The sequence below is a fragment of the Amycolatopsis endophytica genome, from assembly GCF_013410405.1.
Taxonomy (GTDB): domain Bacteria; phylum Actinomycetota; class Actinomycetes; order Mycobacteriales; family Pseudonocardiaceae; genus Amycolatopsis_E; species Amycolatopsis_E endophytica.
On record NZ_JACCFK010000001.1, the window covers coordinates 4,688,215 to 4,800,413 of the forward strand.

The 112,199-nt window shown below is 71.8% G+C and carries 108 protein-coding genes and 1 pseudogene (2 of these 109 only partly in view); 64 read left to right on the forward strand and 45 right to left on the reverse strand.

Features of this window, described 5'->3' with window-relative positions; all coding sequences use genetic code 11:
• The 11 genes in view from HNR02_RS23130 to HNR02_RS23180 are tightly spaced (at most 11 nt apart) and all read left to right on the forward strand, a layout consistent with a single transcriptional unit that may run on beyond the window.
• A protein-coding gene (locus tag HNR02_RS23130; protein WP_179775220.1) for an isocitrate lyase/PEP mutase family protein crosses the window boundary here: on the forward strand, positions 1 to 594 show its 3' portion. The gene continues 261 nt to the left of window position 1, outside the view; only the last 594 of its 855 coding nucleotides appear in the window; its start codon lies off the left edge, out of view; the stop codon is at positions 592 to 594.
• Positions 587 to 1,849 (forward strand): 3-isopropylmalate dehydratase large subunit, encoded by a 1,263-nt coding sequence (locus HNR02_RS23135; RefSeq protein WP_179775221.1) that lies wholly within the window; start codon positions 587 to 589, stop codon positions 1,847 to 1,849. Before HNR02_RS23130 ends, HNR02_RS23135 begins: the two co-directional genes overlap by 8 nt.
• On the forward strand, positions 1,846 to 2,379 hold the full coding sequence (locus HNR02_RS23140; RefSeq protein WP_179775222.1) for a LeuD/DmdB family oxidoreductase small subunit: 534 nt from the start codon (positions 1,846 to 1,848) through the stop codon (positions 2,377 to 2,379). The genes HNR02_RS23135 and HNR02_RS23140 overlap by 4 nt, the downstream gene beginning before the upstream one ends.
• Complete coding sequence (locus HNR02_RS23145; protein WP_179775223.1) at positions 2,376 to 3,377, forward strand: ABC transporter substrate-binding protein; 1,002 nt, start codon at positions 2,376 to 2,378, stop codon at positions 3,375 to 3,377. Before HNR02_RS23140 ends, HNR02_RS23145 begins: the two co-directional genes overlap by 4 nt.
• A complete protein-coding gene (locus tag HNR02_RS23150) occupies positions 3,374 to 4,192 on the forward strand; it encodes an ABC transporter ATP-binding protein (RefSeq protein WP_179775224.1) in 819 nt (272 codons plus the stop codon). Before HNR02_RS23145 ends, HNR02_RS23150 begins: the two co-directional genes overlap by 4 nt.
• On the forward strand, positions 4,189 to 4,998 hold the full coding sequence (locus HNR02_RS23155; RefSeq protein ID WP_179775225.1) for an ABC transporter permease: 810 nt from the start codon (positions 4,189 to 4,191) through the stop codon (positions 4,996 to 4,998). Before HNR02_RS23150 ends, HNR02_RS23155 begins: the two co-directional genes overlap by 4 nt.
• Positions 4,995 to 5,756, forward strand: a complete 762-nt coding sequence (locus HNR02_RS23160) for an ABC transporter permease (RefSeq protein WP_179775226.1) — start codon at positions 4,995 to 4,997, stop codon at positions 5,754 to 5,756. Before HNR02_RS23155 ends, HNR02_RS23160 begins: the two co-directional genes overlap by 4 nt.
• Positions 5,753 to 7,171 (forward strand): MmgE/PrpD family protein, encoded by a 1,419-nt coding sequence (locus HNR02_RS23165; RefSeq protein ID WP_179775227.1) that lies wholly within the window; start codon positions 5,753 to 5,755, stop codon positions 7,169 to 7,171. The genes HNR02_RS23160 and HNR02_RS23165 overlap by 4 nt, the downstream gene beginning before the upstream one ends.
• 11 nt (positions 7,172 to 7,182) lie before the next feature.
• Entirely contained in the window at positions 7,183 to 8,685 is a 1,503-nt protein-coding gene (locus HNR02_RS23170) for a long-chain-fatty-acid--CoA ligase (protein ID WP_179775228.1), read from the forward strand.
• Positions 8,686 to 8,690: 5 nt separating this feature from the next.
• Positions 8,691 to 10,034 carry an MmgE/PrpD family protein gene (locus HNR02_RS23175; protein ID WP_179775229.1) on the forward strand — a complete coding sequence of 448 codons (1,344 nt, stop codon included), beginning with the start codon at positions 8,691 to 8,693 and terminating at the stop codon, positions 10,032 to 10,034.
• Positions 10,031 to 11,170 carry a 2-methylaconitate cis-trans isomerase PrpF family protein gene (locus tag HNR02_RS23180; protein WP_179775230.1) on the forward strand — a complete coding sequence of 380 codons (1,140 nt, stop codon included), beginning with the start codon at positions 10,031 to 10,033 and terminating at the stop codon, positions 11,168 to 11,170. Before HNR02_RS23175 ends, HNR02_RS23180 begins: the two co-directional genes overlap by 4 nt.
• 20 nt (positions 11,171 to 11,190) lie before the next feature.
• Here the strand turns inward: HNR02_RS23180 and HNR02_RS36530 are convergent, their stop codons facing one another.
• Complete coding sequence (locus HNR02_RS36530; RefSeq protein ID WP_218903045.1) at positions 11,191 to 11,850, reverse strand: TetR/AcrR family transcriptional regulator; 660 nt, start codon at positions 11,848 to 11,850, stop codon at positions 11,191 to 11,193.
• A gap of 198 nt (positions 11,851 to 12,048) precedes the next feature.
• Between HNR02_RS36530 and HNR02_RS23190 the strand changes: the two genes are divergently transcribed.
• The 7 genes from HNR02_RS23190 (at position 12,049) to HNR02_RS23220 (ending at position 18,859) form a co-directional block, all read left to right on the forward strand.
• Entirely contained in the window at positions 12,049 to 13,329 is a 1,281-nt protein-coding gene (locus HNR02_RS23190) for an NAD(P)-binding protein (protein ID WP_179775231.1), read from the forward strand.
• Positions 13,330 to 13,351: 22 nt separating this feature from the next.
• Positions 13,352 to 13,807 (forward strand): flavodoxin domain-containing protein, encoded by a 456-nt coding sequence (locus HNR02_RS23195; protein WP_179775232.1) that lies wholly within the window; start codon positions 13,352 to 13,354, stop codon positions 13,805 to 13,807.
• Positions 13,808 to 13,868: 61 nt separating this feature from the next.
• The gene (locus HNR02_RS23200; protein WP_218903047.1) at positions 13,869 to 15,341 is read left to right on the forward strand and encodes an APC family permease; all 1,473 of its coding nucleotides are present in this window, start codon (positions 13,869 to 13,871) and stop codon (positions 15,339 to 15,341) included.
• A gap of 30 nt (positions 15,342 to 15,371) precedes the next feature.
• Positions 15,372 to 16,589: a cytochrome P450 gene (locus HNR02_RS23205; protein ID WP_179775233.1), complete on the forward strand. Its 1,218-nt coding sequence runs from the start codon at positions 15,372 to 15,374 to the stop codon at positions 16,587 to 16,589.
• 30 nt (positions 16,590 to 16,619) lie between these two features.
• Entirely contained in the window at positions 16,620 to 16,976 is a 357-nt protein-coding gene (locus tag HNR02_RS23210) for a cupin domain-containing protein (RefSeq protein WP_218903049.1), read from the forward strand.
• A 17-nt stretch (positions 16,977 to 16,993) separates the two neighbouring features.
• Positions 16,994 to 18,046 (forward strand): phosphotriesterase family protein, encoded by a 1,053-nt coding sequence (locus HNR02_RS23215; RefSeq protein ID WP_179775234.1) that lies wholly within the window; start codon positions 16,994 to 16,996, stop codon positions 18,044 to 18,046.
• Positions 18,047 to 18,190: 144 nt separating this feature from the next.
• Positions 18,191 to 18,859, forward strand: a complete 669-nt coding sequence (locus HNR02_RS23220) for a TetR/AcrR family transcriptional regulator (protein ID WP_218903051.1) — start codon at positions 18,191 to 18,193, stop codon at positions 18,857 to 18,859.
• Here the strand turns inward: HNR02_RS23220 and HNR02_RS23225 are convergent.
• The 3 genes from HNR02_RS23225 to HNR02_RS23235 are packed head-to-tail and all read right to left on the reverse strand — an operon-like array spanning position 18,843 to position 22,321.
• Positions 18,843 to 20,204 (reverse strand): aldehyde dehydrogenase family protein, encoded by a 1,362-nt coding sequence (locus tag HNR02_RS23225; RefSeq protein WP_179775235.1) that lies wholly within the window; start codon positions 20,202 to 20,204, stop codon positions 18,843 to 18,845. The genes HNR02_RS23220 and HNR02_RS23225 overlap by 17 nt on opposite strands.
• Complete coding sequence (locus HNR02_RS35590; RefSeq protein WP_179775236.1) at positions 20,201 to 20,941, reverse strand: gamma-glutamyl-gamma-aminobutyrate hydrolase family protein; 741 nt, start codon at positions 20,939 to 20,941, stop codon at positions 20,201 to 20,203. Before HNR02_RS35590 ends, HNR02_RS23225 begins: the two co-directional genes overlap by 4 nt.
• A 6-nt stretch (positions 20,942 to 20,947) precedes the next feature.
• A complete protein-coding gene (locus HNR02_RS23235) occupies positions 20,948 to 22,321 on the reverse strand; it encodes an aminotransferase family protein (RefSeq protein WP_179775237.1) in 1,374 nt (457 codons plus the stop codon).
• A 154-nt stretch (positions 22,322 to 22,475) separates the two neighbouring features.
• Between HNR02_RS23235 and HNR02_RS23240 the strand changes: the two genes are divergently transcribed.
• From HNR02_RS23240 to HNR02_RS23250, 3 genes are all read left to right on the forward strand, one after another.
• The gene (locus HNR02_RS23240; RefSeq protein WP_218903053.1) at positions 22,476 to 23,777 is read left to right on the forward strand and encodes a type I glutamate--ammonia ligase; all 1,302 of its coding nucleotides are present in this window, start codon (positions 22,476 to 22,478) and stop codon (positions 23,775 to 23,777) included.
• A 72-nt stretch (positions 23,778 to 23,849) separates the two neighbouring features.
• Positions 23,850 to 24,629, forward strand: coding sequence for a FadR/GntR family transcriptional regulator (locus HNR02_RS23245; RefSeq protein ID WP_179775239.1), 780 nt, complete (start codon positions 23,850 to 23,852; stop codon positions 24,627 to 24,629).
• Positions 24,630 to 24,866: 237 nt separating this feature from the next.
• Positions 24,867 to 25,718, forward strand: coding sequence for a DUF72 domain-containing protein (locus HNR02_RS23250; RefSeq protein ID WP_512698886.1), 852 nt, complete (start codon positions 24,867 to 24,869; stop codon positions 25,716 to 25,718).
• A 44-nt stretch (positions 25,719 to 25,762) separates the two neighbouring features.
• Here HNR02_RS23250 and HNR02_RS23255 read toward each other — a convergent pair whose 3' ends face one another.
• On the reverse strand, positions 25,763 to 25,981 hold the full coding sequence (locus HNR02_RS23255) for a tautomerase family protein (protein ID WP_179775240.1): 219 nt from the start codon (positions 25,979 to 25,981) through the stop codon (positions 25,763 to 25,765).
• Between the two features lie 86 nt (positions 25,982 to 26,067).
• Between HNR02_RS23255 and HNR02_RS23260 the strand changes: the two genes are divergently transcribed.
• On the forward strand, positions 26,068 to 26,928 hold the full coding sequence (locus HNR02_RS23260) for a helix-turn-helix transcriptional regulator (RefSeq protein ID WP_312861100.1): 861 nt from the start codon (positions 26,068 to 26,070) through the stop codon (positions 26,926 to 26,928).
• Positions 26,929 to 26,937: 9 nt separating this feature from the next.
• On the opposite strand, the gene HNR02_RS23265 is transcribed toward HNR02_RS23260, so the two are convergent.
• Positions 26,938 to 27,273 carry a hypothetical protein gene (locus HNR02_RS23265; protein ID WP_179775241.1) on the reverse strand — a complete coding sequence of 112 codons (336 nt, stop codon included), beginning with the start codon at positions 27,271 to 27,273 and terminating at the stop codon, positions 26,938 to 26,940.
• A gap of 306 nt (positions 27,274 to 27,579) precedes the next feature.
• Here HNR02_RS23265 and HNR02_RS23270 point away from each other — a divergent pair, with 306 nt between their 5' ends.
• On the forward strand, positions 27,580 to 28,341 hold the full coding sequence (locus HNR02_RS23270; protein ID WP_179775242.1) for a 3-hydroxyacyl-CoA dehydrogenase: 762 nt from the start codon (positions 27,580 to 27,582) through the stop codon (positions 28,339 to 28,341).
• A gap of 113 nt (positions 28,342 to 28,454) precedes the next feature.
• Here HNR02_RS23270 and HNR02_RS23275 read toward each other — a convergent pair whose 3' ends face one another.
• Positions 28,455 to 31,916: an indolepyruvate ferredoxin oxidoreductase family protein gene (locus HNR02_RS23275; protein WP_179775243.1), complete on the reverse strand. Its 3,462-nt coding sequence runs from the start codon at positions 31,914 to 31,916 to the stop codon at positions 28,455 to 28,457.
• A 162-nt stretch (positions 31,917 to 32,078) separates the two neighbouring features.
• Between HNR02_RS23275 and HNR02_RS23280 the strand changes: the two genes are divergently transcribed.
• Complete coding sequence (locus tag HNR02_RS23280) at positions 32,079 to 32,582, forward strand: Lrp/AsnC family transcriptional regulator (RefSeq protein ID WP_179775244.1); 504 nt, start codon at positions 32,079 to 32,081, stop codon at positions 32,580 to 32,582.
• 10 nt (positions 32,583 to 32,592) lie between these two features.
• Here the strand turns inward: HNR02_RS23280 and HNR02_RS23285 are convergent.
• A pseudogene (locus HNR02_RS23285) lies at positions 32,593 to 33,593 on the reverse strand (NADP-dependent oxidoreductase).
• Positions 33,594 to 33,686: 93 nt separating this feature from the next.
• Between HNR02_RS23285 and HNR02_RS36810 the strand changes: the two are divergent.
• Complete coding sequence (locus tag HNR02_RS36810) at positions 33,687 to 34,493, forward strand: AraC family transcriptional regulator (RefSeq protein ID WP_179775245.1); 807 nt, start codon at positions 33,687 to 33,689, stop codon at positions 34,491 to 34,493.
• Between the two features lie 96 nt (positions 34,494 to 34,589).
• Here HNR02_RS36810 and HNR02_RS23295 read toward each other — a convergent pair whose 3' ends face one another.
• From HNR02_RS23295 to HNR02_RS23305, 3 genes are all read right to left on the reverse strand, one after another.
• Entirely contained in the window at positions 34,590 to 35,501 is a 912-nt protein-coding gene (locus HNR02_RS23295) for a LysR family transcriptional regulator (RefSeq protein WP_179775246.1), read from the reverse strand.
• A gap of 90 nt (positions 35,502 to 35,591) precedes the next feature.
• Entirely contained in the window at positions 35,592 to 36,614 is a 1,023-nt protein-coding gene (locus HNR02_RS23300; protein ID WP_179775247.1) for a dihydroorotate dehydrogenase, read from the reverse strand.
• Complete coding sequence (locus tag HNR02_RS23305; protein ID WP_179775248.1) at positions 36,611 to 37,906, reverse strand: MFS transporter; 1,296 nt, start codon at positions 37,904 to 37,906, stop codon at positions 36,611 to 36,613. Before HNR02_RS23305 ends, HNR02_RS23300 begins: the two co-directional genes overlap by 4 nt.
• Positions 37,907 to 38,088: 182 nt before the next feature.
• On the opposite strand from HNR02_RS23305, the gene HNR02_RS23310 reads away from it, so the two are divergent.
• From HNR02_RS23310 to HNR02_RS23335, 6 genes are all read left to right on the forward strand, one after another.
• Complete coding sequence (locus HNR02_RS23310; protein WP_179775249.1) at positions 38,089 to 38,853, forward strand: IclR family transcriptional regulator; 765 nt, start codon at positions 38,089 to 38,091, stop codon at positions 38,851 to 38,853.
• 110 nt (positions 38,854 to 38,963) lie between these two features.
• Entirely contained in the window at positions 38,964 to 39,938 is a 975-nt protein-coding gene (locus tag HNR02_RS23315) for an ABC transporter substrate-binding protein (RefSeq protein WP_312861101.1), read from the forward strand.
• Entirely contained in the window at positions 39,935 to 41,008 is a 1,074-nt protein-coding gene (locus HNR02_RS23320) for a FecCD family ABC transporter permease (protein ID WP_312861102.1), read from the forward strand. Before HNR02_RS23315 ends, HNR02_RS23320 begins: the two co-directional genes overlap by 4 nt.
• Positions 41,005 to 41,775 carry an ABC transporter ATP-binding protein gene (locus tag HNR02_RS23325; RefSeq protein ID WP_179775250.1) on the forward strand — a complete coding sequence of 257 codons (771 nt, stop codon included), beginning with the start codon at positions 41,005 to 41,007 and terminating at the stop codon, positions 41,773 to 41,775. Before HNR02_RS23320 ends, HNR02_RS23325 begins: the two co-directional genes overlap by 4 nt.
• A gap of 119 nt (positions 41,776 to 41,894) precedes the next feature.
• Positions 41,895 to 43,766, forward strand: coding sequence for a cytochrome c oxidase assembly protein (locus HNR02_RS23330; protein WP_179775251.1), 1,872 nt, complete (start codon positions 41,895 to 41,897; stop codon positions 43,764 to 43,766).
• A 25-nt stretch (positions 43,767 to 43,791) separates the two neighbouring features.
• Complete coding sequence (locus tag HNR02_RS23335) at positions 43,792 to 46,029, forward strand: heavy metal translocating P-type ATPase (protein ID WP_179775252.1); 2,238 nt, start codon at positions 43,792 to 43,794, stop codon at positions 46,027 to 46,029.
• Here the strand turns inward: HNR02_RS23335 and HNR02_RS23340 are convergent.
• The 3 genes from HNR02_RS23340 to HNR02_RS23350 form a co-directional block, all read right to left on the reverse strand.
• Entirely contained in the window at positions 46,026 to 46,643 is a 618-nt protein-coding gene (locus HNR02_RS23340) for a vitamin K epoxide reductase family protein (protein WP_179775253.1), read from the reverse strand. The genes HNR02_RS23335 and HNR02_RS23340 overlap by 4 nt on opposite strands.
• Positions 46,640 to 47,362, reverse strand: coding sequence for a DsbA family protein (locus tag HNR02_RS23345; protein ID WP_179775254.1), 723 nt, complete (start codon positions 47,360 to 47,362; stop codon positions 46,640 to 46,642). Before HNR02_RS23345 ends, HNR02_RS23340 begins: the two co-directional genes overlap by 4 nt.
• 78 nt (positions 47,363 to 47,440) lie before the next feature.
• A complete protein-coding gene (locus HNR02_RS23350) occupies positions 47,441 to 48,169 on the reverse strand; it encodes a zf-HC2 domain-containing protein (RefSeq protein WP_179775255.1) in 729 nt (242 codons plus the stop codon).
• Between the two features lie 62 nt (positions 48,170 to 48,231).
• Here HNR02_RS23350 and sigC point away from each other — a divergent pair, with 62 nt between their 5' ends.
• Entirely contained in the window at positions 48,232 to 48,792 is a 561-nt protein-coding gene (sigC, locus tag HNR02_RS23355; protein WP_179775256.1) for an RNA polymerase sigma factor SigC, read from the forward strand.
• Between the two features lie 28 nt (positions 48,793 to 48,820).
• Here sigC and HNR02_RS23360 read toward each other — a convergent pair whose 3' ends face one another.
• Complete coding sequence (locus HNR02_RS23360) at positions 48,821 to 49,462, reverse strand: SAM-dependent methyltransferase (protein WP_312861103.1); 642 nt, start codon at positions 49,460 to 49,462, stop codon at positions 48,821 to 48,823.
• A 73-nt stretch (positions 49,463 to 49,535) separates the two neighbouring features.
• Here HNR02_RS23360 and HNR02_RS23365 point away from each other — a divergent pair, with 73 nt between their 5' ends.
• The 4 genes from HNR02_RS23365 (at position 49,536) to HNR02_RS23380 (ending at position 53,389) form a co-directional block, all read left to right on the forward strand.
• Entirely contained in the window at positions 49,536 to 50,267 is a 732-nt protein-coding gene (locus HNR02_RS23365) for a class I SAM-dependent methyltransferase (RefSeq protein ID WP_179775257.1), read from the forward strand.
• The gene (locus tag HNR02_RS23370; RefSeq protein WP_179775258.1) at positions 50,264 to 51,100 is read left to right on the forward strand and encodes a class I SAM-dependent methyltransferase; all 837 of its coding nucleotides are present in this window, start codon (positions 50,264 to 50,266) and stop codon (positions 51,098 to 51,100) included. Before HNR02_RS23365 ends, HNR02_RS23370 begins: the two co-directional genes overlap by 4 nt.
• A 438-nt stretch (positions 51,101 to 51,538) precedes the next feature.
• Positions 51,539 to 52,171: an IMPACT family protein gene (locus HNR02_RS23375; RefSeq protein ID WP_179775259.1), complete on the forward strand. Its 633-nt coding sequence runs from the start codon at positions 51,539 to 51,541 to the stop codon at positions 52,169 to 52,171.
• A 24-nt stretch (positions 52,172 to 52,195) separates the two neighbouring features.
• Positions 52,196 to 53,389 (forward strand): MFS transporter, encoded by a 1,194-nt coding sequence (locus HNR02_RS23380; protein WP_312861104.1) that lies wholly within the window; start codon positions 52,196 to 52,198, stop codon positions 53,387 to 53,389.
• Here HNR02_RS23380 and HNR02_RS35595 read toward each other — a convergent pair.
• The 3 genes from HNR02_RS35595 to HNR02_RS23395 form a co-directional block, all read right to left on the reverse strand.
• Positions 53,363 to 53,794, reverse strand: coding sequence for an ABA4-like family protein (locus HNR02_RS35595; RefSeq protein ID WP_179775260.1), 432 nt, complete (start codon positions 53,792 to 53,794; stop codon positions 53,363 to 53,365). The two genes, HNR02_RS23380 and HNR02_RS35595, sit on opposite strands and share 27 nt — an antisense overlap.
• On the reverse strand, positions 53,791 to 54,108 hold the full coding sequence (locus HNR02_RS36540; protein WP_312861105.1) for a hypothetical protein: 318 nt from the start codon (positions 54,106 to 54,108) through the stop codon (positions 53,791 to 53,793). Before HNR02_RS36540 ends, HNR02_RS35595 begins: the two co-directional genes overlap by 4 nt.
• Positions 54,109 to 54,522: 414 nt before the next feature.
• Positions 54,523 to 55,497 (reverse strand): pirin family protein, encoded by a 975-nt coding sequence (locus HNR02_RS23395; protein WP_179775261.1) that lies wholly within the window; start codon positions 55,495 to 55,497, stop codon positions 54,523 to 54,525.
• 52 nt (positions 55,498 to 55,549) lie between these two features.
• Between HNR02_RS23395 and HNR02_RS23400 the strand changes: the two genes are divergently transcribed.
• Positions 55,550 to 55,870: a hypothetical protein gene (locus tag HNR02_RS23400; protein WP_179775262.1), complete on the forward strand. Its 321-nt coding sequence runs from the start codon at positions 55,550 to 55,552 to the stop codon at positions 55,868 to 55,870.
• Here the strand turns inward: HNR02_RS23400 and HNR02_RS23405 are convergent.
• From HNR02_RS23405 to HNR02_RS23430, 6 genes are all read right to left on the reverse strand, one after another.
• Positions 55,857 to 56,681: a carboxymuconolactone decarboxylase family protein gene (locus tag HNR02_RS23405; RefSeq protein ID WP_179775263.1), complete on the reverse strand. Its 825-nt coding sequence runs from the start codon at positions 56,679 to 56,681 to the stop codon at positions 55,857 to 55,859. The genes HNR02_RS23400 and HNR02_RS23405 overlap by 14 nt on opposite strands.
• Positions 56,678 to 57,907, reverse strand: a complete 1,230-nt coding sequence (locus HNR02_RS23410) for an RNA polymerase sigma factor (protein WP_179775264.1) — start codon at positions 57,905 to 57,907, stop codon at positions 56,678 to 56,680. The genes HNR02_RS23405 and HNR02_RS23410 overlap by 4 nt, the downstream gene beginning before the upstream one ends.
• Positions 57,888 to 58,265, reverse strand: a complete 378-nt coding sequence (locus HNR02_RS23415) for a YciI family protein (RefSeq protein WP_179776085.1) — start codon at positions 58,263 to 58,265, stop codon at positions 57,888 to 57,890. The genes HNR02_RS23410 and HNR02_RS23415 overlap by 20 nt, the downstream gene beginning before the upstream one ends.
• Before the next feature lie 139 nt (positions 58,266 to 58,404).
• A complete protein-coding gene (locus HNR02_RS23420) occupies positions 58,405 to 58,704 on the reverse strand; it encodes a DUF1540 domain-containing protein (protein WP_179775265.1) in 300 nt (99 codons plus the stop codon).
• A gap of 200 nt (positions 58,705 to 58,904) precedes the next feature.
• Entirely contained in the window at positions 58,905 to 59,939 is a 1,035-nt protein-coding gene (locus tag HNR02_RS23425; RefSeq protein ID WP_246338623.1) for a nucleoside hydrolase, read from the reverse strand.
• A gap of 89 nt (positions 59,940 to 60,028) precedes the next feature.
• Complete coding sequence (locus HNR02_RS23430) at positions 60,029 to 60,796, reverse strand: alpha/beta fold hydrolase (protein WP_179775266.1); 768 nt, start codon at positions 60,794 to 60,796, stop codon at positions 60,029 to 60,031.
• A gap of 159 nt (positions 60,797 to 60,955) precedes the next feature.
• Between HNR02_RS23430 and HNR02_RS23435 the strand changes: the two genes are divergently transcribed.
• From HNR02_RS23435 to HNR02_RS23450, 4 genes are read left to right on the forward strand one after another with little or no spacing between them, the layout of a single operon-like run.
• On the forward strand, positions 60,956 to 61,897 hold the full coding sequence (locus HNR02_RS23435; RefSeq protein ID WP_179775267.1) for a phosphate/phosphite/phosphonate ABC transporter substrate-binding protein: 942 nt from the start codon (positions 60,956 to 60,958) through the stop codon (positions 61,895 to 61,897).
• A complete protein-coding gene (gene phnC / locus HNR02_RS23440; protein WP_179775268.1) occupies positions 61,894 to 62,652 on the forward strand; it encodes a phosphonate ABC transporter ATP-binding protein in 759 nt (252 codons plus the stop codon). The genes HNR02_RS23435 and phnC overlap by 4 nt, the downstream gene beginning before the upstream one ends.
• Positions 62,649 to 64,235: a phosphonate ABC transporter, permease protein PhnE gene (phnE, locus tag HNR02_RS23445; protein ID WP_179775269.1), complete on the forward strand. Its 1,587-nt coding sequence runs from the start codon at positions 62,649 to 62,651 to the stop codon at positions 64,233 to 64,235. Before phnC ends, phnE begins: the two co-directional genes overlap by 4 nt.
• A 9-nt stretch (positions 64,236 to 64,244) precedes the next feature.
• Positions 64,245 to 64,781, forward strand: coding sequence for an HD domain-containing protein (locus tag HNR02_RS23450; protein ID WP_179775270.1), 537 nt, complete (start codon positions 64,245 to 64,247; stop codon positions 64,779 to 64,781).
• A gap of 43 nt (positions 64,782 to 64,824) precedes the next feature.
• Here the strand turns inward: HNR02_RS23450 and HNR02_RS23455 are convergent, their stop codons facing one another.
• Positions 64,825 to 65,868 (reverse strand): LacI family DNA-binding transcriptional regulator, encoded by a 1,044-nt coding sequence (locus tag HNR02_RS23455; protein ID WP_179775271.1) that lies wholly within the window; start codon positions 65,866 to 65,868, stop codon positions 64,825 to 64,827.
• Between the two features lie 162 nt (positions 65,869 to 66,030).
• Here HNR02_RS23455 and HNR02_RS23460 point away from each other — a divergent pair, with 162 nt between their 5' ends.
• From HNR02_RS23460 to HNR02_RS23475, 4 genes are read left to right on the forward strand one after another with little or no spacing between them, the layout of a single operon-like run.
• Positions 66,031 to 67,317 (forward strand): ABC transporter substrate-binding protein, encoded by a 1,287-nt coding sequence (locus HNR02_RS23460; RefSeq protein WP_179775272.1) that lies wholly within the window; start codon positions 66,031 to 66,033, stop codon positions 67,315 to 67,317.
• Positions 67,317 to 68,249: a carbohydrate ABC transporter permease gene (locus HNR02_RS23465; RefSeq protein ID WP_179775273.1), complete on the forward strand. Its 933-nt coding sequence runs from the start codon at positions 67,317 to 67,319 to the stop codon at positions 68,247 to 68,249. Before HNR02_RS23460 ends, HNR02_RS23465 begins: the two co-directional genes overlap by 1 nt.
• Before the next feature lie 9 nt (positions 68,250 to 68,258).
• Positions 68,259 to 69,137 carry a carbohydrate ABC transporter permease gene (locus HNR02_RS23470; RefSeq protein ID WP_179775274.1) on the forward strand — a complete coding sequence of 293 codons (879 nt, stop codon included), beginning with the start codon at positions 68,259 to 68,261 and terminating at the stop codon, positions 69,135 to 69,137.
• Positions 69,138 to 69,154: 17 nt separating this feature from the next.
• Positions 69,155 to 70,504, forward strand: a complete 1,350-nt coding sequence (locus HNR02_RS23475) for a GH1 family beta-glucosidase (RefSeq protein WP_179775275.1) — start codon at positions 69,155 to 69,157, stop codon at positions 70,502 to 70,504.
• A gap of 82 nt (positions 70,505 to 70,586) precedes the next feature.
• On the opposite strand, the gene HNR02_RS23480 is transcribed toward HNR02_RS23475, so the two are convergent.
• Complete coding sequence (locus HNR02_RS23480) at positions 70,587 to 71,060, reverse strand: GNAT family N-acetyltransferase (RefSeq protein WP_179776087.1); 474 nt, start codon at positions 71,058 to 71,060, stop codon at positions 70,587 to 70,589.
• A gap of 209 nt (positions 71,061 to 71,269) precedes the next feature.
• Here HNR02_RS23480 and HNR02_RS23485 point away from each other — a divergent pair, with 209 nt between their 5' ends.
• From HNR02_RS23485 to HNR02_RS23525, 9 genes are all read left to right on the forward strand, one after another.
• The gene (locus HNR02_RS23485) at positions 71,270 to 71,998 is read left to right on the forward strand and encodes a GntR family transcriptional regulator (protein ID WP_179775276.1); all 729 of its coding nucleotides are present in this window, start codon (positions 71,270 to 71,272) and stop codon (positions 71,996 to 71,998) included.
• On the forward strand, positions 71,995 to 72,429 hold the full coding sequence (locus HNR02_RS23490) for a phosphonate C-P lyase system protein PhnG (RefSeq protein WP_179775277.1): 435 nt from the start codon (positions 71,995 to 71,997) through the stop codon (positions 72,427 to 72,429). Before HNR02_RS23485 ends, HNR02_RS23490 begins: the two co-directional genes overlap by 4 nt.
• Positions 72,426 to 72,998, forward strand: coding sequence for a phosphonate C-P lyase system protein PhnH (gene phnH, locus HNR02_RS23495; RefSeq protein ID WP_179775278.1), 573 nt, complete (start codon positions 72,426 to 72,428; stop codon positions 72,996 to 72,998). Before HNR02_RS23490 ends, phnH begins: the two co-directional genes overlap by 4 nt.
• Positions 72,998 to 74,110 (forward strand): carbon-phosphorus lyase complex subunit PhnI, encoded by a 1,113-nt coding sequence (locus tag HNR02_RS23500; RefSeq protein WP_179775279.1) that lies wholly within the window; start codon positions 72,998 to 73,000, stop codon positions 74,108 to 74,110. The genes phnH and HNR02_RS23500 overlap by 1 nt, the downstream gene beginning before the upstream one ends.
• Complete coding sequence (locus HNR02_RS23505) at positions 74,110 to 75,912, forward strand: alpha-D-ribose 1-methylphosphonate 5-phosphate C-P-lyase PhnJ (RefSeq protein WP_179775280.1); 1,803 nt, start codon at positions 74,110 to 74,112, stop codon at positions 75,910 to 75,912. The genes HNR02_RS23500 and HNR02_RS23505 overlap by 1 nt, the downstream gene beginning before the upstream one ends.
• Positions 75,913 to 75,917: 5 nt before the next feature.
• Positions 75,918 to 76,652, forward strand: a complete 735-nt coding sequence (locus HNR02_RS23510) for an ATP-binding cassette domain-containing protein (protein WP_179775281.1) — start codon at positions 75,918 to 75,920, stop codon at positions 76,650 to 76,652.
• Positions 76,649 to 77,830 carry an alpha-D-ribose 1-methylphosphonate 5-triphosphate diphosphatase gene (locus HNR02_RS23515; protein ID WP_179775282.1) on the forward strand — a complete coding sequence of 394 codons (1,182 nt, stop codon included), beginning with the start codon at positions 76,649 to 76,651 and terminating at the stop codon, positions 77,828 to 77,830. Before HNR02_RS23510 ends, HNR02_RS23515 begins: the two co-directional genes overlap by 4 nt.
• Positions 77,827 to 78,648 (forward strand): inositol monophosphatase family protein, encoded by an 822-nt coding sequence (locus HNR02_RS23520; RefSeq protein WP_312861106.1) that lies wholly within the window; start codon positions 77,827 to 77,829, stop codon positions 78,646 to 78,648. Before HNR02_RS23515 ends, HNR02_RS23520 begins: the two co-directional genes overlap by 4 nt.
• A 146-nt stretch (positions 78,649 to 78,794) precedes the next feature.
• On the forward strand, positions 78,795 to 79,403 hold the full coding sequence (locus tag HNR02_RS23525; RefSeq protein ID WP_179775284.1) for a class I SAM-dependent methyltransferase: 609 nt from the start codon (positions 78,795 to 78,797) through the stop codon (positions 79,401 to 79,403).
• A 178-nt stretch (positions 79,404 to 79,581) separates the two neighbouring features.
• On the opposite strand, the gene HNR02_RS23530 is transcribed toward HNR02_RS23525, so the two are convergent.
• A complete protein-coding gene (locus HNR02_RS23530) occupies positions 79,582 to 80,058 on the reverse strand; it encodes a nitroreductase family deazaflavin-dependent oxidoreductase (RefSeq protein ID WP_179775285.1) in 477 nt (158 codons plus the stop codon).
• The gene (locus HNR02_RS23535) at positions 80,058 to 81,815 is read right to left on the reverse strand and encodes a chloride channel protein (protein WP_312861107.1); all 1,758 of its coding nucleotides are present in this window, start codon (positions 81,813 to 81,815) and stop codon (positions 80,058 to 80,060) included. Before HNR02_RS23535 ends, HNR02_RS23530 begins: the two co-directional genes overlap by 1 nt.
• Positions 81,816 to 81,875: 60 nt before the next feature.
• Between HNR02_RS23535 and HNR02_RS23540 the strand changes: the two genes are divergently transcribed.
• A complete protein-coding gene (locus HNR02_RS23540) occupies positions 81,876 to 82,367 on the forward strand; it encodes a MarR family winged helix-turn-helix transcriptional regulator (RefSeq protein ID WP_179775286.1) in 492 nt (163 codons plus the stop codon).
• On the opposite strand, the gene HNR02_RS23545 is transcribed toward HNR02_RS23540, so the two are convergent.
• The 4 genes from HNR02_RS23545 to HNR02_RS23560 all read right to left on the reverse strand — a co-directional run bounded on the left by HNR02_RS23545 (position 82,336) and on the right by HNR02_RS23560 (position 85,407).
• The gene (locus HNR02_RS23545) at positions 82,336 to 82,971 is read right to left on the reverse strand and encodes a hypothetical protein (protein ID WP_179775287.1); all 636 of its coding nucleotides are present in this window, start codon (positions 82,969 to 82,971) and stop codon (positions 82,336 to 82,338) included. The two genes, HNR02_RS23540 and HNR02_RS23545, sit on opposite strands and share 32 nt — an antisense overlap.
• A gap of 9 nt (positions 82,972 to 82,980) precedes the next feature.
• Positions 82,981 to 83,166, reverse strand: coding sequence for a hypothetical protein (locus HNR02_RS23550; protein ID WP_179775288.1), 186 nt, complete (start codon positions 83,164 to 83,166; stop codon positions 82,981 to 82,983).
• A complete protein-coding gene (locus tag HNR02_RS23555) occupies positions 83,129 to 84,547 on the reverse strand; it encodes an amino acid permease (RefSeq protein WP_179775289.1) in 1,419 nt (472 codons plus the stop codon). Before HNR02_RS23555 ends, HNR02_RS23550 begins: the two co-directional genes overlap by 38 nt.
• 143 nt (positions 84,548 to 84,690) lie before the next feature.
• A complete protein-coding gene (locus tag HNR02_RS23560) occupies positions 84,691 to 85,407 on the reverse strand; it encodes a LysR substrate-binding domain-containing protein (protein ID WP_179775290.1) in 717 nt (238 codons plus the stop codon).
• A gap of 45 nt (positions 85,408 to 85,452) precedes the next feature.
• Here HNR02_RS23560 and HNR02_RS23565 point away from each other — a divergent pair, with 45 nt between their 5' ends.
• Positions 85,453 to 85,821 carry a DUF5997 family protein gene (locus tag HNR02_RS23565; protein ID WP_179776089.1) on the forward strand — a complete coding sequence of 123 codons (369 nt, stop codon included), beginning with the start codon at positions 85,453 to 85,455 and terminating at the stop codon, positions 85,819 to 85,821.
• 231 nt (positions 85,822 to 86,052) lie between these two features.
• Here the strand turns inward: HNR02_RS23565 and HNR02_RS23570 are convergent, their stop codons facing one another.
• The gene (locus HNR02_RS23570; RefSeq protein WP_312861108.1) at positions 86,053 to 86,754 is read right to left on the reverse strand and encodes an IclR family transcriptional regulator; all 702 of its coding nucleotides are present in this window, start codon (positions 86,752 to 86,754) and stop codon (positions 86,053 to 86,055) included.
• Between the two features lie 151 nt (positions 86,755 to 86,905).
• On the opposite strand from HNR02_RS23570, the gene HNR02_RS23575 reads away from it, so the two are divergent.
• The 3 genes from HNR02_RS23575 to HNR02_RS23585 are packed head-to-tail and all read left to right on the forward strand — an operon-like array spanning position 86,906 to position 91,887.
• Positions 86,906 to 88,045: a CaiB/BaiF CoA transferase family protein gene (locus HNR02_RS23575; protein WP_179775291.1), complete on the forward strand. Its 1,140-nt coding sequence runs from the start codon at positions 86,906 to 86,908 to the stop codon at positions 88,043 to 88,045.
• A complete protein-coding gene (locus HNR02_RS23580; RefSeq protein WP_179775292.1) occupies positions 88,042 to 89,232 on the forward strand; it encodes an acyl-CoA dehydrogenase family protein in 1,191 nt (396 codons plus the stop codon). Before HNR02_RS23575 ends, HNR02_RS23580 begins: the two co-directional genes overlap by 4 nt.
• Positions 89,233 to 89,271: 39 nt before the next feature.
• Positions 89,272 to 91,887, forward strand: a complete 2,616-nt coding sequence (locus HNR02_RS23585) for a P-loop NTPase fold protein (protein ID WP_179775293.1) — start codon at positions 89,272 to 89,274, stop codon at positions 91,885 to 91,887.
• A gap of 366 nt (positions 91,888 to 92,253) precedes the next feature.
• On the opposite strand, the gene HNR02_RS23590 is transcribed toward HNR02_RS23585, so the two are convergent.
• From HNR02_RS23590 to HNR02_RS23600, 3 genes are read right to left on the reverse strand one after another with little or no spacing between them, the layout of a single operon-like run.
• Positions 92,254 to 93,390: a thiolase C-terminal domain-containing protein gene (locus HNR02_RS23590; RefSeq protein WP_179775294.1), complete on the reverse strand. Its 1,137-nt coding sequence runs from the start codon at positions 93,388 to 93,390 to the stop codon at positions 92,254 to 92,256.
• Positions 93,390 to 93,773, reverse strand: coding sequence for a Zn-ribbon domain-containing OB-fold protein (locus HNR02_RS23595; RefSeq protein ID WP_312861109.1), 384 nt, complete (start codon positions 93,771 to 93,773; stop codon positions 93,390 to 93,392). Before HNR02_RS23595 ends, HNR02_RS23590 begins: the two co-directional genes overlap by 1 nt.
• 32 nt (positions 93,774 to 93,805) lie before the next feature.
• Positions 93,806 to 94,678 (reverse strand): SDR family NAD(P)-dependent oxidoreductase, encoded by an 873-nt coding sequence (locus HNR02_RS23600; RefSeq protein WP_179775296.1) that lies wholly within the window; start codon positions 94,676 to 94,678, stop codon positions 93,806 to 93,808.
• Between the two features lie 200 nt (positions 94,679 to 94,878).
• Here HNR02_RS23600 and HNR02_RS23605 point away from each other — a divergent pair, with 200 nt between their 5' ends.
• Complete coding sequence (locus HNR02_RS23605) at positions 94,879 to 95,730, forward strand: MaoC family dehydratase (RefSeq protein ID WP_179775297.1); 852 nt, start codon at positions 94,879 to 94,881, stop codon at positions 95,728 to 95,730.
• A gap of 48 nt (positions 95,731 to 95,778) precedes the next feature.
• The gene (locus tag HNR02_RS23610; protein WP_179775298.1) at positions 95,779 to 97,098 is read left to right on the forward strand and encodes an MFS transporter; all 1,320 of its coding nucleotides are present in this window, start codon (positions 95,779 to 95,781) and stop codon (positions 97,096 to 97,098) included.
• Between the two features lie 589 nt (positions 97,099 to 97,687).
• Here the strand turns inward: HNR02_RS23610 and HNR02_RS23615 are convergent.
• On the reverse strand, positions 97,688 to 99,166 hold the full coding sequence (locus HNR02_RS23615) for an MFS transporter (protein WP_179775299.1): 1,479 nt from the start codon (positions 99,164 to 99,166) through the stop codon (positions 97,688 to 97,690).
• 133 nt (positions 99,167 to 99,299) lie between these two features.
• Positions 99,300 to 99,908 carry a TetR/AcrR family transcriptional regulator gene (locus HNR02_RS23620; protein ID WP_179775300.1) on the reverse strand — a complete coding sequence of 203 codons (609 nt, stop codon included), beginning with the start codon at positions 99,906 to 99,908 and terminating at the stop codon, positions 99,300 to 99,302.
• Between the two features lie 138 nt (positions 99,909 to 100,046).
• Here HNR02_RS23620 and HNR02_RS23625 point away from each other — a divergent pair, with 138 nt between their 5' ends.
• Both HNR02_RS23625 and HNR02_RS23630 read left to right on the forward strand, forming a co-directional pair.
• Entirely contained in the window at positions 100,047 to 101,219 is a 1,173-nt protein-coding gene (locus HNR02_RS23625; RefSeq protein ID WP_179775301.1) for an acyl-CoA dehydrogenase family protein, read from the forward strand.
• 4 nt (positions 101,220 to 101,223) lie between these two features.
• On the forward strand, positions 101,224 to 103,407 hold the full coding sequence (locus tag HNR02_RS23630) for an acetate--CoA ligase family protein (RefSeq protein WP_179775302.1): 2,184 nt from the start codon (positions 101,224 to 101,226) through the stop codon (positions 103,405 to 103,407).
• Positions 103,408 to 103,485: 78 nt separating this feature from the next.
• On the opposite strand, the gene HNR02_RS23635 is transcribed toward HNR02_RS23630, so the two are convergent.
• The 4 genes from HNR02_RS23635 to HNR02_RS23650 are packed head-to-tail and all read right to left on the reverse strand — an operon-like array spanning position 103,486 to position 107,386.
• Positions 103,486 to 104,325, reverse strand: a complete 840-nt coding sequence (locus tag HNR02_RS23635; protein ID WP_179775303.1) for an HTD2 family dehydratase — start codon at positions 104,323 to 104,325, stop codon at positions 103,486 to 103,488.
• 10 nt (positions 104,326 to 104,335) lie between these two features.
• Entirely contained in the window at positions 104,336 to 105,487 is a 1,152-nt protein-coding gene (locus HNR02_RS23640) for an acyl-CoA dehydrogenase family protein (protein WP_179775304.1), read from the reverse strand.
• Between the two features lie 50 nt (positions 105,488 to 105,537).
• Positions 105,538 to 105,972: a VOC family protein gene (locus HNR02_RS23645; RefSeq protein ID WP_179775305.1), complete on the reverse strand. Its 435-nt coding sequence runs from the start codon at positions 105,970 to 105,972 to the stop codon at positions 105,538 to 105,540.
• A gap of 10 nt (positions 105,973 to 105,982) precedes the next feature.
• Positions 105,983 to 107,386 carry an amidase gene (locus tag HNR02_RS23650; RefSeq protein ID WP_179775306.1) on the reverse strand — a complete coding sequence of 468 codons (1,404 nt, stop codon included), beginning with the start codon at positions 107,384 to 107,386 and terminating at the stop codon, positions 105,983 to 105,985.
• A gap of 50 nt (positions 107,387 to 107,436) precedes the next feature.
• On the opposite strand from HNR02_RS23650, the gene HNR02_RS23655 reads away from it, so the two are divergent.
• Positions 107,437 to 108,063 (forward strand): TetR/AcrR family transcriptional regulator, encoded by a 627-nt coding sequence (locus tag HNR02_RS23655; RefSeq protein WP_179775307.1) that lies wholly within the window; start codon positions 107,437 to 107,439, stop codon positions 108,061 to 108,063.
• On the opposite strand, the gene HNR02_RS23660 is transcribed toward HNR02_RS23655, so the two are convergent.
• The 3 genes in view from HNR02_RS23660 to HNR02_RS23670 are tightly spaced (at most 7 nt apart) and all read right to left on the reverse strand, a layout consistent with a single transcriptional unit that may run on beyond the window.
• On the reverse strand, positions 107,993 to 109,819 hold the full coding sequence (locus HNR02_RS23660; protein ID WP_179775308.1) for a glycoside hydrolase family 127 protein: 1,827 nt from the start codon (positions 109,817 to 109,819) through the stop codon (positions 107,993 to 107,995). The two genes, HNR02_RS23655 and HNR02_RS23660, sit on opposite strands and share 71 nt — an antisense overlap.
• Positions 109,816 to 111,891, reverse strand: coding sequence for a golvesin C-terminal-like domain-containing protein (locus HNR02_RS23665; RefSeq protein ID WP_179775309.1), 2,076 nt, complete (start codon positions 111,889 to 111,891; stop codon positions 109,816 to 109,818). Before HNR02_RS23665 ends, HNR02_RS23660 begins: the two co-directional genes overlap by 4 nt.
• 7 nt (positions 111,892 to 111,898) lie before the next feature.
• Positions 111,899 to 112,199: the 3' portion of a dihydrodipicolinate synthase family protein gene (locus tag HNR02_RS23670; RefSeq protein ID WP_179775310.1), read on the reverse strand. The gene runs 644 nt beyond the window's last position; only the last 301 of its 945 coding nucleotides appear in the window; its start codon lies beyond the right edge, outside the window; the stop codon is at positions 111,899 to 111,901.

A 112,199-nucleotide genomic window follows, 5' to 3' on the forward strand; every position in this document is an offset into this window, starting at 1 on the left:
GACGAGACCAACACCTTCCGTACCGTGCGCACCTACGAGGACGCCGGTGCCACCGCCGTGCAGATCGAGGACCAGGTGTTCCCGAAACGGTGCGGTCACCTCGACGACAAATCCCTCATCCCCGCCGACGAGTTCGCCCTCAAGGTCGAGGCGGCGGTCGCGGCGCGGCGGGACGCCCTGATCGTGGCCCGCACCGACGCGATCGCCGTCGAGGGTTTCGACGCCGCGATCAGCAGGGCGAAGTCCTACCTCGCGGCCGGCGCCGACGTCCTCTTCGTCGAGGCGCCGCGGACGCTCGACCAGGTCGAGGCGATCCCGGCCGCGGTCGGGGCGCCGGTGATCTTCAACGTCGTCCCCGGTGGCAAATCGCCCGAGGTGACGCGGGAGCAGCTCGAACGGTTCGGCTACGCCGGGGCGATCCTGCCCGCGGCCACCGTCGGCGCCGCGTTCGGCGCGATGACCGAGGCGATGGCCGACATCGCGGGCGGCAGCCTCGTCTCCGGATCCGTCGCCGGGCCCCGCGTCCTGTTCGAGGCCGTCGGACTCGGCGAATGGACCGCCCGGCGCGCACGCAAGGAGCAAGCCGGTGCCTGACACCATCATCGAAGCGACCCTGGCCCGCGCCGCCGGCCTCCCCACCGTCCGACCAGGACAGATCGTCACCTGCGACGTCGACATGACCGTCGTGATCGACGTCCAGTTCGCGCACGACCGCCTCGCCGACGTCCGCGCGGTGCACGACCCGGACAAGGTCGCCGTCGTCCTCGACCACGCGGTCCCGGCGCCCACGCCGCGCGACGCCGGGCACGGTGCCAAGGCGCGGGCCTTCGTCGCCAAGCACGGCATCGACCGGTTCTTCGACGTGGGGCGCCACGGCATCGTCCACCAGGTCATCGCCGAGCAGGGACTGGTGCTGCCCGGCACCGTCGTGTGCTGCACCGACTCCCACACCTGCGCCGGTGGCGCGCTGAACTCGGCCGCGCGCGGGCTGGGGCCGCTGGAGATCCTGCAGATGCTGTGCACCGGGCAGACCTGGTACCGCGTGCCGCCCACCATCCGCTACGAACTCACCGGCACGAAACCGGCGCACGTCAACGGCAAGGACATCTTCCTGACGATCTCCGGGCGCTACGGCGACGCCACCGACCACGCGCTCGAATTCGGCGGTCCCGGCCTGGCGTCCGTGCCGATGTCGGACCGCCGCACCATCGCGACCCAGGGAGCCGAGATCGGCGCCGACTTCACGCTGTTCCCGTGCGACACCGTGACCGAGGAGTTCCTGGCCGACGTGGCTCCCGGCGCTTCCTTCACCCGCAGCAACCCCGATCCGGACGCGGTCTACGCCGACGTGCGCACCCTCGACCTCGGCACCGTCGAGCCGATGGTGGCCCTGCCGGGCACCGTCATCAACAACGCGGTGCCGCTGTCCGGCCTCGACCGGACCCGCATCGACCAGGCGTTCATCGGATCCTGCGCCAACGGCCAGCTCGCCGACCTCGCCGTCGCGGCCGGCGTCGTCGAGGGCCGCAAGGTGGCGCCCGGCGTCCGGCTCATCGTCACCCCGGCCTCGCAGCAGGTCTACCTGGAAGCCGTCCAGCGCGGCTACGTCGCGACCCTCGTCGAGGCGGGCGCGGTGGTCACCAACTCCACCTGCGGCGCGTGCTTCGGCTACCACATGGGTGTGCTCGCCCCCGGCGAAGTGTGCGTCACCTCCAGCACACGCAACTTCCGCGGCCGCATGGGCAGCACCGAGGCGGCCGTCTACATGGCCTCACCGGCCACCGTCGCGGCGTCGGCCCTGACCGGCTACATCGCCGGACCCGAGCAGGTGGCGGAGGTGGCGGCATGACCTCACCCCTGCGGGTCCGCGGACGCGCCTGGGTCTTCGGCGACGAGATCAACACCGACGACATGTACCCGGGCTTCGCGATGAAGCTGCCCGTCGCCGAAGCGGCGCAGCACATGTTCGACGCGACCCGGCCCGGCTGGCCCGCGCTCATCGAGGCGGGCGACATCGTGGTCGCGGGACGCAACTTCGGCCTCGGATCGAGCCGCGCGTGCGCCGAACTGTTCGTCCACCTGGGAATCTCGTGCCTCGTGGCCGAGCAGTACAACTCCCTGTTCCACCGCAACGCGCTGAACTACGGGCTCCCGGCCCTCACCGTGCCGGACGCGCGCGTGCTGATCGACGAGGGCGACGTCCTCGCCATCGACGCGGCGGCGGGCCTGCTGCGCAACGAGACACGAGGGACCGAGCACCACATCCAACCCCTGCCCGCCTTCGTCGTCGAACTCGTCGAAGGTGGCGGGCTGATCAACCGCCTGGAAGCCGCGGGCTTCCTGGATCGCAACGACGCGACCGCAGGAGGAAAACCATGAGGAGCAGGAGAGCTCTGATCGCCGGAGCGGCCACCGCCGCCCTGGTACTGAGCGCGTGTGGCGGCGGAGGTGACGCGGAGGGGGTGACCTCGTTCGACATCGCGGTCAGCAACGCCTCCGAGCCGTACTCGATCCCCTGGCTGGTCGGCAAGGACCAGGGGTTGTTCGAGCGGCGCGGCGTGACGATCGGCGAGATCGTGCCGGGCAAGGGCGGCGGGACGACCGTCCGCAACATGCTCAGCGGCGATCTGCCCATCGCCGACGTCGGGTTCACCTCGGTGCTGGAGTCCAGCGAGGCGGGCACGCCCGTCACGGTCGTGGGCGGCGCCACCCAGAGCGTCTACGGGCTCGACTTCTACACCTTGGACAGCAACGCTGGCGTGCGGACCATCAACGACGTCCGCAACTGGGCCTACACCAACCCGCAGTCGGTCACCCAGGCCCTGTCCTACATCCTGCCCCGGGTCGCGGGCGCCACCCAGGAGATCGAGCGGACCTCCTCCGGCGGGCTCGGCGAAGGGGTCGCGCTGCTGGAGGCGGGTTCCGTCGACGTCGCGGTCGTGCCGCCGTCGGTGGTGGCCAAGACGGACAAGTTCCGTGTCGTCGTCTCCAGCGCGGACTACCTCAAGAAGTTCCAGCAGAGCGTCATCACCACGACCCCCGAGTTCGCCGAGCGCAATCCGGACACGGTGAAGGCCGTGCTCGCCGGATACCAGGACGCCGTGGAGTTCATCCGCGCGAATCCGCAGAAGGCCGCGGAGCTCTACGCCGACTACATCGACATCGACGTCGCCGCCGCGACCACGATCGTCAACAAGACGCTGCAGTACGACAACTGGAGCGCCGGCTTCGACGCCGAAGCCATCGAGCAGGCCGTCGAGGCCCAGCGCCTCGCCATGGACCGCGCCGACCTCCCGTTCTGCGAGCTGTTCCGCAAGACCTACCTGCCCGCGAACGTCCCCGCCACGCTCCCGGCCGAATGCGGGGCAGCGCAGTGACCACGCAGACGCAGGAGCAGCACGGCGCCGCGTCCACCACGTCCACACCGATCGTGCGCGTGGAAGGCGTGGAGCAGCACTTCGGCCCGGTGCACGCGCTCGGGCCCGTCGACCTGACGATCGGCCGCGGCGAGTTCGTGTCGATCGTCGGGCCCAGCGGGTGCGGCAAATCGACCCTGCTCGAAATCATCGGAGCACTGCAGGACCCCGCCCGCGGCTCCGTCGAGGTCGACGGCGCCCCGCTCACCGGCCCGCGCCGCCGCACGGCGATCGTCTTCCAGGAGTCCGCGACCCTGCCGTGGCGCACGGTCGTCGACAACGTCGCCTTCGCGCTCGAAGTGCGCGGCGTCGGCCGGAAGGAACGGCGGGCCCGCGCCAGGGAACTCGTCGAGCTCGTCGGGCTCGGCGGCTTCGAGGACCACTACCCGGCGCAGCTGTCCGGGGGCATGCGGCAGCGCGTCGCCATGGCCCGCGCGATGTCCACCGGCCCCGACCTCATCCTCGCCGACGAGCCGTTCGGCGCGCTCGACGAGCAGACCCGCATGCTGATGGCCGAGGAACTCCTCCGCGTGGTCGAGTCCATCGGGTGCGGGGTCCTGTTCATCACCCACAGCATCCAGGAAGCGGTGCTGCTGTCGGACCGGGTGCTGGTGATGGGCCGCCGCCCGGGCACCTTCCTCGACGAGGTGGTGATCGACCTGCCACGGCCGCGCGTGCACGCCGTGCTGTCCGAACCGGCCGCGGCCGCCGCGCAGGAACGCATCTGGACGCAGATCCGCAACGAGGCCGAGGTCGCGATGAGGAGCGAGCGATGAAGGCGCGCTCGTCCGTCGTGCCGTCCTACGTGCGCCCGGCGCCGCGCCGCGTGGCCGGGCTGCCGTCTCCGATGTGGACGCTCGTCCTGGTCGCCGGGCTCGTGGCCGCGCTGGAGCTGTACGCGCGCTCGGGCGCGGTGTCGCGGCTGGACCTCATCCCGGTCAGCGAGATGGTCGTCCGGTCGGTCGAGCTGCTGGGTGAGCGCGACTTCGTGGTCGACGCGTTGCTGCGCAGTGTCCTGCTGATCTGCGCGAGCTTCGCCGCCTCGGCGGTCACCGGGGTGGCGATCGCCTACGCCATGGCCCGCTCCCGCTGGGTGCACCGGGCCGTCAAGCCCTACGTCAACGTCTTCTACGCGCTGCCGGTCTTCGCGCTCTACCCGGTGATGGTGGTGATGTTCGGGACCGGTGTCGTGCCCATCATCCTGCTCGCCACGCTGTTCAGCGTCGTGATCGTCATCTCCCACGCGCTGGTCGGGTTCGAATCGGCTCCGCCGATCGTCACCAAGCTCGCCCGGTCGCTGGAGATGACCCGAACGCAGCAGCTGCGCAAGATCCTGCTGCCCTCGGCGTTGCCGGACATCCTCGCGGGCCTGAAACTGGGCCTGGCCTACGCGATCATCGCGGTGCTGGCGACGGAGTTCATTCTCGCCACCACCGGGCTCGGGCAGGTGGTCAACCGCGCCTACAACAACTTCGACACCGTCGACATGTACGCCGGGATCGTGTTCGTCAGCGTTTTCGCGCTGCTGGCCAACCTCGCGCTCGGCGCCGCGCTGAGCGCGTTCGACTGGAGGCGGCGATGAGCGCCCGCCGCGGTACCGCCTGGATCCCGCCACTGGTGCTCGCCGCCGCGCTCGTGGTCGTGTGGGCGGTGACGGCGGCGCTGGCCGACAGCGCCGTCTACCCCGGGCCCGGCGAGGCCATGGCGAGCCTGTGGTCGGACCTGGGCGATCCCCGGTTCCTCGGCAGCGTCGCCGACACCGCCCGCGTGCTGCTGCTCTCCTACGTCGCGGCGATCGCCGTGGGTGCCGTCACCGGCATGGTGCTCGGGCTCAGCGCGTTCTGGTCGCGCGCGGTCCTGCCGGTGGTGTACGCGCTCAACAGCGTCCCGAAGATCGTGCTGTACCCGGTTTTCCTGCTGATGCTGGGAATCGGGGACCTGAGCCGGGGAGCGTTCGCGTTCGTGTCGGGCGTGCTGCCGATGTTCCTGATCATGGTGGAGGCCACGGCGGGGGTGAGCCGCCTGCACCTGAAGATGTCGGCCGCGCTCGGCCTGTCGCGGTGGTCGCTGCTGCGGCGGATCGTGGTGCCCGGCGTCCTGCCCTCGCTGGCCTCGGGGATGCGGTTGTGCTTCGGTCTCACCCTGATCGGCCTGCTGCTCGCCGAAATGTTCTCCGGATCCTCCGGTCTGGGCTACGAGCTGCTGCGCAACCTCTCGCTCGCACGGGTGGAGAACATCATCGGCCAGGTCGTGCTCACCGGTGTCCTCGCGCTCCTGCCGACACTGGCACTGCAACAGCTGGAATCCCGCATCCGCAACCGTTACGAGGTGGCCACGTGAGCCCGACCGACCCCGACGGCGTGACCGGACGTCTGGCGACCTGGATCGCCGGCCTCCGCCACGACGACATCCCGGAAACCGTGCGTGAACGAGCGCGGCACCTCCTGCTCGACGGGCTGGTGTGCGCGCTGGTCGGCGCCCGCCTGCCGTGGTCGGAGCGGGCCGTGGACGCCGTGCTCGCGCTCGAAGGCACCGGCGACGTGCCGCTGCTGGGCTGGGGCCGCACCACCTCCGCGCCCGCGGCGTGCCTGCTGGGCGGCACCTTCATCCAGGGCTTCGAACTGGACGACTACCACGTGCGCGCGCCGCTGCACAGCAACTCGCTGGTCGTGCCGAGCGCGGTCAGCACCGCCGCGACGCTGGACCGTCCGGTGTCGGGGCAGGACCTGCTCACGGCGCTGATCGCGGGGTACGAGGTCGGCCCGCGGGTGGGGCTGGCGCTGCACGGCGCCGAAATGCTCTCCCGCGGCTGGCACTCCGGCTCGGTGTTCGGCACCCACGCGAGCGCGGCGACCTCGGCGTGGCTGCGCCGGCTCGACGCGGCACGCGTCGAAGACGCGCTCGGGCTGGCCGCGACCCAGTCGTCCGGGCTGATGGCGGCCCAGTACGAGGCGATGTCCAAGCGCATGCACCACGGCTTCGCCTCCCGCAACGGCCTCTACGCCGCGGCACTCGCCGAGGCGGGCTACACCGGGATCAAGCGCGTGTACGAGCGCGAATACGGCGGATTCCTCGCCACCTTCGGCGAGGGACACGACCCGCGCCCGGAGCTGATCACCGCCGGGCTCGGGCAGGAGTGGGTGCTCACCGACACCGGCGTGAAGGCCTACGCCGCAATGGCCGCCACCCACGCCTCCATCGACTGCGCACTGAAAGCCCGCTCGCGCGGCATCACCGCCGGGGACGTCGAGTCGATCTCGGTCGAGGTGTCGCACGCCGCCTACCACCACGGCTGGTGGAAGCCCGAGCCGCCGCTGGAGACGATCGGCGCCCAGATGAACATCGGCTACGCCGTCGCGGTGGCCCTGCTCGATGGCCAGGTCCTCGCCGAGCAGTTCACCCGTGACCGGATCGCCGCCGACGACGTGTGGTCGCTGCTGCGCCGCACCGAGGTCCACCACTGCCCGGACTTCGACCGCCGTCCCGAGGACCGGTACCGCACCCGCATGCGGCTGACCCGGCGCGACGGCGATCCGGTGGAGATCGAAGTGGACGGTCCCCTGGGCGGTCCGTCGCGTCCGCTGCCGAACGCGGAGGTGGTGGCCAAGGCGCGCCGCCTCGCCGGATCGATGGGCATCACCGAACGCTGGGCGCGCATCGAGCAGATCGTGCTGGATCTGGACACCGTGCCGGACACCTCCGTGCTGGTCGGCGAACTCGCGGCGGAGGTCCCCGCGCTTCCCGTGACGCTCTGAGAGGACTCCTCATGACGAACCTGGCCGCCCTGCTGGACGCCACCGCCGCGAAGTACCCCGGCCGCACGGCCGTCGTGTGCGGTGACGCCCGGCTGTCCTACGCCCAGCTCGACGGCGCCGCGAACCAGGTCGCCCACCTCCTGGTACGGCACGGCGTGCGCCCGGGCGACAAGGTCGCGTTGTCGTGCCCGAACCTGCCGTACTTCACGACCGTCTACTTCGGAATCCTGCGGGCGGGCGCCACGGTCGTGCCGCTCAACGTGCTGCTCAAGCCGGGCGAGATCGCCTACCACCTCGGCGATTCCGGCGCGGTCGCGTATTTCGCGTTCGAGGGTACGGCCGACCTCCCGATCGGCGAGTGGGCGGCGGAGGCCGCCGGGCAGACCGGCTGCTCGCTGTTCGTCCTCCCGGCCGCGGGCGAGCCGCCGTGGGCGGACCAGCCCGCCGGGTTCGACACGGTGGATGCCGATGACGACGACACCGCGGTGATCCTCTACACCTCGGGCACCACCGGCCGGCCCAAGGGCGCGGAACTGCGGCACCGCAACATGCGCGACAACGCGCTCGCCGGAACGGACCTGTTCGCCGCCGACGTGGAGAACCCCGACACGTACCTGTGCACGCTGCCGTTGTTCCACTCGTTCGGGCAGACCGTCGTCCAGAACGGCCCGGTCGCCTTCGGCGGCACCATCGTCATGCTGCCGCGGTTCGACGCGCGAGCGGCGCTCACCCTGATGCTCCGGGAAGGCGTGACCTTCTTCGCCGGTGTGCCGACCATGTACTGGAGCCTGCTGGGCGCACTGGACGACGACATCGACGTGACGAGGCTGGCGGCCGGACTGCGGATGGCGGTGGCGGGCGGCTCGGCGCTGCCGGGCGAGGTGCACCGGGACTTCCGGGAGCGGTTCGGTGTGACGATCCTCGAAGGCTACGGCCTGTCGGAGACGTCTCCGGTGGCGTCGTTCTCGGTGTACGGGCAGGAACCCCGCGTCGGATCGATCGGGGTGCCCATCCCCGGCGTCGAAATGAAGCTGATCAACGACGACTGGTCCGACGCCTCCGGTGAGATCGGCGAGATCGCGATCAAGGGTCACAACGTCATGAAGGGCTACCACGGCAGGCCCGAAGCGACGGCCGAGGCGATCAGGGACGGCTGGTTCCGCTCCGGCGACCTCGCCCGCAGGGACGCCGACGGCTTCTACTTCATCGTCGACCGTGCCAAGGACCTGATCATCCGCGGCGGGTTCAACGTGTACCCGCGCGAAATCGAGGAACTGCTGATGACCCACCCGGCGGTCTCGCTGGTCGCGGTGGTCGGTGTCCCGGACGATTCCCACGGCGAAGAGATCAAGGCGGTGGTCGTGAAGGCGGCGGATTCCGGCGATGTCACCGAGGACGACGTCGTGGCCTGGGCGAAGGAGCGGCTGGCGGCCTACAAGTACCCCCGCCGCGTCGAGTTCCGCGACGCCTTGCCGATGACCTCGACCGGCAAGATCCTCAAGCGGGAGATCTGATCACCATGACCACGCATCCGGCCGCGACCAAGGCGCTCGCGCGGTTCGCTGCCGAGTCCGGTGTGGACTCCTCGGTCACCTCCGGTCTGCCCGCCCTGTTCCTCGACCACATTGGGATCGCGGCCTTCGCGGCGGCGGAGGCCGAGAGCAGTCCGGCGGTGCGCGCCGCCGTCGACCGGCTCGATCCGCACGGTGGCGACGCCACGGTGATCGGCGTGGCCCGCCGGTACAGCCCGCCCTACGCGGCGTTCCTCAACGGCGTCCACGCCCACTCCCTGGACATGGACGACACCAACCGGGCGCAGACCGGGCATCCCGGCGTCGCGATCTTCCCCGCGGCCACCGCCGACGCGGAACGGCTCGACGTGGACGGCCGCACGTTCCTCGACGCGGTCGCCGTCGGGTACGAGGTGTGCTGCCGGATCGGTGCGTCGCTGACGGCGCGCAGCTACGAGCGTGGCTTCCACATCACGGCCGTGTCCGGCGTATTCGGTGCGGTGGCGGCCGTGGCGCGGCTGCGCGGGTTCGACGCGAACACCACGGCTTCGGCCTTCGGTCTCGCGTTGAGCAGGGCGGCGGGCAGCATGCAGTACCTGGCCAACGGGGCGTGGAACAAACGCCTGCACCCCGGCTTTCTCGCCCACGACGCGCTGACCTGCGCGGCACTGGCGGAGACGGGTGCGGTGGGAGCGGCCGAAGCGCTCGAAGGGCGGTACGGCCTGCTCAACGGGTACACGGAGGAAGCGCGGCCCGACGCGCTCACCGACGGCCTCGGGACGGACTGGCTGCTGCTCGGCACCGCCGTCAAGCCCTACCCGTCCTGCCGCCTGACCCACGGCGCCGTCGACGCCGCGCTCGCGTTGCGCGGCACCGTCCCCGAGCCCGGGCGCACCGCACTGCTGGTGGGCATCCCGGCGGCCGCCATGCCGATCATCGGCGAGCCGGGTGCGGCGAAGCGCAGGCCGCAGAGCGTCGTGGACGCCCAGTTCAGCGTGCACTTCCAGGTCGCGTGCGCCTGGCTGGACGGTCGTGTCGACTGGGCGAGCTACCAGCGCCTGACCGATCCGGACGTGATCGCGATGATGGACCGGATCACGGTGACGGCCGACGAGAGCGTCCCCAACGGCGGAGGCGTGCTGACCGTCGGCCCGGGCGTCTCCCGTGCGGTCCCGGTGCCGCTCGGAGAACCGGAGAACCGGATCGGCGACGACGCGCTTCGCGCCAAGTTCGCCTCGCTGGCCGGTCGCGTCTTCGACGACGGCCAGGTCGCGGGCATCGCCGACGGCGTGCTCGGCCTGACACCGGAGTCGTCGGTGCGCGCACTCGTCCGGACGCTGGCGGCGGCATGACGGACCAGCTGACCGTCCACTGTGTGCTGATGCGCGGCGGGACGAGCAAAGGACTGTACTTCCACGCGGCCGACCTCCCGGCCCCCGGCCCCGCCCGGGACGCCGTGCTGATCCGGCTCATGGGTTCCCCGGACCCGCTGCAGATCGACGGCCTCGGTGGGTCCCGGCCGATCACGTCGAAACTGGCGATCGTCGCACCGTCCACGCGCGACGATGCCGATGTCGACTACACCTTCGGCCAGGTCGAGATCGACCGCGCCGCCGTCGGTTACTCGGGCAACTGCGGCAACATCTCCGCCGGGGTGGGCCCGTTCGCGATCGACGAGGGCCTGGTGGCGGCGGTCGAGGGCACCACACCGGTCCGGATCCACAACACCAACACCGGCGCGGTGATGACCGCGCACGTGCCCGTGCACGAGGGAAAGGCCAGGGTGGTCGGCGACTTCGCCGTCCCGGGCGTACCGGGCACGGGGGCCGAAATCGTCATGGACTGGTCCGGCACGGTGGGCGCGAAGACCGGCGCACTGCTCCCCACCGGCAACCCGGTCGACGACATCCTGCTGGAGAGCGGTTCGCTCGTGCACGCCACGATCTGCGACGCCGGAAACCCGTGCGCCTGGATCCCCGCCGCCGACCTGGGGGTCGACGGCGGTGAACTCGACTTCGACGACGCGCTGCTCGAGGTGGTCCGGGAGATCCGTGGCAAAGCCGCGGCGCGCCTTCGCCTGTGCACGAACTGGCGCCACGCCGACGACGAGTCACCCGGGCTGCCGATGGTGGGTTTCGTCGCGCCACCCGGCGACTACCGGACGCTGGCCGGCACGGCGGCGGAGAGCGGTGACATGGACCTGCGGGTCCGGTTGATCTTCATGAACCGCCTGCACGAAAGCATCGCGGGCACCGCGTCGGTCTGTCTCGCCGCCGCCTCCCGGATCCGGGGCTCGGTGGTCGACGCGGTCACCACCCGGCGGCGCCCGGACACCGTCCTCATCGGACACCCATCCGGCGTCACCCCCGCGCGCGTCGCCGTCCGCACGGTCCCGCGGCCCCCGCACGTGGCCTTCGATCTGCTCGGTTTCAGCCGCACCGCGCGGCGCCTGATGGACTGCACGGCCTACTACCCGCGTCCCGCGTAACAGCCCAGCCGGTCCCGGCGCTACTCGCCGGAGTGGCCCGCGAAGAATCGGGTGAGCATGAAGTGGGCCTGGGCGAGAACGGTCGCGTCGCCGTCCCCGTCGTCGGCGAAGGCGAACTGGACGAGTCGTTCCAGTGCGTGCAGGGCGACGCTGCAGTGCAGCTGGGTCAGTTCGCCGAAGCGGGGAGCGTGGCGCTGGAACTGGTGCAGCACGCGGCCGGCCCAGTCCTCGATGCACAGCTCGTCGAGGGTGCGGACGCGGTCGGTGAGGTTCTGGCGCACCCACAGTTCCCGGATCAGCGGGATCCGGTGCTCCTGCGTGTAGTAGTCGATCACCACGTCGACGATCTCGGCCCACCGCTTCCCGGGCCGGTCGTCCAGGGCCTGCTGGAAACTTCCCGTCGCGTCCCGCATCTGCCGGTAGCACAGTTCGTCGAGAACGCTTTCCGGAGTCTCGAAGAAGGCGTAGAACGAGCCCCGGCTGACGCCGGACTTCTCCAGCAGCAGGGTCGGTGACCCCACCACCGCCTCGTAGCCAAGGTTCTCGACCAGTTCCGCCGCGGTGGTCAGGACGTGCTCGATCATCGTGCGGGAACGTTCCTGCACCGGCTGCTTGCGCAGGCCGCCGTCGAGCCGCTCGTGCCAGGCGGCGGCGAGCGTCCGGGAAGCCGGTCGTGACACGAACGCTCCTTCGCGTGGGCTGCGCCGCACGGTGGTGACTCCGGCGGTGGCTCACGAGTGTACGCGTGAACTCCGCGAAGTCGAGCGGTGGACACGACGCGAGTCGTGTATTAATCTACGTCGAACGCGACTGTGGTCGCGTCTCAAATCTCGATCCTAGTCTGTTCCCGCAGTCATAGCGCTACGCGAGGTGATGGCATGGTCGGAACGCACTCGTCGCAACACGTCCCCCCGCCCGCGCCGGCAGGGACCGCCGGTCCCACCGTCGCCGTGGTGGGCAGTGGCCCCTCCGGGTGCTACGTCGCGCAGTTCCTGGCCAAGACCTGGCCGGACTCGGAGATCACCGTCTTCGAATCGCTGCCCGCGCCCTACGGGCTCATCCGCTACGGGGTGGCCGCCGACCACCAGGGCACCAAGGGTGTGGTGCGGCAGTTCGACCGGCTGTTCACCCGCGGCGGCATCCGGTTCGCCGGCAACGTGACGGTAGGCCGCGACATCGGCTTCGCCCGCCTGGCCGCGAGTTTCGACGTCGTCGTGCTGGCGACCGGTCTTCCCGGCGACCGCGAACTCGACGTGCCGCGCGATCCACGGGCACGGGTCGTTGGAGCGGGTGCGCTGCTGCGCGCGCTCAACGGGTTTCCCCATCACGGCCTGCCCCGCACGCCGCTGGGTTCGCGGGTGCTCGTCGTCGGGATCGGCAACGTCGCACTCGACGTGCTCCGGCTGTTGTCCAAGGATTCCGAGGCGTTCACCGGATCGGACATCGACGACGAACTGCTCGGGCAACTGCGCCCGGCGCGGCCGGCGGTCCTCGACGTGGTCGCCCGGTCCGACGCGTCCGGTGCGAAGTGCGACGCGGCCATGCTCCGCGAGCTCATCGCACTGGACGGTGTGGACATCGGGGCCCCGGGGCTGGGCGACCAGGACCGCGGCCCGGTCGCGGACCTGCTGCGGACGTGTGCTGTCCCGGCGCGGGAGGAGCCGGGCCGCACCCGCGTGACCTTCCACTTCGGACTCGTCCCCGAATCGGTGACCACCCGGGACGGCCGGACCGTCCTGACCGCGCGACGCCGGGACGGTGGCGAACCGGTCGAGTTCGTCACCGACTCCGTCGTCACCGCCATCGGGTTCACGCACGGCGCGGCGCAGGACGACGGATGCCCCGGTCCGGACTGGGCGGACGACCACGTGTACCGGGTGGGATGGCTCAGCCGGGGCCCGCGGGGCACGATCGCCGAAAACCGCAAGCACGCCCAGCGTGTCGTCCGGTCCATCGTGGACGACTTCGAAGCCGGCCGGATCACGGCGGGCAGGCCCGGATTCGCCGGCGTCGCGGACCTGCTCGCCTGCCGGGTGGTCGGGTTCCGCGACTGGCAGCGCATCGAGGCCGCCGAAGAGCGGTCGGCGCGGCCCGGCCGGTGCCGTCGCAAGATCACCGACCTCGACCGGATGCTGGCGCTGGCCACCGGCGCTCACTGACCGACGACAGAAAGGACCGGGTGTGAACGAGCTGATCGTCCTCTTCGGCACCGAATCCGGCAACGCCGAACTGGTGGCCGACGACATCTCCGCCGCGCTGCAGGAGAAGGGGACCGCGGTGCGGGTAGCCGACATGGAGGACTACGCCGTCGACGATCTCGGCGAGGCGGACATGGTCGTCCTCGTGGTGTCGACCTACGGCGAAGGCGACCTGCCCGACACCGCCGCGCCCTTCCACGACGCGCTCGTGGAAGCCAAACCCGACCTGTCCGGTGTCCGGTTCGCCGCGTTCGGTCTCGGCGACAGCACCTACGAAACGTACAACCTCGGCGTCGCCACCCTCAGGGCCACCTTCACCGCACTGGGCGCGACCCAGATCGGGGAGACCGGATACCACGACGCGGACAGCGGGCTGAATCCGTCCGACGTCGCGGTCGCCTGGGTGAGCACCGTCCTCGCCGTCGCCACGCCGTCCTGACCGGCCGGGAACGGCACCTGCCACCGCCGCACACTCACCTCCTCCGAAAGAGGCACCAGAAATGAGTGACAGCACGCCCGTCGTCAACCCGCCGTCGACCACGGACCCCGGCACCGGCGCCGTTCCGGACAGGCTCTCGGGCCGGATGGGGGCCGGCTCCCTCATGCTGACCGTACTGGCCTTCTCGGCGCCCATCGCCGTCGTGGCCGGGTTCATCCCGTTCACCATCACCTTCGGCGGGCGGGGCGCCACGCTCGCCTTCGTCGCGACCACGATCCTGCTGCTGCTGTTCGCGGTCGGGTACGTGACGATGACCAGGCGCATTCCGAAACCGGGTTCCTTCTACGCGTTCGTCAGCGCCGGACTGGGCAAGGTCAGCGGACTGGGCGCGGCCTTCCTTGCGGTCGTGTCCTATCTGCTGATGCTCGGCGGGTGTTTCGTCTTCCTCGGCCTCACCGCGACGGAACTCATCTCGAGCGTGAACGGGCCCGCGACACCGTGGTGGCTGTGGGCCGGGATCGCCTGGGCCGTGGTCGGCGTCCTGTGCTACTTCCACATCGAGGTGTCGGCGAGGGTCCTCAGCGTCGCCATGGTGCTGGAAGTCGCGATCGCCCTGACCTTCAACGTGGCCGTCGTGCTGCGCGGTGGCGGCCCGGACGGCTTCTCCGCCACCCCGTTCTCGCCGTCCGCGCTGGCGCACGGTGACGTGGGCGTCACCATGCTCTTCGCGGTCATGGTGTTCCTGGGTTTCGAAGCCACCGCGGTGTTCCGCGACGAGGTCCGCGCTCCGGACCGCACGATTCCCCGCGCCACCTACGGCGCCGTGTTGTTCGTGGGTGTCCTCTACATCCTGTCGTGCTACCTGCTCACCACCGCCTACGGCTCGGGCGCGGTGGACGCGGCGACCAACGACCCCAAGTCCATGTTCCCCGACGCCATCGGGCAGTTCGTGGCTCCGTTCTTCACGCAGCTGACGTTCCTGTTCATCATCACCTCCGAGCTCGCCGCGGCGATCTCGGTCCACAACGTGGTGGCCCGCTACCTCTACAACCTCGGCCGCGACCGGGCGCTACCCGCCTACCTCGCCAAGGTGCACCCCCGCCACCGCTCGCCTGCCCGCGCGTCCACGGTCACGGCCCTGGTCGTCGCCGTGGTCCTGCTGCCACTCGGCCTGACCAACACCGCGGGCACCGGGCTCGACGCGCAGCTGTTCGGGTTGGCCACCGTTGGCCTGCTGACCCTGATGGCACTGGTCAGCGTGTCGGTGATCGCGTGGTTCGCGCGCCACGGCGGGTCCGCCGGGGAGAACTGGTTCAAGTGCTACTTCGCCCCGGGCATGGCGGCGACGGCGCTCGGCACGACCGTGGTGCTCGCCGTCCTGCACTTCGATCTGGTGGTCGGCGGCGCGCCGGGACAGAACCTCGTGCTGCTCACCGTTCTCGCCGTCTCCGCGGTGGCCGGCGTGGGGCTCGCGCTCTATCTGAAAGCGGCCCGGCCGCGGACCTTCGCGGGTCTCGGCCAGACCGCGGGCTGATCAGTCACGACTACGGAAAGGACAACGCCCATGGACGCTCGGACGAGCGCGGCCACCGTTCCGGCGGACTGCCCGGAGGTCACCGGGTTCCTGCCGTGGACCGACCCGCGGTTCCGGATCGACCCCTACCCCTACTACGCCCGCGCGCTGGCCGAAGCGCCGATCATGCGGGACGACGCCGACGGCAGTTTCGTGCTCACCCGGTACGAGGACCTGATGCACTACGGCCGGCTGCCCTCGATCCGCATCGCGCCGGAATGGAAGAAGGCCGGCGCCTGGCGCGTGCTCCTGGACATGGCGCTGGGGCACGACGAACCCGGCCACACCCGGCTGCGCCGCCAGACGAGCAAGTGGTTCACCCCCAAGCGGGTCCGCGAATGGGCCGAGACCACGGCCGGGTTCACCGACCGGCTCCTCGACGGACTCGGCCCGGACGGGCTCGTCGACGGCTCCGACCTGGCGGTGGAAGTCACGCACCGCACGGTCTGCCATGTCCTGGACGTTCCCGCCGACGACCACGACGGGGTGCGGCGGCTGATGCGGCAGGCGATGCCCATCCTCAGCGCACGCCCGGCCCCGCGTGACTTCGAACGGGCCGAGGAAGCGCTGGACGAACTGCGCCGTCGGACCGCCGCGCTGATCGAGCTCAAGCGGGCGAACCCGGGGGAGGGGCTGCTGGACTCGCTGCTGGGTGCGCAGGACCGGGGCGAGATGAGCGCCGCGGAAGTCCTGGCGACGACGCTGTTCTTCTACGTCGTCGGCCACATGGACGCCACCTACCTCATCTGCTCGGGCCTGCACCTGTTCACCCGGGAACCGGAACTCCTGGACGCCTTCCGGGCCCATCCGGACCGGCACGAGGCGTTCGTCGCCGAACTGGCCCGCTTCGACGCGCCCGAGCCCGTCGTGACCCGGACGACGACCGAGGACCTGGTGATCCACGGCGTCCACGTTCCCGCGGGCAGCAGCCTGCGCCTGATGCTCGGCGCCGCCAACCACGACCCGGCGGTGTTCGACAACCCGGACGAGTTCGACTTCACCCGGCCCCCGGAGCAGACCCGGAACCTCACGTTCAGCTTCGGCAGCCACGGGTGCCAGGGACGGCTGCTCGCCGAAGCCGAGATCCGGGTGGTGTTCGAGCGGATCTCGGCCCGGTACTCGCGCGTCGAGCTGACCGCCGAGCCGGACATGCGCAACACCGACGCCTCCCGCCACTACTACACGCTGCCCCTGCGGCTGCACAGCTGACCGTTCACCCAGCGAAAGGAAACAGCAGCGATGACACACACCTCCTCGGTGCCCACCGTGGTCCTCACCGACGCGCGCGCGATCGAGCTGGAGGACTGGGGTCCCCTGCCCGAAGCCACCGGCGAGCCGATGCGGACCGCGGGCAAGAAGCTGTGGACCGGCGACGGCGTGCTCGAAGTCGGCCTCTGGGAGTGCGCGCCAGGGCCGTCCCGCTGGGTCTTCGAGACCAACGAGTCCGTCACCGTGCTCGAAGGCCGCATGACCGTCACCGAGGACGGCGGCCGAACCTACGAGATCAAGGCCGGTGACAGCGCCGTGTTCCCGCTCGGCTGGGCGGGCACGTGGGACATCCACGAAACCGTGTTCAAGGTCTACACGGCTTTCTGACCACAAAGGAGCGACAGATGCCGGGCACACTACGCACCGTCCGCGGGGACATCGACCCCGCGGAAATGGGCTCCACATTGCCGCACGAGCACGTCTTCGGTGCCGTGGACATGTACTGGGACCCGGGGGAGGACCCGCGCGCCTCCGCCGACCCCGGTGCCGGCCCCACGCTGGAAAACCTGTGGCACTGGCGCGAGAACCCGTGCGCCAACCGCGGGAACCTGCACATGGGCGACGAGAAGGACGCGATCGACGAGCTCTCGGTCCTGCCCGGCCTCGGCGTCGGTACACTGGTCACCCTGTCCCCGATCGGCATGGGCCGCAACGCCGCCGGTCTGCGGTACGTCTCCGAGGTCACCGGCGTGCACATCGTGGCCGGGTCGTCCTACTACGTGGCCGCGAGCTGGCCCGGCGAGCGCAGGTCCATGACCGAGGACCAGATGGTCGACGAGATCGCCCGGGACATCACCGTCGGTATGGAGGGCACCGACGTGCGGGCCGGCATCGTCGGCGAGGTCGGCCTGTCCTGGCCGATCGACCCGCTGGAAGAGCGGGCGCTCGCGGCGAGCGTGCGCGCGCACCGGCAGACCGGCGCCGCGTTGTCCATCCACAACCCCTACTACGTGCCCGGAGCAGGCACACTGCTCGAGATCGGCCGCCGCATCGCCGACCTCGGTGCCGACATGAGCCGGGTGATCATGGGGCACTGCGACGGGTTCTCCCGCGATCCGCGGTTCCCGGACGTGGTCGCCGAGCTCGGCTGCTACGTCGAACTCGACCTGTTCGGCTACCCCAGCGGGTACGAGCCGGAGGTGGACTTCGTCTACCCGTCCGACGAGCTGCGCGTGGAGACCATCCTCGGTCTCATCAAGGCCGGTCTCGCCGATCGGCTGCTGCTCTCGCACGACATCTGCTTCAAGACCAGCAGGCAGAAGTTCGGCGGGAACGGCTACGGCTACATCCACCGCGTGATCGTGCCGTGGCTCAAGCGCAAGGGGGCCGACGACGACGTGCTCGACCAGATCCTGGTCCGCAACGCGCAGACGGTGCTGCCGCTGGCCCCGGTCTGATCGCGAGCGCACCAGAGGGCCCCCGGCTGCCGGCCGGGGGCCCTCTTTTCGTTCTGACACCCGCGAAACCTGACTGGAGTCCAGGTTGGTAACGCGACTGCAGTCGTGTAATGTGGTCGTAACAGGTGGAACGGGGGAGTACCGATGAGACGGACCGCGTACGAGCGCAGATCCGGCCCACGTGCCCCGGTCACGGGGGGACTGCGCAAGCTGCCGGTCCAGGAACGTTCCCGCGCGATGGTCGAGCACGTGCTGGAGACCGCGACGGAGCTGGTCGAGAACCTCGGTTACGAGGCGGTGGTGGGGTCACCGACCCTGCTGCTGGAGAAGACGGGGGTCAGCCGGGGCTCGTTCTACGCCTTCTTCGAGAGTCCCGAACGGGTGCTCGAAGAGCTGTGTCACCGCCAGATGCAGAGCTCGACCGAAGGGCTCACGCGCGCTCTGAAAGACCGGCCGGGCGAGCAGTGGACCGAGATCGTCGACATCCTGACCGGCTACTACACGCAGGAACACCGGATCCCGCTGGTCCGCGAGCTCTGGGTGCGGCAGAACCTCACCGAACGCGTCCGCACCCTCGACGAGCTGGTCATCGAGGACTGGGCCGGCCGCGTCCTGGAGCAGTTCCGGCAGCACGCCCCGGCCTTCGACGGGCTCACCCAGGCCCACTGCAGCGTGGCCCTGCACGCGCTGGAACGGCTCGTCCAGTTCGCCTTCACCGACGACGAGGACGGCGATCCCGCCGTCCTCGCCCAGGCCCACTTCATGCTCACGCACTTCTTCGCGGGCCATGCCGCCGTCAGCCCGTCGTGCTGAAAAAGACGTTCTTCACCTCGGTGTAGGCATCCAGCGCGTCCGGGCCCAGTTCACGGCCGAGACCGGACTGCTTGAACCCGCCGAAGGGCGTGGTGACACGCACCGACGTGTAGGAGTTGACCGCGAGGGCACCGGCGTCGACCGCACGCGCCACGCGCAGGGACCGCGCGGCGTCGGACGTCCAGATCGACCCGGCCAGGCCGTACACCGTGTCGTTGGCGCGGACCACCGCCTCGGCTTCGGTGTCGAAGGCGAACACCGACACGACCGGTCCGAAGATCTCCTCCCGCGCCGCCGGGTGCGCGTCATCGATCGGATGCAGCACCGTGGGCGGCATCCAGTAACCGGGCCCCTCCGGTGCGGAGCCGCGGAAGAGCACCGGCGCACCGTCCACATGAGCCCGCACGCGGGCCGCCTGCCCGGCCGACACGAGCGGCCCCATCTGGGTGTTCTCGTCCAGTGGATCGCCGACCACGATGCCGCCGACCACCTTCTCCAGCCGCTCCAGGAATCCCTCCAGCGCGGGCCGCTCGACGAACACGCGGGACCGCGCGCAGCAGTCCTGCCCGGAGTTGCCGAAGACGGCACCGGTCAGCCCGCTCGCGGCGGCGTCGAGATCGGCGTCGGCGAACACCAGCGCGGCCGATTTCCCGCCCAGCTCCAGCGTGACCCGCTTGAGCGTGCCCGCCGCGCGCCGCGCGATGTCCTTGCCGACGTCAGTGGACCCGGTGAAGGCGATCTTGCCGATCCCCGGGTGCTCGACCATCGCCCGGCCGATCGTCCGGCCCGGGCCCACGAGCACGGTCAGCAGGCCCTCCGGCAGTCCGGCGGCGGTCGCGATCGCCGCCAGCTCGCGTGCCGTGAGCGGGGTCAGCTCCGCGGGTTTGAGCACGATCGCGTTGCCCGCGGCCAGACCGGGTGCCACCTTCCAGGACGCGATGGTGAGCGGATAGTTCCACGGGGTGATCAGGCCGACGACCCCGATCGGCTCGCGGAAGGTCATGTCGACACCGCCGTCGACGGGAATGGTGTGTCCCAGCAGCCGTTCCGGCGCCGCCGCGTAGTAGCGGAACGTCGCGGCCGCGCCGGCGACGGCGCCACGTGCTTCGGCGATCGGCATCCCGACATTGCGGGATTCCAGCCGTGCCAGTCGTTCCGCGTTCGACTCGATCGCCGCAGCGACCGCGAGCAGGGCCTGCCCGCGGTACTGCGGGGATTCCGCGGCCCACAGCTTCTGCGCCGTCGCGGCGCGGGCGACGACGGCGTCCAGTTCGGCGACATCGGTCAGTTCGAGTGTGTCGAGCACGCGCTCGGTGGCGGGCTCGATGACGTCGAGGGTGGTCACGCTGGCTGCTCCTCCTTGGCCGTCCGCGCCGCGACCGCGACGAAGACGGTGAGCGCGTGGTGAAGGTGGTCGACCTCCGGGTGCCACTGGACACCCAGGGCGTACTGGCGGGACGGGAACTCGATGGCCTCGGCGAGCCGGTCCGGAAGGGACCAGGCCGTCACCACGGCACCCTCGCCCAGCTCGTCCACCCCTTGGTGGTGATGGGAGTTGACGATCTGCACACCACTGCCCGACAGCGACGCGGCGTGCGAGCCGGGGACCACGTCGACCTCGTGGAAGGTCGCGCTGTCCAGACGTCCGGGGCTGGGCCGGTGTTCGGCGAACCCGGAGTCGGTCAGGTGCTGGTGCAGCGTGCCGCCCGCGGCCACGTTGAGGATCTGCATGCCCCGGCAGATCCCCAGCACCGGCAGGTTCCGGGCCAGCGCGGCACGGGCCAGGGACAGTTCGAACGCGTCGCGCCGCGGCACGGTCGCCTCGGTGCGCGCGCTCTTGGGCGCGCCATACGTCTCTGGCTCCAGGTCGACGCCGCCGATGAGCAGCAGACCGTCGACCCGGTCCAGCACCAGACCGGGCCGCGCCACGGCACGGGGGTCGGGCACCAGGCCGACCGGCAGGCCGCCCGCCGCGCGTACCTTGGCCAGGTAGGTGTCGGGGAGGATCGCGGCCTGCTGGTCCCAGAACCCCCAGCGGGCGGGTTCGAACGCCGCGCAGACTCCGATGACGGGTGTGGTCATGGCGTGTCAGGCGATCTCGTCGGCGAACTTGTGTTCCGCCTCGGTGAGGCAGCGGTCGACGATCTCGATCGCCCGCTCGGCCTCCTCGCGGGTCAGGACGAACGGCGGCGCGAGGTGCAGCACGTCCCACACCCGCGTCACCAGACCCTCTTCCTGGGTGCGCAGTGCCAGGAACTTGATGAACGGGTGCGAGGTGCCCCACGCCTGCTTCGTGCTCTTGTCCTTGACGAAGTCGATGGCGCACAACAGGCCCTGCCCGCCGCGGACGTCGCCGACCGTCGGGTGCTCGCGCAGCCGCTGGGCCAGTTCGAACAGGTAGGTGCCCATCTCGGCCGAACGCTCGACGAGGTTTTCCCGTTCGAGGATCTCGATGTTCTTGAGCGCGGCCGCCGCGGCGACGGCGTGACCGCCGAAGGTGATCAGGTGGTTGAGCGCCCGGCCGTCCGGCCGGAAGTCGTCGAACAGCGACGAGCGCGCCGCGACCGCGGCGATCGGCGCGTAGCCGCTGGACAGTCCCTTCGCCATGGTCATCAGGTCGGGCACTACGCCGTAGTGCTCGGCGGCGAACCACGTGCCGGTGCGGCCCCAGCCGGTGATGACCTCGTCCATGATGAGCAGGACGCCGTAGCGGTCGCAGATCTCGCGCAGCATCCGCCAGTAGACGGGGCCGGGCAGGTGGGTGCCGTTGGCGACCGAGATCGGCTCGCCGATGACCGCCGCGACGTGCTCGGGGCCCTGGGTCAGGATCTCCTGCTCGACGAAGCGGGCGCACATGATGTCGCCGGCTTCGCCCGTCAGGCCGAAGACGTTGCGGTAGTGGTTGGGGGAGGGGACCTTGCTCACGCCGGCCATGAACGGTCCGAAGTACCTCTCGTCGGCGCTGCCGGTCAGGCTGGCGGCGCCGAACGTGGTGCCGTGATAGGACCCGCGCCGGGCGATGATCTTGTACCGCTTGCCGAAGCCGCGCATCACCTGGACCTGCTTGGCGATCTTCATCGCGCTCTCGACGGCCTCCGAGCCCCCGGAACACAGGAACACGCGGTCCAGATCGCCCGGGGTCAGCGAACTGATCTTTTCCGCCAACGTGATCGCGGCGGGGTTGGCCGCGTTGGACGCGGCGGTGTAGGCGATCTTCTTGGCCTGTGCCGCCATCGCGTCCGCGATCTCGGTGCGCCCGTGGCCCGCGGCGACGACGAACAGGCCGGACAGCCCGTCGAGGTAGGTGCCGCCGCGTACGTCGGTCAGCGTCGCGCCACGCCCTTCGACGAACACCCGGAGCCCGCCGTGCGTGAGCTCGTTCCACTCGAGGTCGTTGCTGTGCAGCCACAGGTGTTCCAGCGCGGCGGTCTCCAGCGGGTCCCGGTCGTACGCTGCGGTCATCGGCTCACTCCTCGTGCTCGGCTAATTGGAGCGGTAGACACTCCTTTTGTAAGGGACGGTGCGGGCGGCGTCAAGCGGAACCTTGCGGGCCGCCGAGTGCTTCTGTTAGAAAAAGGCTCATGGTGGAATCCATTGAGGAAGTCGAGGGATGACTATGTCTGCGACAGCCACCACCCCCGCGGGCACGCCGCCCGCCGACGTGCGCTCGCTCCTGCTGCTCTTCCCCGACCTGCACGGCGGCCTGCGCGGCAAGATGGTCGAACCCCGGCTCGTCGACGACCGGGCGCGCGCCGAGGGGCTGCCGACCACCGACCTGCTGCTCGCCGTGGATCCCCGGGACGAACCGATCACGACACTGCCGTCCATGGGGCTCAACGGCGGCGCGAAGGACCTGCTGCTGCGGCCCGACGAGACCACTTGGCGGCCGGTGCCGTGGTTCCCGGATTCCGCACTGCTGCTGGGAGATCTCCACGAAACCAGCGGCCTGCCGTGCGAGGTCAGCCCGCGCCAGGTGTTGCGGCGCGCACTGGGAGCGCTCGCCGACCAGGGACTTCGCGTGCGGGCGGCGTTCGAGTTCGAGTTCCGGCTGTTTCGGGCCGGTGGGTGGGAACCCGCCACCTCCGGTCTCAGCTACAGCCCGTTGACGTTGTCCGAGGTCGCCGGGTTCCTCGGCACGCTGCGGCACTACGCCGACGCCCTCCGGCTGGACCTGTCCGTGGTGCACGCGGAGGGGGCGCCCGGCCTCATCGAGGTCAACGTCGACCCGCAGGACGGCCTGGCCGCCGCCGACACGGCCGCGCTGCTCCGCCTCGCCGCGGCCGAGGCGGCCCGGCCGCACGGGCTGCGGGCGAGTTTCCTGGCCAAACCGTTCGCGCGGGAGGAAGGGTCGAGCGCGCACGTGCACTTCTCGCTGTGGGACGAGAGTGGTGCCAACGTGTTGCGGTCGGCCGAGACGGACCTGGAAGACGAGACCTACCGCCGGATCGCCTGGGGGGTCCTGGCGAACCTGCCCGCGCTGAGCCTGGTCTACAACCCCACGATCAACTCCTACAAACGGCTCGTGCCCGGCTACTTCGCGCCGGTGCGGGCGTCCTGCGGCACCGACGACCGGTCGTTCGCGTTGCGTGCCCTGCTGCGCGGTCCCAGTTCGAGCCGCTTCGAGCTGCGACGCCCCGGCGCGGACTGCAACCCCTACCTGACACTGGCGGCCATCGCGGCCTCGGTCCACCTCGGACTCATCGAACCGTCCATTCCGGACCGTGGCGGACTGGACCGGTACGACGAACCGCTGCCGTCCAGCCTCGACGGTGCCGTGGCCGAGTTCCGGCGGCGCGACGCCGGACTGGACAAGGTGCTCGGCGCCGGATTCTGCGAATACTACCTGCGCACGCGCGAATGGGAACTGCACGCGTGGCAGAACGCCGTCACCGAGTGGGAACGGGAACGGTATTCGTGAGGCCGGGGGCCGGGCCCGGCGCTTGCTAGCATGGGCAGGTGAGTGGTGTCTCTGGGCGGGGGAGCGCGACGGGTGCCTGAGCCGGTGGGGTTGAGCGTCAGCGGGTTGTCTCCGCGTGCGGTCGCGTTGCCGCCCCCGGAGGTCGACGCCAACCGGTACGTGGCCGACCTCGTGCGCCGGGAGATCCGGCTGGGGCTGTTGCCGCCGGGGTCGGCACTGCCCTCGGAGCGGGAGTTCGCCGAGATGCTCGGCGTCGGCCGCACGCCGGTCCAGCTGGCGTTCCGGCAGCTGCGGTCGGAAGGCCTGATCGAACAGCGCCGCGGCCGCGGCGGTGGCGCGTTCGTCCGGGGCGCGAGCGAGGACGAGTCACGCTTTCATGGCGTGATCTCCGAAGCGGTCCGCAACCGCGACGAGATCCGGCTGGCGATGGAGTACCGGTGCCTGGTGGAGCCTGCCGTGGCGAGGCTGGCGAGCGAGCGGCGCACGGCCGCGGAACTGACCGCGCTCCAGTCCGCGCACGACCAGCTGCGCGAGTCGCCGGACGACGCGTCGTTCATGCGCAGCGACGCGGTCTTCCACCTCACGCTGGCCCACATCACCGCCAACCCGTTCCTCGTGCGCGGCATCGAGGAGTCCCGCCAGTGCTGTCACCCCGCGCTCGCGCTGCTCCCGGAGGGCGGCACCTTCCACGAAGCCACCATCGCCGAACACGACGAGATCCTGGCGGCCGTGCGCGGCCGGGAGCCTGCCGAGGCGGAACGCGCCATGCGTGCCCACGTCGAACGCAGCATGTGGAGCGTGCAGAAACTGCTCGCCACGCTCAGGGAACGCCACCCGGAACCCTCTGCCTGACCCCTGTGGCGGCCGGAACCAGTGTTGCAGGCTGGGCTCGCGCGCGCCTTGAGTTGCGGTGCGAGGGCGCGCGGCTTCATGACCCATCTTCCCCAGAGCCATGTCCTGTCCCGCCGCTTCCCCGACAGGACCGCCGTGGTGCACCGTCGCTCGTCGGCCCGGTCGTTTCCGGGGTCGCGCGGGGAAACAGCCGTCCGGGATAGTAGTTTTCCCTCACGATCGAGGGGAGCCGGCGGAGTGACACGTCTGCACGTGGGCTGCGCGATGTGGAACCACAAGGCGTGGTCCGGGCGGTTCCTGCCGCCGTCGCTGCCGGCGAGGGAACGACTGCGCGCCTACGCCGGCTGGTGCAACGCGGTCGAAGGCAACACCACCTTCTACGCGACTCCCGCCCGCGACACCGTCGCCACCTGGGCGCGGCAGACCGGCCCCGGCTTCCGGTTCGTGGTCAAGCTGCCCAAGGTCGTCACCCACGAGCGCCGGTTCGCGGGGGTCGAGGCCGAGATGCGGGCGTTCCTGGACGCGATCGAACCCCTGGGTGAGCGGGCGGTCCTGTGGACGCAGTTGCCCGCCTCGTTCGGCCCGCCGGACGTCGACGCCCTCGTCCGATTCCTGCGCCGGCTCCCCGCCGCGCGCCGGCGCGCAGTCGAGGTGCGGCACCCCGGGTTCTTCACCGATCCCGGCTCGACGTCATTGCTGGAGAGGGCGCTGGCCGCCGCGGACGCCGAGTGGGTGCCGTTCGACACCACCGTCTTCTTCCGGAGCCCGCCGTCCAGCGAGGCCGAGCAGGAAGCCTGGGACCGGAAACCGCGCCTGCCCCGGCGGACGCGGGCACTGACCGACCGGCCGATCGTCCGTTACCTCGGCCGGGACTCGGTCGAGGAGACGGTCGCGGGGTGGCGGCCGTGGACGGCGGTGGTCGCCGGGTGGCTGCGCGAGGGCCGCTCGCCGACGGTTTTCCTGCACACCCCCGACAACCACGACGCACCGTCGCTCGCCCGCCGTTTCCACGACGACGTTCGAGCGCTGGTACCCGGACTCGGCGCACTGCCCGAGCCGGAGCCGGTCGAGCCCGCGACGCTGTTCTGAGCACGGGCAGGGGAAACGGCGGCGGGAAGCAGGAGGCCGGAGGGTCACCGGCTGTCGGGTTCGCCGTTGAGCATCGCGGCCGTCAGGATGGTGCCCGCCACGCCCCACCCGCCGTCGACGACTTCGTCGACGAGCACGACGGTGGTCGGACGCGCGCGCTCGCCGTAGATTTCGGCGTAGAGGTCGGTGGTGCGTTCGACGATCTTCTGCTTGTCCTCGGCCGTGAGAGTACCGGCTGGAACCTTGAAGTTGGCGAAAGGCATGTGACCATCTTGCGGGCAGTGCACCAGGGGAAACAGGGGATGCCGTCCCCTGCTTCGACGTCCCGCCACCGGTGCACACTGGTGAGGTGAGTTCCCGGAAACTGGTCGAGCTGGGCGCGTTCCTCAGGTCCCGGCGTGAGCGCATCCGCCCCGAAGAGGTGGGTCTGGTGGCCGGCCCCCGGCGGCGGGTGACCGGGCTCCGCCGCGACGAGGTCGCCCAGCTGGCCGGGGCCTCGGTGGACTACTACAACGAACTCGAACGCGGAGCCGGGTCCCAGCCGTCGGAACAGATGCTCGCCGCGCTGGCCCGTGCGCTGAGACTGACCGATGACGAACGCCGGCACCTGTATCACCTTGCCGACCGCCCCACCCCCCGGTCGGGTGGTCCGGCTTCCCACGTGCCTCCGGGGATGCTGGATCTGATCAGCAGGCTGCCCACCACGCCCGCTCAGGTCATCACCGACCTGCACGTGACCCTCGTGCAGAACCCGATGGCCGTCGCGTTGCTGGGGGACCAGTCGGGGTTTCGGGGCAGCAGGGCCAGCTTCGTCCACCGGTGGTTCACCGAACCCCGGTCGAGGACGCTCTACCCCGGGGAAGACCACGATGCCCAGTCGCGAGCGTTCGTCGCCGACGTGCGCGCTGCCGCCGCACGCCGCGACTCCGGGGACACCGAAGCGCAGTCGATGATCGAAGATCTGCGTCTGCGCTCACCGGAGTTCGCCAGGATCTGGGACGAACACGACGTGGCGTTCCGCCGGAACGATCGCAAGCGCCTGATCCACCCGTCCCTCGGGCTGGTGGAGGTCAACTGCCTCAACCTCTTCAGCGAGGACGGCCGCCAGCGCCTCCTGTGGTTCACGCCCGCTCTCGGAACCGGCAGCGCCGAGAAGCTGGAGATGCTGGCGGTACTCGGCGCCCAGACCTTCGCCACCGGCCGGAGCTGAGGGGCGGAATCAGGCGAAGAAGTGGAGGATGGAGCTGCGCACGGAGCTGTTGTAGCAGATGGCGGAGGCGGTCTCGCCGATGCCGACGACCTTGCTGGTGGCCGAGGACCCGTCCCAGCAGGCCGCGGCGATGCCGTAGTGGCCGGTGCCCGCCGTGCACACGACGTTGATCGTCTGCCCGCGTGAGCCGGAAGTCCACCTCGTGCAGTCGTCGGGCGTCGCCGACGCGGGCGCGGCGGTCACCAGGGCCAGTGCGCCCAGGGCGGAGGTGAGGACGGTTGCGGCGAGGGCGCGAACGCCCCGGCGGTGCCCCGTGGCGCGGCGTGGAAGGCGCGTGGTGGTCATGTGCTGCTCCTTGCGAGTACGGGGCGAACCTGCGATCGGGGGGAAAGCTACCAGTGCGCCGCACCCGGAACATGCCGAAACGGTGAACTTTGCCTGACATGCACCCGCCGGGCACGCCTGTCCGGTTCGGCGATCGCCGCCGGGTCAGGAAGAGCCGTGCGGCCCGGCCCGGGATGCGAGGCTGCGCCAGGAGCCGCGAGACGCTCGGCGCGCTGGGGCGCGTGGCCCGCGCGGCGTCACGTCACGGGTGGACTTAGCGCTCGTTCAGTCGCTAATCTGTCGCCCGGCTGAAAGGGGTGTTGCGACATGGAGGTCGGCAACGCGGTCGCGGCGGTGACCGGTGGCGCGTCGGGTCTGGGGCTGGCGACGGTCAAGGAGCTGCACGGTCGGGGTGCGAAGGTCATGATCGTGGACCTGCCCTCGTCGCGGGGCGAAGCGGTCGCGAAGGAGCTGGGGGACGGTGTCGCGTTCACCGCGGCGGACGTGACCGACGAGGCCCAGGTGTCCGCGGCGCTGGACGCGGCCGAGCGGCTGGGGACCCTGCGGGTGGCGGTCAACTGCGCGGGCATCGGCAACGCGATCAAGACGGTGGGCAAGCAAGGTGCTTTCCCGCTGGACGCGTTCACCAAGGTCGTCTCGGTCAACCTGATCGGGACGTTCAACGTGATCCGGCTGGCGGCGGAGCGGATTTCGAAGGCCGAGCCGGTGGGTGAGGAACGCGGCGTCATCGTCAACACGGCGTCGGTGGCGGCGTTCGACGGGCAGATCGGGCAGGCCGCGTATTCGGCGTCGAAGGGCGGCATCGTCGGCATGACGCTGCCGATCGCGCGTGACCTGGCGAGCTTGCGGGTCCGGGTGGTCACGATCGCGCCGGGCCTGTTCCACACGCCGCTGTTCGCGACGCTGCCGGAGGACGCGATCGCGTCGCTGGGCGCTCAGGTGCCGCATCCGTCGCGGCTGGGCGATCCGGCCGAGTTCGCGGCACTGGCCCGCCACATCGTGGAGAACCCGATGCTCAACGGTGAGACCATCCGGCTGGACGGCGCCATCCGCATGGCGCCCCGCTGACCGGCTGCGCCCGCAAGCGCGCCGCTCGGGTCGATGCCGCCTGCTGATCCCATGGCCCTGACCCCGCGGAACCCGCTCGTCGCGGCGAATGCCGCCCCCCGCATACCGGCCGGTCAGGTCAGATCCGCCACCTCGATCCCTTCGGCGGCGAGGCGTTCGCGGTAGACGGCGAGGTTGGCGAGTTTGACACCTTCGTACCCGCGCACCAGATCGGGCAGGGTCGCGATCCGGACGGCGCGTTCGTAGTTCTCGGGGGTCAGGCTCTCGGCCAGGCCGGTGACGACCTGGCGGTAGTGCGCGACCAGTGCGCGCTCGAGCCGCCGGACGCGGGCGTACCCGAAGAGGTCGAACGGGGTGCCGCGCAGTCCCTTGAAACCGGCCAGCAGGCGCAGCAGCCGGTGGGAGCGGGGGCCGAACCGGACCTTCTTCTTCCGTCCGAGCGCGCGGAGGATCGGCGGGTGCAGCTGGAAGGTCACCCGCCCGCTTCCGGGGACCTCGGCCGTGGCGGCCTCGGCGAACCCGGGGGCGGTGAGGAGGCGGGCGACTTCGTACTCGTCCTTGTAGGCGGTGAGTTTGTGGAGGTAGCGCGCGACCGCTTCGGTGAAGCGGGTTTCCGGTGTGACGGCACGTTCGGCGTCCCGCACCCGTTCGACGAACCGGATGTAGTCCTCGGCCGTCCGCGCGTTCTGGAACTCGACGAGCTCGGCGGCCCGGTGCTCGACGAGGCGGCGGACCTCGCCGTCGAGTGACGATCCGGCCAGCGCTTCCAGCCGTACGGGAACCTTCGCCCGTCGCGGTGGTGCGATCGCGGCGGCGAAGCGGTCCGGCGCCGCGACGGCGGCCCGGCCCCACCGGAACGCCGCGACGTTGGCGGACACGGCCACCCCGTTGACACCGATCGCCTCCTCGATGGCGTCGGCGGGAATCGTGAGCGCGCCGCTCTGGTACGCGGCACCGACGAGGAGGAAGTTCGCGGCCGCGGTGCTGCCGAACAGGGCCTGCGCGGCGGCGAGGGCGTCGAACGTGTGGAGTTCGGCGCTCACGGAAGACAGGCGCGCGACGAGGTCGTCCGCCGCCGGATGACCGACGGCCGGGTCGTACACCATGTCGCCGGTGGGGGTTTCGCTGGTCGAGGCGATGGCGATGGTCGTGGTGGGGTCGGCGTAGGCCAGGTGACGGGGTTCGGCGGCGGTGAGCAGGTCGAAGGCGAGGAGACAGTCCGCAGTGCCCGGTGAGACCCGGTTCGAGGGCGCGAGATCCGTTTCGGAGAAACGGAGGTGACCGGTGACCGGTCCGGCCTTCTGGCTCAGCCCGGTCTGGTCCAGGGTTTCGACGTCGAATCCGGCCAGCACGGCGGCGGTGGCGAGCACCTGGTTGACGGTGACGATGCCGGTGCCGCCGATGCCGGCGAGGAACACGTTCTGGGCGCCCGGCCGTCCGGACGGCGCGGGGGCCGGGACCTCCGGCGGACCGGGGATCTCGTGCCGCGCCCGCCCGGCACGCGGGTCGATCTCGACGGTGACGAACGACGGGCAATCGCCGTCGAGACAGCTGTAGTCGGTGTTGCAGGAGGTCTGGTCGATCCGCGTCTTGCGCCCGTACTCGGTTTCGACGGGACGCACCGACAGGCAGTTGCTCTTCCGGCCGCAGTCGCCGCAGCCTTCGCAGACGGCTTCGTTGATGACGACCCTGGTCGTGCGCGCGGGCAGCGTGCCGCGCTTGCGCTGCCGCCGGGCGTCGGCGGCGCAGTGCTGGTCGTAGATCAGGACGGTGACGCCCGGGGTGTCCCGCAGCAGGCGCTGGGCTTCGTCGAGCCGGTCGCGGTGCCACAGCAGCGTGCCCTTGGCGAGTTTGCGACGGCGGTGACGGCCCGGCTCGTCGGCGCAGATGATGATCCGGCTGACGCCTTCGCGCGTGAGTTTGTGGGTCAGTGCCTCCACGGGGAGCGCACCCTCGGCGTCCTGCGCCCCGGTCATGGCCACGACTTCGTTGTAGAGAAGCTTGTAGGTGATGTTGACCCCGGCGGCGACGCACGCCTGGACGGCGAGCTGTCCGGAGTGGAAGTACGTGCCGTCACCGATGTTCTGGAAGATGTGGCCGACATCGGTGAACGGTGCCTGGCCGATCCACTGCGCCCCTTCGCCGCCCATCTGGGTGATCCCGGTGACCGACGACGATTTCCGTCCTTCGAGCGTCACCATCGTGTGGCAGCCGATGCCGCCTCCGCCGACGGAGCCTTCCGGGAGCACGGTCGAGCGGTTGTGCGGGCACCCGCTGCAGAAGTAGGGCGCTCGTGAGGTGCTCAGCACGGGCAGCGGGATCGGACCGCGGGCGGGGGCGGCGAGTGGGACGCGGTCGCGCAGCATCCGGCGCAACGGGGCCGCCAGCCGCGCGGCGGTCAGCTCACCGTCGTGCGGGATGAGCGGACGGCCGTCCGCGTCCTTCTTCCCGAGGACCCGTGGTGTGTGGGCGGTTCCGTAGAGCGCGTCCCGGATCTGGGTTTCGAGGAAGGCGGTTTTGTCCTCGACGACGAGGATCTCTTCGAGGCCGGCGGCGAACTTCGCGACGGCGGCCCGGTCGACGGGGTGGATCAGGCCCATCCGCATCACCCTGATCCCGGACCGGCCGAGCTGGGCGTCGTCGACGCCGAGGTCGAGGAGGCTTTGGCGGAGCGCGTCGTAGGTGCTCCCGGAGGCGATCAGGCCGACGGTGGGCGCGGGCGGGTCCACCACGACGGGGTTGAGGTCGTTGGCCGCGGCGTAGGCGACGACCGTGGCCGCGCGCGGACCGTACAGGTCGGCCTCGGCGGACTGGATGTGGCCGGGAGCGAGGTCGACGGTGCGCTGCCGGTAGGTCCACGGTCGTCCGTCCCAGGTGGACGGTGGAACGACGGGCCGGATCCGGGACACGGCGTCGTCGACGGTCCAGGCACCGTCGGCGACATCGGCGACGATCTTGAGCGCGACCACACAGCCCGACGCGCGGGACATCGCGATCCCGTGCAGGCCCAGCGTGACGATCTCGGCCGCGTTGCGCGGGAACAGCACGGGAATGCCCAGCGCCGCCAGCGACCGTTCGCTGACCGCGGGAACGGTCGACGACTTGCTGCCCGGGTCGTCCCCGACGAGCAGCAACGCGCCGCCGTCCGGATTGACGCCGAACATGTTCGCGTGACGCAGTGCGTCGGTGGCGCGGTCCAGGCCGGGCCCCTTGCCGTACCAGACGCCGACCACACCGTCGTAGCGCGAGGTGCCGACCGGAAGGTCCGTCTGGGAGCCCCACACCGCCGTGGCCGCGAGTTCCTCGTTGAGGCCGGGCACGAAGGTGACGTCGTGCGCGGCCAGCGTTTCGGGCATCCCGCCGAGCAGCCGGTCCACGCCCCCGAGCGGGCTGCCCTGGTATCCGGAGACGAACGTGGCGGTCCGGCGGCCCTGCCGCCGGTCCAGCTCGTGCTGCTCGACGAGCAGCCGGGCGATCGCCTGCACCCCGGTCAGCAGCACGCCCGGAGCACCGGTCCGGTACCGGTCGTCGAGGTCGTACCCGGTCGATGCGCGGTGCTGCAGGGTGCCGGTCATCGCGTCCCTCCGTTCCTGGTGCCGTGCGCGTGGTGCGGCCCATGGCATGGGTCACACCGTTGTGGTAACTCTCGATCTACCTGGCGGATCGGTCAACTCATCCGGCAACAACTATGCAGACCGACAAGATACGGTGGTGCTCGGACTGGAGGAGTGGCCGATATGACAACCTTGGACCGGCTCGACGCGGAGATCATCGGGCAGCTCGAACAGGGTGGGCGCACCGGCATCGCCCAGCTGGCGAGCGATCTCGGGGTCAGCCGCAACACGATCCAGGCGCGGATGCGACGCCTGGAGGAATCCGGTGTGCTGCGGGGGTTCCGGCCGGAGCTGGACCTGGCGGCGATCGGCCTGCCGGTGCAGGCCCACATCAGCCTCGAAGTCGACCAGCGCGGGATCCCCGAGATCATCGAAGCACTCGACGAGGTGCCCGAGGTGCTGGAGGCGCGCACGCAGGCCGGACGTGAGGATCTCGTGGTCCTGGTCGCCTCCAGTTCGGTCAGCGACATCCAGCGCATCGCCATCGATCTGGTGAACATCCCCGGCGTCCGGCACACCGACACGACCCTGATCGTCAACACGGTCGTCCGCTACCGCGTATGGCCGCTGCTGGACCGCCTCACGTCGGCGAAGGGATGGGGACGCTCCACCCCGCCGCCGCGGTAGGCCACGCGGGTCACACGGTGAGGACGAGTTTGCCCTGCAGGTGACCGGTGTCCAGCAGCCGGTGCGCGTCGGCGACGCGCTCGAACGGGAACGTCTCCTGCACGTGGACCCGGAGCTTGCCCTGGTCGGCGAGTTCGACGAGACCGCGCAGGGCGAACGGTCGGGGTCGACCCCGATACCGCTGAACCGCATTCCCGCCGCCTCGACCTTCGCGATCAGGTCCGTGTCCTCGTCGGCTACCGCGGTCACGAGGTGACCGCCCGCGCGGAGCACGTCGAGCGAACGCCGGGCGGTGTCACCGCCGAGCGTGTCGAGCACGATGTCGACGTCCCGGACGACCTCGGCGAAGTCGGCCGTCGTGTAGTCGATCACCTCGTCGGCGCCGAGTTCCTCGACGAACTTCCGCTTGCGCTCGCTCGCGGTCGTGATGACGTGGGCGCCGAGCGCTTTCGCGATCTGGATCGCGACGTGGCCGACCCCGCCGCCACCGCCGTGGACGAGGACGCGATCGCCCGCGCTCACCCCGGCGAGGTCGACCAGGCCCTGCCACGCCGTCAGCCCGACGACCGGCAGCGCCGCGGCCTCGACATGCGAGAGCGACGCGGGCTTGCGCGCCAGGTGCAGCGCCGGCGCCGCCACGACCTCCGCGTACCCGTTCGCCGCCCGCGGGAACGCCGGCATTCCGAACACCTCGTCGCCGGGCCTGAACCGCCAGGTCAGCGCCTGTTCGACCACCCCGCTGATGTCCCAGCCGAGGACGAACGGCGGCTGACCGAGCAGGGGGAACTCACCTTCGCGCAGGCGCGCCTCCAGCGGGTTCAGCCCGATCGCCTTGACCCGGACGAGAACCTCGGTCGGCACGGGCCGCGGTTCGGGCGCGTCCACGACGGTGAGCACCTCGGGACCGCCGAGGTTGTGCTGGGTGATGACTCGCATGACTCTCCTGTTTCGGGTGCGTGGAACGATCCGGGGTTCGGGCCGGAAACCGGCCGACCTCCGGCATTCGTCCATGGTCGACGCCCCGAGACAGGGCGTACCACCGGTACCACGCCAGGAAAATGCGATATCCCGCCAAGCCGGCGAACGCGGGCTACGCTGGCACCGATGACCGAGATCATGAACGAGCCGGTGTTGTGGAGCGCCGATTCGGCGGTGTGCGAGCCGTTGGCCCACGGCGAGGGCGTCGCCCCGCACTTCCACGACTTCGGTCAGCTCCGGTACGCCGCCACGGGTGCGCTGGTCACCGTGACCCAGGCAGGCACCTGGGTCGCGCCGGCGAACCGCATCACCTGGGTGCCACCGTTTTCCGTGCACGGCAGCCGCTCGTACGGCGAGACCGATGTCCGGCTGCTCCCGGTTCCGGCGGCGTCGGCCGGGCGGCTGCCGGCGGAGCCATCGGTGCTCGTGGCCAGCGCGCTGATGCGCGAGGCGTACCTCGCGCTCCTCGACGACCGGGAACCGGCTGACGGCCCCCGCGCCCGTCTGCTGCTCGAAGTCGTCGTCACCGAGCTCGCCCGCGCCCCGCGGGAGCCACTGCGCCTCCCGGAGCCGAGCGACACCCGTCTCAAGGCCGTCACCGACCTGCTGCACGCCGATCCGGCCGATCCGGCGACGCTGGCGGAGCTGGGGCACCGGACCGGCTCCAGCGAACGAACCCTCAGCCGCTTGTTCAGCAGCGATCTGTCGATGAGCTTCCACCAGTGGCGCACGCTGCTGCGGGTCCAGCGCGCGGTGCTCGAACTCTGCGAAGGCACCTCGGTCACCGACACGGCGATGCGCCTGGGATGGGCGAACCCGAGCAGCTTCATCGATGCCTTCACCGATCTCGTCGGCCAGACACCCGGTCGCTACCGCGCCACTCAGGTCCAGGCGGCTCGCCATCGCCGGGTCGGCGTGGCGGGCCGGCCGTAACAGCCGGTGCACTCGTGTCGCCGCGGCTGGAAACAGGTCGCGATGCCGGCCGGATCGTGACGTGCCGGGACGGCCGGCCGGCCGGCCACGCTCTGGTCAGAACGCGGGCACAGCGCCACGAAGGGCGATGGACAGCAGTTGTCCCGCCGGGCCGGTCGGGCGGCGGCGTGAACTCCACACGGCGCGCAGCGTGCGGGCGAGGTCGATGTCGGCCGTGGGGACCCGGGTGAGCCCTCCGCTCGCGAGGTCACCGCGGACGATCAGTTCGCTGATCAGCGCGGGCCCGGCGCCGGCGGCGACCGCGCTGCGGACGGCGGTGGCGGAGCCGAGTTCGATCAGTGGTGGCACCGGGGTGAATCCCGCGGCGAGCAGCGCTCGTTCCGCGGTGTCGCGGGTGCCGGAGCCGGTTTCCCGGCTGATCAACGGTGTGGCGGCGAGCTCGGCCGGGCCGATCGGGCGCTGTCGGCGGCTCCACTTGTGCTCGCGGGAGACGACGAGGACGAGCCGGTCCCGCGCCACCACGCGCGAGTGGACCCCGGCGAGCCTGCCCGGTGATTCGACGAACCCCATGTCGATCTCGGCCTGCCGGGCGAGTTCGTGGACCCGGTTGGAGTTCATCACCTGCAGGCCCACGTGCAGGTCGGGGCTGGACCGGCGGAGTTCGCCGATCCAGGTGGGCAGCAGGTGCTCGGCGACGGTCAGGCTGGCCGCCAGTGACAGCTGCGCCGTGTGTTCGCGGCGCAGCGCGTCGACGCCTTCGAGCATGACCGCCATCTCGTCGAGGACACGCTCGGCCCAGCCGCTGACGAGCCTGCCGGTGGAGGTCAGGGTGGACCCGCGGCGCGACCGGTCGAGCAGTTGCAGGCCGAGTGAGCGTTCGAAGCTGCTCATGCGTTTGCTCGCCGAGGGCTGGCTGATGCCGGTCGCTTCGGCGGCCGCGGTGAGGCTGCCGTGGCTGCCGACAAGGACCAGGAGCCGCAGGGACTCGATGTCGGGCAGACGTGTCATGCCCTCAGGCTATGACGCTCGCGTCAGCCGGCGGGTACCGGTACGGCCTGCCGTCGCCGATGCTCCCCGTGCACGCGTGTGACGACGACGTCACGCTTCCCAGGGGCGCGCGGGTTGCTCGCGCGGAGGGATTTCGGCATAGGAGCGGGACCGGTCCACGGCCACGCCGACCGCGTCGGCGGCTCGTTCGTAGCCCCCGGCGGTGAGGGTGTCCGCGAGGTCTTCCACGCACTCGGCCAGTACGCCGGGACCGCGCAGGAGCACGGCGCTGGCCAGCTCGACGGCTCGCGCCCCGCTCAGCAGGAACCGGGCCACGTCCGCGCCCGAGCGCGCGCCGTTCGTGCCGATCAGCGGAACCGACCGGTCGGCCGCGAACGTCTTCGACACCCAGTACAGGCTCACCGGCAGCATTCCCGGCCCGCCCACGGCGCCCCACGAGCCCAGCACCGGTTCGCTGGTCAGCGGGTCCGGCCAGAACCCGTTGAACCGGCCGATCATCGCGACCACGTCCGCCCCGGCCCGGCGCGCCGCCGCGGCCAGTTCCAGCGGGCTGTCGGTCTGCGCGGGCAGTTTGACGATCAGCGGGACGTCGATCGCGGCGCGGACGGTGCGGGTGTAGTGCTCCACCACCTCCGCGCCGGTGACCTGGCGGACAGCGCTCGCCTCGCGGCCGTGCGGTGCGCCGACGTTCATCTCCACCGCCGGGACCACCCCGGCCATCTCACGCGCGATCTCCGCCGCGGGCCCCGGTTCGGCGACGGTGATGCTGCCGATCACGTGCGCGCCGAGCGCGCGGGCGTGCCTGCTGGTGCGTTCGAGCATCGCGAGCCAACCGTCGCGTGCGGCGAGGCCGGACCGGCACAGCAGCGTCTCGTCCCCGCACCGGTCCGGCCAGCCGACCCGGTCGCCGCCGGGCGCCAGCAGCGCGTAGTCGGCGATCAGCAGCTGCCGTGCCGCGGCCGGCGATTCGTTGACCGATTTCGCCACCACCGCACCCGCGCCGGCGTCGAGGCAGGCGAGGATGCCCTCCTCGGTCATGGTGGCCTCCGACGAGGCCGCCATGACGGGATTCTTCAGGCGCAGCGGGCCGATCGCCGTGGACAGATCGCTCACAGGTGGGTCACCCGCCGTCCGATGAGGACCACGCAGACGGCGCTGAGCAGTCCGGTGGCGCCCAGGTACACCGCCACCGGCGTGGCGCCGCCCTGCGCGGCCAGCGCCACCGCGATCAGCGGTGCGAGACCGCCGCCGAGGATGCCGGCCAGCTGGTAGCACAGGGAAATCCCGGTGAACCGGACCTCGGCCGGGAACAGGGCCGCGGCGAAGGCGGGCAGCGGGCCGTAGATGAGCGAGCGCCCGATGTTGAACAGGACCATCCCGAGCCACAGCAGCACCACCACGCCCGTCCCGGCCAGCGCGAACAGTGGAACGGACAGCGCCGCGCTGATCAGCGTGCCCGCCAGGATCACCGGCCGCCGCCCCCGGCGGTCGGCCAGTATCGCCGCCACCGGCAGCGACACGATCTGCACCACGGCCACCAGCATGGTGCCGACGAGCAGGTCGTTCGAGGAGAACCCGAGGTGCTTCGTGCCGTAGCTGGTGAGGAACGTGGTGGACAGGTAGAAGCCGGTGAGGGTCACGACCATGGCCCCGGTGCCGAGCAGCACCGCCGTCCAGTGTTCGCGCAGCACGATGCCGATCGGCAGCCGCACCTTCTCCTTCTTCTCCACGGCCGGGCTTTCCTCGATGCGCGAGCGCACGAACTGGCCGATCGCGATCAGCACCACCGACAGCAGGAACGGGATCCGCCAGCCCCACGAGTGCACGGCGTCCGCGGGCAGGGTCTCCACCGCGGCGAACACCGCGGCCGCCAGCAGCAGGCCGAGCGGCGACCCGACCTGGGCGAAGGAGCCGTAGAACGTGCGCCGGTGCGCCGGTGCCCGTTCCACGCCCAGCAGCACGGCCCCGCCCCATTCGCCGCCGACCGCGATGCCCTGCAGGAAGCGCAGGGCCACCAGCAGGATGGGCGCGGCGATCCCGATCGAGGCGTAGGTGGGCAGGAGCCCGATGGCGAACGTGGACAACCCCATCAACAGCAGGGTGACGATGAGGACGTAGCGGCGCCCGATCCGGTCGCCGAGGTGCCCGAACAGGATGCCGCCGAGCGGCCGCGCGAGGAACCCGATCGCGAACGTCGCGAACGCGGACAGGGTCTGCGCGGTCGGGTTGAGCGACGGGAAGAACAGGTCACCGAGCGCGAGCGCGGCCGCGGTGCCGTAGATGTAGAAGTCATACCACTCGACCATGGTGCCGACGAGCGAGGCCGTCGCGATCCGGCGCAGCTCCCGCCTGCCGGGTGGGACGGTCCGCGCGGGGTTCGTGACGCGTTCCTGGGGGCTGCTCATGCCGTTCCTTCCCGGAGCTGGTCCACCGCCGCCATGGCGTTCGCGATACAGACTGACTCTTCGCATTGTGAACGTCAAGGGGACTGTTGATCGTCGACTCAAGGCGATATCGTGGTCTGTCGTTCAGAGTGCGAACGGTTGACGCGCCATATGGACACCGAGTGGGCGAGGGAGGGCTTCCAGTGACGCGAGAGATCGACGGCGCGGTGTCGTCGGGCGACATCCAGGCGGTCAGCCGGGTCGGGCAGATCCTCGGCCTGTTCTCGGGGGAGAACCCCACGACGACGGTCGCCGAAGCGGCCGGGCGCCTCGGGCTCAACCGCAGCACCACGCACCGGTACTTCACTTCGCTGGTGGCCGCGGACCTGCTCGAACGCGACCACGAGTCGTCGCGGTTCGGACCGGGCGGCCTCCTGCTGCAGCTCGGCGCGGCAGCGCTGGGCCGTCGGCGCGTGCTCGACATCGCGCCGCCGTTCCTGCGCCGCGTCTGCCAGAACACCCACCTCACCACGGTGATCAGCCTGTGGGGCTCGTCGGGCCCGGTCGTCTCCCGCACCGAGGAGGACCCGACGCGCTCGGTGCTGGTCACCGTCCGGGTCGGCACGCAGCTCGGGTTGCGGTCGGCGCAGGCGAAGGTGTTCCTCGCCTTCCTGGCCGACCAGCTGCGGGTGGACCGGCTCCTGGCGACGCTCGGTCCGGAGGAACGCGAGGAACTGACGGCCGAACTGGCGGAGGTGCGCCGGACCGCCATGTCCAGCGACCACCTCGTGGACTCGGGCATCACCGCGGTCGCCACCGGGGTGTTCGACGAGTACGGCATCTGCGCGACCGTCGCGATCGTCGGCACGGTCCGCACGCTGCCCGTCGACAGCGGTCCGTTCCGGGACGATCTGGTGCGTGCGGCCGCCGAGATCTCGGAGCGCATGGGCGGCGCCCGCCCGCGCTGACGGAAACGCGTGACGTGCTTCACGGCGGTTCGCGTCGTCGTGGGGAACCAGCTCACCCGCCGGTGCGACAAGTTGCGCATGGACCTGTCGCACACGGTGAGGAGAACCCGGTGAGAGCACTGCGCTGGACGGCGGCCGTGGCTGTCCTCTTCGGACTCTCGGCCTGCGGTGCGGCCGAGCTCGTCCAGGCACCGGTCACCGCGTCGCATGCGGCGGGGTGCTCCGAGCCGCCCCCGCTGTCCGCGCCGCCGCGACGCGTGGTCACCATGGACGGAGGAGCGGCGGCGATCCTGGAGCGGCTCGGCGTCGCCGACAAGATCGTCGGCACCGCGGCACCGGACTTCTTCGCGGCCTTCACCGGCGAGGAACGCGCGAAGCTGTCCGCCATCCCGGTACTGGACCAGGGACAGGGCAACGCCGAGGCGGTGATCGCGGCGAAACCCGATCTGGTCGTCGGCGCCTCCGGCTACAGCTTCGGCGGTTTCGACGGCACGCCGACGGTCGAGCAGCTGGCGCGGGCCGGAGCGCACTCGCTCATCGCCTGTGACAGCGGTGGCGACGGTGCGGTCAAGGACGTCTCGGCGACCACCACCTTCATCCGTCAGGTCGCGAAGGTCTTCGGCGTCGAGCAGCGCGGTGCCGACCTCATCGCCCGGATCACCGCCTCGGTGGACGCGGCCCGCGGCAACGGTGGCGAGCCGGTGCGCACCCTCGCGTTGTCCGGCCCGCCCGCGCCGGGGCAGCCGGTGTCGGCGCAGGGCGGAAGCGGCCTGGCCAACGGGGTGATCACGCTGGCGGGCGGGAAGAACATCGCCGAGGACGCGCTGCGGGACTTCGCGAGCCTGAGCGCCGAAGAGGTCGTGCGACGCGACCCGCAGGCCATCGTCGTGGTGTCCGGGTTCGCCCCGGGCAGTGACGAGGATCTGCTCGCCGCCGTCCGCGCGAGCCCGGTGCTCGCCGGCACGGCGGCCGTCCGCGAAAACCGGTTCGTCGTCGTGCCGCAGAGCATCCTGCTCTCACCCAGTGTCCTCAACGGAGACGCCGTCGCGAAGATCGCCCAGGCCCTGCGCCAGCCGGCCGCGTGAGGACGGCGGATCCGCGCCAGGGCCGCGGCAGCGGGTTGCTCGGCGCTGTCCCGGTCACGGTCGTGCTGACCGTGCTCGCCGCCGCGCTCGCGGTGTCGGGCCTGGCGGCCATCGGGCTCGGCCCGGTGCCGATCCCGCCCGCGGACGTGGTGTCGATCGTGGGCGGTCACCTGTCGGGGACCAGGACCGCCGGGCCCTACGACTTCATCGTGTGGGACCTGCGGGCGCCGCGGGTCCTGCAGGGGGTGTTCGCCGGTGCCGGACTGGCGGTGGCGGGACTGCTGACCCAGGCGATGGTGCGCAATCCGCTGGCAGAGCCCTATGTCCTCGGGCTCACCTCCGGTGCCGGGGTCGGCGCGGTACTGGTGCTGACCACGTTCGGCGCCGGGGTCGCCGGCCTGCTCACGCTGCCGCTGTCCGCGTTCGCGGGCGCGGTGGCGACGGCACTGGCCGTGTTCGGTTTCTCCCGCGCGCACGGGCGGATCCAGCCCGGCCGCATGGTGATGACCGGCATCGCCGTCGGGCAGATGCTCGCCGGTGTCATGTCGTTGCTGGTGCTGCGTGACGGGGACGCCGACGCGCAGCGGCAGGTCCTGTTCTGGATCCTGGGCAGTCTCGCCGGGGCCCAGTGGCCACTGGCGCTCACCTGCGCGGCGATCGTGCTCGTCCTGGTGGCCGCCAGCGCCACGCGGGCGGGCAGGCTGAACCTGCTCGTGCTGGGCGATGACGGCGCCGCCGCGCTCGGCCTCGACGCCGCCCGCGCCCGCGCCGCGCTGCTCGTCGTGGTCGCCCTGCTCACCGGGACGGTCGTCGCCGTGTCGGGCAGCATCGGGTTCATCGGCCTGATCGTGCCCAACCTGACGCGGCTGCTGGTCGGCGCCGACCACCGGCGCGCGCTGCCCGTCACCGCGCTGCTGGGGGCGCTCGTGATCGTCTGGTCCGATACGGCGGCACGGCTGGTGCTGGCCCCGACGGAACTCCCGATCGGCATCCTCACCGCCGCGGTCGGGGTGCCGCTGTTCCTGGTGGTGCTGCGCCGCAGCGCGGCGGGAACGGTCGGGCTGTCGTGAACCTCGTCTTCGACGGCGTCTCCGCCGGCTACACCGCCGTCCCCGCGGTGCACGACGTCCGGCTCACCCTCGCCGAGGGCGAGTTCACCGCGGTCGTCGGCCCGAACGGCAGCGGCAAGTCCACCCTGCTCAAGACCCTCTACCGCGCGCTGCGCCCGCGGGCGGGCCGGATCGTCCTCGGCGGCGCGGACGTGTGGGGAACCGGCCACCGCGAGATCGCGCGCCGGGTGGGGGTGCTCGGCCAGGACCAGACTGGCGGGTACGACTTCACCGCGCGGGAAGCGGTCCGGCTCGGCCGGTACCCGCACCTGGGCACGTTCGATCGGCTCACCGCGCGCGACGAGGCGATCGTGGCGGAGGCGCTCGACCGCACGGGCGCGGCCCACCTGGCAGGCCGTCCGTTGTCCACATTGTCCGGTGGGGAGCGGCAGCGTGTCCTGCTGGCGCGTGCACTGGCGCAGCGACCCGGTCTGCTGGTGCTGGACGAGCCGACGAACCACCTGGATCCCGCGCACCAGATCGCCGCCCTCAGCCTGGTCGCTTCGCTCGGCATCACGGTCGTGGCGGCGCTGCACACGCTCGACCTCGCCGCCCGCTACGCGACCACGATCGTGGTGTTGCACGAGGGGTTGGTCGTGGCGGCCGGGACGCCGCACGAGGTGCTGACACCGCGGATCTTCCACGAAGTGTTCGGTGTGGACGGCAGCCTCGTGCCGGATCCGGTCGACGGACGGCCTCGCGTGCTCCTGCGTGAGCTGTCCCGGTGACCCGCCGGACGTTCGCGGTCCCGGACGTTACCCGGGTTTTCCCCGGCCCGCACCGGGAACCTCACGGCGCTCCCGCCCGACCACTGGAGGTGAACAGGTTCCGGTCCCGCGTTGCCGTCGTGGCATCGGCGGTGGCGGGGCTCGCCCTGCTGCTGCTGGTCGTCGGCCTCGCGGGTGATGTGTACACCCCGCTGGGAAACGCCGATCCCGGTGCGCCGACCACCTACGGATTCGCGGTCGTCCGGCTCGTCGCCGACGCCGCGGCGGCCGGGTGCTGCGGCGGTCTGGTGTTCGCCGCGTTCGTCGCGCCCGGGCGCCGCGGTGGTGCGTTGTCCGCCGACGCGTTCGCGGCCACGCGGCTGGCGGCCGGGTGCGCGGTGTGCTGGCTGGGCGCGGCCCTGGTGGCGGTCCCCTTCTCGGCTGCGGTGGCGGCGGGCCTACCCGTGTCGCGGACGCTGCGGCCCGAGGTGCTGCTGCCCACGATGAGCGCGACGGAAGAGCCCAAGGCATGGCTGTGCACGGCGGTGGCGGCCGCACTGGCGACGGCACTGGCCTTCTCGGCCATGACGTGGCGCACCGTGGTTTCGGCCGCCGTCCTCGCCGTCGTGGGACTGCTGCCGCCGGTCGTGACCGGCCGGGTGTCCGTCGGGGCCGGGCACGATCTGGCGACCAACGCGATGCTCTGGCACGTGCCCGCCGCGAGTGTCTGGCTCGGAGCGCTGATCGCGTTGCTGGCGCGCCTGCGCCGGGACACCGCGATCCCGGATCTGGTGCTGCTGCGGTACCGCCGTCTGTCGCGGTGGTGTTTCGTGACCGCCGCCGTGTCCGGCCCGGTCGCGGGGCTCGTCCTGGCCCGGCCGGACGGGCTGCTCGGCGGCTACGGCTTGCTGCTGGCGGTGCAGACGGCGGTGCTCGTCGCCGCGGGAACCACTGCGTGGCGAGGACGGCGACCGGCGGCGGAACTGGTGCTGCTGGCCCTGTCCGCCGGCGCTTCGGTGGCGCTGACCGTGCTCGTGCCGCCCGGGTTCGTGAACCACCCGGCGACCGTGCAGGAGACCCTGCTCGGGTACGGACTGGAAGCGCCGCGCACCGTTGCGCGCCTGGTGCTGGACTGGCGGCCCGACCTGCTGTTCGCGCCGGTGGTGGTGCTCGCGGTGACCGGTTATCTGGCCGGGGTGCGGCGGCTGCGGCGGCGCGGTGACCACTGGCCGCCGGGCAGGGTGGTGGCCTGGATCGCGGGCTGGGCCGTGGTCCTGGTCGTCACCTCCTCCGGGATCGGGGTCTACGCGCCCGGCACGTTCAGCCTGCACATGGTCACGCACATGGCGCTGAACATGTTCGCGCCGGTGCTGCTGGTGCTCGGCGCGCCGGTCACGCTCGCGCTGCGGGCGCTGCCCGCCGGGGCGCACGGTGAGGTGCCGGGAGCGCGGGACTGGGTGGCCGCACTGGTGCACGCGCCGGTCACGCGGTTCTTCGCGCATCCCGCGGTGGCGGCGGTGCTGTTCGCCGGGTCGTTCTACGCGCTCTACTTCTCGGACCTCTTCGGTGAGGCGATGCTCTTCCACTGGGCGCACCAGCTGATGAAGGTCCACTTTCTGGTGTCGGGCTACCTGTTCGCCTGGGTGGTGATCGGGGCCGACCGCACCCCGCGCAGGCTGCCGCACCTGGCGCGGCTGGGCGTGCTGTTCGCGGTGATGCCCTTCCACGCGTTCTTCGGCGTGATCGTGATGAGCAAGCAGACCGTCATCGGCTACACCTACTACCACTACCTGGACGTCTGGTGGGCCGGTGACCTGCTCACCGACCAGCGCCTCGGCGGCGGCATCGCTTGGGCGAGCGGGGAGATCCCGATGCTCGTCATGGTGATCGCCCTGCTGGTGCGGTGGGCGCGCGACGACGAACGCCGCGCGCGACGGGCCGACCGTCACGGTGCGGGCGAACTCGACGCCTACAACGCGATGCTCGCCGAACTCGCCGCACGCCGGAACTGACCCACAGAGACCAGGGAGAACTCGCATGACCACCGCAACCCCGCTCCGGCGGGAAACCCGCACCGTCGACCTCACCGTGTCCGGGATGACCTGCGCCGCCTGCTCGGCGCGGGTCGAACGCGCCCTGAACAAGATCGAGGGCGTACGTGCCTCGGTCAACTACGCGACCGAACGCGCCACCGTGCAGGTTCCGGCGGGCATCGGCGACGAGGTGCTGGTCGAGCGGATCCGCAAGGCCGGGTACGGCGCGCGCCCGCGCGGCACCGGCGACGGGGATCCCACCGAGCGGCGGGTGCGTGACCTGCGCCGCCGCCTGATCGTCGCGGCGGTGCTCGCCGTGCCGCTGTGCGATCTGTCCATCACGCTGGCCCTGGTGCCGTCCCTGCGGTTCCCCGGCTGGCAGCTGCTGTGCCTCGCGCTGGCTGTTCCCGTGGTGTTCCATTCGGCGCTGCCGTTCCACCGGGCCGCGCTGCGCAACCTGCGGCACCGCTCGTCCAGTATGGACACGCTGGTGTCGCTCGGGGTACTGGCGTCGTTCGCCTGGTCGGCGTGGGCGACCCTGTTCGGCGGGCAGGAACCCGGGTACTGGGTGGGTTTCGGGCCCACCGCCGCCGGTGCCGACGCCATCTACCTCGACGTCGCCGCCGGGGTGACCACCTTCCTGCTGGCAGGCCGCTACTTCGAAACCCGCTCGCGGCGCAGCGCGGCGAGCCTGCTGGAGGCCCTCGACGCGCTCGCGGCGAAAGAGGTGCGCGTGCTGCGCGACGGTGCGGAGCGGATGATCGCCGTGGGGGAGCTGGTCGTCGGTGACCTGTTCGTGGTCAAGCCGGGTGAGGCACTGGCAGCCGACGGCGCGGTGCACAGTGGACGGTCCACGGTGGATGTCAGCGCGATGACCGGTGAGCCGGTGCCCGTGGAGGTGTCGGTGGGGGACCGGGTGATCGGTGCCTCGGTCAACCGTGACGGGCGGCTGGTGGTGCGGGCGAGCGCGGTCGGCGCGCACACGCAGCTCGCGCAGATGACCGCGCTGGCCGAGCGTGCCCAGGCGCGCAAGGCGTCGGTGCAACGGCTGGTCGACCGGGTGTGCGCGGTGTTCGTGCCGGTGGTGCTCGGGCTGGCCCTGCTCACCCTCGGCGGGTGGCTGCTGGCGGGGCAGCCGGTGCGGGAGGCGTTCACCGCGGCGGTGTCGGTGCTGATCATCGCCTGTCCCTGTGCGCTCGGCCTGGCCACGCCGACCGCGCTGATGGCCGGGATCGGCCGCGGCGCCCAGCTGGGCATCCTGATCAAGGGCCCGGACGCGCTGGAGTCGAGCAGGCGGATCGACACCGTCGTGCTGGACAAGACCGGGACCGTGACCACCGGCCGGATGACGGTCACCGGATGCCACCCCGCGGCCGGCCGCACCCGAGGTGACCTGCTGTGGTTCGCCGGCGCCGTCGAAGCCGGTTCGGAGCACGCGATCGCCGCCGCCGTGGTCGCGGCCGCGCGGGCGGAAGTGGCCGAGCTGCCCGAGGCAGGCGGGTTCACCGCGCTGCCGGGGCTTGGCGCACGGGGCATTGTGGACGGTCGTGACGTTCTGGTCGGCAGCGCGCGGCTGTTCGGCGAGCGCGGCATTGCCGTGACCGGCGAGACGGCGGCGCGGGTCGAGGCCGCGCACACGGCCGCGGCCGTGCCGGTGCTCGTGGCGGTCGACGGTGAGGTCGCCGGGATGGTCGAGGTCCGTGACGTCGTGAAGCCCTCGGCCGCCGAGGCGGTGCATGCGCTGCGGGCCAGGGGCCTGCGCACGGTGCTGCTCACCGGCGACCACGAGAACGCCGCTCGGGCGGTCGCCGGTGAGACCGGGATCGACGAGGTGCGCGCGGGCGTGCTGCCCGCCGACAAGGCCCGCGAGATCGAGGAGATGCGCGCGGCCGGTGCACGGGTCGCGATGGTCGGTGACGGCGTCAACGACGGCCCGGCACTGGCGACCGCGGATCTCGGCATGGCGATGGCGCGCGGCAGCGACATCGCACTGCGCTCCGCCGACGTCGTCCTGGTGCGCGACGATCTGCGTGTCGTCCCGGACGCCATCCACCTCGCGGACCGTACGCTGCGCGTCATCCGCGGCAACCTGGCCTGGGCGTTCGGCTACAACGTGGCGGCCCTGCCGCTGGCCGCGCTCGGCCTGCTCAACCCGCTGATCGCCGGTGCGGCCATGTCGTTGTCCTCAGTGCTGGTGGTGTCCAACAGCCTGCGCCTGCGGTCGTTCGAGGGCCGGTCCTAGACCAGGGTGATCCAGTAGTCCCAGAAGGACTGGAGCACCAGTGCGGCGATCACCACGTACCAGAACACGATGATCGCGGTGTGCAGGCGGCCCAGCGCCGCACCGGCGCGGCGGGTGGCGGGCACCCGCCGCAGGTTGTCCACAGTGGTGTAGAAGAACAGCGGGATGGTCACCAGCCACACGACCAGGCAGTACGGGCACAGCGCGTGGATCTCGTACAGGCTCGCGTGGATCAGCCAGTGCACGAAGACCACGCCGAAGGCCGCCCCGGCCTGCATGCCCCAGCGGTACCACGCCGGCGGCGAGAATCCGGCCAGCATGGCCACGCCGGTGGTCACCACGACCGCGAAGGCCGCGACACCCAGCAGCGAGTTGGGGAATCCGAACGCCGCGGCCTGGGTGCTGTCCATGACCGAACCGCAGGAGATGACCGGGTTCAGCGAGCAGGAGGGCACGTAGGCGGGATCGGCGAGCTTCGCCAGTTCTTCCAGGGTGAGGGCGATCGCGGCGGCCAGCCCGAGTGCGCCGCCGACGAGGTAGGTCCAGGCGAGCCCGCGGTCGTGCCGGGTCCCTCGCGTGGTCGCTGTCTCCGGCGCGGTCACTGTGGTGGTCACTGGGCGAGTGCCTCGTCGATCTGCCCGCGCAACTGTGCGTCGACCTCGGCGTAGGAGCCGCCGGCAGGGTCGAAGCGGGCGCCGTCGACGAAGATCGTCGGGGTGCTGGTCACCCCGGCGCGCTGCCCGTCGGCCCGGTCGGTGTCGATGCGCTGCCGCACGGCGTCGGAGGTGGCGTCGGCGTGGAAGCGGCCCAGGTCGAGTCCGAGGTCGCGCGCGTAGGTGCCGAACAGGGTGGCGGCGCGCGCGGTGTCGGAGCTGACCTCGCTGCCGCCGGGGGCGATCGCCCAGTCCTGGTAGTTGTCGTAGAGCGCGTGGTACATCTCGCGGTAGCGGCCCTGCAGCGCGGCGGCTTCGGCCGCCTGTGCCGCCTGCACCGCGAGCGGGTGCATCTCCAGCGGGAAGTTGCGCGTGACGAACGTGATCCGGCCCGCGTAGTCCTGTTCCAGTTTCCGGGTCACGCTGGCGTAGTAGCCGGCGCAGGCGGGGCACTGGTAGTCGAGGAACTCCACCACGGTGACGCGCCCGTCGGCGGCCTGGGTGAGGGTGTTGCTGTCCGGACCGCTCAACGGAGCCGACGCGTCGGCGTCACCGTCGCGCTGGCTCAGGAGCACACCACCGAACACCACGGCGGCCACCACCACGACGACGATCGTGACGAGGACGTTGGCCGAGGGGCCGCGGCGTGCCGTGACGGGGCTGGAGGATGTGCGGGGCATCGGTTGCGGACGACCTTTCGGGCGGGCACGACGGGGTTCGCCACACTGGTCGCGGCGGCGCGCACGAAAGTTCCCGGGCTACGCCGCCCGGCGGTGTCCCGTCGGACGGCGACGGCGGCGCTGCGGGCGGTGACGCTCGGCCGCGGGTTCCGCGGCGGACGAGCCCGCGTCGACGTGCTCGCCGGGCCGGAGACTGTCCGCGGTGCCGGGGTGGCCGTCCCCGGCGGTGTGCCGGCGCCGCACCACGAACAGCAGCGCCAGGCCGGCCAGCACCAGACCGTGCGAGGCCAGCCGCCCGGCGGTGACCGCGCCGCTGACGACGTCGGCGGTCGAGAGAGCCGCCAGGACGAGGACGAACCCGGACAGCACCGGCAGCTGCCCGATCGCCGCCCTGGGCCGCAGCGCCGCCCACAGCAGGCCGAGGCCGATCGCCGCGTTCCACGCGGTGGTCTCGTGGCTGAGGTGTCCCACCATCGCGCCGGACATCCCGGGCATGCCGGTGGCCACGCCGAACAGCTGCGCGGCCGACAGCGTCAGCTGCGCGATCGCGACCAGCGCCAGCGCGATCCGGGTCCCCCAGCGTTCCCCGGTGGGCGCCGGGATGCGGTCCAGCAGCACCTCGGTGAGGTCGGGCACGTCCGGCGCCGAGCGCACGGTCATCCGGCGCCGGAGCCGCTGCGCGTTCGCGTAGTAGGACCGGCAGCCCGCGCACGTGGTCAGGTGCCGGTCCGTCGTCTCCGGGGGCACCGGCTCCGGCTCGCCGTCGATCCGGGCGGAGAGGGCCTCCCTGGCTGTCTCGCATCGCACGTACAGATAGTCGGGCCCCGGCCCCGGAAGTTCCCCGGCGGGGTGTACTACCGTGAGCGGCTGTGTCGACCAGGCGTGACGAAGACGAGCGGATCACGGCGCTGGCGCTGGCCGCGGGACGCGGCGACCGGCGTGCACTCGCCGAGTGGGTGCGCGCCACCCAGGCCGACGTGTGGCGGCTGCTGGCGCACCTGACCGACACCGACCGGGCCGACGACCTCACGCAGGAGACCTACCTGCGGGCGTTCCGGACGCTGCCCCGGTTCGCGGCGCGCTCGTCCTCGCGCGCGTGGCTGCTCTCGATCGCCCGGCGGGTGCTGGTCGACCACATCCGCGCCGCGGGGTCCCGGCCCCGCACGACGCACCTGGGCTGGGAACCGGTTCCCGAGGAGCGGGTGGCCCGGCGGACGTCCGGGTTCGAGGACATCGTCGAGCTCAGACTGCTGCTGGCGGACCTCACCCCGGAGCGGCAGGAGGTGATCGTGCTGACCCAGATCCTCGGTCTGTCCTATCAGGAGGCCGCGGAGGTGTGCGGCTGCCCGGTCGGCACGATCCGCTCCCGGATCGCCCGCGCCCGTGAGGACCTGCTCGACGCCACCACCGCCCGCGACGACGCGTTGTGACGGATCCGGTCTGAGCCGCGGGGGTGGCTCAGACGGCCCTGCGGATCAGCAGGACGTTGTCGGTGACCGTCGCGGTCCGGCCGTCAGGGCCGGTGGCTTCCCGCTCCGGCCGGTCGGCCCGCTCCACGGTCCAGGCGGGGGGCAGGTCGAGTTCGGCGTGCACCTCGGCGGGGTCCGGGATGTGGGTGCTGTGGTCCTGGTTCCAGGACCAGGGGGCGATGGAGCCGTGGTCGACCACGAGGAGCCGCCCGCCCGGGCGCAGCGCCTGCGCCGCCGCGCGCAGGATCGTGGCCCGGGGCAGGGCGAAGGGCGTGTGGAAGTACTGGGCCGAGACGAGATCGAAGGTGCCGTCCGGGAAGGTGTCCGCCAGGTCGTGCCGCTCCGCCGAGATCGCCTCGTCCAGGCCGGCCTCCCTGGCGAGCCGGCGAACCTGTTCGACGGCCGTCGCCGAGATGTCCACCGCGGTGACCCGCCACCCGCGGCGGGCCAGCCACATCGTGTCGCCGCCCGCTCCGCATCCGAGGTCGAGTGCGGCGCCTTCGGTGAGGCCGGCGGCGACCTCGGTGAGGATCGGGTTGACCCGCGCGCCCCAGACGGAGGCGTCCTGGCGGCGGTCGTGGTAGAGGGTCTCCCAGAAGTCCGCGGGGTCCTGGTCGAGATCGGGGATCACGGGCCGTCCTCTCAGTTGAAAACGATTCTCATTGCAGGGTACGCTGCCGGTCGATGAAGGAGGACGGACCAGGGTGGACAGCACCGAGTTCTACGACCGGACCGGCGAGTACGTGGCGGTCCTGATCCCGCAGGTGTGGCGTGAGCTGGGCCCGGCACTGGGGAAAACGCTGGCCGGGCTGGACGCCACGGCGGGCGCGCTGGTCGATGTCGGGGCCGGGACCGGGGTGGGCACGGCGACGCTGGCGGCGGTGTTCCCGGGCGCGGAGATCGTGGCGGTGGAACCGCATCCCGGTCTGCGCACGGCGCTGCTCGCGCGGATCGTGGACGACGAAGATCTCGCGCGGCGCGTGACGGTGCTGGCCGCCGACGTGGCGCACGCCCAGCTGCCGGAGCGGGTCGCCGGGCTGATCGCGATGAACGTCCTCGGGCATCTGAGCGCGGGGGAGCGCCGGGAGTTCTGGGCACTGCTGGCGGAGAAGCTGACCCCGGACGGGCGGGCCGTGGTCACCATCGCCCCGCCGACGCGACCGGAACCGGTGCCGGAAGCGCCGGTGGCGCGGGCCCGGATCGGACGGTTGCGCTACACCGGCAGCGCCTCCGCCGAGCCCGCCGGTCCGGACGCCGTCACCTGGCGCATGTCCTACGCCGTGTCCGACGGGGATCGGCGGGTCGCCGAGCTGTCGGCGCTCGACCACTGGACGGTCTTCACGCCCGGGCAGATGGCCGACGAGCTCGCCCCGCTCGGTCTGCGCACGGCACCGGTGGACGGTCCGCACGGCCTGCACGTCATCACCCGCCGATGACCCCGGAAGAGGTGTCGCGGAGCACGGCGGAAGTGTTCGACGCGGCGGCGGAAGCCTTCACCCGGTGGACCCCGCTGCTGTGGGGGCCGGTCGGCGAAGCAGTGGCCGGTCTCGCGGCGCTGCGGCCGGGGGAACGCGTGGTCGACGCGTGCTGCGGCAACGGCGCGGCGTCGATCCCCGCGGCACGCCACGTCGCCCCGCACGGTGTGGTCGACGCGGTGGACCTCGCCGGGGAACTCCTCACCGCGGGGCGCGCCAGGGCGAGTGCGAGCGACGTGACCGGCGTCCGGTTCCACCTCGCGGACGTCACCACCTGGCAGGCCCCGCCAGGCGGTTACGACGCCGCGTTGTGCTCGTTCGGGGTGTTCTTCTTCCCCGACATGGACGCCGGCGGACGGCACCTGCTGAACCTGCTGCGACCGGATGGCCGGATGGTGGTCACCACCTGGCAGCACGGCGCCGTCGAACCCATCGTGATGCCCTTCGTGCGGGCGGCAGCGGCGGAACGGGACGCGGCCGGCCTCGCGCCGGTCCAGACCGCGCGGATGCGCGAGGCGAGTGCGCGCGTGGAGCACCGCGACGGGCTCGCCACCTGGTTGCGGGCGATCGGCGGAACCGGCGCGGAAGTGTCCACAGTGGTCCCGGAAGTACCGCTGGATGCCGGGCGGGCCTGGGACTTCGTGATCGGGTCGGGCACGCGCACCATGTTGCTCGGCCTTGACGAGCCCGCCGTGACGCGGGTCCGGCACCGCTTCGAGACCGCCCTGCGCGCGGACGGTGTCACGTCGTTCCGGCCCACCGTCCTGGTCGGACGTGCCGTTCGCCCTTCCTGACCGGTCCCGTGCCCGCCCGGCCGGGGCCGTGCCGGAATGCGCGACGGGCTCGACGGTCACACCGGTGACGGTCGCGTGGTCCGGCTCCGGATCGAAGGGGCGCATCAGACCGGGTCAGCTCCAGCGCTGCGCAGACCGGCGCCCGTTCGTACAGCACGCTCTTGCCGGACGCCACCAGCCGCAGTTCGAGTCAGCGTTTGCCCGGCACGTCGGGGACGTTGTCCCGGCTCGTCCAGCAGCGGATCGTCGGGCCGCGCGGCGACGCCTCCAGGGCGAACGGCTTCTGCCGCGAGGAACCGCCGTATCACCCCGGGCTTCCGTGCCGCGAGACCGTCCCCGAATCCGGCAGGGAATGTGACAGGTCGGGCTGTGACCAAGTGCCGTCCCGTTAGGCTGGTCCGGGTAGTTCCTTCGGCAGGCGGGTGTGAGCTGAGCTCAGTGGATGGCGAGGTCCGGGTGATCGCCAGGGACGGGGTGCACGAGGTGGAGGTCAAGCGCTCCCGATTTCTCTGCACCGTCGCCCGGGTCGGCGATGCCGGGGCGGCCGCGGCGGTGATCGCGCGGGTCCGGAAGGCCGGGCCGGGTGCGAACCATCATGGCACGGCGATGCGGATCGGCGATCCCGGCACCGGTGAGATGACGGTGCGCGGCAACGACGACGGCGAACCGGCGGGCACCGCGGGGGTGCCGATGCTCGAGGTGCTGGCGCGGCGCAATCTCACCGATGTCGTCGCGGTCGTGTCGCGGTGGTTCGGCGGGACCAAGCTCGGCGCGGGCGGGCTGGTGCGCGCGTATTCCGGTGCGCTGGCCGAGACCCTCGACATGGTCGGGGAGCTGCGCCGGGTGCGGCACCGGGAACTGCTGGTCGCGGTGCCGCACGACCTCGCGGGCCGCCTCGAACACGATCTGCGCCAGTCGCCGTACCGCCTCCTGGACACCGACTACGGCAGGGACGTCACGCTGACGGTCGCGGTCACCGACCGGGACGCGTTCGCCGCCTGGCTCGCCGAACGCTCCGGCGGCGCGGTCGAGGCGCTCGACGCGGGCTCGCGGGACCTCTATCTGCCCTGACCGCTGTCTGCGAGGATTCCCGTCGTGCCCGACGAACCACACACCGACACCTCCGTCGTCCCGGTTCGCCGGGTGCTGCCGCTGTACGCGGCGGGGTTCGTGACCGCGTTCGGTGCGCACGGCATCGCCGCGGGGCTCGGTGGCTACACCGCCTCCGAGCATGCGTCGCTGTTGGCGCTGGGCATTCTGCTCGCCGTCTACGACGGCGCCGAGGTCGTGCTCAAACCGGTGTTCGGCTCGCTGGCCGACCGCGTGGGGCCACGGCCGGTGCTGCTCGGCGGGCTGGTCGTGTTCGCACTCGCCTCGGGCGCGTTCGTGCTCGCCGGCGACCCGGGGCTGGTCGGTCTCGTCCGGTTCGGCCAGGGCGCCGCCGCGGCCGCGTTCTCCCCGGCCGCGGGCGCGATGGTGGCCAGGCTCGCGCCGCCCGCGCGGCACGGACGCGCCTTCGGCCGGTACGGCGCGTGGAAGGGACTCGGCTACACGCTCGGCCCGCTGCTCGGCGGGGTGCTGATCACCCTGGGCGGGTTCGCCTTGTTGTTCGCCACCCTGGCCGGGCTCGCCGTGGTCGTCGCGGTGTGGGCCGTGCTCGTGGTGCCCCCGGTCGCGCCGTTGCCGCGTGCCCGGCAGACCGTCGCCGGCCTGGCCCGGCGGCTGACCAGGCCCGGATTCCTCGGTCCCACCGCGACACTCGCCGCCTCCACCGCCGCCCTCGCGGTCGGCGTCGGGTTCCTGCCGGTCCGGTCGGCCGCCGCGGGCCTGAACCCTCTGCTCACCGGCATCGCGGTGTCGGTGCTGGCGGCGGCGGCCGCGCTGGTCCAGCCGTGGGCGGGGCGGGCGCGCGACAGCGGCCGTCTCGCCGACGGCGTGGGCATGACGACCGGGCTGGTGCTGGCGGCGGCCGGCTTCGTGATCGCCGCGCTGGTGCCGGGGCCGGCCGGGATCTTCCCGGCCGCGCTGATCATCGGGGCCGGCGCCGGAGTGGTCACGCCACTGGGGTTCGCCGCGCTGGCCGCGGCCACCCCGCCCGAACGGCTCGGGCAGACCATGGGCAGCGCCGAGGTGGGCCGTGAACTCGGCGACGCCGGTGGTCCGCTCCTGGTGGGGGCCATCGCCGTCGCGACAACCCTGTCCGGCGGCCTGCTGGGCCTGGCGGCTCTGCTCTTCGCCACCGCCGCGGCGGTCCGCTCCTCCTCAGCGGGCGGGAACGGCGACGCGTGACGCCGCGACCGACCGCGCCAGGAGGTAGGCGAGCAACCCGAACGGCGGCAGCGGGATCGTCAGCACCAGGATCGGCGCCAGGAACGCGTGGTGGACGCCCCGCTGCCGCGCGTCGTGGTACATCCAGCGGCCGATGAACAGGTCGAACGCGACTAGGTGGGCCCAGATCGCCGCCGCGCCCTCGGGAGTGCCCCGCGGCGCCCCCAGATCCGGGCTGCTCACCACCGGCCACAGCGTGCCGAACTCGCCGACCGCGAACACCGTGTAGACGGCCAGCGGCGGGAGCACGATCCAGGGCGAGCCGATCACCCGGCGCGTGCCCGTCCAGCCGGGCGCGAAGATCATCAGCGCCCAGAACGGCGCGGCCAGGAAGAAGGTGATCCGGAACAGGGTCGCGGTGCTCACGAGACGCTCACCTTCTGACGAGCGGAGCCGGACAAGGACCAGGCCGCGCCGGCCGCCACCGCGGCGACGAGCGCGCCGAGCGCGAGCAGCGTGCGCGCGTCGGGGTGGATCAGTGGCTGGCCGCGCAGGGCCTGCCAGGTCACCAGCGCGACGACACCGGCGTAGCCGAACCCCGGCGACCACCACCAGCCGGGCCCGCGTGACGCCGGACCGCAGGCGCGCGAACCGCCGCGCCGCCACGAGCAGCAGCAGCGCGACCAGTGGCAGCGCCTGCAGCGCGTGCGTGCCGACGAAATGCGGGATGCGCAGGTCACCGCCCGTCGTGCTCCAGCCGGTGACCGGCATGCTCGGGCCGCCGTCGGCCACGCCCACGCTGTGCGCGCCGACGAGCCCTTCGAACGTGCCGTCCCGCATCGACGCGGTCTGCTCCCGCCTGGGACCGACCATGAGGAATCCGAGTCCGAGCCCGGCCGGCGAGATCAGCGCGCCGAGCCGGATCGCCCAGCGCGGGGGCCGGCCGCCTCCCCTGCCGCGTGAGGGTCAGCCTCACGTCACGGCGATGGAGATCGCGAACTTGAACGGCTTGAGCGTCGAGACCCGGCCGAGCAGGGGTGACAGGATGATTCCCCAAGCGGATAGTTGCGCTATCCACTACGACGGGAACCCACGCTACCCACCCTGGGAGAGTCCACAGCTACGGCAGGAGTAGTGCCGGGGGACGTCCGAGGTCAGCGCGGGTTGTGGCGCGGTTTGATGCGGATGTGCGGCAGCTCGGGCGCGGGCAGCCGGGAGACCCGGCCGCGGTACCCCTCGACGCGGCCGAACTGGTCGGATCCGGCCTGCCACGCCTCGCGGAACGCGGCGATCTCCTCGTGGCTGCGGCCGACGAAGTTCCACCACATCACGATCTCCTCGTCGAACGGCGCACCGCCCAGCAGGAGAGCACGCGCCGGACCGGCGCCGCCGTTGACCAGCTCCACCCGCGCGGCGCCGGGGGCGAGGCAGGCCAGCTCACCGGTGCCGAGCGTGGTGCCCTCGACGGTGAGGCCGCCGATGTCCTGCAACACCCCGTGTTCGAATCCGGGGTCGAGGTCGAGCGCCACGCGCGCACCCGGGTCGAGCGTGATCTCCGCGCCGAGCAGTGGAGTGAACACCGGGACCGGCGAGGTGTCGCCGGCGAGGCTGCCGAGGAAGACCCGCAGCGCCGCGCCGGGCAGGGTGACCAGCGGGGGAGCGTAGTGCCGGAAATCGCGGGCGGTGTCGCGGTGCTCCCCGGGCAGTGCGATCCACAGCTGGACGCCGTGCAGCGTCGCCGTGTCCGGTGTGGACACTTCGGAGTGCGCGATGCCGTGGCCGCCGGTCATCAGGTTCAGCTCGCCGGGGCGGACCAACGCGTGCGCGCCGAAGCTGTCGCGGTGTTCGATTTCGCCGGTGAACAACCAGCTCGCCGTCTGGAGTCCGGTGTGCGGATGCGGGGCGACGTCCATTCCACCGGTGACCGCGACGTCCTCGGGCCCGTAGTGGTCGGCGAAGCACCAGGCCCCGATCAGCGACCGCTGCCGTTGCGGCAGGGTGCGCCGCACGCGCATCGCGCGCGGGCCGCCGAGGGGGACGTCCCGGGGCGTCAGGACGGTCACCGTGCCACGGGGAGCGGGCGCATCCGCGCACACGACCTCGGCGGGGTCGGCCTCGATGTTGCTCATACCGCCATCCTGCCAGTGCGTAGCCCGCGGCGGAGTCGGGTAGGCATGGGAGGTGAGCGACCACGAAGCGAGCCGGGGCATCGCCGCGATGCCGGAGATCGTGCTCAACACCGCCGCCGACCCCGGCCAGGTCAAGGCCTGGCTGACCGACGTCGTCGGCGTGCGGCCGGAGGAGGTGCGCTGCCACGTCGACCGGCCGCGCGTCGAGCTGGAATGGCCGTCCGGGCAGGCCGAGCTGCGCGCCGAGACCTCGGGTGCGGGCGCGAGCGTCGTGCACCTGCGGTTGTCCGCTACCGCGTCCAGCGCCGAGCTGGCCCGCGCGGCGCTGGACGCGCTGGCGGTGCAGGTCGGCCAGAACTTCAACCCCGGCTGAGGTCCAGCGCGCGCAGGCCGGTTTCGTAGCTGGTCAGTGCGGCCCCCACCGCGGCCGCGGCTGTCAGTTCGAAGATTTCGTCCTCGCTGCCCGGCAGCGCGGTGAGGTCGGCGTCGGTGATGCGGTACGAGGCGTCACGGACGAGGGCGGCGTAGGCGCGCCACGGCTCGGCCAGTGGGCCGTCCGTGCCCGCCGCCAGACGCGTTCCGGGCGGGGTCACGGCGGGCGCCTCGAACACCGCGTGCCGCAGGTTCGCGACCGGATCACGGTGGCCGGTCCGGCCCCCGCCCGCGAGGAGGAACGCCGGGAACCGGTAACCGAACCGGTGCAGCGCCCGGGTGCCCGTGTGCACCTGGTCGCCGCGCAGCACGAACCCGAACGCGTTCGCGATCCGGTTGACGACGTTCCACACCAGATCGACGTGCAGGGCGTCCCGCACGGCCGGCTCCGGCAGGTCCACGCGGGTCTCCTCGCCCGACCGCACCGCGTCGAGGAACGCCCGGACCGCCCGCACCTCGGGCCGGACCGGTTCGGTCAGCCCGGCGATGCGGGTCAGCTCGCGGTGCGAGTCGACGCAGAACGGGCACCGGTGCCGCTGAGCGGTGGTCAACGCCAGGTACTCCCGTTCACCCGCGGTCCAGGCGGAGCGCCCGCGCATCGCTGGAGCCGTGATCTCCAGCAGCGGGCGCGCGAAGAACTCCGGCCGGTACAGCAGGGTGCGCACGATGTCCGGCGGATCGCCGCGCCCGGTCGCGGCGAGGAACAGGCGGGCGCGGAGCCGGTGCCCCGTGTCGAGGACGGACAGTCTCATGGGGACACCTCCGCGTCGGACGTGGTGAGCCGTCCGGCCAGGAACCGGCGGTCGGCCGGATTGGGGGCGAGTTCATGGGCTCTCCGGTAGCAGGCGGCGGCTTCGGTCGTGCGGCCGAGGCGCCGCAGCAGATCGGCGCGGGTGGCGTGGAACAGGTGGTAGCGGTCCAGCCCGCCGAGACCATCGACGAGGGCCAGCCCCGCCGCGGGCCCCTCGGTCGCCGCGACCGAGACCGCGTGGTTGAGCGCGACCACCGGCGACGGCGCGACCCGCAAGAGCTCGCCGTAGAGGGCGGCGATGCGCGGCCAGTCGGTCTCCCCGGCCGACGGTGCCCGCGCGTGCAGGGCCGCGATCGCCGCCTGCACCTGGTACGGCCCCGGCGTGCCGTGACGCAGCGCGCGGTCCAGGACGCCGACCGCTTCGGCGATCCTGGCCCGGTCCCACCGGCTCCGGTCCTGGTCGGCGAGCAGCACCGGAGCGCCGTCGGGGGAGTGGCGGGCCGCGGCGCGCGACTCGTGCAGCAGGAGCAGCGCGACCAGCCCCAGCGCCTCCGGCTCGTCGGGCATGAGGGCCGCGACGAGCTTCGCGAGCCGGATCGCCTCCGCCCGCAGTGGCCCGGCGTGGACTGGCTCGGCGGTGTAGCCCTGGGTGAACACCAGGTACACGACCGCCAGAACACCGTCGAGCCGCTCCGGCAGCAGGTGGTCGGCCGGTACCGCGAGGCCGATGCCCGCGTCGCGGATCTTGCGCTTGGCCCGCACCAGCCGCTGCGCCAGCGTCGCCTCGGGCACGAGGAACAGGCGCGCGATCCGCGCGGCGGTCAGCCCGGCCACGGCCTGCAGCGTGAGCGCGACGCGGGCGTCGGGCGCGAGCGCGGGGTGGCAGCAGGTGAAGATCAGGCTCAGCCGCTCGTCGCCCACCGCGAGCAGCCGGTTCTCGTCGTCACCCCGCGGTCCGGTCACCACGGCGGCCGTCTCCTTGTCCCGGCCCGCCCGCTCGCGGCGCAGCCGGTCGACCATCCGGTTGCGGGCGACGGTGAGCAGCCACGCGACCGGGTCGGACGGCACCCCGCCACGCCAGTGCCGCAGCGCGAGCGCGCACGCGTCCTGGAGCGCGTCCTCCGCCAGTTCGAAGTCGCCGAGCACGCGGACGAGTGCCGCGAGCATCCGTGCCCGGTGCTCGCGGTACACCCGCTCGACCGCGAGCTCAGCCGTCGGCCGCGGCATGCGCGGACGGAATGGCGGGCGCGTGCACCAGTGGCCGGACCTCGATGGTGCCCGTCTCGGCCATCGGGCACAGCGCGGCCAGCTCCAGTGCCTCGTCGAGGTCGCGGCAGTCGAGGACGTAGTAGCCGCCGAGGTGTTCGTGGGTCTCCACGAACGGCCCGTCGGTGATCAGCGTGCGGCCCTCGCGCACGCTCACCGTCGTGGCGGTGTCCTCGCGGTGCAGTGGATCGCCCGCGACCAGTGCGCCGCGGCGGCGGCACTCGTCGGCGAACGCGTTCACCCTCGCCAGCGCCTCGGCGAAACCCGGATCGCCCGGCTCCGGCCGCTCGCAGTTGTAGATCATCAGCAGGTAGCGCATGTGTTCCTCCCGTTCGGTCACCCCAGGATGACGAACGGGACCGACAGAATTCGACACTCCGCCCCGATTTTCCCGTCCGGACACACGAGAAGCACAACCGCACGCGCGCGGTTGTGCTTCTCGCGTGGTTCCGGGTGGTTCAGCGCGGGCTGTAGGTGAGGCAGTTCGCCGCGTGGCCGCCGGATCCCGGTCCGACCCGCACGCCCGAGGCCGTGCACTCGAGCTGGGAGTTGTAGGTGCAGTCCGTGCGCGAGCAGGCACCGACCTGCGCCACGACCCGGTCCAGCCCGCCCTTGGTGTTCAACGGCACGAACGTGCCGCAGTCCGCCGCGCCGTTGTCACCGCTCACGGTGATCGCGAACGCGTGGCATCCGTCGTGGTTGTAACCGCAACCGGTGACGGTGCACTCGGCCACGGCGGGCATCTCGGTGCTGGTCATAACCGCTCCTCACGATCAAGGTGGTGGGAATCGTTCGGTGGGCCGAACAATGCCACCGAGAGAAGCGGACGGCAATGCGGCCAGAATTAGGTGAGCCTATCCTGGATTTGCTGGTTTTCCCTGGTCAAGGTGCAGATGGGAATGGCGGGGCAGCGCGCCGGAAATTGATTCCCGCCCCTTCGGGTGATTGTCCATACCACTCACCGGTGGCCGTTGAGCCCGTCCAGGAACACCTGCTCGAAGCGCGCCCCGTCCGCGGCCAGTGCCACGGTCAGCCGGTCGCCTGCCGGATCGGGGCGGGTGCGGCCGGACTGGGGGCCGTCCTGCACCACGACGACGCGTTCCCGGGCGGTATCGGTGACCACACCGTCGTCGTCGAAGGCGAACACCGCCGCCAGCGCGTCCCACCAGAAATAGATCCCCAGTGCGATGCCGTCTCGCATGATCGGGTGCGTCGTGATCGCGTGCACGATCCGTGCGCTGGCCGTCGTGGCCTCCGCGCCGATGCGGTCGACGTAGTCCTGCGTGATCGGCACGGAGTTGGTGGCGTCCAACGGGGTCAGCGTCACCGGCAGGGCCCCGAAGACGTCGCGCGCGGCGGGCGGGTCGAGCCAGATGTTGAGCTCCTGGCTGTTGTCGAACCCGGGCAGCGCCTCGCCGAACAGGTTCCCGCCGACGTGGACCGCGCCGCCCATGACGAACACGTCGCGCACGCGGTGGACGAGCGGGCTGCCGGCGGGCAGCGCGGTCGCGAGGTTGGTGAGCGGACCGGTGGCCAGCACGGTGACCTGACCCGGTGCGGTGGTCAGCGCCCGGCGGATCAGCTGGGGTGCGGTGAGTTTCGCCGGGGGCGGCGTCTTTCCGGCGTCGTCCAGGGCGGCGGTGAGGATGGTCTCCACGTCGGCCACGCTGGACGCGGGAGCCGGGTGCACGCCGGGTTCGGTGCCCTCGGCGACCGGGATGTGCGGGAGTCCGCACCGGTCGAGGATGCTGAGCGCGTGCTGCCGGGCGCGGCCGGGCGTGCCGAACCCGTTGTTGGTCACGGTGACCGCGCGCAGGTCGATGCGGTGTTCCCGGTGCTGCACGCACAGGTAGGCCAGCGTCGAGGCGTCGTCGAGGTCGAGGTCGCTGTCGTAGATCACCGGGACCGGCCGCGGTGCCGCCGGTGCCGCCGTGGCCGGCGGCGCCGCGAGTCCGGAGAACGCGAGAACGAGGACGAGCAGCAGAGCGCGCATGAGAGCCTCCCCAGGCAGGCGGTCAGGTCAGGATAAACCCGGCCAAAGCGCCCACGAGGGGCCAACCGGCGTCAATTCCGCGCGTCCGGTCAGCCCGCGAGGAAGTCCAGCACGCACTCGCTCGCCTTCGGGCGGCACTCCTCGAAGTAGGCGTGCCGCGCTCCCGGCAGCAGGTGCACCCGCGCGTCCGGGATGCGCTCGGCCAGCAGCGCGGCGTTCGCGGCGGGCGTGAGGGCATCGTCCTCGCCGTGCAGGATCAGGGTGGGGGCCGTGACGCGGGAAAGGGAGTCCCAGGCGTCGTGGTCGTCGCTGGCTCGCAGGTGGTGCCGTCGCGCGTGCGGGGGCATCGACGGATCGCCGAGGGTGCGGTAGGGGCCGGGGTGCGTCGCGCGCCAGGCCGGGGTGTACATCAGGTCCGCGAGCGTTTCCCGCCCGTCAGGGCGGATCAGCGCGCGGCGCACGTCCGTGGAGCGTTCCACGGCGTGCGGCCCGCCGGGCGAGGTGCAGCCCAGGACCAGCCGCCGCACCCGCCGCGGATACCGGATCGCCACCCACTGCGCGACCCGGCCACCCATCGACGTGCCGTAGACGTCGGCCTCCTGCACGCCCAGCGCGTCGAGCACCGCGATCACGTCGTCGGCGAACAGCCGCGTCGAGTACGGCGAATCGGGTTTGCCGCTCGCGCCCGTGCCGCGGTAGTCCATCGTGACCGTGCTGGGGAAGTCGTCGCGCACGGCGTCCCACCACGTGTGGTCGTTCGCCTGCCCGGACAGCAGCACCAGCGGCCGTCCGGATCCGGCGCGCTGGAGGGCCAGTGACGTGCCGTCCTGGGCACGGGCGAAGGTCGTGACGGGCATCAGCGCCGATGGTAGCCGCCCGGTTCGGGCCGGTCCGGGGCGGTCGTGCGGTCGAGTACGCCGACAAAACCATGGCAGTTCGGCAACCGGTAACCCGCGCGTCGCCATCGTGGCATGCGCGCGGATCAGCCTTTTCGGCGTAACGCACGAGGAGGACACATGGTGAACAAGCGATGGCGCGCGCTCGCACTGACCGGCGCCGCGCTGGTGCTCACGGCCTGCGGCCAGAGCGCGGCCGGCAACGGCGAGGGCACGCGGAACCCGGACGAGCTGGTGTTCGCGGCGATTCCGAGCGAGGAGTCCACCAGCCTGCAGCAGGACTACCAGTCGGTGATCAACCTGCTGGAGCGGGTGACCGGCAAGACGGTCCGCTTCCAGCAGGCCACCGACTACGCCGCCGTCATCGAGGGCCAGCGCAGCGGCAAGGTCGACATCGCGCAGTACGGTCCGCTGTCCTACGTGGTCGCCAAGAACTCGGGCGTGCGGACGACGGCGATCGCGGCCCAGCTCAAGGAGAAGGGCGGCACGCCGGGCTACCAGTCCTACGGCATCGTGAAGACCGGTTCGCCGATCCACGACCTCGCCGGGTTCAAGGGCAAGAAGGTCTGCTTCGTCGACCCGAACTCGACCTCGGGCTACCTCTACCCGAAGGCGGGCCTGTCCGACGCGGGCGTGAACGCCGACACCGACGTCACGCCGGTGATGGCGGGCGGGCACGACGCCTCGGCGCTCGCCGTGGCCGGCGGCCAGTGTGACGCCGGGTTCGCCTACGACACGATGGTCGACATCCAGCTGCCCGGCAAGGGACAGCTCAAGCCCGGCGAGCTGACCCCGGTGTGGAAGTCCGACATCATCGCCGGCTCGCCGGTCGCGCTGGCCGACGACCTCGACCCGGCGCTCAAGGATCAGATCACCGCGGTGTTCCGCGATCAGGCCAACACCGACTACCTCAGGGCCAACAACCTCTGCACCAGCGAGAAGTGCCCCATCGACGACGCCGGTGACTGGGGCTACGCGCCGGTGGACGACGCCTTCTACGACACCGTCCGCCACGTCTGCGAGGTCACCAAGGCCAAGCAGTGCACGGACGCGTCGGCATGAGCGCCGTCCGCTTCGAGGGGGTGACCAAGCGGTTCGGTCACATCCGCGCGCTGGACGACGTGTCGTTCTCGGTCGAGCCCGGTGAGGTGGTCGTGCTGCTCGGGCTGTCCGGATCGGGCAAGTCGACGCTGCTGCGGCACGTCGACGGCCTGCACACCCCGACCGCGGGCCGGGTCACCGCGCTGGGCACCGACGTCGGCGCGGCCCGCGGCGGGCGGCTGCGGGACCTGCGGCGCCGCATCGGGTTCGTGTTCCAGCAGTTCCACCTGGTCGGCAGCCTGTCGGTGCTGGAGAACGTGTGCACCGGCGCGCTCGGCCGTCTGCGCGGGCCCCGGCTCGGCCTGGTCAGCTACCCGAAGGCGGTGCGGCTGGAGGCTCTCGGCCACCTGGACCGCGTGGGACTGGGCCCGCAGGCGTTCCAGCGCGCCGACACCCTCTCCGGTGGTCAGCAGCAGCGGGTCGCGGTGGCGCGGGCGCTCCTGCAGCGGCCCGAGATCCTGCTCGCCGACGAACCGGTCGCCTCACTGGACCCGGAGTCCTCGGCACAGGTCATGCGGCTGATCCGGGAGATCGCGAGCGAGCGGGACCTGACCGTGCTGTGCAGCCTGCACCAGGTGGAGCTGGCGCTGTCCTGGGCGGACCGGATCGTCGGGTTGCGCTCGGGCCGGGTCGTGCTGGACGAGCCCGCGCGGACCCTGGACCACAGCGCCGCGACGGCCGTCTACGGCGCGAACCAGCTGGTGGCCATCGCATGACGGTGCGCACCCTCGCCCGGCCCAGGACCGGCTCGGTCGCGGCGACGGTCGCGCTGGTGGCGCTGCTCGGCCTGGCCGCGTGGGCCGTGGCCGATCTGCGGATCAACGTCGCGACGCTGACCGACAGCGTCGGCAACGCGGTCGACTTCGCGGGCCGCATGTTCCCGCTCGACTTCCCGCCCGTCGGCGAACTGCTGGCGCTGACCGGGAAGACGCTGTCGATCGTGGTGTGCGCGACGCTGTTGTCGGTGCTGGTCAGCACCGTGCTCGCGGTGCTGGCGGCGGGCAACACGACCCCGCACCGGAGCGCCCGGCTCGGGTCGCGGGCGGTGATCGTCGCGGCACGCGCGGTGCCGGACGTGGTGCTCGCGATCGTGTTCTTCCGGCTGTTCGGGTTCGGCGCGCTGGCCGGTGTGCTCGCGATGGGGTTGCACTCGGTCGGCATGGTCGGCAAGCTCTACGCCGACGCGATCGAGCAGATCGACGAGGGCCCGCGCTCCGCGGTGCGCGCGGGCGGTGCCCAGGGCGGGCAGGAGCTGGTGGCCGGGGTGCTGCCGCAGGTGCTGCCCGCGTTCGTGGCCACCGCGCTGCACCGGCTCGACATCAACCTGCGGGTGTCGGTGGTGCTCGGGTTCGTCGGCGTCGACGGGCTCGGCTACGCCATCGCGACCTCGCTGCGGCAGCTGGACTACCGGCGCGGCATGGCGCTGGCCCTGGTCGTGCTGATCCTGTGCATCCTGGTCGAGCTGCTGTCCGGGGCGCTGCGCCGGACGCTGCTGCGTCCGAAAGCGACGATCCCGGCGCCGCGCCGGGCGGGCCAGACCAGTCCGGAATGGACGTTCGCGCGGGTCCGGAAGACGGTCTACGCGGGGCTGACCGCCCTCGTCGTGCTCGCCTCGGTCCGGGGTGCGGACCTGTCGGTGTCGCAGTTCCTCGGCGGGCTCGGCGACCTCGGGCACACGCTGACGTTCTTCTGGCCCCCGGAGTTCGTCGACGGTCTGCTCGAAGACCTGTGGACCACGGTGAAGATCGCGCTGGCCGCGACCCTGCTGGGGGCCGTGCTCGCGCTGCCCGTCGGCGCGCTCGCCGCCCGCAACGTCGCGCCGAAGACCGCACGCTACCTGCGGATGGTGATCGTGGTGGTGCGGGGCGTCCCCGAACTGGTGCTGGCGATCGTGTTCGTCGTGATCACCGGGCTCGGGCCGGTCGCGGGGGCGCTGGCACTGGCCGTCGGCGCGGTCGGGTTGCTGGGCAAGCTCGTGGCCGACTCGCTGGAGGAGGTCGACCCCGGGCCCGAACAGGCGCTGCGCGCGACCGGCGCGGGCTCGTGGCAGGTGTTCTTCTCCGCGACGCTGCCGCAGGCCGCGCCCGCGTTCGTCGCGCACGTGCTGTACCAGCTCGACACGAACATCCGGTCCGCCACGCTGCTGGGCATCGTCGGTGCGGGCGGCATCGGGTTCCAGCTGCTCAACGCGTCGCGGGTGGTCGAGTTCGGGGTGGTCACGGCGGTGCTGGTGCTGGTGTTCGCCGCGGTGATGGCGGTCGAGTTGCTCGCGGTGTGGTTGCGCCGCGTCGTCGGATGAGGAGGTCCGGTGTTCACGGTCGAGAAGACGGTCGAGGTCCTGCGCGCGCTGGAGGGTGACTACGACGGGGACGAAGCCGTCGACCAGCTCGCCCACGCGCTGCAGACCGCCGAGCTTGCCCGCGCGGCGGGCGCCGACGACGACGTGGTCGCGGCGGCGCTGCTTCACGACATCGGCCGCGCGCCCGGCGTGGTCGAGCACTACCGCGGACAGCCGCACGAGATCGCCGGTGCCGACTTCTGCCTGCGGCACGTCGGCGAGCGGGCGTCCTACCTGGTCGGGCAGCACGTTCCGGCCAAGCGGTACCTCGTGGTGATCGACGAGGCCTACGCCGCGTCGCTGAGCCCGGCCTCGCAGCGCTCACTGATCCGCCAGGGCGGCCCGATGAGTGCCGAGGAGGTGACCGCGTTCGAAAGCCACCCGTGGGCGGCCGAAGCCGCGCGCCTGCGCCGGTGGGACGACGCCGCCAAGGTGCCCGGCGCGCGGGTCCACGAGCTCGCCTTCTACGCCGACGTACTCCGGCGGGTGTGGCTACCCGCGGCGTGACTGTCCCGTCGGCGCCGCAGTCGCGCGAAGCCCCGTCCCGCACTCACCGGCGGGAACCGCACGAATCGCGGATCACCAGTTTCGTCGGCAGTCGCACCGGGGGCGGGGTCTCGTCGCCGTCGAGCATCGTCAGCAGCGCGCCTGCCGCGGCCGTGCCGAACCCCCGCTTGTCCTGTGCCACGGTCGTCAAGGCCGGGTCCACCAGCGACGCCACCTCGATGTCGTCGAATCCCACCACCGCCACGTCGCCGGGCACCCGCAGCCCGGCCGCGCGCGCCGCGAGCAGTGCCCCCACGGCCATCTCGTCGCTGGCCGCGAACACCGCGGTCGGCGGTTCCTTGCGGGCCAGCAGGCGCCGCATCCGCACGAAACCGCTCTCGCGGTAGAAGTCGCCGGTGACCATGAGGTCGTCGCGGACCGGCAGATCCGCCTCCGCCAGCCCCCGCAGGTAACCCTCGGTGCGGGCGGTGGCGGGCGCGTTGCCGCGCGGGCCGGTGATCGTCGCGATCCGCCGGTGCCCCAGCGCCGCCAGATGCCGGACGGCCTCCGCCGCGCCGGCCGCGTTGTCCGACGTCACGTAGGTCGCGCGCGGTCCGGACAGTGCCACGTCCAGCGCGACGCACGGCAGTCCGGAATGGGCGAACACGCTGAACGCGTCGGCGTCGGTCCCGCTGTCGATGAGCACCAGGCCGGCGAGCTGATGGCGCCGCGTCATGTTGACGTAGGCGACCGGGTCGGCCAGCGAGGCGCCGGGGGTGCGGCTGCGGCCGTCGTCGCTCGTCGCGAGCATCAGCAGGTGGTAGCCGTGCGAGCTCAGCGCGGATTTGAGGCCCAGCAGGAGATCCTGCAGAAACGGATGCCGCCAGCTGGGGCGGCGGTGGTCGGTGTCCCAGACGAGCCCGACCATCGCCGAGCGCTGCCGGGACAGCGCCCGCGCCGATTCGTTCGGCGAGTAGTCCAGCTCCCGCGCGACGCGCTCGACGTGTTCACGGGTGGCCGCGCTGACCGTCGCGGGGCGGTTGAACACCCGCGACACGGTCGCGACCGAAACCCCGCAGAGCTGCGCGAGCTGGCGAGCGGTGACCATGCCGACCTCCGAGTGATGTAACGGGTTACATGTCTAGCACACGACCTCTGGCTGCGTGAACGCGCACGGCCGTGATGGTTTCGTTACTTGACGCGGATGGACTGGGAGCGCTCTCATAGGTGCTGCGTTTTCCCCACCGGCCCGTAGAACAACGGAGATCTCATGCGCCCGAAAACGACATCCCGCCGGATACGACTGATGGCCGGCGCGGTGTGCGCCGGCCTGGCCGCGGTCGCCGCCTTGAGCGGCTGCGGAAGCGGTGACGCCGGCGGCGGGAAGGTCAGGCTCAGCCTCGGCCTGTTCGGCAACTTCGGTTACACCGAGCTGATCAAGGAGTACGAGGCCGCCCATCCGGACATCGAGATCACCGAGCGGACCGCCTCCTACTCCGACCACCACAAGAACCTCGCCGCGCACCTGGCCACCGGCGGCGGCGCCGCGGACATCGAGGCGATCGACACCGGGTACGTCGCGCAGTTCAAGGCCACGCCGGACAAGTTCGTCGACCTCAACACCGCGGGCGGCGACCAGCTCAGGGACCGCTGGCTGGACTGGAAGTGGTCGGCGTCGCTGGCCACCGGCGGGCAGCAGATCGGCTACGGCACCGATGTCGGCGGCCTGGCCATCTGCTACCGCAGCGACCTGTTCGCCCAGGCCGGGTTGCCCACTGACCGCGACGCCGTCTCCGCGCTCTGGCCGACCTGGCAGGCGTACTTCGACACCGGCAAGCGCTTCCGGGAGCACGCGCCGAACGGCGTCAAGTTCATGGACGGCGGCCCCACCGTGCTCAACGCCATCATCGGCCAGGCACCCGTCGGCTACTACGACCAGAGCGACCATCTCGTCGTCGCCAGCAACCCGGCGCTGCGCCAGGGCTGGGACCAGGTCGTCGACGCGGTCAAGGCGAACCTCAGCGCCGGGCTGCTCTACAGCACGCCCACCTGGAACACCGGGTTCACGCAGAGCCAGTTCGCCACGGTCACCTGCCCGGCCTGGATGATGCCCAAGATCAAGGACCAGGCGCCGGACACCGCGGGCAAGTGGGATGTCGCGACCGTGCCCGGCGGGGGCGGCAACTGGGGTGGCTCGTACCTGACGGTTCCCCAGCAGGGCAAGCACACCCAGGAAGCCGTCGAGCTCGCCGCCTGGCTGACCGCGCCCGAGCAGCAGGCGAAGATCTTCACCAGCCAGGGCCTGCTCCCGTCGACCCCGTCGCTCTACGACAACCCGGAGATCGCCGGTTACACGGACCCGTTCTTCAACAACGCGCCCGTCGGCAAGCTCTTCACCGACGCGGCGAAAGAACTGAAGCCGCAGTACCAGGGGCCCAAGGCCGGTGACGTGCAGACGGAGTTCGGCAACGCCATGCAGCGCGTCGAACAGGGCAAGCAGGACGGCGCGGCGGCGTGGCAGCAACTGGTCGACGACGTGGCGAAACTGCAGAGTTGATGACCTCCGCGAAGACGCTGACCTGGGCCGAGCGGCGGCACAAATGGAGCGCCACGCTGTCGCCGTTCGGCTTCATCAGCCCGTACTTCCTCATCTTCGGCGCCTTCGGGCTGTTCCCGCTGCTGTACACGGCCGTCGTGTCGCTGCAGGACCGGAACCTGCTCGACGCCGACGGCGCGACGTTCATCGGGTTGGGCAACTACGAGCAGCTGCTGTTCCACGATCCCTACTTCTGGAACGCGATGGGGAACACGGTCAGCCTGTGGCTGCTGACCACGATCCCGCAGATCCTGTTCGCGCTCGGCGTCGCGCACCTGCTCAACCGGCGGCTGCGCGGACGGACGCTGTTCCGGATGGGGATGATCTTGCCGAACATCACCTCGGTGGCGGCGGTGACGATCATCTTCGCGCAGCTGTTCGGACGGGACTTCGGCCTGGTCAACTGGGTGCTGAGCTGGTTCGGGGCCGGCCGGATCGACTGGCAGGCCGGTACGGCCAGCTCGCACACCGCCATCGCGGCGATGGTCGTGTGGCGCTGGACCGGCTACCACGCCCTGATCTTCCTGGCCTCGATGCAGGCGATTCCGACGAGCATGTACGAGGCCGCCACTCTCGACGGCGCCAAGGGGTGGCAGCAGTTCTGGCGGATCACGGTGCCGTTGCTGCGGCCGCAGATCATCTTCTCCACGGTGATCGCGACGACGGGCAACATGCGGCTGCTCGCCGAACCGCTGCTGTTCAACCCCGGTACGGCGGCCGCCACCGGCGGCTCGGACCGGCAGTTCCAGACCGCCGCGCTCTACCTCTACGAACAGGGCTTCACCAAGTACGACTTCGGCTACAGCTCGGCGATCGCGTTGGTCCTGGCCGTCGTCACGATGCTCGTCGCGGGCCTGTCGTACCTGGTGACGCGGCGCATCCAAACGGACTGAGGAGCGGACATGACCACCGTGCTGACCCCGGTCACGCCCGAACGCATCCCCGGGCGGGCCCGGCGGCTCGTCCGGCGCGCCACGAGCCCGTGGACCTACGCCGCGCTGATCGCGATCCTGGCCGGTTCGGCGTTCCCGGTGTACTGGTCGCTGGTCGTCTCCTCGCAGACGACCGAAGCGGTCGGCAGCGTGCCGCCGGTACTCGTGCCCGGCGGGCACCTGTTCGAGAACATCGCCCGCGTCTTCGACGAGACGGACTTCGCACTGGCCCTGGGCAACTCGCTGATCGTCTCGGGCACCATCACCGTCTCGGTGGTGCTGTTCTCGACACTGGCAGGGTTCGCGTTCGCCAAGCTGCGCTTCCGCGGGCGGACCGCGTTGCTGCTCGTCGTGATCGCCACCCAGGCCATCCCGACGGAACTGGGCGTCGTCCCGCTCTACATGATGATGGCCGACCTCGGCTGGGCCGGGCAGCTGCAGGCGGTGATCGTGCCCGGCCTGGTCACCGCGTTCGGCGTGTTCTACATGCGCCAGTACTTCGAGCGCGCCCTGCCACTGGAGCTGCTGGAGGCCGGGCGCATGGACGGCTGCGGACCGCTGCGGTTGTTCTGGCACGTCGCCCTGCCCACGGCGCGCCCGGCCGCGGCGGTGCTCGGCCTGTTCACGTTCATGCAGGCCTGGAACGACTTCTTCTGGCCGCTGGTCGTGCTCGTCCCGGAGAACCCCACCGTCCAGACCGCCCTGTCCACCCTGGCCAGCGGCTACACCACCGACTACACGCTCGTGCTCACCGCCGCGACCATCGGCACCATCCCCGTCCTCGTCGTGTTCCTGCTGTTCGGCCGCCACATCGTCGGCGGCATCATGCAGGGCGCGCTCAAGGGCTGACCTTCCCGGAGATCACCGTGACTTCCCGCTTCCCGCCCGGCTTCCGCTGGGGCGTCTCCACGTCGGCGTTCCAGATCGAGGGCGCCACCACCGCGGACGGCCGCCGTCCCTCCATTTGGGACACCTTCACCCTGGTCCCCGGCGCCGTGGCCGGCGGCGACACCGGCGAACCGGCGGCCGACCACTACCACCGCTGGCGCGCCGACCTGGACCTGCTCGCCGGGCTCGGCGTCGACGCCTACCGGTTCTCGGTTTCGTGGCCCCGGGTGCAGCCGACCGGCCGCGGCCGCGGCGAACGCCGTGGTCTCGACTTCTACCGCAGGCTCGTGGAAGGCTTGCGGGAGAAGGGGATCGAGCCGTTCCTGACGCTGTACCACTGGGATCTGCCCCAGGACCTGGAGGACGAGGGCGGCTGGCGCTCGCGTGACACCGCGGCGCGGTTCGCCGACTACGCCGCCCTCGTGCACGCCGAACTCGGCGACCTCGTCGGGCACTGGACGACGCTGAACGAGCCCTACCCCTCGGCGATCGCGGGCTACGGCGAGGGCCGCCACGCACCCGGGGCGAGGGAGGGGCACGGCGCGCTCGCCGCCGCCCACCACCTGCTGCTCGGCCACGGACTGGCGGTGCGGGCGATGCGGGCGCAGGCGCCGCCGCACCACGAGTTCGGCATCGTGCTCAACCAGTCGCCGGTCGTGCCGGTGTCGGATTCGGCCGGGGACGCGGCCGCCGCGGCCCGGCAGGACACCCTGTTGCGACGCCAGTTCAGCGATCCGCTGTTCGGCGGCCGGTACGCGCCGGGCCTGGAGACCATGTTCAGCGGCGTTTCCGACTTCGCCTTCCGCCGCGACGGCGACCTGGAGACGATCGGGCAGCCGCTGGACTACCTGGGCGTGAACTACTACTACCGCCTGCACGTCGCGGACGCGCCGCACCGCGAACCCGATCCGGCCCGCCGCACGGCGGCCGACATCGGGGTGGACACCTCCCGGTTGCCCGACGTGCCGCGCACCGGGATGGGCTGGCCGGTCGAACCGCACGGCCTCACCGAAGCCCTGGCCGGCCTGCGCGACCGCTACCCGGCGCTCCCGCCGTTGTACGTCACGGAGAACGGCTGCGTCTACCCGGACCGGAGCGACTTCGCCGACCACGAGCGCATCACGTTCCTGCGGGAGCACATCGAGGCGGCCCGCGCGGCCGACGTCGACCTGCGGGGGTACTTCTGCTGGTCGCTGCTGGACAACTTCGAGTGGGCCCACGGGTACAAGCACCGGTTCGGGCTGGTGCACGTGGACTACGCGACGCAGGCCCGCACGCCACGGGCCAGCTACCGCTGGTACCGCGACTTCATCGCCTCCCAGCGGTGACCGGGGCCCGGCCGCGCCGGCCGGGCCCCGCCATCCGGCGGTTCAGGGCCGGCGGGGAGCTGACGGCCCTGAACCGCCCACCTCAGCACAGGGTCTTGCCGTAGCAGACGATCTCGGGCATCCCGGTGTGGAGGCCGAACTTCGGGATCTCGGTGTAGTCCGAGGACGTGTAGAGCGCGATCGCGGCCGGTTGCTTGGTGCCGGTCTCCAGTACCGCGCGTTTGCGGCCGGACAGTACCGCCGTGCGTTCCAGCTCGCGGAGGATCATCCGCGCATAGCCGCGCCCGCGTGCCGCTTCGGTGACGTACATCCGTTTGATCTCGGCGTCGCCCGCGAGGAAGTCCGGCGCCGGGCCGTCGTGGGCCCGCCACGCGCCGCAAGCCACGGCTTCGCCACCCCGGTAGCCGACGACGAACAGCCCGGACGGAGGAGTGAAGTCGTCGGGACCCATGGGCGTGACGTCTTCGGTTCCGTACAGTTCGACGTAGACCTGCTGCACCCTGGCGATGAGTCCGACGGCGTCCGGGTGACCGTAGGGCACCCCGACGATCCGCAAATCGTCCTTGTTGTGCAGTTCCATCACTTCGGCAACTTCCTCCGGTCATCGGCCGCGCCGCGACGCTGCCGTCCGTCCGCGACCTGGTGTATGTAGCGATCATTCTACAGGGTCGGCGGAACAAGCCATCCGGATGTTCACTTGTCCGGACGGGTGCCGGTCACCCCGCGGCAGTTGTGCGGACAAGCCGGGGGACGACTCTGACCGGCATGACGAGGTATCTGGAGATCGCCGACCGGCTCGCCGCCGAGCTGGACGGCTCCGCGCCGGGAACCCGGGTGGCGAGTGAGCCGGAGCTGGCCAGCCGCTTCGGGGTGGGCCGTGCGGCGGCCCGGTCGGCGCTGCAGGAACTGGAACGGCGGCTGCTGGTCCGCCGCGTCCAGGGCGCCGGGACGTTCGTCAACTCCCGCATCGATTACGTGATCTCCGGCAGCCGCCCGCCGTCCTGGCACACCACGGTGGAGGCCGCGGGCGGCACGCCACGGACGGTGCTCAAATCGGTGGACCGCGTGGGACTGCCGGAGGCGGAGGCCGCGCGGCTGGGGCGACAGCCCGGCACGCCGGCGCACCACGTGGTCCGCACCCGCTACATCAACAGCCTGCTCACCGGCTGGGGTGAGGAGTGGATCCCCGTCGACGTGGTGCCCGATCTGGACCTGGGACTGCACGCGGTCGACTCGGTCGATCTGGTGCTGCGGCAGATGGGCCGCGTGTCGCCGGTGCGGGCGTGGTGCCGCGTGAGCCTGGAGCTGCCGCCGCCGCGGGTGCTGCGGGAACTGGAGGTCGAGCCGAGCACCCCGGTCTACCTCATCGAAAGCCTCAGCAAGGACGAGACGACCGGCGCCGGCCTGATGTGCAGCGGCGCCTGGACGCGTGCCGACGCCGTGCGCGTGATCGTCGAAATGAGCGAAACCATCACCCACGAGGAGGAGCGGTGACCGACGTGTTGAGCCGCGAGCAGCGATGCGCGCTGCTCGCGGAGGCCGGGCGGGAGGAGCTCGTGGCGCTGGCCGACGAATGCCTCGCCGACGGCGCCCCGGTGCGCGTGCTGACCGGGCCGGAGGTGGGCGCGGTCGCCGCGCAGGTGCGTGAACCCGTGCTGGCCGAACGGTTCCTGCTCGGCGACGTGCTGGCGTGCCGGGCCGAGGTGGAGGTCGCCGGGCAGCGCGGGTGGTCGATGCGGCTGGGCGACGACCGCGCCGCGACACTGGCCGCCGCCGTGCTCGACGCCGAAGCCGAGGCCACCCGGCCCCAGTCGGGGCGGATCGAGCAGCTGTGCCGTGAGGTCGAAGCCCGCCGCGCCCGCCGCGAGGCCGCCGAGTGGGCCGAGCTCGCGCCCACCGTCGTCGAGTTCGAGGAGCTGACATGACCCGCGTACTGGACCGGATCGCGGCCGCGACGCTGCGCCCCGACGAGTCGCGGACCGTGTTCCGCGCCGTCCTCGACGCCCTGTCCCGGCCCGGCCGCGTCGTCACGCTGCCCGCCGACGGGAGCACGCCCGCGGTGCTGCTGCCCGTGCTGGCACTGGCGGACCTGGGAACCGGAGTCGCGGTGCTCGACGACGGCGAGGACTGGGCCGACGTGATCGGGGTGGTCACCTCCTCGCCCGCGGTCCCGCCGGCCACGGCCCGGTTCGTCGCCGCGACCCGGCCCATGACCCCGGCGGAACTACGCACCGTCCGCCGGGGCAGCGCGCTCGCCCCGGAAGAGGGCGCGCTGGTGTGCCTGTCCGTGCCCGAACTGGACGGTACCGATTGGACACTCACCGGGCCCGGTGTGGACGGATCCTCTCGTCTGTCCGGAGTGGACGGACTACGGGAAGCCCGCGCCGAAGCCGTGTCCGGATTCCCCGCCGGGATCGACCTGCTGCTGATCACCCGGGACGGGCGCATGGCGGGCATCCCGCGCAGCACCACCATCGAAGGGAGGGACCGCTGATGGGCTACTCCGGAGCACGCGGCGGCCTGGAAGCCATCCTCGCGGCCGAGGACCTGGTCCGGCGCGCCCGCGACCAAGCCCCGGCGCCGTGGATGCCGACCGGCCAGATCACCGCGCGGATGCGGCTGCTCGTCGACCGGGTGATGGGTGAAGGCGGCCTGTACCACGAGGACACCGCGGCGGCCGCGCTGCGCCAGGCGGAGGGCGATCCGCTGGAGGCATCGCACCTGGTACGCGCCCACCGGTCGACGTTGCCGCGCCTGGCGGTCAGCGAACCGGTCGACCCGGACGAGATGACGATCCTGCGGCGCGTCGTGCCCGCCTTCCGCGAGCCGGACGGCCCGCAGCTGCTCGGGCGCACCACCGACTACACCGGCCGCCTCCTGGAGCAGCCCGACGGGCAGCCCGAGGCGCGGCCGCACGAGCCGGGTCCGGCCCGCGAGCGCACCGCCGAGCAGCGCACCCCGCGCCGGTTCCTGGACCTGCTGCGCAAGATGGACCTGGTCGCCGACCAGCGCCGCACCGACGACCCGGACCCGGTCGACATCACCCGCAAGCCCGCCCGCCCGCCCGCCGACCGTTCCGCGGTGCTCGCGTCGATGGCGCGCGCGGAGACCGGTGGCCTGGTCGCCCTGTGGTACCGGTCCATCCTCGGCCCCGACGGTGACATCCACGAGGTGACCCTCGGCGACGTGCGGCACGGCCGCGTGCCGCTGCGGGTCCGTCATCCGCACACCGGCAACCCCGTGACACTGGGCGAGTTCCGGGTCTCCGAGGCCGAGGCGATCGAAAACCTCGACGGCGCCGACGAGGACCGCACCCGCCTCGACGTCGGCTACGGCCTGTGCTTCGGGCACAACGAGCGCAAGGCGATCGCGATGGCCAACCTGGACATCGCCAACCGGCGCTTCGGCCGCACCGGACCGCTGGGGCAACTGCTGCTGCTGACCGTGGACGGCCTGGACTCCGCCGGGTTCCTCGAACACCTCAAGCTGCCGCACTACGTGACGTTCCGCTCGATCGTCGAACGCAAGCAGGCCATGCGCACCGCCGCCGAAGCGGGCGAAGGGCCGGCCGAGCGGGTCGCCGAGCCGGCGGGGAAGGAATGCTGATGACGTCCACACTGGACCTGCTCGGCGACGTCGGGACCGGGCAGGGGATCCTGGACGAGGGCGCCAAGCGGGAGATCCGCCGCGCCACGCTCACCGCGGTCTGCGTGCCCGGGTACCAGGTGCCGTTCGGGTCGCGGGAGATGCCGGTCGCGCGCGGCTGGGGCTCCGGCGGGCTGCAGATCACACTCGCGGTGATCGGCGACGGGGACACGGTCAAGGTGATCGACCAGGGCGACGACGCCGGGGTCAACGCCACGAACCTGCGCCGGATGATCTCGGCGACCACCGGGTGCGCCGACTCGGCCGACACGCGTGCGGCGACGGTGATCCAGACCCGGCACCGGATCCCCGAGGAGGCGCTGGGGGAGCAGCACGTGCTGGTCTACCAGGTGCCGGTGCCCGAACCGCTGCGCGGCGTGGAGAAGTCGGTGGCCGAGTGCGCGCGGATGCACGCCGAGGACGACTACGCCAAGATCTGGGTCAGCCTGTACGAGGACCTGGTGCGCAACGGCGTGATCACCAAGGGCAGCGGCTACCCGGTGCTGGTGGACGGCCGCTACGTGATGGCGACCAGCCCGGTGCCGCGCTGGGACGTGCCGCGGCTGGACCACTGCGAGCACCTCAACCTCTACGGCGCCGGCCGCGAGAAGAAGATCTACGCCATCCCGCCGCACACCGACGTCCGGCCCCTGGCCTTCGACGACGTCCCGTTCGAGGTCGAGCACGCGCCCGGCGCGAAGTGCCGCCTGTGCGGCAGCGACGACGTGTTCCTCGTCGAGGCCGGCGCGGGCAACGGGTACCTGTGCAGCGACACCGAATGGTGCTCGCGGGTGCGGGAGCGCGACGCCGATCTCGACGCCCACCGCCGGCGTGCGCCGCTGCACCTGCTGCCCGACCCTCGTGCGCGCGTGGCCGGTGCCGCCGTGGAGACGCCCCGCGCCGAGCGGGTGCGCGTGTCCGGCGAGCAGGAGTGGGCGCTGCGGGTGTCGGGGATCGGCAAGGTGCACGGGCGCGGCGGCGCGGACGCCGTGCCGGGCACCGGTCCCGAGCACGGCACGGCGGTCAGCCCGGCCACCGGCGCGATCGTCGCCGCGTGGGACGTCTCGTTCGACGTCGCGCCCGGTGAAGCGCTCGGCGTGATCGGCGAGTCCGGCTCCGGCAAGTCCACTGTGCTCGGTTGTGTGATCGGCGATCAGGACGCCACCACCGGTCAGGTGCACCTGTCCTCGGTGGACGGCGGTCGCACGGACGTGCTGCGGCTGCCCGCCACCGAACGGCGCAAGCTGCGGATCAGCGAGATGGCGGTCGTGCACCAGGACCCGGCCGCGGGACTGGACCTCGACGTCACCGCGGGCGGCAACATCGCCGAACGGCTCACCGCGGCGGGCTGGCGCGGCTACCACGCGATCCGGCGCCGGGCGGCGGAACTGCTCGACCGGGTCGAGGTGCCACTGTCCCGGATGGACGATCCGGTGAAGACGTTCTCCGGCGGGATGCGGCAGCGCGTGCAGATCGCCAAGGCCCTCGCGACCGATCCGCCGGTGCTGCTGCTGGACGAGCCCACCACCGGGCTCGACGCCTCCGTGGCCGCCGGTGTGCTCGACCTGCTGCGTGGCCTGCTCGCCGAGCGGGACGTCGCGGCCGTGGTCGTCAGCCACGACTTCGCCGTGATCGAGGCGCTCACCGACCGCACGGTCGTGATGCAGCTCGGGCGCGTCGTCGAGCGCGGGCTGACCGACCAGCTGTTCCACGATCCGCACCACCCCTACACCCAGCGGCTCGTCGCCGCGGCCCGGAGGTGACCCGTATGGAACGCGTGCTGTCGGTGCGCGACTTGCGCAAGTCCTTTGTCCTGCACACGATCGACGGCCGGATCGTCGAGTCCCTGCACGGCGTCGACCTCGACGTGCACGCCGGGGAGCACGTCGCGCTGGCCGGTGCGAGCGGCGCCGGCAAATCGTCGCTGCTGCGCTGCGTCTACCGCACCTACCTGCCGGACTCCGGCGAGGTGCGGCTGAGCACCGGCGGGGGAGAGGTCGATCTGACCGGTCTCGCCGACCGGGCGATGGCGCGGCTGCGGGGCCGCGAGATCGGCTACGTGTCGCAGTTCCTCGCCGCGCCCCCGCGCACCGGGCCCTGGGAGGTCGTGGCGGCCGCGGCCCGGCGCCGCGGGCTCGGCCGGGCGGAGGCGCGTGACGCGGCGGCGGTGGCCCTGCGGCGGCTCAACCTCGACGAGGGACTGTGGGATGTGGACTGTGGCGTGCTCTCGGGTGGTGAACGGCAGCGGGTCAACCTCGCGGCCGGGACCGTCCGGCCGCCGCGGCTGCTGCTGCTCGACGAGCCGGTGTCCGCGTTGGACCCGGCCAACCGGGAGGCCGCGCTGGAACTGATCGGCTCACTGGCCGAGCAGGGTGTCGCGGTGCTCGCGGTGTTCCACGACCTGGACGCGATGCGGCGGCTGGCATCGCGGGTGGTGTGGATGTCCGGTGGCCTGGTGGAGAAGTCGGGCAGCCCGGACGAGCTGCTGGCGGGTGTGGCATGACCGCGGTCGCCGAAGCCTGGACGCCGGCGGCGCCGCCCGCCGACTACGTGCTCGGGCACGTCCGCGCCGTCCTGCCGGACCGCGTCATCGACGACGCGCGGGTGGTGGTCCGGGAGGACCGGATCGTGGCGGTGGAGCACCACCCGGCCGGTATCGGTTCCGATGTGGACGGTCAGGGCCTGCTGTGCGTGCCAGGGCTGGTGGACACCCACAGCGACGGCCTGGAGAACGAGCGGCTCCCGCGGCCCGGCGCCGAGCTGCCGGTCGAGTTCGCGATGCTGTCGTTCGAGGGCAAGCTGCGAGCGGCGGGCGTGACGACCGTGTTCCACGGCGTCGGGTTCGAGGAGAGCCACGGCCGCGGCATGCCGCGCACGGTGGCCGGGGCGCAGAAGCTGTGTGAGGCGATCGACGCCTACCCGGCCGGGATGGTCGACCACCGGATCCTGTACCGGCTCGACGTCCGCAGCCCGGAAGGACTGTCGGCGCTGCGGGACCGGCTGGACCAGGTGCCCGACGGTGCGCTGGTGTCGCACGAGGACCACACGCCGGGCCAGGGGCAATACGCCGATCGCGAGTACTACGAGCGCTACCTGATGGGCCGTCGTGGACTGTCCGGAGCAGAGGCCCGCACGCACGTCGACCGGTTGATCGCCGAGCGGGACGGCAAGCTCGACGTGCGGGAGGAGGCGATGACCTGGCTCGCGGAGCGGTCGCCACGGATCCGGTTGCTGGGCCACGATCCGTCCTCGGCGTCGGAGATCGAGGAACTGCGGGGCCGTGGCGGGGCGGTCGCCGAGTTCCCCACGACGATCGGGGCCGCGCAAGCCGCGCGAGCACACGGTTTCCCGGTGGTGATGGGCGCGCCGAACATCCTGCGCGGGCGGTCGCACAACGGGAACGCGTCCGGCCGGGAGCTGGTGGAACGAGGACTGGTGACGGCGATCGCCTCGGATTACCTGCCCTCCGGGCTGCTCGCGGCGGCGATGCTGCTCGCCGCGGAGGGGCTGGCGACCTTGCCGGAGGCGATCGGGCTGGTCACGGGAGGTCCGGCCGAGGTGGCGGGGCTGGCGGACCGGGGCAGGCTTTCGCCCGGTCTGCGGGCGGACCTGGTGCTGGTCGAGCCGCGGCAGCCGTGGCCCGCGGTGCGGACGGTGCTGTCCCCGGGAGGTGCCCGGTGAACCGGTGGCCGGTGCCCGAGCCGGAGATCCCGGACGGGACCCACCCGGCGCTCGCGGCGGTGGCGCGTGCGGCGGTCGGCGCCTTCCGGGACGCGTGTGCCCGGTTCTCCGCGCCCGAGCTGGCGGAGAAGGTCGGCATGGGCGCGGACGGGACGGCGACGACACGGCTGGACATGTTGGTCGACACCGCCGTCGCCGCCGCCGTCGACGTGTGCGGGGTGAACCTGCTGAGCGAGGAGATCGGCGTCATCGACAACGGTTCCGCGGTGACGCTGGTCGTGGATCCGGTGGACGGGACGGCCAACGCGGTGGCCGGGGTGCCGTTGTCGTCGTTCGCCGGGGTGGTCGCGGTGGACGGCAAGCCGGTGGAGTCGCTGACGACGTGGCTGGACACCGGCCGCAGCTGGCACGCCCGCGCCGGTGAGCCGGGGCCGTGGCGCACCTCGGGGCGGCGGGAGCTGGACGGCGCGGCGGTGAGCCTGCTGCGCCCGCACGCCCGGAACGAGGCGGCGTGGCTGCGCGTCAGCAGGCGCGCCGCGCGGGTGCGGATCCTGTCCAGCAGCTGCCTGGAGGCGGCACTGGTGGCGCAGGGTTCGACCGACGCTTTCGCCGACGCCGGTTCCGACACGCACCGGATCATGGACATCGCGGCGGCGGCGGTGCTGGTCCCCGCGGCGGGCGGCGCGGTGATGGACGCGTTCGGCCGCGAGGTGGAGATCGACCCGGACCTGACGCGCCGGTGGTCCGGCGTGGTGGCCGCGACGCCGGAACTGGCCGCCGACCTCGCGGCGACGATCCGCGGTTCGGAGGTGGGGTAGCGGGCGCCGGTCGCGTCGCTCGCCGAGCCCGCATCGCCGTTCCGCCGCGACATCGGGCGTGGAGCTGGAAGTCGCGGACCCCGATGGGTGGCGGCTCGGTGTGGTCCGGGGCGGCTGCTCCGGTCCGCGGCGCCTACGCTGCGGTCATGAGCGTGCCTCCGACCGACCTCGCCGCCACGCGGGCCTTCTTCGGGCCGCGAGCGGCGACCTGGGAGATCAAGTTCCCGGACGACGCGCCCCGCTACCGGCGCGCCGTCGCGGATCTGGCGCCGCCACGGGGTGGGGCAGTCGCGGACATCGCGTGTGGCACCGGCCGCGCGCTGCCCGAGCTGCGGGAAGCGGTCGGTCCGCAGGGCAGCGTCATCGGCGTCGATGTGACCGTGCAGATGATCGAGGAGGCCGCTCGGCGCGGCCGGGACCGGGCCGCGAGTCTCCTCCTCGGGGACGCCCTGCACCTGCCGCTCGCCACGGGATCACTGGACGCTGTCTTCGCGGCGGGGCTGGTGTCGCACCTGCCCGACCCCGTGGCCGGGCTCGCCGAGCTGGGCCGCGTCTGCCGGACCGGGGGACGGCTCGCGGTGTTCCACCCCCTCGGCCGCGCGGCGCTCGCGCGACGGCAGGGACGGGAGCTGAGCCCGGAGGATCTGCGCGCCGAGCCCAACATCCGCGCGGCCCTCACTGCCGCGGGCTGGCACCTGGACATGCTCGACGACGGCGAGGACCGTTATCTCGCCCTGGCCCACCTCCGCGGGTAGCGGCCGGGGTCGCGCGCGGAGCGGCAGTCAGCGGCGGGCTCGCGCTCACCCGCCGGGCGACGTACCCGTTGCGGGGCCTGACGGCGACGGTGCTGGAGGCCGCGGAGGTCACCCGCGACACCCACCGGGTGCTGCTGGGCCTGGCCGAACGCTCATAACTCCGGCAGCATCGCGCGTCCTACCGACAGTTCCGGGGCGTGAAGGCCACGGCCCGGATCCGGGACAGTGCCTCGCGCGCTCCGGCGGGGTCGGGCGGGAACCCGAGCAGGGGTGCCAGACGGCGCCAGGCGCGGGGATGCCGGTCGCGGTAATCCTGCAGCAGCTTCACCGTTTCATCCTGCTCCAGCACCCGTTGCCGCGGCTCCGCCCAGCGTCGCGCGCTGATGCGGACTTCGAGCGCGGGCGCGGCCTGGATGTTGCGGTACCAGTCGGCCCGCTCGCCCCACCCCGACACCACCACGACCTCCGGCAGGCGTGCGTCGAAGCGGACCACTTCGAGGATGACCTCGCGGCGGCGCCCGCTCTTGCGGCCGCGATGCGCCAGATACACCAGCCGGTGCCCGAACAACGGGCCGAACCCGAGCCGGTACAGCGGAACCGGCGCGCGGAACATCGCGCGCAGCAGGCCGGAAGGGGTGTGGTCGGTCAGTCCCATCAGATTCCTTTCTGTCCTGTGTGGACGGTGGCCAGGATCGCCTCGTGGCTGATCCAGCCGGTGAGCGTGCCGGACTCGCGGTCGAGCACCGGCAGCCCGGTCCCGGCCGCGCGGGTGAGCGCGTCCAGTGCCTCGGTCAGCGTGGATTGGCCGGTGACCAGGGGTGGCAGCTCGGCCAGTGCGCCGGTGTTCTCGTCCTGGTCCCCGGTGAGTGCTTCGGCGACCGCGCGGGCCGTGACGCACCCCTGGTAGCGGCCGTCGGGCCCGGTCACCGGCAGGATGCCGTGCCCGGACAGGGCCAGTGCGCGGGCCGCGGGCCGCAGCGCGGTGTCCGCGGGCAGGGGGGCGGGCAGTGGTTCGAGGACGTCGGACACCCGCTTGCCCGCCAGTGGCCCCGGCCGCCGGTCGATGTCGACGCCCCGCCTGCGCAGCTTGAGGGTGTAGATGGTGCTCGGTCCGAGCAGCGCCTTACCGGTGAGCGTGGCGACGACGATGGCGGTCATCAGCGGCAGGATGATCGTGTACTGGCCGGTCAGCTCGAACAGGATGATCACCGCGGTGATCGGCGCGCGAGCGGCGCCCGCGAAGGCCGCGCCCATGCCGATCAGGCCGTAGACACCGGGGGAGGCGGTCATCCCGGGCAGCCAGGCGTGCACCACCACACCGAAGGCCGTTCCGCCCATCGCCCCGATGAACAGCGACGGCGCGAACACCCCGCCGGAGCCGCCGATGCCGATCGTCAGGCTGGTGGCGACGATCTTGCCGATCATCAGCACGAGCAGGAACCCGAACACGTAGTCGCCCTCGACGGCGTTCTGCAGCACCGGGTAGCCCACGCCGTACATCTCCGGCAGCACCAGCAGCAGCCCGCCCAGCAGCAGCCCGCCGACGGCCGGGCGCAACCACTCCGGCCCGCGCCAGACCCAGTCGCAGGCGTCTTCGATCCAGTACAGGACCTTGGTGAACAGCACACCACCCGCGCCGACCACCACGCCCAGCACGATGAAGAGCAGGTACTCCACCGGGTTGCGCAGGGTGAACGGCGGCAGGTCGAGAAACGCGACGTCACCGAACACCGCCCGGCCCACCACGCTCGCGGTGACGCTGGCGAGCACGACCGCGCCGAAGGACTCGACCGCGAAGTCACGCAGGATCAGCTCCATCGCGAAGAAGGGGCCTGCCATCGGGGCGTTGAAGGTCGCCGCGATCCCGCCCGCGGCGCCGCACGCCACCAGGACCCGCAGTCGCCCCTCGGGCAGCCGGAACCGGCGGCCGAAGGTGGAGCCCAGCGCGGAGCCGATCTGCACGATCGGGCCTTCGCGGCCGACCGAGCCGCCCGAGCCGATCGTGAGCGCCGACGCCAGCGCCTTGACGACCGTCACCTGCGCCGGGATGCGGCCGCCGCGCTCGGCGACGGCATACATCACCTCCGGGACGCCGTGCCCGCGCGCCTCGGGCGCGAAGCGCTGCACGAGCGGGCCGTAGATCAGCCCGGCCAGCACCGGGACGATCAGGACGAACCAGGGACCCAGCGCCGTGAACCACGGATGCGGCTCACCACCGGCCGCGGAGTAGTCGGTATGACCGGAGAAGACGTGCGTGAACGTCTCGATGAGCCAGCGGAAGACGATCGCGCCCAGGCCCGCGCCCGCGCCGATCGCCACCGCCAGCACGGCCAGGCCGGACGGGCTCTCCCGCAGCCAGACGCTCCACGACTGCCGGGCCGGTACGCGGACGGGGCGCTGTTCTCGCAACACCTTTGCAGTATGCAACACTTGTGGAGGGCATGCTTAGCGGGTGTGAGGTAGAACTGAGCCATGTCCGCCCCGCACTCCGTCCCGGCCCCGGACGACGTCGATGCCGTCACCGAGGCCGTCCTGACCGCGTCCCGCCTGCTGGTCGCGGTGTCCGCACGGTCGCTGGCTGCCGTCGACGAGTCGATCACGCTGCCGCAGTTCCGGATGCTGGTCGTGCTGAGCAGCCGGGGCCCGCTGAAGGTCACCGCGCTCGCCGACTTCCTCGCGGTCAACCCGTCCACGGCGACGCGGATGCTGGACCGCCTGGTGGCCGCCGACCTGGTCAGCCGGGCGGCGAACCCGGCCTCCCGCCGGGAACTGGTGGTGTCGCTGACCACCGCCGGAGCCGACGTCGTGCACGAGGTCACCGAGCGCCGCCGCCGCGAGATCACGCGCATCGTGAGCCGCATGCCCTCGGCGACGCGCAACGGACTGGTGCGGGCGCTGACGGCGTTCACCGAGGCCGGGGACGAGCCCGGGGTCACCGACCAGGCGGAGACGTTCTGGCCCTGACCGTCCGGGCCTGCCCGAGCCCGGGGAAGCCGGCCCGCACCTCCTGCCCCGGCGCCACGGCCACCTGGACGACGGACCCGGTGATGATCGTCTCGCCGGTGCGGAGCTCTTCACTCATCGCGGCGAGGAGTTCGGCGACCCGCTCGACGCGAGAGGACAGGTCCGCGGGCACCGGTGCTTCCGCGGCCAGCCGGCCGTCGAGGAGCAACTGCCCGACCGGTGCGGTCAGCTCCGGTGCGAACGGTCCGAGCGCGAAGGCGCGGTGGAAGACGTTGCGCGCGACGATGACGGCCGGTTCGTCGGTGCCCGCGAGGTCACACAGCTCCAGCGCCACACCGTAGCCCGCGATCACCCCGCCGGGTGCGATCGCGACGGCGACTTCGGCGTCGGCGTAGGTCGCTTCGCCCGGCCCTGGCCGGTACTCGTCGCCGGAACGCAGCCGCGTCGCCGAGGTGAGGTGCCCGATCACACTGCCGCCGAGCCGCTCGCGACGGCTGGCGCCGACTTTCCAGCCGAGCGCGACGGCGCCCCGCCGCATCAGGGTGTCCCGCTCGGCGAACTGCACCCGCAGGGCCTCGCGCAACCGCTGGTCGACGGGTTCCATCCGGTGCCGCTACTTTTTCTTCGCGGCGGTGTCGACCAGGAGCCAGCCGCGCATCTCGCGTCCGCCCATCACGGCCACCGCCATGGCGCCGTGGATCAGGAATCCCGGTCCGCCGAACATCCGCTGCTCGCTCAGGCCGTCCTCGGAGGCCACCACGTCACGGACGCGAGCGGCGAGGTTCTGGTCGTAGGCCATGGCCCAGTGTGGCCCCGCGCCGCACCCGCCGCCGCACGATCGGGTACACCAGCAGGATCACGGCGAGACTGAGCACGCTCAGGTACAGCTGCGATCGCGCGTCCTCGACGAACACCATGGACACGACGACCGCCAGCGTGCCGGCCAGGGTCAGCCAGCTCAGCCACGGGTAGCCCCACATGCGCAGGGTCAGCTGGTCCGGCGCCGTCCGTTCGATACTGCGGCGCATCCGCAGCTGCGAACCCGCGATGATGGCGTAGACGAACAGCGCCACCGCGCCCGCCGAGTTGATGATGAAGTAGAAGATGGTGTCCGGCGCGACGTAGCTCATGATCACCGCGACGTAACCGACCACTGTGGACAGCAGGATCGCCTTCCACGGCACGCCGCGCCGGTTGACGTCGGCGATCCAGCGGGGCGCCCACTGGTGGCGGCGCAGGGCGAAGAGCATGCGGGAAGCCGTGTAGAGGCCGGAATTGAGCACCGACAGGGCGGCGGTCAGCACGACGGCGCTGACGATCGTCTCCGCCGCGGGAATGCCGAACCGGCCGAACGCCGCCGCGAACGGGCTGGTCTCGCTGGGCACGTCGCGCCACGGCGTGATCATCACGATCAGGGTGATCGAACCGACGTAGAACAGGATCACGCGCCACACGGTCGCGGCGGTCGCCTTCGCCACGGCCTTCGCCGGCTCCTCCGACTCGGCCGCGGCGATCGTGACGATCTCCGTGCCGAAGTAGGAGAAGATGACGATCACGACCCCGTGCACGACGGCGAACCCGCCGGTCGCGAAGAACCCGTCGAGCCCGACGTTGCCCACCGAGAACGACGCGCCCGGCCACAGTCCCAGCACGAACAGCACACCGACGGTGAGGAACACGACGATCGTGGCGACCTTGATGGACGCCAGCCAGAACTCGGTTTCCCCGAACGAGCGCGCGGAGGCCAGGTTGGAGGCGGTGAGCAGCAGCATCAGCACGAGCGAGAACACCCACTGCGGCACCGCCGGGATCCAGCCGACGAGGATCTTCGCCCCGGCGACCGCCTCGAATGCCACCACGCCGACCCAGAAGTACCAGTACAGCCAGCCGATCGTGAATCCCGCCCACCCGCCGAGCGATTCGCGGGCGTACTCCATGAACGAGCCCAGCGTCGGCGAGGCGGTCGCCATTTCGCCGAGCATGCGCATCACCAGCACGACGAGCAGCCCGCCCAGCGCGTAGGACACGATCGCCGCGGGACCGACGGTGTGCACGACGGCCCCGCTGCCGACGAACAGACTGGCCCCGATGATCCCGCCGAGGGCGATCATGCGAACGTGCCGCTGGCGCAGGCCGGGCCGCAGGCCCTGACCGGTCTCGGAATCGGTGGTCCGTCCCATCCGGACGATCTTGACAGGTGAACGGTGAAGAAGAAACCGGATGCGGCCGATCGGCGCAACACGCTCCGCCCGCCGGTGCCGCTCCCCATACCGCAGTGGTGGCGCTGAACGCGACGAAAGTGGCATGGGTGGTGCGGGCGGGGTCAGCGGCGGCGGCGTCTGCGGCTCTTCGGGGCGCCGCGGCCCTGCGAGGCGGGAGGCTTGCGGTTCCCGGCCGGGCGCTTGGTCTTCGGCTGCTTGGGCGCAGGCGGGCGGCCGCGGGTGCTGTTGACCGTGCGGCCGCGGACGATGCCGATGAAATGCTCCATCAGGTCGGTCGTCTCGTCCTCCGGCCAGGACAGCGCCACCCGCGACTGCGGCCCGCCGGTCAGGGGCCGGTAGGTGAGGTCGCGCCGGTGGTGCAGCCGGGCGAGCGACTGCGGCACCACCAGCACACCGACGCCCGCCGCGACGAGCTGGATCGCGTCGGCCGTGGTGGCCGGGCGGTCGAGCGCCGGGCGGCCCGGTGGGTGCTCCCAGTCGAGCGTGTCGTCGAGGGGGTGCAGCACGAGCTCGTCGGCCAGATCGCCGGTGGTCACCTCGTCGGCGGCCGCGACCAGGTGGTCCTTCGGCACGACGACCACCGTGGTCTCGGTGTACAGCGGGATGGCGTGCAGGCCCTCGCGGTCGGCAGACAGCCGCAGGAGCACCGCGTCGGCTTCCCCGTCACGCACCAGTCCGGTGGCCTCGGCGGCGGCGACCTGCACGAGGTGCAGCGGGATCTCCGGGGTGCGCTCCTGCCAGATCCGCACCCACTTGCCCGGCGTCACCCCCGGCACGTAACCGAGCGTGAAGGAAGGCGCTGCGTCCGGCTCTGTCACCACGCCAGGTTACCGGGCGTGACCGCGGTCGATACCCTGGTGGGCATGACGCCGCAGAAGACCCCTCAGACGATGAAGCCCGCGACGGCGGCGAAGAAGCTGGGCGTGTACCTCGAAGCGACCCCCGCGGAGTTCCGGGAGGGCGTCGTCTCGCGTGACGAGCTCAACGCCCTGCAGGCCGACCCGCCGGAGTGGCTGCGCGACCTGCGCCGCAACGGCCCGCACCCGCGGCAGGTCGTCGCCGCGAAGCTCGGGGTCTCCATCAGCGGGCTGGCCCGCGGCGGCATCACCGACCCCCTGACGACCGAGCAGATCGACGCGGTGAAGGCCGACAACCCCGAATGGCTGCAGCGGGAGCGCGCCACGCAGGCCGAGGTGCGCAAGGAAGCCGCGCGGTTGAAGAACCAGAAGTAGCGCCTACCGTCCCGGCCACCGCGCTGACCTCGTCCAGCGGCAGGAAGCTGGCCCCGGCGCCACCCGCGTACCGGCCCGTCCGTCGACCGGGCTCGTGCACGCCGCGACCAGACCCAGTGCGGTGACCAGCAACGTGGTCCGCGTCAGGGATGTTGGTGTGCTCACGGCGCGAGCGTGATCGGACCCGATGAAATCCCGGTGAAACGCCCGTTCACCGTCCGTGGGGAACTCCTAACCACCGGCTGCTCCGGCCCGCCGCTCCCATTCCGACCGTCGCCGTTGCAGCACTTCGACCAGTTCGCTGCGCCGCTCGGCCACCTCGTCGTGGCTGCCCATGATCCCCACGGCGGCCACGGTCTTCCCGTCCTCCACCACCGCGACCGACACGCCGTCGGCCTCGGTCGACGCTCCCGGCGCGGCGACGAGACCGTCGCGCTGGATGTGGGGCAGCTCGGCCAGGAAGTGGTCCACCCGGCCGGCCTCGCCGGGCGGCAGGGCGCTGATCTGGGTCCACAGGTCGCGCTTGTCCATCCCGGCGAGCAGGACCCAGCCGGTCGAGGTGCGGATCAACGACCGTCGCACGAAACCCTCGGCCAGGTAGGCGTAGCGCGGATCCGACGAGGCGTGGTCCACGTAGTAGAGGTCGCTGCCGACGACGATCGCGAGAACCGCGGTCATACCCGTTTCCTCGTGCAGCGCCAGGAGATCGTCGTGGGTGACGCTCGTGACCGTCGGTTTGCCCGCGAGGCGGATCAGCAGGAACGGCGCGGGCCCGAGGGTGTAGCGGCGGTCGCGCTCGTCCAGGTAGCCGGTCGCCACCAGGCCGTTCACCAGCCCCTGGATGGAACTCAGCGGCGCGTCCAGCTCGCGGGCGAACTCGGTCAGCGTCGTCCCGTGGTGCGAGCGGGCTGCCAGGTCGAGGATGGTCGACACCCGGTCGATCATGCGGTGCCGGGGCCTCGGGCGGCCATGCGGCGTGGGGTGCGTCGGCACGGCATCGGTGCTTTCTTGATCGGTTGCGCTCACGGAACCCTACACCGCACTAGGTTGCGTAAATACGTAGGAAGATGTCAATATACGTAGCATGAACATGCCGCTGGACGGAGTCGTCGTCGCCGACTTCAGCCGGGTGCTGGCCGGTCCGCTGGCGTCGATGACGCTGGCCGACCTGGGCGCGACCGTGGTCAAGGTCGAACGACCCGGCTCCGGCGACGACACCCGCGCGTGGGGACCACCCTGGACCGGTAACTCCAGCACGTACTTCGAATGCGCGAACCGGTCGAAGCGGTCGGTGGTCCTCGATCTGGACGACGACACCGACCTGGCGCTGGCCCGCGAGCTGGCCCGCCGCGCCGACGTCCTGGTGGAGAACTTCCGCGACGGCGCGCTCGCCAAGCGCGGGCTCGACTACGAGACCGTCCGGGCCGACAACGCGAAGATCGTCTACTGCTCGGTCACCGGCTTCGGCAGCACGGGTGGCGCGGCCCTGCCCGGCTACGACTTCCTCGTCCAGGCCATGGGCGGCCTGATGAGCATCACCGGCGACGAGGACGGCGACCCGGCGAAGGTGGGCGTCGCCGTCGTGGACGTCCTGACGGCCAAGGACGCCACGATCGGGATCCTCGCCGCGCTGCGCGCCCGCGAGACGACCGGCCGCGGACAGCGGGTCGAGGTCAACCTGCTGTCCAGCCTGCTCGGGTCACTGGCCAACCAGGCTTCGGCCTACCTCGCGACCGGCCGCGCGCCCCGCCGGATGGGCAACCTGCATCCGTCCATCGCACCCTACGAGACACTGCGCTGCCAGGACGCCGTGCTGGCGCTGGCCTGCGGCAACGACCGCCAGTTCCGCCGCCTCGCGGAAGTGCTCGGCGAGCCCGCGCTGGCCGCGGACGCCCGGTTCGCGACGAACGAGGCCCGCGTGCTCAACCGGCCCGCGCTGCGGAAAGCCCTCGAAGACCTGCTCCGGCGGGACACCGCGGGTGCGTGGAGCGCGCGCCTGACCGCGGCCGGGGTGCCCGCGGGCGAGGTCGGCGACCTCGGCGACGGCCTCCGGCTGGCGGACTCGCTCGGCCTGGACCCGGCCGTCGACGTCGGCGCGGCGCCACGCCAGGTCCGGCACCCGGTGACCTATTCGGACACCCCGGTCACCACCTACACGGCACCGCCCCGGCTGGGGCAACACAATGACGAGATCCGCCGCTGGCTCGCAGAGGAGACCCGATGAGCACCACCGCGAAACTGCCGCCGTTCGATCCGCGCGACCCCGCCGGGATCGCCGACCTGCTCAGCACCGACGAGAAGGACATCGCCGCCGCGGTCCGCCGGATGTGCCAGGACCGCGTCGACCCGTTCGTCGCCGGCTGGTTCGAGCAGGGCCGCATCGCCGACATCCGCGGCCTGGCCAAGGAACTCGGCTCGCTCGGCGTGCTCGGCATGCACCTGGAGGGCTACGGCTGCGCCGGGTTGAGCGCCACCCAGTACGGTCTGGCGTGCCTGGAGCTGGAGGCGACGGACTCCGGACTGCGCTCGCTGGTGTCGGTGCAGGGCTCGCTGGCGATGTTCGCGATCTGGCGATGGGGTTCGGAGGAGCAGAAGCAGCGGTGGCTGCCGTCGATGGCGGCGGGGGAGGCCATCGGCTGCTTCGGCCTGACCGAGCCCGACATCGGTTCCGACCCGGGCAGCATGCGCACGCGGGCGCGCCGTGACGGCTCGGACTGGGTGCTCGACGGCCGCAAGATGTGGATCACCAACGGCAGCGTCGCCGACGTCGCCGTGGTGTGGGCGCAGACCGAGGAGGGTGTGCGCGGGTTCGTCGTGCCCACGGACACGCCGGGCTTCTCGGCGCCGGAGATCAAGCACAAGCTGTCGCTGCGGGCGTCGGTGACGAGCGAACTGGTCCTGGACGGGGTGCGCCTGCCCGCCGATGCGGTGCTGCCCGAGGTGACCGGCCTGAAAGGCCCGCTGAGCTGCCTCAACGAGGCCCGGTTCGGCATCGTGTGGGGCGCGATGGGCGCGGCCCGGTCGTGCCTGCACGCGGCGATGGACTACGCGGGCGAGCGCACCCAGTTCGGCAAGCCGATCGCCGGCTTCCAGCTGACGCAGCAGAAACTCGTCGACATGAGCCTGGAGTACACCAAGGGTGTGCTGCTGGCGTTGCACCTGGGCCGCCGCAAGGACGCGGGCACGCTGCGGCCGGAGCAGGTGAGCCTCGGCAAACTCAACAACGTGCGGGAAGCGCTGGAAATCTGCCGCACGGCGCGCACCATCCTCGGCGCGAACGGGATTTCGCTGGAGTACCCGGTGATCCGGCACATGAACAACCTGGAGTCGGTGCTGACCTACGAGGGCACCGTCGAGATGCACACGCTGGTCCTCGGCCAGGCGATCACGGGCCACGCCGCCTTCCGGTGACCGGTGCTCCCGGCCCCCGGGCCCGCTATCCTTCCGGGCGTGGCAGGGCAGCCGGGAGATCAGGGGGACACGCTGCGGGCGCTGGCCGATTCGCACCTGCCGGTGGGTTATCTCGAGGAAATCGAGTGCCTCGTGGTCCGCACCGAGCGGCCGTGGGAGCTGCCGATCGACACCATCGTGGTCTCCGTGGGTGCCACCCTGGGGTATCTGGGGGAATCCATGATGGAGTGGTTGCCCTCCTGGCCGTTGAGATCGGCGCCGTTCGACCGGATCACGGCTGAGTCGCCCTATGTGATGGACCTGCCGAGGGCCACCGATGAAACCCGCTTGGTCCGAGCTGTCCTGGCCACGGCGCATGACGCCGGGCACGATGTGATGGCTAGTGCCGACATGGCGGGTGCCGCGACGTTCGCGGCGATTGACGCCGCGGTGCGGAGCGGCGCGACTGCCATCGGACTGCCGCTGCTGGGGACCGGACGGCTGGCATTGCCCCGCGCCGCGGTCGCTGACGCGGTGGTGTCCGCCGTTGCTCGAGTCCTTCGAACCCCGGTGGTGCGGGCGCGCCTGAGCCGTCTGGTGTTCTTCGACCGCCACACCGCGGGCGAGGAGGCGCTGCGGCAGTCCCTGGGCCGGGTGGTGGCGGACGCGCCGCACGGGATGGCGGACCTCGCGGGCGGGGTGTCGGCCGACCTCGTCGACCCGAATGCCGGCCTGCCGCTGAGCCGCGACCAGCTCGACTTCGCGCCGTACGTGTCGATGCTGGCCACCGTGATCGCCGACCGGCGGACTCCGCTGCCGCTGTCGGCCGGGATCTTCGGCGAATGGGGCTCCGGCAAGAGCTACTTCATGGCGTTGCTGCGCGGCGAGGTGGACCGGCTGGCGAGCTTCGGCGGGCCCGCCTATCACCGCGAGATCGTGCAGATCGGGTTCAACGCCTGGCACTACGCCGACACCAACCTGTGGGCGAGCCTGGGTGAGGAGATCTTCCGCCAGCTCGCCGGGCCCGAGCGCGACGAGGCCGGTCTGCTCCGTGCGGAACTCGCCGAGCGGCTGGAACAGCGCCGGGCGCTGGAACGGGAAATCGAGCAGGCGCGTGAGGCCGCGACGGCCCTGCAGACCGAGGTCGACCAGGCGCTGGGGGCGCGCCGCACCACCGCGGCCGATCTCGTGCGCGCCCTGCACCGGTCGCCCCGGTTCCGGGAAGAGACCGACGCCCTGTGGCGTGACCTGGGCGTCGACGACGAGATCGAGCGGGCCGGGCTGCTGCTCGCCGAGAGCGGCGAGGTCCGGGGGCACCTCAAGGACATCGGACGGACCGCGAAGGGACGCCGCGGTCAGATCGCCGCCGGGACCGCGCTGACCGTGCTGCTGGGGCTCGCCGCCGTCGCGGCCTTCGCCCCGGATGTGCGGGACTGGCTGGCCGCCGCGGGCACCGTGGCCGCCGCCGTTTCGACCTGGGGCCTGTGGCTCGCCGGACGGGCCCGCGCGGGACTCGCCAAACTCGGCGCGCTGAGCCAGGAACTGCGGTCCGGGCTCGACGACGTGGCGGGGGAGGAACCCGCTCTGGCCGCGAAGGTCGCCGCGCTGCGCCGTGCGGAAGCCGACCAGCGGGTCGCGCAGGCGCGGCTGGAGGACGTGGTCACGCGCGTCGGCGAACTCGGCACCCGCCTCGCCACGACGACTCCGGGTCACCGGCTCTACACCTTCCTCGCCGAGCGGGCCGGCTCCGGCGCCTACACCCGTCACCTCGGCCTGGTGTCCACCATCCGCAAGGACCTCACCGAACTGGTGCGGCTCATGGCGCAGTGGCGCGAGCATCCGGGTGGCGAGGCGCGGACGCCGATCGACCGCATCGTCCTCTACATCGATGACCTCGACCGGTGCAGCCCGCGGCAGGTGGTCGAGGTCATCGAAGCGGTGCACCTGCTGCTGGCCCTGGACCTGTTCGTCGTCGTCATCGGGGTGGACCCGCGGTGGCTGCTGCGGTCACTGTGCAGCCACTACGACGAAATCCTGGGCGGCGAGCAGGGCGTGACCCCCGAGGACTACCTGGAAAAGATCATCAACGTGCCGCTGGCCCTGCCCGGCATGTCCGGGGGAAGCCTGACACGGCTGTTGCGGTCGCTGGTGGACGACGAATCCCCGGCGCCGGACGCGCCGACGGTGCCGGAACCACGCACCGGAGCGGCACCGGCGATCACGGTCGAAGCGGGCTCGGAACTGGACCGCCGCCCCGCGGCCACGCCGCCGGCCCCGGTTCCGCTCACGGAGCCGGAGCTGCGGATTCTCACGGCGCTCGACCCGCTCGTGAAAACGCCACGCAAGGCCAAGCGCCTGTTCAACCTCTACCGGATGGTGCGCGCCACGCGGGACCTCTCCCCGGCGGCGCGGTTCCTCGGCGAAAACGACGACGACGGCGAGTACCAGGCCGTCGCGGTGCTCCTCGGCGTCGTGACCGGGTATGGGCCGCGGTACGAGGAGTTCGCCGCGAGCCTCGCCCGAGCGCCGGAGAGCACCACGTGGCCGGACTTCGTGGACGGCCTGCCCGAGATCCACAGTGGACTACGCGACCTGCCGGTGACGCTGCCGGACCTGTCGTGCTTCCGCCTGTGGGCGCCCCGCATCCGGCGCTTCTCCTACTTCCTCGGCGGCTAGAGCGTATGTCGACGTGGCTCGTAGCCGCGGTTTTGGTCCGGCCCCACTCACCGAGCGTGGACCTTCCCGCCGGGAATGCAGAACTCACGCGCGAGAGCGTGGAACTCGCCGACTGGAACGTGGGACTCGCCGACGGCACGCCGGGCCGAGCCACTCTGTCCCGGCTTGACGCGGTGTCCCGGCAACCGAAACGATGGACAGCGGTGCGGCCCACCACCACGATCGCGCCGTAGCGAAGCCGGCGCCCTCAGCCGCGCAGCGCAACAGCCGGCGTAGCGCCAGCCGCGCGTAGCGCACAACCCGCGTAGCGGCGCACCCGGCAGGAGAAGCCACACCCGAACGGCCGATCCGGCTTGGATACAGACCCTAGGTGTGATTGCTCAGCACCAGGGTGCCGGCGGCCATGAACATCCCGCCGTTGCCCAGCGCCACGCTGACCTCGGCGCCCGGCACCTGCGCGGCGGCCTGCCCGCGCAGCTGCCGCACCGACTCCTGCACCAGGAACATCCCGTACATGCCGGTGTGAGTGTAGGACAGGCCACCGCCGTTGGTGTTGAGCGGGAGCTCGCCGCCGGGAGCCGTGCGGCCTTCGGCGATGAACGCACCGGCCTCGCCGCGTCCGACGAACCCCATGTCCTCCAGGCCGTAGACCGGGACGTGCGCGAACGCGTCGTAGATCATCACGTGGTCGACGTCGGAGTGCGTGATCCCGGCCTCGGCGAACGCGTCCGCGCTGGACCGGCGGAACGCCGCGGACGTGGTGAAGTCCGCCATCTGCGAGATCAGCGGTGATTCGAACGTCTCGCCGGTACCGAGGATGTGCACCGGCGGCCGCGGCAGGTCACGGGCCCGCTCGGCGGAGGTGACGACCAGCGCGCCACCGCCGTCGGTGACCAGGCAGCACTCCAGCAGGTGCAGCGGGTAGGAGATCATCTTCGACGCGAGCACGTCCTCCACCGTGATCGGGTCGCGGTAGCGGGCGCGCGGGTTGCGCGAGGCCCATTCGCGCTGCACCACGGCGACCGACGCGAGCTGCTCGGCGGTCAGGCCGAACTCCTTCATGTACCGCAGCAGCGGGATGGTGAACATGCTCGGCGGGCCGGTCACCCCGTAGGGCGCCTCGAACTGGGCGTTGGGGCTCGACGCCGGGAACGCGCCCCGCGCCGCCCCGACCCGGGACCTGCCCGACTCGCCGTGCGTGATCAGCACCGTGCTCGCGTGCCCCGCGCGGATCGCCTCGACCGCATGCCGGACGTGCAGCAGGAACGACGTCCCGCCGACCCCGGTGCCGTCGATCCACCGCGGTGCGACGCCCAGCGCGTGCGCCACCATCACCGGCCCGGGCGAGGACACGCTGGCGATGCCGTCGATGTCGGACATCCGCAGGCCGGCGTCGGCGACGGCGTTGCGCGCCCCCTCCACGTGCAGGCGCAGCGTGGAATGGTGCGGCAGCACGCCGATCTCGTCGGTCTCGGCCGCGCCCGCGATCACCACGTCCGTCATCACGCCACCTCCACCGGGGTGAACTGGGGGATCGTCACGTCGCCGCGCTGTTCGAAGGTCACCCGCAGGTCCATGTCGAGCACCAGATTCCCGGGGGTGTTCTCGACGCCGACGATGTTGGTCATCATCCGGGGTCCTTCGGCCAGCTGCACCACCGCGATCGCATACGGCGCCTCGAATCCCGGCGCCGGGCGGTGCGTGATCGTGTAGGAGTACAGGGTCGCGCGTCCGCTGGTGGTGAACCACTCGAGGTCGGCGGAGGCGCAGAACGGGCAACACGGGCGTGGATGGAAGAACGGCCTGCCGCAGTCGAGGCAGCGCTGGATCCGCAGCTCGCCCCGCGCGGCGGCGTCGAAGAACGGTTGCGTTTCGGGTGTGGGCACCGGAACCGGTTTCACATCGCTCCTCTGTGGACTCAGCGGCGCAGCGCCGGGCCGAATGCCTGCTCGATCCGCGCGGCCAGGGTGTCGGGGTCCCAGGGGCCGGTGCCGAAGATCCGGCTGACCGGTTCCGGATTGGTGTAGAGCGCCACCTGGTAGCCGGCGGTATGCAGGATCCGTCCGGTGATCCAGCCGGACCCGGTGCCCGCCAGGTAGCCCACGAGCGGGGCGACGTTGTCCGGCGAATGCTCCTCGGAGGCGGGGGAACGGCGCCGCTCGCCGGGGATCGAGGCCGTCATGCGGGTGGCCGCGCCGGGGGAGACGGCGTTGACCGTGACGCCGTAACGGGCCAGCGCGTGCGCGCTGGAGTAGGTCAGCCCGACGATGCCCATCTTGGCCGCCGCGTAGTTGGGCTGACCGGGTGCGCCGTGCAGACCGGAGACCGAGGTGAAGTTGATGATCCGGTTCTGCGCGTCGCCGTCCCCGGCCGAGCGCCAGTGCGCCGCCGCGAACTTCGTGGTGTTGAAGGTGCCCTTGAGGTGCACCCGGATCACGTCGTCCCACTCGTGCTCGGCCATGTTGAACACCATCCGGTCCCGCAGGATGCCCGCCACGTTCACCAGCACGTCGAGCCTGCCGAACTCGGCGAGCGCGGTGCCGACGAGCTTCTCCGCGGCCCCGTGGTCGGAGACGTCGGAGGTGTCGGCGACGGCCTTGCCGCCCGCCGCCACGATCTCCTCGGCGATCAGGGCCGCGGGACCGCTGTCGGCGCCCGAACCGTCGAGCCGGGTGCCGAGATCGTTGACCACCACCTGCGCGCCCTCGCCCGCGAGCGATCGCGCCACCGCGGCGCCGATTCCCCTGCCCGCTCCGGTCACGATCGCGACCCGTCCGTCCAGGCGTCCCATGCCGTCCCGCCTTCCGCCGCACGTTTTAGAATGTGGTTCTGGAATTACCTTCGGCCCGGTCGCGGCGCTTGTCAAGGGTCTTGACAGTGGTGTCCGGGATGCCTCTAATAGACGAATCGAATTCTAATATTCGTGTCTGGTCCCACTCGGTCGTGAGGCATCCCGACGCGGCAACGGCGCCGCAGCGAGGAGGAAGGCACGTGCCCCTCAACCACGATGTGATCGGCCTGGAGTCCGAGCCCGCCGAGCGGAGCTGGACCAGCGCGGACACGCTGCTCTACGCGCTCGGGGTCGGCGCGGGCATGGACGATCCGGCCGGCGAGCTGGAGTTCACCACGGAAAACTCCGCCGGGGTCAGGCAACGGGTACTGCCCACGTTCGCGGTGCTCGCCGCGCAGGCGCCCGCCCGCCGCGACCTCGGCGACTTCGACCGGGCGATGCTGGTGCACGCCGAGCAGTCCTTCGAGCTGCACCGGCCGCTGCCGCCCGCGGGCACCGTCCACGTCACCACCACGGTGACCGGCGTCCACGACAAGGGATCCGGCGCGCTGGTGGTCAGCGAGGCGCGCGCGGTCGAACCCGGTTCGGGCGAAACCCTGGTGACCACGCGCAGTTCGGTCTTCATCCGCGGCGAGGGCGGCTTCGGCGGATCGCGGGGCCCGTCCGCGCGGTGGTCCCAGCCGTCGCGGCCGCCGGACCACCGGGTCACCTATCGCACGCGGCCCGAACAGGCGCTGCTGTACCGGCTTTCCGGGGACCGCAACCCGCTGCACTCCGACCCGAAGTTCGCGGCCAGGGCCGGGTTCGCGCGCCCGATCCTGCACGGCCTGTGCACCTACGGGGTCACCGGCCGGGCGCTGCTGCACACGCTCGCCGGGTCGGATCCGGCGCGCTTCGCCGGGATGTCCGGGCGGTTCAGCGCACCGGTGTTCCCCGGCGAGCCGCTCACCGTGTCGATGTGGTGCGACGGCGATACCGCGTTGTTCCGCACCACCAAGGAAGACGGCACCGTGGTGATCGACCGGGGCACCGCCACGGTCCGCCCCCGCTGACCCCGTTCACGCGCTTGAGTCCGGTTCACCCAGGGAAGGGGCCGTGCCATGAGGTTGTTGCCGATACGCGAGCTGACCGAGTATCCCACCGGCGGGCGCCGGATGCGGATCCTGACGATGGCCGTGCTCGCGATCCTGATCGGGTCCTACGAGGCGCAGATCGCGCCGGTGGTCCCGTTGCTGCTGAAGGACCTGCACATGTCGCTGGCCACCTACGGTCTGGTGTCGGCGGCGGGTGTGCTGGCGGGAGCGTTCGCCTCCGCGATCGGCGGCAGGCTGACCGATCACGTGGGACGCGTGCGCCTGCTGGTGCCGTTGATGTTCGCCACCGCGGTGTGCTGCTTCCTGATGGTCACGGTCCACTCGCCGACGCAGCTGCTGCTGGTGCGGATTCTGCTGTCCATCGTGGACGGCATGGCGATGGCGGGCACCGCGCCGCTGGTGCGGGACTTCTCGCCGCGGATGGGGCGGGCGCAGGCGTTCGGGTTCTGGACGTGGGGCCCGGTGGGCGCGAACTTCCTGGCCGCCGCGGTGGCCAGCGCGACGCTCCCGCTGTTCGATGACAACTGGCGTTCGCAGTTCGTGATCATGGGCGTGTTCTCGCTGGTGATCTCGGTGGTCATCATGTTCAACATCGCCGACCTCTCCCCGGAGCTGCGGGCGCGGATCCAGCAGACCGAGCAGCAGGCCATCGGCGCCGTGCGGCCGGGACCGGCGCGGGCGCGGGAGCTGTTCCGGCACCGCAACATCTGGGCCCACGTCGTCGGGATCTCGCTGTGGCTGGTCATCTACATGACGCTGTCGTTGTTCGGCCAGACGATGCTCGCCGAGGCGTTCGAGCTCAACGCCTCCACCGCGTCGGGCATCATGTCCGCGTTCTGGGTGCTGAACCTGCTCACGCTCGTGGTGATCGGGCGGGTGTCGGACCGGCTGCAGGTGCGCAAGCCGATCTGCGTCGCGGGCTCGATCGTGGCCGTGCTGGTGACCGGGTACCTGATCCTGCTGATGGGTGATCCCGGGGTGTCGCACGTGCACCTGATGATCACCGGCGCCCTGCTCGGCGGTTCGCTGGGCGTCGCATACGGGCCGTGGATGGCGAACTACTCCGAGGACGCCGAGGACATCGACCCCCGGCTGCAGGGCAGCGCGTGGGGTTTGTACGGCGCGTTGTCGAAGGTGATGGCCGTGGTGGTGTTGTTCGTGAGCCCGCACCTGGTGGAAGCTGCCGGGTGGCGCACCTGGCTCGGAGTGGCGGCCTTGTGCCTGCTGCTGTTCATCCCGGCGGCCTTCGCCTTCCACGGCCCGTGGCGGCCGCACCGCGGGCGTGCGGCGGTGGCGGCACAGTCCTTGGAGCGGGCGGGGAACTAGGGTTTCTCTCACCCTCGGAAAACCGCCGCCTTGCAACGGAAGCCGCGCTGCGGCACCAGTGGCGTTGAACGCTCCCGATGCCACATTGGTGGCGTTCAACGCCACCAACGCCAGATTGGGGAACGTCTGGATGCCCCGCCGATCCCGGCCGTCGCCCGGCAACGGAAGCCGAGACCCGAACTGCCCGGACCGCCCCCGCCCCTCATCCCCAGCCCGCTTCGGTCGCCGATCAGGCGGGTCAAGGTACTCTTTCCCGCCTTGACGCGTCTGCTCGGCGACTGGAACCCTCCGCGAGGAGGGGCGGGGGGCGGTCTGTGGTGACCGACTACCCGACGGCGGCGTGCCCAGCGGTCACCTCGCCGCCGGAAGCCCGGGTTCAAAGATCAAGGGATAGTCCTCGCCGGACGGGCTGGCTCCGGGATGACCAGGGGTTTCGCAGTCCGGCTCACCTCGGGTGGGTGGTCGCTGTGTGGTCATCCCGTCGCCTTCCGGTTTGTGCCTATCACCTTGAGCCAGGGCCGCAAGGTTGCGTAGCCGGCCGCCGGTGAGCAGAGAGGTTGCGGCCCTGGCGCAAGGTGATCGTCCGGTGTCAGGCGACGCGATGACCACCCAGCTCCGGGGTTACTGCAACTCGCTGGCGCTTGCCCTTGCCGCGTGCGGCGAGGGAAACCAGTACGGCCACCACCGAGGTCGCCGTCATCACGCCGATGGTGAGGCGGTATCCGGTCACCAGAGGGCCGACCTCACCGGGATGCAGGTGCGACAGGGTGCCCGCGAACACCGACGGGCGGATCGCCGCGGGCAGGGGGCTCGTCACCAGGGACAGCGCCAGCGCGGTGCTCATCACGACGCCCGTGTTCTGCACCATCAGGCGCATCGCGTTGACGATGCCCACTCGGTGCGGGGGCAGCTCGTCCAGTAGCGCGGTGGTGTTCGCGGGCATGAACATGCCGGAACCGGCACCCAGGAGAACCAGTGCGACGCCGATCGGGGCGTAGCTGCCGTCGGCGGACAGGAACACCAGCAGCACCACCAGGCCGACGGTGCCGGTGAAGGTGCCCAGTGCGGCCACCGCTCGGGCGCTCATCCGGGCCTGCAGTGGGCCCGCGCACGCCGAGGCGATCATCGCCGCGACCGACAGCGGCAGCACCTTCAACCCGGCCGACACCGGATCTTCCCCGTGCACCGCCTGGTAGAACAACGCGACCAGCAGCACCACGGCCATCCGCGCCACCGTGTTGAGGAACGACGCGAGCAGGCCGAGTGTGAACACCCGGTCGGTGAACAGTCGCACGTCCACCACCGGATGCGGGCTGCGCCGCTCGACGATCGCGAACACCGGGACCAGCACCGCGAACAACGCCACGCCGGTCAGCACCACCGGATCGCCCCAGCCGCGATCACCGGCCTGCGACAGCCCGAACAGCAGCCCGCCGAGCGACACCAGCACGAGCAGGTTGCCCGGAACGTCGATGCCGCGATCCCCGTCCGCGACGGCGGTCCGGCGCAACGTCACCGCGCCCCAGGCCAGGCACATCAGCCCGAGTGGCACGTTGAACCAGAACACCCACTGCCATCCGAACCGGTGCGTGAGAAAACCACCCAGCGTGGGGCCGATCAGCTGGGCCACCGAGAACGAGGCGATGTAGACACCCATGCCACGGCCGAGGTGACCGCGCGGGAACGCGTCGGTCAGGATGGCGGCGCTGTTGGTCAGCAGCATCGCCCCGCCCGCCGCCTGCGCGACCCGCAGCCCCACCAGCCACCACGCCCCGGGCGCGAACCCGAGCAGCAGGCTGGCGCCGGTGTAGGTCGCCAGGCCACACAGGTAGAGCGTGCGGCGCCCGAACAGGTCCGCGAGCCGTCCGAACACGACCATCAGCACGGTGTTGGCCAGCATGAACGACAACAGCATCCAGCTCGCCGCCGCGGTGCCCGCATGGAAGTGCCGCACCACCTCCGGCAGTGCCACGTTCAGCGAGCTGCTGCCCAGCGCGGTGAGGATGCTCGCCATGCTCACCACCGACAACGCCCGCCACGCGTACCGCAGCCGTTCCCGCTCGGACATGGGCACACCCCTCCCAATCCTAGAATCTCATTCGATCCTATGCACCCGTGCGCGGTTGCGGGACTCCCGCAAACGGGTTGATCAGGAGGGGGTTTCACCCCGGAAGGGGCACAAATGTCCTGTTTGGACGCGCTCAGACGTCGAGCGGGTTGATCCGCCGGATGAGCACGATCGCGGCGTCGGTGATCCGGTTGGCCTCACGCTTGGACGACGACGTCGCGATTTCGCGTCCCGCCTCGCCGATGATGCTGGTCAGCACCGCCACCGTGAGCCGGTCGACCGAGCTGGTGCCCTTGCCGAGCAGTACCGCGTTCTGCCGTACCCATTCCCGGCCGCGGGTGCGGCGCATCAGCTCGAACCCGGGCGGGGCGTCGCCGTCCATGAACAGCCGGGACAGGTCTCGCCGCTGCCACGATCCGTCGAGGAACGCCCGCGCGCCGACGATGAACAGGTCGAGCGGGTCCTCCTCGCCGCCCGCCCGCGCCTTCGCCACCGCGGCCGCCGCCGCGTGCTCGTGCGCGGTCTGGTGGTCCTCCCACAGTGCCAGGAACAGCTCGGTCTTGCCGCCGAAATGGTGGTAGAGGCTGCCGACGCTGGACTCGGCCCGCCGCACCACCTCGGCGATGCTCGCCTCGGCGAAGCCCTGCTCGCAGAACACCTCGCGCGCGGCGGCGAGCATCACCCGCCGCGTCTCCGCGGTCCGGCTCCACTGCCAGGCGTTGCCGCTCGACTTCCGTGGCATGCGCGCCTCCTCGCTGTTCCCGACGATGATAGTCCGGTTCGGGTGATGGTCTTGACACCGCGGCGCCGCGGGGACCAATCTGACTCTATTCCTAGAGTTCGGTTCTAGAAATCTCTCAGCGCAGAGAGGACTCCGTCCATGGTCGACTTCTCGCTCTCCACCGAAGAACGACAGATCCGTGACACCGTGCGCACGTTCGTCGACCGCGAGGTGGTGCCGCTCGAACAGGAGGTGCTGCGCAATGAGCGCGCCGGGCGGCCCGGCCTGGACGCCGACGTGCTCAAGGAGCTGCGCGCCAAGGCCCGGCGGGCCGGTTTCTGGGGCGTCAACACGCCCGAGGAGTACGGCGGGATGAACCTGGGCGCGGTGATGGCCGCGATCGTGGCCATGGAGACCGGGCGCACGTTCGTCCCGTTCAGCTTCGGCGGTACCGCGGACAACATCCTCTACTTCGCCAATGAGGACCAGAAGCAGCGCTACCTCGTGCCCACCATCGAGGGCGAGCGGCGGTCGTGCTTCGCCATCACCGAACCCGGCGCCGGGTCGGATGCCCGCAACATCCGCACCCGCGCCGTGCGCGACGGGAGCGACTGGGTGATCAACGGCGAGAAGGTCTTCATCACCGGTGGCAACGAGGCCGACTTCGTCATGGTGTTCGCGGTGACGGACCCCGACAAGGGCGCGAACGGCGGCGTCACCTGCTTCCTGGCCGACCGCGACATGGGCTGGAAGTCCGAGCCGATCCCGACGATGGGCCAGTGGGGCCCGGCCGCACTGGTGTTCGACGACGTGCGGGTGCCCGCGGAGAACGTGCTCGGCGAGGTCGGCCACGGCTTCGACCTCGCGATGCGGTGGATCGGCCAGGGCCGCTACCTCATCCCGGCGCGGGCGATCGGCGCGGCGGAACGGATGTTGAAGATGGCGATCGACTACGCGAACATCCGGCAGTCGATGGGCCACCTGATCGCCGAGTACCAGGCCATCCAGTGGCAGATCGCGGACTCGCAGGTGGAGATCGAGGCGACCAAATGGCTCACGCTGTACGCGGCGTGGCGCGTGGAAAGCGGCATGGACGCCCGTCATGCCTCCTCGATCGCCAAGCTCAACGGCGCGTTGATGGCCAACCAGGTGGTCGACCGGGTGCTGCAGATCCACGGCGGGATGGGGTACACGAAGGAGCTGCCGATCGAGCGGTGGTACCGGGAGCTGCGCTTGCTGCGGATCTTCGAGGGCACCGACGAGATCCAGCGCCGGACCATCGCGCGGAACCTGCTCAAGGGCCACGCGCGGCTCGGCGGGATCGGGGAGTGACCGCATGACGCGATCGCTGCGCGAGCTGTTCCGTCCGGCCTCCATCGCGCTGGTCGGCGCCACCGACAAGTCCGGCTGGTCACTGTCCACTTTCGACAACCTGCGCAATCACCTGTTCGCGGGCAAGGTCTACCTGGTCAACCCGCGCACGGAGGTGGTGCACGGCGAGCCCGCGCACCGGAGCCTGTCGGCCATCGGGGAACCGGTCGACCTGGTCTATGTCATGGTGCCCACGACCGCGGTGCTGTCGGTGCTGCGGGAGGGCGCGGAACTGGGAATCCGCAACTACGTGGTGCTCACCGCCGGGTTCGGCGAGACCGGCCCGGCGGGCAAGCGGCTGGAGGACGAGGTCGTGGCGTTCGCGACCGAGCACGGCCTGACCGTCCTCGGGCCGAACGGCAACGGCTACATCAACGCCGCCGGCTCCACCACTCCGTACGGGCTGCCGATCCCGGCGCCGCTGCTGTCCGGGCCCGTCGGGGTCGTGTTGCAGAGCGGTGCGCTGGCCAGCTCCGTGCTGGCGTTCGCGCAGGCACGCAACGTCGGGCTGAGCCTGCTGACCTCGATGGGCAACGAGGCGATGGTCTCGGTCACCGACGTCATGTCCTACCTGGTGGACGATCCGGACACGTCGGTGATCGCGTTGTTCCTGGAGTCGGTGCGGCATCCGGAGGAGTTCGCGCGGGTGTGCCGCCGCGCGGCGCGGGCGGGCAAACCGGTCGTGGCGCTCAAGATCGGCACCAGCGCGCTCGCGTCGAACACCGCGCAGGCGCACACCGGCGCGCTGGTGGGCGACGACCGGGTGATCGACGCCGCGTTCCGCCGTCTCGGTGTGGTGCGGGTGCACTCGCTGGAGGACCTGATCATCACCGCCGGGTTGTTCGCCGAGGTGCGGCGGGTCGGCGGACCGCGGCTCGGGGTGGTCACGCCTTCCGGTGGCGCGTCGGAGATCATCGCGGACCGGGCCGAGCAGGAGGGCCTGGAACTGCCCGCGTTCGCGCCGGAGACGGTCGACCGGCTGGAGGCGATCGTGCCGGACTTCGCGACCGTGCAGAACCCGCTGGACGTCACCGGGTACGTGGTGGTCGACCGGACCCTGCTGGGCCGTGCGCTGGAGGTGGTGGCCGACGATCCCGGCATCGACGCGGTGCTGCTGCTCAACGATCTGCCGCGCGTGACCCCGGCCGATCCGTCGGTGACGCTCACGGTCGCGGGCGCGACCGCCGAGCGGATCCGGCGGGCGCGGGTGCCGGTGGTGGTGGTCAGCAACGTGCTCGCGGACATCACCGAATTCGGCCGCTATGTGCAGGGGCAGACCGGGTTCCCGTACGTGGCGGGCGGCATCGAGCACGGGATGACCGCGATCGGAAACGTGGTGCGGTGGTCGGCGAACGTGGTGACCGAGCCGCCCGGGTCACTGTCGCCGCTGCCGGTGGCCGCGGTGCCGGGCGAGGTGTGGGCCGAGCACCGTGCGGCGCGTTTCCTGGCCGGGCACGGGATCCCTGTGGTACCCGCCGAGCAGGCCGCGGATGAGGCGGAAGCGGTCGCCGCGGCCGGGCGGTTCGGCTATCCGGTGGTGCTCAAGGCGGCCGCCGAGGGCCTGGGGCACAAGAGCGACCTCGGTGGAGTGCGGCTGGACCTGACCGGCCCGGACGACGTGCGAGCGGCGCACCGCGAGGTGATCGGCGCGTTGTCGGCACACGGGATCACCGGGGCGGCCACCCTGGTGCAGCCGCAGCGGCGGGGCGGGGTGGAGCTGCTCGTCGGCGTGGTGCGCGATCCCGCGTGGGGACTGACCCTGGCGGTCGGCCTGGGCGGGGTGTGGGTGGAGGTGCTGCGCGACAGCGCGTTGCGGCTGCTGCCGGTGACCCCGGACGACGTGCGCGGCGCGCTGGCCGAACTCCGCGGCCACGGCCTGCTGACCGGCGCGCGCGGCACCCGGCCGGCCGATCTGCGGCGGTTGTCGGAGGTCATCGCCTCGATCGGTGACCTGGCGCTGCGGCTCGGACCGGGGCTGGCCGCGCTGGAGGTCAACCCGCTGCTGGTGAACGGGCCGGAGGTGGAGGCGCTGGACGCGCTGATCACCTGGTCCTGGGGACACCACCGCCGCCGCGGTCCGTCCAAGGGGCGCGGCGGCTGGTGGGTCGTGGTGGAGGAGACCAGGGGCATGGGTGCGGGCCCGGAGTGAAAGGTCTCGCTCACCCAGCGCGTCGGCGACCGGGACGCGGCGCGGGCCGAAGCCCTGCGGCTGCTGATCGTTCGACGGTCACCGGCCCTCGCTCCGCAGGGTTCCGGTCGCGGTCCGGCGTCCGTGGATGTCGCGCACCGCGGTCGCCGTTTCGCCGCTGCCCTCCTCGGCGCGGGCGATCAGGCCCTGGTGGTCGAACAGCGGCGAGACCAGCCGGTAGTCCAGCACCTGGTCGCCGCCGCAGCCGGCGGCGCGCGCGGCCTCGGCCATCGCGAGCGCCTGCAGCGGGCCGTGCGTCAGCAGCCCCGGATACCCCTCGACGTCGCGCGCGTAGTCGCGGTCGTAGTGGATCCGGTGCGCGTTGTAGGTCAGGGCGGAAAACCGGAACAGCAGCGTCGGCGACACGTCGAGCGCCCAGTCTCCGTCGGCGGCCGGGACGATCGGCGCACCCTCCGGCGCGGTCGGGTTCGCGGAGGACGCCGGCCGGTAGACGATGTCCTGCCGCTCCTCGACCACGACGTGCCCGCCCTGCTCGATCAGGTGCTCGACCGCGACGAACGTCAGCGGCCCGGACCGGCCCTGCTTCTCCTGCACCGAACGCACTCGCGTGCGCCGCGTCGCGCGTTCACCGCAGCGCAGGGCACCGCGTGCGCGCACCTGGCCGCCCGCCCACATGCGGCGGCGGTCCGGGCCCGGGGGAGCGGGCACGCAGTGCCGCACCGGGTGCCCGTCCGGGCCCAGGTCGGCCTGCGCGGGGTGGTCGAGCAGGTAGAACCAGTGCCACAGCAGGGGAAGTCCCTCGCCGCGGTCGAGATCCGGCACCGGGACGTCCAGCAGAGCACCCAGTGCCTTCGCGGGCCCGGGGAGGAGAAGTTCGGTGCGCTGGACGACCTCGCCGGACGGCCCGGGGTGCGACACGACCTTCTCCTCAGATGCGGTGGCGCTGGACGAGTTGCCTGGCGATGACGTTGCGCTGGATCTCGTTGGTGCCTTCGCCGACGATCATCAGGGGCGCGTCGCGGAAGTAGCGCTCCACATCGAACTCCGTCGAATATCCGTAGCCACCGTGGATGCGCACGGCGTTCAGCGCGATCTCCATCGCGGTTTCGGAGGCGAACAGCTTGGCCATCCCGCATTCCAGGTCCGCGCGGTCCCCGGAGTCGTAGCGGCGCGCGGCGTGGTGCACCAGCTGACGGGCGGCTTCGAGTTTCGTGGCCATGTCGGCGAGGTAGTTGCCGATGGACTGGTGCTGCCAGATCGGCTTGCCGAAGGTCTCCCGTTCCTGGGCGTAGCGCAGGGAATCCTCCAGTGCCGCGCGCCCGACGCCGAGCGCGCGGGCGGCGACCTGGATGCGGCCGATTTCCAGGCCGCGCATCATCTGCCCGAAACCGCGGCCCTCCTCGCCGCCCAGCAGCGCCGTCCCGGGCACCCGCACCTCGTCGAAGGACAGCTCGCAGCTCTCCACACCCTGGTAGCCCAGCTTCGGCAGGTCGCGCGAGACGGAGAATCCGGGAACCTTCTCGACCAGCAGCACGCTGATGCCCTTGTGCGGAGGGTCGGTGTGCGGATCGGTTTTGCACAGCAGTGCCACGAGATCCGAGCGGCGGGCGTTGGTGATCCACGTCTTCGACCCGTTGATCACGTAGGAGTCGCCGTCGCGGCGGGCGTGCGTGCGCAGTGCCTGCAGGTCGGAACCACCGCCCGGTTCGGTCAGCGCCATCGTGGCGCGCACCTCACCGGTGGCCATCCGGGGCAGGTACTTCTCCTGCTGCTCCGGTGTCCCGTAGGTGACCAGGAGCTTGGCCACCACGGTGTGCCCGCCCATCGCCCCGGCCAGGCTCATCCAGCCCCGCGCGAGTTCCTCGGTGACGGCGGCATAGCACTGCGCGGAGACGGCCGTGCCGCCCCACGGCCCGGGGATCGCCAGACCGAAGATGCCCATCCGCTTCATCTGCTCGATGAGCTTCTCCGGGTAGGTGTTGCCGTGCTCCAGCTCTCGCGCGACCGGCCGCACCTCACGGTCGACCCAGTCACCCGCCACCGCCACGATCGCGGCCTCTTCGTCACTCAACCCGTCCATCGGGTGTCCTCCCCTCCGGGATCCGCGGCGCGGGTACCGGGTCATGCCGCTCAGTCGAGGCAGAACTCGTTGCCCTCGATGTCCTGCATCGTCAGGCACGACTCGTTGTACTCGTCGGCCCGCTGGAGATACAGGCGTTTCGCACCGAGCCGTTCCAGACGGGCGCATTCGGATTCGAGGGCGGCGAGACGTTCCTCGCCCACGAGGCCGGTTCCGACGCGCACGTCGAGGTGCAGCCGGTTCTTCACGACCTTGCCTTCGGGAACGCGCTGGAAATACAGGCGCGGGCCCGCACCGGCAGGGTCGGCGCAGACGAACCCCGCGCCCTGGAGCCCGGGTGGCAGCGACCGGTCGTAGGCGTCCCAGCTGTCGAACCCGTCCGGCGGCGGCGGTACGACATAGCCGAGCACCTCGCACCAGAACCGGGCGACGCGCTCGGGGTCCGCGCAGTCGAAGGTGATCTGCACCTGTTTGACCGAGGCCATGGGACCCACCCTAACGGTCGAGCACCGGGGCGCGGACGGGCGTGAAGGTGCCGAAGCGGGACTCCAGCACCCGCGCCGCGGCCAGGCAGGTGTCCTCCCGGTACCACGGGCCGATCACCTGCACCCCGAGCGGCTGACCGTCGACCACGGCGGTGGGGACGGCGACGGCGGGCACGCCGAGGCACGAGGTCGCCGTGCACAACCGCATGCCGAGCATGATCCGCAGTGCCGCGTCGGCGTCGGACGGGTCGGCGTCGAAGGGCCGTTCGGTCGTGACCGGACCGAGGATCAGCGGATACTGCCCGGCGAAGGCGGCCCAGTCCCGCTGCGCGCCGAACCGGGTGGCGGTCGCCGCCAGGTAGCCTTCGAGATCCGCGGGCGGCTGCCGCGCCATCGACAGCTCCATGTGCCGGGCGGACTCGTCGGTCAGCAGCGCGCGGATCGAGGGCCAGCGCAGGCCGAACTCGGCGGTGATCAGCGTGCCGTAGCTGGTGAGCACGTCGGCCAGGCGCGGCGGTTCGGCCTCGGTCACCTCGTACCCGGCGTCGGCGAGCGCGTCGGCCGCTCGCCGGATCTGCTCGCGTACCTGCGGGTGCACGCCGAGCCCGGCGGGGTCGGCGCACACCGCCACCCGCTTCGGCAGCTCCGGTCCCGTGACGGGCGCGGGAACGGTGCGCGGGTCGGCCGGATCGGTCCCGGCGAGCGCACCGAACGCGAGCCCGAGATCCGCGACGGTGCGGGCGATCGGGCCGTCGACGGGGAACACCTGCGCGGCGAGCGTGGGGTCCTGCCCGCCGATGCGGTGGTCCGTCGCGATCCGGCCGTGGCTGGGCTTGAGCGCGGCGACCCCGCAGTACATCGCGGGCAGCCGCACCGAGCCGCCGGAGTCGTTGCCCAGCCCGAGCGCGGTCATCCCGGACGCCGTGGCCGCGCCGTCGCCGCCGCTGGTGCCGCCCGGCGTGCGGATCGTGCCCCACGGGTTGCGGGTCTCGCCGAACAGCTGGCTGACCGTGACGTTCCCGCCGATCGTGAGGTCCGGCATGTTGGTGTGCCCCACCGGGATCGCCCCGGCCGCCCGCAACCGCCGCACCGGTGGAGCGTCGGCCGCCGGGACCGCGTCCGCGAAGTGCGGCACGCCGTGTGTGGTGGGGTGGCCGGCGACGTCGATGTTCTCCTTCACCGTGAACGGCACCCCGGCCAGCGGGCCCGCGCCGGTACCGGAACGCACCAGCCGGTCCACGCGGTCGGCCTCCGCCCGCGCCTGTTCGGCGAACCGCACGGTCACCGCGTTGATCAGCGGGTTGACCTCGTCGATCCGGGCCAGGTGGGCCTCGATGACTTCCCGCGCGGTCGTTTCGCCCCGTCTCACGGCACCGGCGATGTCCGCGGCGCTCGCGTTCCAGATCTCGTCCACGCCGCGAACATACACACCTGTATCCGAATACGCCTCTGTATATTCGGGGCATGGCCAGACCGAGCCGCGCGGAAAGCCGCGCCCGCACCAGGCAACGCCTGCTCATGGCGGCCGCCGAGCTGTTCACCGAACGCGGCGTGAACGGCACCTCGGTCGAGCAGATCGCCGAGCGCGCCGGGTACAGCCGGGGCGCGTTCTACGGCAACTTCGCGGACAAACACGACCTCGTGCGCGCGCTGCTGCTCGAACGCACCCGCGCCGAGGAGCGCGAGGTCCGGGAGATGGGGGCCTCTTTCGAGGCCGCCGCCGGCCGGTTGCGGGAGTGGAACCGCGAGCGCGCGGAACACCTGCCGCAATGGCTGGCGCTGCGGCTGGAGCTGGTGCTGCACGCGCTGCGAGACCCGGACAGCAGGCCGCTCGTCGCCGAGCGCGACCGCTTCGCGCGCACGGTGATCGCCGAGGGCGTCCGGGCCGGCGCGCCGGACGCCGATGCCGAGTTCCTCGCCCTGATCATCCACGCGCTGGAGGACGGCCTGCTGATCCAGCACCTGCTCGCCCCGGACGAGGTCCCGGCCGACATCGTCGTCGACGCGGTGTCCTGGCTGCTCAGACCGGGATCCACACCCGCATCGGGTGCGGGCCGCGGTTCGCCCAGGCGTAGTACGGGATCAGGGTGATGTCCGTGGGCCGCGCGGGTGGCTCCGGGGAACCGAACGGGCGCTGCGGAGTGCCGGGCGTGACCGTGCCGGAACCGTGCAGCACGGTCACCCCGTCCAGCAGGCCCGCACGGTGCTCGGCGCGCAGGGGCGCCGCCGGGTCCAGCCGGATGTCCTCGAGCACCACATCCGGCTCCTGGTCCGGCTTTTCGAGCGCGTAGACCAGCGGACCCCGCGCCACCGCGACACAGCCGCGCGTCGCGTCCACCCGGCTCGCGGACACCAGCAGGCGCGCGTGCAGGGGCAGGTTCAGCACCACCTGCTTGCCAGGGCGGAACGTCCGGCGCACCCGCGCGTACGTGCCCGGTGCGGCCACGGCTCCGTCCACTGTGGAGCCCGAAGCCCACTCCGGAATCCGCAGCGCCAGCTCCACCTCGCGATCCGGCGCCTCCCGGACGGTGACGACGATCCGGCCTTCCCAGGGGTAGGCGGTCGAAACGTCCACCGCGAAGTCCCCGGCGCGCAGCGAGCTGGGGGAGTAGAGGTGGATTTCCAGGCCGTCCCGGGACCCGGTCGCGAGGAGATCCGGCAGCCCCGCCAGCGTCCGCATCACGTTCGGCGGGCAGCAGGCGCAGTGGAACCACGGACGGCGCCCGTGCGCCGCGGATCGCTGGACATCGGCGCGCGCGCCGGTCCGCCGATGCAGCGTGTTGACGTAGAAGTAACCGGCGCCGTCCAGGGACACCGCGGGCAGGACGGCATTGTGCAGCATCAGCTCGATCTGGTCGGCGTAACCCGGATCACCGGTCGCCAGCAGCAGGCGCCACGCCCACCGCACCGCGCCGATCGCCGCGCACGTCTCCGCGTAGGCCCGGTCCGGCGGAAGCTCGTCCGCGCCACCGAATGCCTCACCGTCCCATCGCGACCCGACGGCACCGGTGACGTGCTGCTTCCGCGTTCGCATCGCGTCGTACTGCCCTCGCAGCGCCGCCAGCAACCCGGCATCGCCGGTTTCGACGGCGACATCCGTGGCGCCCGCTCCGAAGTAGACGGCCCGGACGGCATGTCCCTCGACGGTGGCCGCCTCACGCACCGGTACGCGGTCGGCGTAGTGGGCGGGATCGGCGTAGTGCGACGGGTCGAACCCCGGTTTCGAGGCGCGGCCGGACCCACGCGAGCCGACGAAGTGCCGGGCCAGGGCGAGGTACCGGGTCTCGCCGGTGTGCCGGTACAGCTCGACCAGACCCATCTCCGCGCCAGGGTGACCGTCCAGCTCGGGCCACCCATCGGGCCCGAACGTCGCGGCCAGGTGGTCGGCGAACCGGGTGGCGACGCGCAGCAGCCCTGTCTCCCCGGCTCGCGCGCAGGCCACCGCCGCCTGGAACAGGTGGCCGGCGCAGTAGTGCTCGTGACTCATCCAGCGCCGGGCGTAGCGAGGCTCGCCGCGCGCCTGGATCACCGAGTTGAGGTACCCGTCCTCGCACTGAGCGGCGGCGATGGTCCGCGTCAGCTCCCGGAGCCGGCCCGCCAGCGCGTCGTCCGGCGAGTACGCGTGCTCCAGGGCGGCGGCCTCCATCCACTTGTACACATCGGAGTCCCGGAAGCTGGCCCCCTCGGCGGTCCCGGTGGTTTCCCCGGCCGCGATCCGCAGCGCGGCGAGGTTCCCGGCCTCGGCGAGGCGCTGGTGACCCACCGGGATCGCGGCCCGGTTCGCCGCGCGCCGTCGCGCCCAGAAACCACCGGTGATGCGGCTTCCGGGCAGCGGATGCAGCGTCATCGAGCCTCCCGGACGAACCGGACGGCGTCGGCGATGACGACGTTGTCCGCCGCGTCGCTGAGCTCGACATGACCGCCGATGCCGCCGAGGAACGGGAAGGTGCCCAGCGAGACCCACTCGCCCCCGCGGACCAGCGGCGTGCCCGGCACCGTCTGGTCGACCGTCACCGGTGTCGTCCCGCCGGCGTGGTGGACGACGTAGGTCGCGTCGGTGGCGCGGTTGGACGCGGCCGGGTAGGAGGCCAGCACCTCGTACCGGTCGTCACCGGGCAGTGCGGGGCGCCACCGCGCCACATCAGTGCCGTCGCCCCGCGTGTGCGAGGCGTAGTTGAACCCGTAGTACCCGGGCACGCCCCGCCCGCTCGCCCAGGTGCCGGTGACCTCGAAACCCAGGCCGCCGCCGTTGTCCACGGTGAACTCCTCGCGCACGTCGGGCTGGTGCCGTGCCCGCACGAGGGTCAGCTCGTCCAGGCCGATGACCGTGCCGCCGCCGCGACCGGGGCCGGCCAGCGTGAACCGGATCCGGTGCGGGCCGGGCCGCAGGCGCAGCCGGTCGAGCAGGACCACGTCGTAGCCCTCGTCCCGGTAGGAGGTGAGGTCCACGGTGGACACGCGCGGCGCGGCGCCGTCCACGGTCACGCGCACCACTCCGCCGTCGGCCGTCCGGTGGTGCCGCAGCCACAGCTCGTACTCGCGGTCGGGACCGCAGGCGAAGGTGTACTCCAGGAAGTCGCCGACCGCGCCGGGCCGGTACACCGCGCGGGCCCCGGCGGACGCGGCGGTCTCCCGGACGACCTCGACCATGCCGCCGGAGCGACGGGCGCCGGGGGCCCGGTGCCCGAGGTCGAGGGCGCGCTGCGTCAGGTCCGGCCCGGTGGCGAGGCTGTCGCGCCCCTGCGTCAGCCATTCCAGGTTGAACCGCGCCACCGCCACCCGGCCCGGACTGCCGTCGAGGTCACCGTCGCAGCCGTAGAGCAGGACGATCGTACCGTCGGACAGGCCGGCCAGATCCGAGTAGAAGCCGCGACCGGTGTTGACCGAGCGGCTGTATCGGAACGAGGCGCCCTCGTCGTAGCTGACCGAGACGGTCATGTTCCACCGCATCGGCGCGTCCGGATGGCTGAACAGGACCCGGTCGACCTCGGCGCTGCGCGGCCCGCCGGTGTAGCGGACGAGACTGGTGTCCACGCCGTTGAACAGACCGGCGTTGAAGTCCATGACGGGCGCGTCCCAGGTCACGCCGCCGTCGGTGCTGATCGCGATGTCCCGCGGCCAGTCCTGGCCGGACCCGGGCCTGCTGTTGAGCACGACAACCCCGTCGCGGCGCTGCATCACGCGCGCCTCGCCGACGTCCGGGAGGTCGGGGCCCAGCGGGATCTCCCCGCCGGAGAGCCACGTCCGGCCGTGGTCGTCGCTGTACACGGTGGACACGCCGTAGTTGCGCTCGGCCGCGGGCACGCCGGTGATGACGGTGCGGTGCGAGACGGACAGGAGAAGCCGGCCCGAGTCGAGCTGGATCCCGTGACCCGGTCCGGGCCCGTGCATCGCCCAGTCGTACGGGAAGTGGTCGAACAACGAGGTCAGGTCGCGGCGCGCGCTCCAGGTCACGCCGCCGTCGGTGCTCGACGTGACGTACACCGTGCTGGAGTCCGCGGAGCAACTGGTGTTCTCGGGCAGTCGCACGCAGTTGTTGTGGAACAGGAACACTTCGCCGGTGACGTGGTCGACGACGAAGGTCGGGTTGGACCAGCACTCCCCGTTGACCGCCTCCGCGACCGCCCGCGACGCGCTCCAGGTCCGCCCACCGTCGGTGCTGCGGCGGATGAGCAGGTCGTGCGGGCCCGCGTCGCAGGTTTCGTGACGGCCCTCGGTGCAGGCGATGATCGTGTCGTCGGGCAGCACCGCCAGCGCGTGCACGTGGTAGCTGGCCAGCGGGTCGACCGTGATGTCCCACAGGGTCGACTCGGCGAAGAAGGGCGCGGCGGTGGGGGAGGCGAACGCGCGGGCGGGGAGAGCGGACGCGGCGGCGGCGGTGGCGACGCCGAGGGCGAACGTCCGGCGGCTGACGGGCATGACGCTCCTAAGAGGACGGCTCCGGGTGGAGGACGGTGTGCCGCAGCAGGTCACGCACCTGCTCCAGCTCGGTTTCCGTGCAGGGCAGGAACGGCGGGGCGGCGTGCGGCGGGCACAGGCCGAGCAGGTCCAGCGCGGCCTTGACGATTACGACCCCGCTCACCCCCGGCCGGATGGTGAACAGCCCGGTCAGCTGGTCGACGTCGTGCTGGCGGGCTTCGGCGGTGGCGTGGTCACCGGCGACGGCCGCGCGGAACAACCCGGCGCACAGCGCGGGCGCCAGCATGCCCACGCCAGGGACCAGCCCG

What these genes read in the sequence shown, in the direction of transcription:
- HNR02_RS23140 (WP_179775222.1), top strand. Translation starts at nt 1,846, where the DNA reads ATGACCTCACCCCTGCGGGTCCGCGGACGCGCCTGGGTCTTCGGCGAC.
- HNR02_RS23145 (WP_179775223.1), top strand. Translation starts at nt 2,376, where the DNA reads ATGAGGAGCAGGAGAGCTCTGATCGCCGGAGCGGCCACCGCCGCCCTG.
- HNR02_RS23155 (WP_179775225.1), top strand. Translation starts at nt 4,189, where the DNA reads ATGAAGGCGCGCTCGTCCGTCGTGCCGTCCTACGTGCGCCCGGCGCCG.
- HNR02_RS23160 (WP_179775226.1), top strand. Translation starts at nt 4,995, where the DNA reads ATGAGCGCCCGCCGCGGTACCGCCTGGATCCCGCCACTGGTGCTCGCC.
- HNR02_RS23170 (WP_179775228.1), top strand. Translation starts at nt 7,183, where the DNA reads ATGACGAACCTGGCCGCCCTGCTGGACGCCACCGCCGCGAAGTACCCC.
- HNR02_RS23175 (WP_179775229.1), top strand. Translation starts at nt 8,691, where the DNA reads ATGACCACGCATCCGGCCGCGACCAAGGCGCTCGCGCGGTTCGCTGCC.
- HNR02_RS23180 (WP_179775230.1), top strand. Translation starts at nt 10,031, where the DNA reads ATGACGGACCAGCTGACCGTCCACTGTGTGCTGATGCGCGGCGGGACG.
- HNR02_RS23190 (WP_179775231.1), top strand. Translation starts at nt 12,049, where the DNA reads ATGGTCGGAACGCACTCGTCGCAACACGTCCCCCCGCCCGCGCCGGCA.
- HNR02_RS23200 (WP_218903047.1), top strand. Translation starts at nt 13,869, where the DNA reads ATGAGTGACAGCACGCCCGTCGTCAACCCGCCGTCGACCACGGACCCC.
- HNR02_RS23205 (WP_179775233.1), top strand. Translation starts at nt 15,372, where the DNA reads ATGGACGCTCGGACGAGCGCGGCCACCGTTCCGGCGGACTGCCCGGAG.
- HNR02_RS23210 (WP_218903049.1), top strand. Translation starts at nt 16,620, where the DNA reads ATGACACACACCTCCTCGGTGCCCACCGTGGTCCTCACCGACGCGCGC.
- HNR02_RS23215 (WP_179775234.1), top strand. Translation starts at nt 16,994, where the DNA reads ATGCCGGGCACACTACGCACCGTCCGCGGGGACATCGACCCCGCGGAA.
- HNR02_RS23220 (WP_218903051.1), top strand. Translation starts at nt 18,191, where the DNA reads ATGAGACGGACCGCGTACGAGCGCAGATCCGGCCCACGTGCCCCGGTC.
- HNR02_RS35590 (WP_179775236.1), bottom strand. Translation starts at nt 20,941, where the DNA reads ATGACCACACCCGTCATCGGAGTCTGCGCGGCGTTCGAACCCGCCCGC.
- HNR02_RS23235 (WP_179775237.1), bottom strand. Translation starts at nt 22,321, where the DNA reads ATGACCGCAGCGTACGACCGGGACCCGCTGGAGACCGCCGCGCTGGAA.
- HNR02_RS23240 (WP_218903053.1), top strand. Translation starts at nt 22,476, where the DNA reads ATGTCTGCGACAGCCACCACCCCCGCGGGCACGCCGCCCGCCGACGTG.
- HNR02_RS23255 (WP_179775240.1), bottom strand. Translation starts at nt 25,981, where the DNA reads ATGCCTTTCGCCAACTTCAAGGTTCCAGCCGGTACTCTCACGGCCGAG.
- HNR02_RS23265 (WP_179775241.1), bottom strand. Translation starts at nt 27,273, where the DNA reads ATGACCACCACGCGCCTTCCACGCCGCGCCACGGGGCACCGCCGGGGC.
- HNR02_RS23270 (WP_179775242.1), top strand. Translation starts at nt 27,580, where the DNA reads ATGGAGGTCGGCAACGCGGTCGCGGCGGTGACCGGTGGCGCGTCGGGT.
- HNR02_RS23275 (WP_179775243.1), bottom strand. Translation starts at nt 31,916, where the DNA reads ATGACCGGCACCCTGCAGCACCGCGCATCGACCGGGTACGACCTCGAC.
- HNR02_RS23280 (WP_179775244.1), top strand. Translation starts at nt 32,079, where the DNA reads ATGACAACCTTGGACCGGCTCGACGCGGAGATCATCGGGCAGCTCGAA.
- HNR02_RS36810 (WP_179775245.1), top strand. Translation starts at nt 33,687, where the DNA reads ATGACCGAGATCATGAACGAGCCGGTGTTGTGGAGCGCCGATTCGGCG.
- HNR02_RS23295 (WP_179775246.1), bottom strand. Translation starts at nt 35,501, where the DNA reads ATGACACGTCTGCCCGACATCGAGTCCCTGCGGCTCCTGGTCCTTGTC.
- HNR02_RS23305 (WP_179775248.1), bottom strand. Translation starts at nt 37,906, where the DNA reads ATGAGCAGCCCCCAGGAACGCGTCACGAACCCCGCGCGGACCGTCCCA.
- HNR02_RS23335 (WP_179775252.1), top strand. Translation starts at nt 43,792, where the DNA reads ATGACCACCGCAACCCCGCTCCGGCGGGAAACCCGCACCGTCGACCTC.
- HNR02_RS23345 (WP_179775254.1), bottom strand. Translation starts at nt 47,362, where the DNA reads ATGCCCCGCACATCCTCCAGCCCCGTCACGGCACGCCGCGGCCCCTCG.
- HNR02_RS23370 (WP_179775258.1), top strand. Translation starts at nt 50,264, where the DNA reads ATGACCCCGGAAGAGGTGTCGCGGAGCACGGCGGAAGTGTTCGACGCG.
- HNR02_RS23395 (WP_179775261.1), bottom strand. Translation starts at nt 55,497, where the DNA reads ATGAGCAACATCGAGGCCGACCCCGCCGAGGTCGTGTGCGCGGATGCG.
- HNR02_RS23405 (WP_179775263.1), bottom strand. Translation starts at nt 56,681, where the DNA reads ATGAGACTGTCCGTCCTCGACACGGGGCACCGGCTCCGCGCCCGCCTG.
- HNR02_RS23410 (WP_179775264.1), bottom strand. Translation starts at nt 57,907, where the DNA reads ATGCCGCGGCCGACGGCTGAGCTCGCGGTCGAGCGGGTGTACCGCGAG.
- HNR02_RS23415 (WP_179776085.1), bottom strand. Translation starts at nt 58,265, where the DNA reads ATGCGCTACCTGCTGATGATCTACAACTGCGAGCGGCCGGAGCCGGGC.
- HNR02_RS23420 (WP_179775265.1), bottom strand. Translation starts at nt 58,704, where the DNA reads ATGACCAGCACCGAGATGCCCGCCGTGGCCGAGTGCACCGTCACCGGT.
- HNR02_RS23425 (WP_246338623.1), bottom strand. Translation starts at nt 59,939, where the DNA reads ATGCGCGCTCTGCTGCTCGTCCTCGTTCTCGCGTTCTCCGGACTCGCG.
- HNR02_RS23430 (WP_179775266.1), bottom strand. Translation starts at nt 60,796, where the DNA reads ATGCCCGTCACGACCTTCGCCCGTGCCCAGGACGGCACGTCACTGGCC.
- HNR02_RS23435 (WP_179775267.1), top strand. Translation starts at nt 60,956, where the DNA reads ATGGTGAACAAGCGATGGCGCGCGCTCGCACTGACCGGCGCCGCGCTG.
- phnC (WP_179775268.1), top strand. Translation starts at nt 61,894, where the DNA reads ATGAGCGCCGTCCGCTTCGAGGGGGTGACCAAGCGGTTCGGTCACATC.
- phnE (WP_179775269.1), top strand. Translation starts at nt 62,649, where the DNA reads ATGACGGTGCGCACCCTCGCCCGGCCCAGGACCGGCTCGGTCGCGGCG.
- HNR02_RS23455 (WP_179775271.1), bottom strand. Translation starts at nt 65,868, where the DNA reads ATGGTCACCGCTCGCCAGCTCGCGCAGCTCTGCGGGGTTTCGGTCGCG.
- HNR02_RS23460 (WP_179775272.1), top strand. Translation starts at nt 66,031, where the DNA reads ATGCGCCCGAAAACGACATCCCGCCGGATACGACTGATGGCCGGCGCG.
- HNR02_RS23465 (WP_179775273.1), top strand. Translation starts at nt 67,317, where the DNA reads ATGACCTCCGCGAAGACGCTGACCTGGGCCGAGCGGCGGCACAAATGG.
- HNR02_RS23470 (WP_179775274.1), top strand. Translation starts at nt 68,259, where the DNA reads ATGACCACCGTGCTGACCCCGGTCACGCCCGAACGCATCCCCGGGCGG.
- HNR02_RS23485 (WP_179775276.1), top strand. Translation starts at nt 71,270, where the DNA reads ATGACGAGGTATCTGGAGATCGCCGACCGGCTCGCCGCCGAGCTGGAC.
- phnH (WP_179775278.1), top strand. Translation starts at nt 72,426, where the DNA reads ATGACCCGCGTACTGGACCGGATCGCGGCCGCGACGCTGCGCCCCGAC.
- HNR02_RS23500 (WP_179775279.1), top strand. Translation starts at nt 72,998, where the DNA reads ATGGGCTACTCCGGAGCACGCGGCGGCCTGGAAGCCATCCTCGCGGCC.
- HNR02_RS23505 (WP_179775280.1), top strand. Translation starts at nt 74,110, where the DNA reads ATGACGTCCACACTGGACCTGCTCGGCGACGTCGGGACCGGGCAGGGG.
- HNR02_RS23510 (WP_179775281.1), top strand. Translation starts at nt 75,918, where the DNA reads ATGGAACGCGTGCTGTCGGTGCGCGACTTGCGCAAGTCCTTTGTCCTG.
- HNR02_RS23515 (WP_179775282.1), top strand. Translation starts at nt 76,649, where the DNA reads ATGACCGCGGTCGCCGAAGCCTGGACGCCGGCGGCGCCGCCCGCCGAC.
- HNR02_RS23525 (WP_179775284.1), top strand. Translation starts at nt 78,795, where the DNA reads ATGAGCGTGCCTCCGACCGACCTCGCCGCCACGCGGGCCTTCTTCGGG.
- HNR02_RS23530 (WP_179775285.1), bottom strand. Translation starts at nt 80,058, where the DNA reads ATGGGACTGACCGACCACACCCCTTCCGGCCTGCTGCGCGCGATGTTC.
- HNR02_RS23540 (WP_179775286.1), top strand. Translation starts at nt 81,876, where the DNA reads ATGTCCGCCCCGCACTCCGTCCCGGCCCCGGACGACGTCGATGCCGTC.
- HNR02_RS23545 (WP_179775287.1), bottom strand. Translation starts at nt 82,971, where the DNA reads ATGGAACCCGTCGACCAGCGGTTGCGCGAGGCCCTGCGGGTGCAGTTC.
- HNR02_RS23550 (WP_179775288.1), bottom strand. Translation starts at nt 83,166, where the DNA reads ATGGCCTACGACCAGAACCTCGCCGCTCGCGTCCGTGACGTGGTGGCC.
- HNR02_RS23555 (WP_179775289.1), bottom strand. Translation starts at nt 84,547, where the DNA reads ATGGGACGGACCACCGATTCCGAGACCGGTCAGGGCCTGCGGCCCGGC.
- HNR02_RS23565 (WP_179776089.1), top strand. Translation starts at nt 85,453, where the DNA reads ATGACGCCGCAGAAGACCCCTCAGACGATGAAGCCCGCGACGGCGGCG.
- HNR02_RS23575 (WP_179775291.1), top strand. Translation starts at nt 86,906, where the DNA reads ATGAACATGCCGCTGGACGGAGTCGTCGTCGCCGACTTCAGCCGGGTG.
- HNR02_RS23580 (WP_179775292.1), top strand. Translation starts at nt 88,042, where the DNA reads ATGAGCACCACCGCGAAACTGCCGCCGTTCGATCCGCGCGACCCCGCC.
- HNR02_RS23590 (WP_179775294.1), bottom strand. Translation starts at nt 93,390, where the DNA reads ATGACGGACGTGGTGATCGCGGGCGCGGCCGAGACCGACGAGATCGGC.
- HNR02_RS23600 (WP_179775296.1), bottom strand. Translation starts at nt 94,678, where the DNA reads ATGGGACGCCTGGACGGACGGGTCGCGATCGTGACCGGAGCGGGCAGG.
- HNR02_RS23610 (WP_179775298.1), top strand. Translation starts at nt 95,779, where the DNA reads ATGAGGTTGTTGCCGATACGCGAGCTGACCGAGTATCCCACCGGCGGG.
- HNR02_RS23615 (WP_179775299.1), bottom strand. Translation starts at nt 99,166, where the DNA reads ATGTCCGAGCGGGAACGGCTGCGGTACGCGTGGCGGGCGTTGTCGGTG.
- HNR02_RS23620 (WP_179775300.1), bottom strand. Translation starts at nt 99,908, where the DNA reads ATGCCACGGAAGTCGAGCGGCAACGCCTGGCAGTGGAGCCGGACCGCG.
- HNR02_RS23625 (WP_179775301.1), top strand. Translation starts at nt 100,047, where the DNA reads ATGGTCGACTTCTCGCTCTCCACCGAAGAACGACAGATCCGTGACACC.
- HNR02_RS23630 (WP_179775302.1), top strand. Translation starts at nt 101,224, where the DNA reads ATGACGCGATCGCTGCGCGAGCTGTTCCGTCCGGCCTCCATCGCGCTG.
- HNR02_RS23640 (WP_179775304.1), bottom strand. Translation starts at nt 105,487, where the DNA reads ATGGACGGGTTGAGTGACGAAGAGGCCGCGATCGTGGCGGTGGCGGGT.
- HNR02_RS23645 (WP_179775305.1), bottom strand. Translation starts at nt 105,972, where the DNA reads ATGGCCTCGGTCAAACAGGTGCAGATCACCTTCGACTGCGCGGACCCC.
- HNR02_RS23655 (WP_179775307.1), top strand. Translation starts at nt 107,437, where the DNA reads ATGGCCAGACCGAGCCGCGCGGAAAGCCGCGCCCGCACCAGGCAACGC.
- HNR02_RS23660 (WP_179775308.1), bottom strand. Translation starts at nt 109,819, where the DNA reads ATGACGCTGCATCCGCTGCCCGGAAGCCGCATCACCGGTGGTTTCTGG.
- HNR02_RS23665 (WP_179775309.1), bottom strand. Translation starts at nt 111,891, where the DNA reads ATGCCCGTCAGCCGCCGGACGTTCGCCCTCGGCGTCGCCACCGCCGCC.